This window comes from Pseudarthrobacter sp. 1C304 (genome assembly GCF_052245515.1).
GTDB lineage: Bacteria > Actinomycetota > Actinomycetes > Actinomycetales > Micrococcaceae > Arthrobacter.
Genome location: NZ_JBQQCH010000002.1, coordinates 341470 through 453270 on the forward strand (window position 1 = coordinate 341470; position 111801 = coordinate 453270).

A 111801-nucleotide genomic window follows, 5' to 3' on the forward strand; every position below is an offset into this window, starting at 1 on the left:
CGGCCAGGCGGTCCCCGTCGGAAAGGTGCGGGTGCGCGTTCTGGTCCGTGGGGCCGCCGTGGGTGGCCCAGCGGGTGTGGCCGATGCCGGTCATCGAGTCCGGCAGCGGGCTGGCCTCGAGTTCGGCCACCAGGTTGCTCAGTTTGCCCGACTTCTTGCGGGACGAAATTGCACCGTCAGCTACAACGGCGATGCCGGCAGAGTCGTAGCCCCGGTACTCCAGGCGCCGCAGTCCTTCAAGGACAACGTCCAGGGCGTTATGTCCAGTATTTACCCGGCCAGCGGAGTGGCCCACATATCCAACGATTCCACACATGGTCTCAAGCCTAGCGGGTTTCCCGGACGGCGGACGTAGGACCAGCGGCCCGTGACGCGTGCACGGGGTCCGGAAAAGTGTTCCTGTCGCTGTTCCTGTCGCGGGGACAGCGCCGTCCATTTCGCTCTCGGCCCGGCGGAGGGCAGAATCTCTAGGGTGACTTTGCAACGCAATGAAGCGAACGGCGACGGCGGCTCCCCGTTCGTGGAGCTGGACCGGCAGACCTGGTCCCGGCTCGCTGCCCAGATGGAGCAGCCCCTCAACGAGGAGGACGTACTCCGTCTCCGCGGCCTGGGCGACCCCCTCGACATGAAGGAGGTCCGCGAGGTCTACCTTCCACTGTCCCGCCTGCTCCATTTATACGTCGAAGCCGCAGGCCAGCTCCATTCGGCCACCACCACCTTCCTGGGCGAACAGACCCAGCGCACCCCTTTCGTCATCGGCGTCGCAGGCTCGGTGGCGGTGGGCAAGTCCACCATCGCCCGCGTGCTCCGCGAGATGCTCCGCCGCTGGCCGGGCACCCCGAATGTTGAGCTCATCACCACCGACGGCTTCCTGTACCCGCTGGCCGAACTCAAGCGCCGCCAGCTGCTGGAACGCAAGGGTTTCCCCGAGTCCTACGACCGCCGCGCGCTCCTGCGCTTTGTGAGCGAAATCAAAGGCGGCGCCGAGGAAGTCCGGGCGCCCTGGTACTCACACGTGACCTACGACATCGTCCCGGGCAAGGAAGTGGTGGTGCGCCGGCCCGACGTCCTGATCGTCGAGGGGCTGAACGTCCTGGCGCCGGCCCGGCCGCGGCATGACGGCCGGCAGGGCCTGGCGCTGAGTGACTTCTTCGATTTTTCGATCTATGTTGATGCCAAAACCTCCTACATTGAGGAGTGGTACGTGGACCGATTCCGCAAACTGCGGACCACCGCATTCGCCCAGCCGGAGTCCTACTTCCACCGCTACGCCACGCTCTCGGATGCCGAGGCGGAGGAGACCGCCCGGGAAATCTGGAAGCGCATCAACGAGCCCAACCTGGTGGAAAACGTGCTGCCCACCCGCGGCCGTGCGCAGCTGGTCCTCACCAAGGACGCCGACCATTCCATCCGCCGCATGCTGCTGCGCAAGGTCTAGCACAGGTGTGCCACGAAGGCTCCGCGGAGCGTCCGGAAGCGCCGGAACCTGCCGGACACATGCCCGGCCGGCGGGCCTTCAGCCGCCTGCTGCTCGCAGGCTCCGGCCTTGCCGCCCTGAGCGCCTGCGCCCCCGGAGGTGCCCGGCCCACGCCGTCAGCGGCTGCGGCGATGCCGTCCGCGACGGCGCCTGTCACCGCGGATCCGTCCCCCGCTTCTCCGGCCACGCCGTCTGCTGAGCCCGTGCCGGGAAGCCCAACCGCGACCGAGACCGCCACCACCGCTCCCCCGGCACCCGCCGCGGCCCCGCCACGGCACTCGCTCACGGACCCTGCCAGCCCGTGGGTGGTGGTGAACAAACACCGCCCGCTCACGCCCGCAGGCTATGTGCCGGCGGATCTGGTCGCGCCCCGCGTGCGCCTGGCCACCTCCGGTGAGGCGGCGCTCCTGAACAGCACCACGGCGGCTGCCGCGGAGAAGATGTTCGCAGCAGCCGCGGCAGCCGGCGTCGTCATCACCCTCGCCAGCGGATACCGCTCGTTCAACACCCAGATCACCACCTACAACAGGTGGGTCAGCGCCGAGGGGCAGGCGGCGGCGGACACTGCCTCGGCGCGGCCCGGCTACTCGGAACACCAGACCGGCTGGTCCTTCGACATCGGTGACGGCAGCGGCAGGGACAGCTTTACCCCGGCCTTCGCGAACCAGCCGGCGGCCATCTGGGTCAAGGCGAACGCCCATCAGTTCGGTTTTGTGGTGCGGTACCCGTGGATGCTCCATGACATCACCGGCTACTACTACGAGCCCTGGCACCTGCGCTACGTGGGCGTCGAAGGGGCGGGCGAGATGAAGACAAAAGGCATCGCGACCCTCGAGGAATACTTCGGGCTGGAAGCGGCACCGGGCTACCGGTAGCTTGGGGTCCATGCTGACCGGATTCAAGAACTTCATTCTCAAAGGCAACGTCGTGGACCTTGCCGTCGCAGTCGTCATCGGCGCCGCTTTTGGCGCCGTGGTCACGGCACTTGTCCAGAGCGTCCTGATGCCCTTCATTGCGGGCCTGGTGGGTGCGCCCAACTTCGACAGCTTTGCCGTGGTGACGTTCAACGGCAATGACATCAAGTTTGGGGTGCTGCTGACCGCGATCGTGAATTTCCTCCTGATCGCGGCCGCGATTTACTTCGTGGTGGTGGCACCCATGAACCACATGATCGAGCGCCGCAACCGCCGCCTGGGCATCACCCCGGACGTCAAGGACGAGGCGGCCGAGGATCCCCAGATCGCCCTGCTGACCGAAATCCGCGACGCCCTGCGCACGGACCGGACGCTCTAGAACGAAAACAACAATGGCGCGTCCCGCGGGACGCGCCATTGCTGGAAAGCTGCAGCTGTGCCAACTGCCGGGGACCGCTCAGTCGGCCACGAGTTCCAGCGCCAGTTCGGTCCGGACCACCTGCGCCAGGCGTTCCGCGACGGTCTGGGCGGTTTCCTGGGACGCGGCCTCCACCATGACGCGCACCACGGGCTCGGTGCCGGAGGGGCGCAGGAGCACACGGCCTGTGTCGCCGAGTTCGGCCTCGGCGCGGGCCACGGCTTCCGCCACGGCCGCATCGCCCTTGACCCGGGTGCGGTCCACACCCTTGACGTTGATCAGGACCTGCGGAAGTTTGGTCATCACCGCGGCCAGGTCCTTCAGCGGGCGGCCGGTGAGGGCCACCTGCGCGGCGATCTGCAGGCCGGTGAGGACGCCGTCGCCGGTGGTGGCGTGGTCGGCGAAAATGACGTGGCCGGACTGCTCGCCGCCGAGGTTGTAGCCGCCTTCGCGCATGCCTTCCAGGACGTAGCGGTCACCGACGCCGGTCTCGCGCAGGCTGATGCCGGCCTGGCGCAGTGCGATCTTGAGTCCGAGGTTGCTCATCACCGTGGCGACCAGGACGTCGTCCTTGAGCTTGCCGGAGGCTTTCAGCGCCACGGCGAGGATGGCCATGATCTCGTCGCCGTCCACTTCGGTGCCTTCGTGGTCCACTGCGAGGCAGCGGTCCGCGTCGCCGTCGTGCGCAATGCCAAGGTCCGCGCCGTAGGCCAGGACGGCCTGCTGCAGCGGACCCAGGTGGGTGGACCCCACGCCGTCGTTGATGTTAAGCCCGTCCGGCTCGGCCCCGATGACAATCACGTCGGCGCCGGCGTCCTTGAAGACCTGCGGGGAACAGCCGCTCGCTGCGCCGTGGGCGCAGTCCAGGACCACCTTGAGTCCGTCCAGGCGGTGCGGGAGGGTGCCCAGCAGGTGCACGATGTAGCGGTCCTCGGCGTCGGAGAAGCGCTGGATCCGGCCCACCTCGCCCCCCACCGGGCGGACGGGCTCCTGGCCCAGCTGCGCCTCGATGGCATCCTCGACGTCGTCCGGCAGCTTCTGGCCGCCGCGGGCAAAGAACTTGATGCCGTTGTCCGGCGCGGGGTTGTGGGAGGCGGAGATCATCACGCCGAAGTCCGCGTCCAGGTCGGCCACCAGATAGGCGGCGGCCGGCGTCGGGAGCACACCGGCGTCGTAGACGTCGATCCCGGAGCTGGAGAGCCCGGCCTCCACCGCGGCCGCGAGGAACTCGCCGCTGGCGCGGGGGTCCCGGGCAACGACGGCGCGCGGCCGCGTCCCGTTGGTATTGCGGTCATGGCCAAGTACGACGGCGGCGGCCTGGGCCAGCTGCAACGCCAGCTCGGCCGTCAGCAGGCCGTTCGCCAAACCCCGGACACCATCTGTTCCAAATAATCTAGACATCGGGTCAAGTTTAGACGATGAGGCGGATGCTTCCGCTCTTGGGGTCCGAGGGCGGGCCCGGCAACAGGGTTAAACGGCGAAAGCCCGTCCCGCCACAAAGGGCGGAACGGGCTTTCGTGCAAGCAAAGTTTCTGCTTGTAGGCGCTTTTTAGCGCTTGGAGTACTGCTGGGCCTTGCGGGCCTTCTTGAGACCGGCCTTCTTGCGCTCGATGACGCGGGCGTCACGACGCAGGTAACCGGCCTTCTTCAGGGTGGCGCGGTTGTTGTCGACGTCGATCTCGTTCAGCGAACGGGCGATGCCGAGGCGCAGGGCACCGGCCTGGCCGGAGATGCCACCACCGTGGATGCGGGCGATAACGTCGTAGGCGCCTTCGAGATCGAGGATCTTGAAGGGCTCGTTGACGTCCTGCTGGTGCAGCTTGTTCGGGAAGTAGTTGGCCAGTTCGCGGCCGTTGATGGTCCACTTGCCGGAGCCCGGTACAACGCGGACGCGTGCAACAGCTTCCTTGCGACGGCCAACTGCGGCGCCGGCGACGGTCAGGGCCGGGCGTTCCTTCTTCGGCGCAGCTGCTTCTGCAGCACCGCTTTCCGAGGTGTAGCTGGTCAGGTTTTCCTCAGCCTCAACGGCTTCGGTGGTCAGTTCTTCGTTCTGAGCCACGATTCTCCTTGATAAAAAGTTGGTTGGTGGCCAGGACTACTGGGCGACCTGGGTGATTTCGAAAGTCTTGGGCTGCTGGGCTGCGTGGGGGTGCTCGGCACCCTTGTAAACCTTCAGCTTGCCCAGCTGCTGTGCAGCGAGGGAGTTCTTCGGGAGCATGCCCTTGATGGCCTTCTCCACGGCGCGGACCGGGTTGGATTCCAGCAGCTCCGCGTAGTTGACGGAGGTCAGGCCGCCCGGGTAGCCGGAGTGGCGGTATGCGCGCTTCTGCTCCAGCTTGGCGCCGGTGAGGGCAACCTTTTCAGCGTTGATGATGATGACGAAGTCGCCCATGTCCATGTGGGACGCAAAGGTGGCCTTGTGCTTGCCGCGCAGCAGGATTGCGGTCTGGCTGGCAAGACGACCAAGGACAACGTCGGTGGCGTCAATGACGTGCCACTGGCGGTTGATATCGCCGGGCTTCGGGGTGTACGTACGCACGGTGTTTGCCTCGTTCTTGTTCTGGCGTTCTTGTTTTAGGCGTCACACGAAGGTGCACCTACTATCTATGCGCTACCGGAACAGAGGTGAGGGCTCTATGTAACCAGTTGTCCTGAGGTCTCGAATGTGCACGCTGGGTAGTCATCCTGCAACCGGATTCCCAAGCGGGCACGCACCATCGAGAAGGACACGCACAACGACTACCAAGAATAGCGGAAGACGCATCACTGGGTCAAAATGGGGTGTCCGGATGCATCCTGCCCGCCCCCGGCCCGCCGCATCCCTGGAGGAACCGTGCTCGACACCGCCGCCGCTGGCTCCGCAACGCCGCTGTTTATCGCCGGGATGGGGCTGGTTGGCATGTGCCTGGGGCTGCTGGCGGACATCCTTGTCCGACGGGCACTCCCCCAGCTCGCTGGAGACACTTCCCGGCGCCAGTGGATGACGACGGCGGCAGCTGGCTTTGCGCTCTCCGCCCTGCTCGCGTGGCGCTTCGGCGCCACGGCCGAACTTCCCGCCTACCTATTGCTCGGCATATTCGCTATACCGCTGGCCCGGATCGATATTGAGCACCATTTGCTGCCTAACCGGCTGGTGGGGCCCCTGTTGGTGGCCGGACTGGCCCTCCTGGCCGTCGCGGCCGTGGCCCAGGAAGCCGCCGGCAGCCTGCTTCGCGGAGCCGTGGGATCCGTCATCTTGTTCGTTTTCTACTTAATCTTGGCCTTGACCAGCGGAAACGGGCTCGGAATGGGCGATGTGAAGCTGGCAGCGCCAGTGGGACTGTACTTAGGCTACCTAGGCTGGCAGCAGCTGTTCTACGGCGGGGCACTTGCCTTCGTCGCGGGCGGCCTCGCGTCCGTTGTTCTGGTGCTGAAAAGCCGCGGAAACAAGCCGCGGGAAGTGGCCTATGGCCCCTCCATGCTGGCCGCCGGTCTGGCCGTCATCCTGCTCTTCCCATAACACCTGTCACAGCCGCAACTTCTGTGATCACTAGTAAGCCTGCGTATCAAAACAAGTAATTGGCCCCACGCGTCCCAGCCAAACTGAGTACACCCGCAAATGGGCCTAGGTGATGGCCTGATTTTCCTTCCAAAAAGTCGAGTATCCCGATGCATTGCCGCGCCTCGAAGCGCCGTGCAAATGTTGAGCCAACGAAGTTCCCGCAAATAAGCAAAAGGGGATTTGCCGGAATTTCGTTACATATTCGCCACTCTGGAAAAGGAATTCACAATGACTGGTCTCATGGTCTCAATGCTCGCTTTTGTAGCCGGCGTCAAGGACAAGCTGGAATCGGAAAAGGGCGCCACCGCCACCGAATATGGTCTGCTCGTTGGCCTTATCGCCCTCATCATCGTGGTCGGCGTCGGCTTCTTCGGCCGATCCCTGAACAACTTCTTCAACGATCTCGGTACCACCGTCAACGGCTGGTAGTCCGCTCGTTGAACCAGGTCTCCACATCACGAAGTGCCGCGTCCGCGAAGCGCGGACGCGGCACTTTCCATTAAAAACAGCGTCACATTCCTCGGGGGGAACCTGTGAAACGCAACAAAGTCAGGGCACGGCGGGAGCGGGGCGCCGTAGCCGTCGAGTTCGCACTCGTGGCACCCATCCTCATGGGCCTCGTCGTATCGATTGTGGAGTTTTCAAGCTTCTACAATCTCCAGATCTCAGTCACTCAGGCAGCGCGTGAAGCCGCCCGCGAGATGGCAGTCACCGACGACGCCGGCCTGGCTGCAGCCAAGGGCGTAGCAGGCGCTCCAGGCGTTGCCCTTGCACCTGGCAACTTCGCCTTCTCGGGCGCCTGCAGTCCCGGTGCCACCGTTACAGCGACGGTAAATTTCAGCCGTCCGGCCCTCACTGGCTTCTTCGGTCCAACGGTCACCGTCACCGGACAGGGGGCCATGCGATGCGAACGCTGATGAGATCCCGCAGAACCGGTCAGGCCCCTGACACGGAACGTGGCGCCGCCGGGGTGCTGGTGGCCGTGATGATGCTCGTCCTCATCGGTGCCGGTGCTATTGCCGTTGACGTCGGCCAGATGTACGCGGAGCGCGGTGAACTGCAGAACGCCGCCGACTCCGCGGCCCTGGCCGGCGCGCAGATCTGCTCTGAAACCGTGCCCTGCACTCAAGCCGATGCCGAAGCCCTCGCCGGAGTCCTGACCAACCAGAACTCCAAGGACGGCGTCTCCCGGGTCCGGTTCGTTGACCTCAGCGTTCCCTCCCAGGTGACAGTAAGTACGGCCACCGTGAATGCCGCCAATGGATCGGGCTTCCTGAGCAAACTGTTTGCCAACGCCCTCAACACCACTGACGTCGGCGTCGGCGCCACTGCCACCGCCAAGTGGGAATACCCCACCCGGGGCCGCAGCATCCTTCCGCTGACCTTTGCGCCGTGCGAGTTCATCGACGACGGACTCCCGCACAAGATCCTGACTCAGGGCGGCGGAGCGGGAGCCGTGGACTGCACCGGCTTGAACCCGTCCAACCAAATCATCCCGGGCGGCTTCGCCTGGCTGAAGCCGGATGCAGGGACAGGCTGCCAGGTGACCGCGGAAATTGGCCAGTGGAGCATCACCAGCGCGGGCGCATCCATGCCTGCCGGCTGCGACGCCATCTTCAACACTTCCCTCGTTGGGCAGACCGTCGCCATTCCGGTCTACAAGTACACCTGCAAGGACATGTTCTCGCCGTGCACCGGCAGCAACGTGAAGTACATGATCGAAAAGTGGGCCGGATTCGAAGTCCAGGGCTGGAGTTTCCCGGGCAATTCCTACGATCCAACCAATGTTTTTACCACCAGCGAAAAAGGGCTCTACGGAACCTTTGTCGGCTATTTCGCCGATCCCGGCGTATTCACGGGTGGATCTCCCACCCCTACCGGAAACGTCAAGATTCTCGGTCTCATCAAATAATACTGATTCATTTCTAAAGGGGTGGACAAAAGTGAAAGCACGCCTACTGGGGGGCATCGCCGCACTCGTTGTGGCCATTATCGGGACAGTTCTACTCGTGTCCTACGTCCAGGGCGCCGACAGGCGCGCCCTGGCAAACACTGAGACCGCTGAGGTCTACGTGGTCCAAAAGGAGATCGCAGCCGGAACCTCAGCCGCCAACTTCGGCGATGCGGTAGTCAAGAAAACGGTGCCAAAGTCAACCGTGGCCAGCGGCAGCGTCACCACGCTGGCTGAGCTTGGGCAGAAGGTCTCCGCCGTCGGGCTGGTTCCCGGCGAACAGCTCCTGGCCACCCGGATGGTGGAACCGGCGCAGTTGCTTGGCCCGGGCCGGGCGCCGGTCCCCAGCGGACTGCAGGAAGTCACCGTCAAGCTCAGCATCGACCGGATCGTCGGCGGCAGCCTGAAAGCCGGCGATACCGTCGGAGTGGTTTTGTCCTACGCGGAGAACGAGAAGCTGAATGTTCCCGACCAGACCCAGCTCCTGCTTCACAAGGTGCTGGTGACGGCGGTCCAGAACTCCACGGGCGCCGTGGCCAAGGAACCGGCGGCGACCACGACTGAAACGGCCGACGGCAGCCTCGGCTCCAAATCCAGCGCCGCGGAGGCGACTGGCGGCTACCTGGTCACCCTGGCCCGGCCCGCGATAGATGTGGAGAAAATCGTCCACGCGATCGAGTTCGGCAAGGTGTACCTGAGCAAGGAAACGGAAAGTTCGCCGGCGGACAACAACGGCGTCATGGAACGCGTCAGGGTCTTCCAATGAGCCGCTTCGTACTGATCACGCCGAACGTCGAGTTCGAACGACGCGTCCGCTCCGCCACGGCCGGCATGAGCGGCAGCCTGCAATGGTTCCAGGCAGACCACCTCCCGGACGGCCCCGACGAATTCCTCAGCAAGCTGCTGGGAGAGCCGCCGGAAGTCCTCATCCTGGGCCCCGGCCTGGATCTGGACGAGACGCTGAAGCACGCCGCCGTCCTGGACCTGCAGTACCCGGAGATCAGCGTCCTGCTCGCTGCCGAGCAGACGCCGGAACTGGTGCTCGCCGCCATGCGCTCGGGGGTGCGGGACATCCTCTCCCCCGCGGCGGACACCAACGGCATCCGGGCCATGGTGGAACGTTCGGCCCTGGCCGCGGCCGGCCGCCGTCGGGGTCTGAACCCGGCTGCCGAGTCCCCGGTTGGCGGCGCCGGCGGCAGGGTCATCGCCGTGATGTCGCCGAAGGGCGGCGTCGGGAAGACCACCATCGCGACGAACATCGCCGTCGGGCTGGGCAAGGTGGCTCCGATGGGCGTTGTCATCGTGGACCTGGACCTGCAGTTCGGGGACGTCGCAAGCGGCCTGCTGCTGGACCCGGAACACACCATCACGGAGGCTGTGACTGGTGCGGCCAGCCAGGACTCCATGGTGCTCAAGACGTACCTGACGCTGCACTCGGCCGGTGTGTACGCGCTCTGCGGGCCGAAGAACCCCGTGGACAGTGAGAGCATTACGTCCGCTCACGTCACCAACCTGCTCAAGCAGCTGCGGCACGAGTTCCAGTACGTGGTGATCGACACCGCGCCGGGTCTCGGCGAGCACGTGCTGGCCGCGCTGGAACAGGCGACGGATGCCGTGTGGGTGTGCGGCATGGACGTGCCGAGTATCCGGGGGCTCCGCACCGGATTCCACATCCTCAACGAGCTGGGCCTGATGCCGGAGAGCCGGCATGTGGTGTTGAACATGGCAGACGGCAGAAGCGGCCTGTCAGTCCCCGATGTGGAGGCAACCATCGGCGTGCCGGTTGACGTTGCCATTCCCCGTTCCCGCACGCTGCCGTTCTCGACCAACAAGGGCGTTCCGCTCCTCCAGGACGGGCGCCGGGACGTGGCAGCCAAGGGCCTTCGTCAACTCGTGGAACGTTTCCAGCCCAACTGGCAGGAACGAACGCATCGCAAGCTTCACCGAAGGGCGGTAGTCCAGTGAGTCTCACCAAAAGATTTGAGCAGCTGAGGAACGGCGGCCAGCCGGGCGAAACGGCGCTGCCACCGGCACCCCAGGCCCCGCCGAGCGCTCCATCCACCCTTGGCCGCATCCAAGAAGCCAAAGCCGCCGATGCGGCCAGCGCGGCCCTCGTGGTGGAGGAAGTCGGCCCCAACGCCGGCATGGCCAGCGAGGCCCTCCGCGGCCTCAAGGAACGGGCCAGCCAGGCACTCTACGAGCGCCTCGGGTCCAAGATCTCGGACACGTCGATGGATGAAGCCGAGCTGCACCAGCACGTCAAGGATGAACTCAGGGAGGTGGTGGACGCGGAACAGGTTCCGCTGACGTCCGCCGAACGGCTGCGCCTCACCCGCGAAATCATCGACGACGTCCTGGGCCACGGCCCCATCCAGCGGTTCCTCGATGATCCGGAGATCACGGAAGTCATGGTCAACCGCTATGACAGCATCTACGTGGAAAAGTACGGGCACCTGCAGAAGACGGATGCAAAGTTCAGTTCCGACGACGCGCTGCGCCGGGTCATCGAGCGGATCGTCTCCAGGGTGGGCCGGCGGATCGACGAATCGTCGCCGTTGGTGGATGCGCGGCTTGCTGACGGGTCGCGTGTCAACGCCATCATCCCGCCCCTGGCCGTCAACGGCCCGTCGCTGACCATCCGAAAGTTCGCCCGCGAAGCACTCACCGTGAACAAGCTCATCGAGTTCGGCAGCCTCTCCCCGGAGATGGCCGAACTCCTGCAGGCCTGCGTCCTGGCACGCATGAACATCATCGTCTCGGGCGGAACGGGCACCGGCAAAACCACCCTTCTCAACGTGCTGTCCTCCTTCATCCCGGAGACAGACCGCATTGTGACCATCGAGGATGCGGTGGAGCTTCAACTGCAACAGGAGCATGTGGTCCGGCTGGAGAGCCGGCCGGCCAACATCGAGGGCCGCGGCGAGGTCTCCATTCGCGACCTTGTCCGCAACTCCTTGCGCATGCGGCCGGACCGGATCGTGGTGGGCGAGGTCCGCGGCGGCGAGTCCCTTGACATGCTCCAGGCCATGAACACCGGCCACGACGGTTCCATCTCCACCGTGCACGCCAACTCCCCCCGGGATGCGGTGGCCCGGCTGGAGACGCTGGTGCTGATGGCCGGCATGGACCTGCCCCTGCGGGCTATCCGCGAACAAGTGGCCTCCGCCGTCAACCTCATCGTCCACATCACCAGGCTCCGTGACGGCAGCCGCCGGGTCACGCACATCACCGAGGTACAAGGCATGGAAGGGGACATCGTCACCCTCCAGGACGCCTTCGTCTTCGACTACGCAGCCGGTGTGGACGCCAACGGCAGGTTCCTGGGCAAGCCGGTGCCCACCGGCGTCCGCCCGCGGTTCACCGACAGGTTCGCGGAGTTGGGTATTTCCATCTCCCCCGCCGTCTTCGGTGCGCATCTGGGCGGTGTGCGGTGATTCCCGACGACGCCTCCCCCATGGTCATGGTGCTGGGCCTGGCCTTGGTCTACCTGGCGCTCATCATCGTGTTCTGGGTCTGGAGGCAGGGCAGCGTCATCTCGGCTGACCGGCGCCGGCCGGGCGGCGCCGCAAGCGCTTCCGCCCTGACGAAGATGACGGACGCCACGCTGGGTGTGATCGATGCCCGGTTCAAACCACAGTCATCGGGAATTCTGTCCCGGCGCCGGCTGGACAGCGCCGGGCTCAAGAAGCAGCCGGCGGACTACCTGCTGCTGGCGGGCATCATCACCGTGCTGGCCGGAGCCTCCGGATTTCTCCTGGGCGGTCTGTTTGCCGCGGTTCTGCTGACCCTGGCCGCGCCGGTGGGGCTGGCACTGGGCTTGAACCTGCTTATCTCCCGCCGGCAGTCGAAGTTTGACGATCAGGTCCCGGACACGCTGCGGATGCTCTCCGGCGGCATGCGGGCCGGGCACAGCCTGCTGCGGTCGCTGGACGCCGCTGGCCAGGAAAGCGAAGCCCCCATGGCGGACGAGCTGAGCCGCATCGTCAACGAGACCCGCATCGGCCGCGACCTAGGCGAATCCCTCCTCGATGTCGCGGACCGAACCAAGAACGAGGACTTCGCCTGGATCGCCCAGGCCATCGAAATCCACCGGGAAGTGGGTGGTGACCTGGCGGAGGTTCTTGACCATGTGGGTGAAACCATCCGGGACCGCAACCAGGTCCGGCGTCAGGTGAAGGCCCTCAGCGCCGAAGGACGGGTGTCGGCCATGGTTCTGGTGGCCCTGCCCATCCTGTTATTCATCGCTTTGCAGTTCGTCAATCCCATCTATGCCAAGACCTTCTCGTCGACGGTTCCCGGCTACATCATGATTGCCGTCGCCGCCGTCATGTTGGCCCTGGGGTCGTTCTGGCTCAGCCGACTCATCAAGCCGAAGTTCTAAGGAGGAACCATGCAACCCATCGCCATGGCCGCGGTGTTGGCCATCATTGCACCTCTCTCCGGCATGGTCTGGCTGGCTTTCACCGGAGACCGTGCCGGGCTGCGGAACATCCGCACCAACCTCGGTAGCAAAGCTGCGGGGAGCGCCGCCGTCGGGCGTTCCCTGACCGGCGAGCAGCTGGCTGCGCTCAGCAAGAAGATGGCCCCGGTGGGCTATGTGGCGTGGCTGGACAAGCAGCTGGCCGGAGCGGGGCGGCCCACGGACTGGCCTCTGGGGCGGGTCCTCATGATCAAGCCGCTGCTGGCACTGGGCGGCGTAGGGCTGGGCACGGCCGGTTTCCTGATTGATCCTTCTCCGCAGCGGATCCTGATCGGCCTGGGCTTCGTGGTGTTCCTCTACTTCGTCCCCGACCTCTTGATCCGGACCAAGGCGGAGAAGCGGCGCGAAGCGATCCGCCTCGAGCTGCCGAACGCCCTGGACCAGATGCTGATTTCCGTCCAGGCGGGGCTCGGCTTTGAAGCGGCCATGGCCCGGAGCGCGCAGAACGGCACCGGCCCGCTCGCCTACGAATTCACCCGCACCCTGCAGGACATGCAGGTGGGGCGCAGCCGCAAGGACGCCTACCTGGCATTCGCCGGCCGCGTGGATTCGCCGGACCTCCGCAGCTTCATCCGCGCGGTGGTCCAGGCGGACACCTACGGCATCGCGATCGCCAAAGTCCTCAAAGCCCAGGCCCAGGAACTGCGAACCAAGCGCCGCCAGGCCGCTGAGGAGCACGCCATGAAGATTCCGGTGAAGATCCTCTTCCCGCTGATTTTCTGCATCTTCCCCACGCTCTTCATCATCCTCATGGGCCCCGCGGTGATGGGCATCATCGCTGCGTTCTCGTAGGCGACCGCAGCCGCACGTACCGGCGCGGGCTCACGCCCCGCCGCCTTGAACCGGACCCCCTTAGACCCCAGAGCTAAGGGGGTCCTTCCATGCGCCCTTCCGTGAGGTCCCCGCGCAGGTCAGGTACAGATTACGCGCAAGGAATACTCAGGAAACGCACAGCTTGAGCAGTGTTGACGCAGGATGTGGCAAGTAGCGTAACCTCGGGCGGCTCGCGTTGCTAACTTTCTGGCAGAGCTGGTATCTGGCCAGCTTCCCTTCGCTCGCTCAGGAGTCCACATGCTTGCTCTTTACACCAACCTGTCCGTCCGCCTCCGCCGCGATGAGAAAGGCGCAACCGCCGTTGAATACGGCATCATGGTTGGCCTCATTGCCGTTGTCATTATCGTTGCCGTGAGTCTTCTCGGTGGTCAGCTGAACACGATGTTTGAGAACGTCAGGTGCAGCATCATTGATCCGACCAAGCCCAAGTTTGTGTCCGGCGCGTGCTCGGCTTAATAGCCTAATCGCTAGTCCTCAGTTCGGCGGCGGTTGCAGAACCGCCGCCGAACTTACGCATTAGGACCCATGAGAGGCAACCATGTCGAGGGCATCTGAGCGCGGTGCCGTGGCCGTTGAGTTCGCGCTTCTGGCGCCCGTCCTCATTATGCTCTTGCTCGGCATCATAGAATTCGGCCGCGCTTACAACACGCAGGTTACACTCTCTAACGCTGCCCGTGAGGGTGTGAGGGTAATGGCTATCAACAACAGCGAATCCACCGCCAAAGCTGCGGCCAAGGGTGCCGCTTCTGCGCTCGCTCCGGCAATCAAAGACGAAAAGATTTACTTCAAGTACCAAACGACACCAGTAAGCACGCCAGCTCCCACTGCATGCGCAGCAGGGCGCCAGGTCACTGTGACAATTGATTACTCGCTCTCCACCGTGACGGGAATCGCCGGTCCATTTGCCATGAAAGGCGTAGGGACGATGCAATGCGGCGGATAACACCACCGGCCGGCGCCGAACGCGGAGGCATCGCGGTCATCGTTGCCCTCCTGATGGTGGTACTGCTCGGCTTCGCCGCCATCGCCGTCGACGTCGGAATGCTCTACTCGGAGCGAGCCCAGCTGCAGAATGGCTCGGATGCAACCGCACTGATGGTGGCCCAGAAATGCGCCAAAAATCCCGCCGACGAAAACTGCTCCACGGCAGCTCCCCTTGCACCGGGCCTGGCCAGCGGCAACGCCCTGGACGGAAAAAGCGGCATCAAATCTATCGCTCTCGATAAGGCCGCCCGTACAGTCACCGTCACAACCGGCGCGCAGGAAACCGGAGGCGCTGCCAACACGGTGTCCCTCTTCTTCGCCAGAGCATTGGGATTCGCCAGCACCGAAGTGAACACCAGCTCATCCGTGCGCTGGGGAAGCCCGCTAGAGGGCACTACCCCGTTCCCCCTGGCCTTCTCCATCTGCCAGGTGTCGGGAATGGTGGACGGCGCAACGCAGCTCCTCCAGAACCATTCCGCGAACGCCAACACCGACTGTGCCTTGGGGCCTGCCGGCAAGACGGTGGAGGGCGGCTTTGGCTGGATTGTCCAGAACACTGGGCAATGCGGCGGGTTTGTGAACCTCGCCATCAACCAGAGCGGCAGTGCCACAGGCAACGACGGACCGTCAAACTGCGACGCGATCCTGAAAGAGTGGTCCGACGAATTGACCGCCGGCCGGGCTGTCACTGTGCTGCTTCCGGTGTATGAGGATGTGACCGGAACAGGGTCCGGTGCCTCCTACGACCTGATCGCTTTCGCATCGTTCAGTGTTCAGGGCTGGGCCTTCAGCGGAGCCGACAAACTGCCGATGGTCTTTCGCAACACCTCCACCGACAACAAGTTGGATTGCAAAGGCAACTGCCGGGGGATTATTGGCAAGTTCGTCAACTACGTTTCTTTGTCCGACGGCTACAAGCTGGGCCCGGTCAGCCCGTACGGCGCCACAGTTGTCGAATTGACCAGTTAGATCCATGAAGTTCAGCGATTCAATACCCTCAGGAGCAGTACGTGAAGTCTCGGTTAGTGGCAGGAGCGGCGGCAGTAGTCCTCGCCATTATTGGGGCCATGCTGGTGATGACCTATGCCCACGGGGCGGACCAACGGGCCGTCGAGAACCTTGAACCCGTGAGTGTCTTGGTGGTGACAAAGGCGATTCCCGCTGGCACACCGGTGGAAGCCATGAGTGCGTCCCTGGCCACGGAACAACTGCCCGGCTCGGCCGTCACCGAGTCCTCCCTTGACACGCTGAGTGACTCCACCGGCAAGGTGGCCGGCGTCGACCTTCTTCCCGGCGAGCAACTCCTGAAGGAGCGGCTGGTGGAACCCGGAAACCTCAAGCTTCAAGGGTCCGTGGACATCCCGGCCGGACTGCAGGAGGTCTCGTTCCAGATAGAGCCACATCGCGTTGTGGGCGGCCGCATCGCTCGGGGCGACCATGTCGGAATCTTCATCAGTCTGAAGGCAGGCGGACTCGAGGCCAAGCCGGAAAAAGAGACAACCCAACTCTCCCTTCACAAAGTCCTGGTGACTGCGGTACAGCGTGCGCCTGTGGCCACGCCCTCACCGCAGCCGACGGCTGACGGCTCAGCCCCCTCGGAGGATACTTCGCTCCCTACCGGAACACTCATCCTGACTGTTGCCGTCAACGACGTTGATGCGACAAAGATCGTCTACGCCTCAGAATTTGCGAGCATCTGGCTGAGCAAGGAACCGCTTGATGCCACCGAGAGTGGCAAGCCCGGGATCATGACGAAGCCCGAGGTCTACAAGTGAGCCGCTTCGTCCTGATCACGCCAAACGCGGACTTCGACAGCCGCCTGCGGCAGGCCGTGGCGGGCGGGCTGCAGGGCGGTGTGCAGACCTTCCTGACCAACGTCCTGCCCGCCGGCCCCTACGACCTCTTCGCGCAGCTGAACCAGGAACGGCCCGAGGTCCTGGTTCTGGGCCCCGACGTGCCCGTCGACGAGGCTCTGCGCCTCGCCACCGTGCTGGATGTCCAGGCTCCTGATCTCACCGTCCTGCTGGTCAGCGAGCCGGACCCCGCCTTCATCCTGCAGGCCATGCGGGCCGGCGTCCGGGACATCCTCAGCCCCTCGGCCGATCCGGCCCAGATGCGGGTGCTCCTGGAGCGGGCCTGCCAGTCCTTCGCCAACCGGCACCGGATGGACCAGCCCCAGCAGATGGAGTCCGGCCGGGGCACCGTGATCGGCGTCTTCTCCCCGAAGGGCGGCGTCGGAAAAACCACCATCGCCACCAACGTGGCCGTGGGCCTGGGGAAGATCGCGCCCATGAGCGTGGTGATCGTGGACCTGGACCTGCAGTTCGGCGACGTGGCCTCCGGCCTCTACCTCAACCCGGAGCACACGGTCACGGACGCCGTCTCCCCCGCCGCCAGCCAGGACACCCTGGTCCTTAAGGCGTTCCTCACCGTCCACCCCTCCAGCATCTACGCCCTCTGCGCCCCGGTAAACCCCGTTGAGGCCGACTTCATCACCCCCGAGCAGGTCACCCGGCTCCTGGACCAGCTGGCGGACGAGTTCCAGTACGTGGTGGTGGACACCGCCCCCGGGTTGCCAGAGATCGGTTTGGCCGCCATGGAGGCCTGCACCGACGTGGTCTGGGTCAGCGCCATGGACATCCCCAGCGTCCGCGGCCTCCGCTCCGGCCTGGACATCCTCCGCCAGCTGGACATCATGCCGGACGGCAGGCACGTGGTGCTCAACATGGCCGACCCCAAGTGCGGCCTCTCGGTCCAGGACGTCGAATCCACCCTCGGCGCACCCGTGGACGTCAGCGTCCCGCGCTCCCGCGCCGTCGCCTTCTCCACCAACCGCGGAGTGCCCGTCCTGCAGGAGTCCCGGAAAGACCCAGCCGTCAAGGGCCTCAACCGACTGGTGGAGCGCTTCAGCCCCGACGGGCGGACCAAGCCCCAGCGGAAAACCCACCGGCGGGTTGTGGTGTAAGTGAAACTCTCAGAACGCCTCCAGGCCGCCCAGGACAAGACCCAGCCTGCCGCCGCGCCGGCCATGGCCGCAGCTTCCGTTGCAACTACGACGGCGGCTTCCGCGGTTCCGCGGCCGCCGGCCCCGGCGTCGACACCCCGGATCCGCCGGGAACGGCCGGCCGCTGCCGTTAAGCCGGTAGCGTCCCCGGGCGCAACCGTCCCCACTGACGGCTTCAACCCCAACTCGCACCAGCCCGTGGATGCCTTCGCCGCGATCAAGCAGCGCGCCGCGACCGCCCTGTTCGAGAAGATGGGCGCCCGCTTCAACGATTCCGCCATCACCGAGGGTGAGCTGCGCGGCTCGGCCCGGGAGGAGCTCATCCGCATCATCGATGCGGAGCAGGTCCCGCTGACCGCGGAGGAGCGTTCCCGGCTGGTCCGGGACGTGGCCGACGACGTGCTGGGCTACGGCCCGCTGCAGCGGCTCCTCGACGACCCGGACGTCACCGAAATCATGGTGAACCGGATGGACCAGATCTACGTGGAGCGCAAGGGCCAGCTCACGCTCACCGAGTCGACGTTCAGCTCCGAGGACCACCTGCGCAAGGTCATCGAGCGCATCGTGTCCAAGGTGGGCCGCCGCATTGACGAGTCCTCGCCCTTGGTGGACGCCCGGCTGGAGGACGGCTCCCGTGTCAACGCCGTGATCCCGCCGCTCGCCGTCGGCGGTTCGTCGCTGACCATCCGTAAATTCAGCAAGGTGCCGCTGACCGTCCAGAACCTGATCAGCTTCGGCACGCTCACCCCGGAAATGGCCGAACTGCTCAACGCCTGTGTCAAGGCCAAGCTCAACATCATCGTCTCCGGCGGCACCGGCACGGGCAAGACCACACTGCTGAATGTGCTGTCCTCGTTCCTTCCCGCCGACGAGCGCATCGTGACCATCGAGGACGCCGTCGAGCTCCAGATCCAGCAGGCGCACGTAGTGCGGCTGGAAAGCCGCCCGCCCAACACCGAGGGCAAGGGCGAGGTGACCATCCGCGAGCTGCTGCGCAACTCCCTGCGTATGCGCCCGGACCGCATTGTGGTGGGTGAGGTCCGCGGCGGCGAATCGCTGGACATGCTCCAGGCCATGAACACCGGCCATGACGGCTCGCTCTCCACCGTGCACTCCAACTCCCCGCGCGACGCCGTCGCCCGTCTGGAAACGCTGGTGCTGATGGCCGGCATGGACCTGCCGCTGCGGGCCATCCGGGAGCAGATCGCCTCCGCCGTCAACCTCATCATCCAGATCTCGCGGCTCCGGGACGGCACCCGCCGCATCACGCACGTCACCGAGGTCCAGGGCATGGAAGGGGACATCGTCACCTTGCAGGACGCCTTCGTCTTTAATTATTCCGCAGGGGTCGACCAGCACGGACGATTCCTGGGGACTCCGGTCCCCACCGGGATCCGCCCGCGGTTCATTGACCGGTTCGAAGACCTGGGGATCCACGTGTCGGCGGGCGTCTTCGGGGCGCCCGTGGGCTCCGGGGGAAGGCACTGATGGTCCTCACGATTGGCGTCATTCTGGTGGTCGCTGCCGCCGTTTTGGGCGGGGTGGCGGCCCTCATTCCCGGCACTCCCGCTATCCCGCTGGACCGGCGCCGGCCGTACCGGACCGAATCGGAGTCGCAGCTGACCCGCTTCGCCGGGTCCGCCGTGCAGGGGATCGAAGGCATCCTGGCCACGCGGAACGTCCGGTTCTTCAACCGGGACACACTGGAGAATGCGGGCCTGCGCCTGAGCCAGGCCGATTTCCTGTTCCTCATCCTCATCGGCGCGTTCGTCGGAGGCCTCATCGGGCTGGTGGTGGCCGGGCCCCTGCTGGCACTGCTCCTGGTCCTCGCGGCGCCGTTTGCAGCACACCTGGTCCTCGGTTTCCTGTCCGGCAAGCGGCGCGCCAAGTTCGACGAGCAGCTGGGCGACACCCTTCAGCTGCTCTCCGGCAGCCTCCGTGCCGGGCACAGCATCCTCCGCGCCATCGACGCGGCCGCGACCGAATCGCAGGCTCCCACATCCGAGGAGATGCGCCGGGTGGTCTCGGAAACCAGCCTGGGGCGCGACCTGCTGGTCTCGCTCAACGACACCGCTGAGCGGATGAAAAACGAGGACTTCGTCTGGATCTCCCAGGCCATCCAGATCAACCGCGAGGTGGGCGGCAACCTGGCCGAGGTGATGGACCAGGTCAACGAAACCATCCGCGAACGCAGCGAGATCAAGGGCCACATCAAGGCCCTGGCCGCGGAGGGCAAGTTCTCGGCCTACATCCTCATGGCCTTGCCGGTAGGCATCGTCGCGATGCTGATGGTGATTAGCCCCGGCTACATGGACAAGCTGTTCACGACATTGCTCGGCGGAATTCTGATGGTGGCGTCGGCCGTCCTGATGACCATCGGCGGTCTGTGGATGCGCAAGATCATCGACCTGAAGTTCTGAGCCGGCCATGGATCCCTTGATAGTCCTCGCACTCCTTCTGATCTGCCTGCCCGTGGCCTACCTGGCGTGGACCCTGCTGTCCGCCGACAAAAAGGGCCAGGCCGTGGCGCAGGAATTGCTGGCCCGCGGAGCCCACCGCGCGGAGGAGGAGAAGAAGACCAGCACCGGCTTCATCGAGAAGATCGGGTACCGGCTCACGCCGGCCGCGTACGTGCTCAAGCTCGACCACCTGCTGTCCCTCGCCGGCCGCCCCGCGAACATGCCACTTGGGCGCGTGCTGGCCGCCAAGCCTGCGTTGGGGCTGGTGGGTGCATTGCTCGGGTTGTTCCTCAGCTCCGTCGGTTCGACGCCCATCATCAAGCTGGTGGGGATCTTTATAACACTGCTGGGCTACTTCATCCCGGACCTGATGCTCTACAGCAAGGGCCAGGAGCGGCAGAAGGCCATGCAGCTGGAACTCGCCAACACGCTGGACCAGATGCTGATCTCCGTCGAAGCCGGCCTGGGCTTCGAGGGGGCCATGGCCCGCGCCGGAGAGAACGGCAAAGGCCCGCTGGCAGAGGAGCTGATCCGCACCCTGCAGGACATGCAGGTGGGGCGCAGCCGCCGCGAGTCCTACCTCGCCCTCGCCGAGCGTACCAACCTCCCGGAGCTGCGGAGCTTCGTGCAGGCCGTGGTGCAGGCGGACACCTACGGCATTGCCATCAGCCGGGTCCTCCGGGTGCAGGCCAAGGTGATGCGCGTCAAGCGCCGGCAGCGGGCCGAGGAGAAAGCCATGAAGCTCCCGGTGATGATCCTTTTTCCGCTGCTCTTCTTCATTTTTCCGGTCCTTTTTATCGCCATTCTGGGGCCTGCCGTGATCAACACGATTGAGACGTTTAGCGGCCAGTAGCTGCCCGTCCAGCCTGCTGTCCGCGCCCGTTCAGGAAACCCGCAGGAAGCCGACGGGATAGCCGAAAGATATGCGCAGGATCACCCGGAGCCACGGCAAAAAGTCCGGGAATGGCCGGCGGCACACAGTAGCGTGGACACATGGCCTTTCACGGAATTCCGGGCGACGGCGACCCCAACAACAGCCCGAACGCAGGCGCCTGCCTGTGCGGCGGGAACGCCGTCCCGGCCGCAGCCGACGGCGTAGCACTCCCGCTGGTGGACCCCGCCGCCCTCGAGGAACTCGGGTCCCAGCTGGACAGTCCCGCAGTGGCCCAGGTTTTCGCCCGGGACTACGCCAACATGTGGGACCACCGCTACCACGCGCTTGCCGTGTCCCTCGACAACGGGGACCACGACGCGGCACTGGATGCCGTACTGAGCCTGAAGACGTCGTCGGCAATGGTGGGCGGTGTGCGCCTGGCCGAGCTGGCCGGGGAGCTGGAAAACGCCATCCGCATCCGCGACACCCACCGGGCCCAGACGCTCCTGAGTGCCGTCGCCGAGAGCGGCAACGACACCGTGGACGAGCTCCAGCACAGTTACGAGCTCGGGGAAAGCTAGTTCCGGGCCGGCGCCAGCCGGTACCCCACCCCGCGCACCGTCTGGATCCAGCGCGGCTGCAGCGGGTCCTCCCTTAGCTTGCGCCGCAGGTTGCCGATGTGGACCTCGACGGCGCGCTCGTCCGATTCACTGATGTACGCATCGGCGCCGTAGTAATCGCCTCGCACCACCCGCACCAGGTCCGCCTTGGTCCGGACAGCGCCGGCCCCCTTCAGCAACGCCTGCAGCAGATCGAATTCACTGCGGGTCAGGCTGGTTGCGGCGCCGTCCAGGGTGACCGTGCGGGTGTCCGGATCCAGCGTGAGGCCGTTGTGCCGGAATCCGGGCGCCCGGGACATGGCCAGGACGGCCGGCGCAGCAGTGCCCGCCTCCGTCGCCCTGCCGTCACCGCCGTCCAGCCGGGGCCTGCGCATCATTGCGGCTACCCGGGCGCGGAGCTCGCGCGGGCGGAAAGGTTTGGTCATAAAATCGTCGGCCCCGGTATGCAGTGCCGTCAGGGTGTCCAGCTCGTCCGCCCGGGCGGTCAGCATCACCACGTACGCGTCACTGAATTGCCGGATCCGGCGCAGGACTTCAAAGCCGTCAATATCGGCCAGCCCGATATCCAGGGTTACAACGCTGGCCTTTTGGCTCCGCGCGAGGTCCACGCCCTCGCGTCCGCTGGCCGCTCCGTGGACGTCAAACCCCGCCTGGCTCAACACCGCTTCAACCAGATGGCGAACATCCTCGTCATCTTCGACTACGACTGCGACTCCCAAGTCAGTCATGGCCCCCATCCCATCTGATCCTGCGGTCTCGATCCCCAAAGCGGCCGCGTCGGCATTGCAGCGCATTCCTTGTGCACCGGTATTGTCAGAATACCCACGCTACCGAGCTAATAACTGTTTAGGCACAGCGTCAACCACAAATATTCAGACTGTGTCAATCTAGCGTGACGAATGCTGTTAAATTGGAGCAGCGAGGAAGGGGAGCGGCTTCATTGGGTAAACAGCAACTGATCCGGAATGCGGCGGGTTCCCCGGCGGGACTTCCGGGGCGTTCGCGGCTGGCCTGGCTGGGGCTGGGCGACAGCAGGGAACGCAAGCTTCAGGCCCTGCTCCAGGGCAGCCTGGAACGGGAACGGGCAGCCAGCGAAGAGCTGGCGGGGCTGGCCACGGCCCTGGCTGCCAAGGACAGCCTGGTCTCCACCGTCTCACATGAGTTCCGCACACCCCTGACCTCCATCATCGGCAACCTGGACCTTGTCCTGGCCGAGGCGGAGGACCTCTCGCCTGCCGCCGAGCGCCGCATCGAGGTCGCCCAGCGGAACGCCGAACGGCTGCTGGCCCTCGTCTCAGACCTGCTGGTGTCCGCCGACTCCGCCCTGGACGTCCACCCGCGCCGGACCGATCTGGCCGGGCTGGTCGAAGCCAGCCTCGGCTCGGCCCAGGCCCACGCGGAGGCCTCCCGGGTCACGCTCGCCACGGACGTCCCAGGCCCCCTCTGGGCCCACGCCGATCCGCTCCGGATCAGCCAGGCCCTGGACAACCTGGTCTCCAATGCCATCAAGTACTCCCCCGGCGGCACCGTCCGCGTCTCAGCCGGCTGCGAGGACGGCCGGGTCCTGCTGCACATCGCGGATAACGGCATGGGCATGACAGCCGACGACGCCGGCCAGGTCTTCACCCGCTTTTTCCGCAGCCCTGCCGCGCGCGAAGGGGCCATTCCCGGCGTCGGGCTTGGCCTGTCCATCACCAAGGCGATTGTGGAACGGCACGGCGGCAGCATCTCCTGCCGGACGCAGCCCGGCCGCGGGAGCACGTTCACCGTGGAGCTACCCGCCGCGGAGCCACCGCACTCGAACTAGCCGACGGCGGCGAGTTGGCACGAAGGGCCAGGTGTACTGCTTCAGGCCCGGCGGGCGCGGGTCAGTTCGGCCCTGGCCAGCAGGCCGGTGCCCGAGGGGTAGGCCACTTCCTCCAGCACCAGCGGGTGCGGCGCGGCCAAAACAGACCGGGCATCGCGCTGGCGGGCGAGCAGCCGCTCGTGCAGCCATTCCGGCGCTTCGCGGCCGGCGCCCACGTACAGGGCCGAGCCCACCAGGGACCGCACCATGTTGTGGCAGAACGCGTCCGCCTGGACGGTGGTCACAATGACCCCGTCCGCACCGCGGGAAAACTCGAAGCGCTGCAGGTCCCGGATGGTGGTGGAGCCTTCCCGCGGCTTGCAGTACGAGCGGAAGTCCTGGAGCCCCAGCAGCAGCCCGGCGCCGGCGTTGAGCAGCCCGGTGTCCAGCGGCTCCTTGTGCCACAGCGTGGTGGACCGGCCAAGCGGGTCCCAGAGGGCGGGGCCGTCCGCGATCCGGTAGCTGTACCGGCGCCAGAGGGCGGAGAAGCGGGCGTCGAAACCTTCGGGGGCCACGGACACCCGGTGGACCTGGATCGCGCCGGCCAGGTCGCCCAGCCCCCGGCTGAGGGCGCCCCGGAGGCGGCGGAGCAGCGCCACCGCGGGATCCAGCCCGGCACCGCGGTTCAGGCCGAACCACTCGGCCTCAGCCAGGTCCAGGTGGACCACCTGGCCGCGGGCGTGGACGCCGGCGTCGGTCCGCCCGGCGACCGTCACCCGGACCGGACGCCGGATGAGCAGCTCCAGCGCCTCCTCCAGGACACCCTGCACCGTGCGAAGGCCCGGCTGGACGGCCCACCCGCTGAAGGGGCCGCCGTCGTACGCCAGATCAAGCCGGATACGCAGAAACCCGCCGCCCCCTTCAACGGGGGCCGCGGGTTTCTGGAGGTTCATAGACTTAAGTCTATGCGAAGGAATCAGCTGATTACTTCTCGTCCTTCTCGGACTTGGCAGCTTCCTCAGCGGCCGGAGCCTCTTCGGTTGCAGCTTCGGTCTCAGCAGCCTCAGCGGCCGGAGCCTCTTCGGTTTCGGCAGCTTCGGTCTCGGCGACCGGAGCGGCTTCAGCCTTCTCGGCATCCTTCTTCTCAGCATCGCGCTGGGCAGCGGAGGTAGCCTCGGCTACCACGGCCTGCTTGGCGGAAACCGGCTCGAGGACCAGTTCGATGACAGCCATGGGAGCGTTGTCGCCCTTGCGGTTGCCGATCTTGGTGATGCGGGTGTAGCCGCCGTCGCGGTTCTCCACTGCCTGTGCAATGTCGGTGAACAGCTCGTGGACGACGCCCTTGTTGCTGATCAGGCCGAGTACACGGCGGCGGGAAGCCAGGTCGCCACGCTTCGCGAAGGTCACCAGACGCTCGGCGTAGGGCTTCAGTCGCTTGGCCTTGGTCACCGTGGTGGTGATCCGCTTGTGCTCGAACAGTGCTGCGGACAGGTTCGCGAGCATAAGACGCTCGTGAGCCGCTCCGCCTCCGAGGCGCGGACCCTTAGCGGGGGTAGGCATAATAGTTTCTCCTCATATGGAAGCCGTTGGGCCGCGCACACCATGGTGCGTCAGCCCGCGGGCCAAGATCTGTTTGTTAGAGCTCGTCGTCGCTGAACGCGGCGTCGTCCTCTTCAATTGCTGCGGCGCGTGCTGCGAGGTCAAAACCGGGAGGCGAGTCCTTGAGGGACAGGCCCAGTTCAACCAGCTTTGCCTTGACCTCATCGATGGACTTCGCACCGAAGTTACGGATGTCCATGAGGTCGGCCTCGGAGCGGGCCACGAGTTCACCCACGGTGTGGATGCCCTCACGCTTGAGGCAGTTGTAGGAACGGACGGTGAGGTCCAGATCCTCGATCGGCAGGGCCATGTCTGCTGCCAGGGCAGCATCCGTCGGCGACGGGCCAATCTCGATACCTTCAGCTGCGGTGTTCAGCTCGCGGGCCAGACCGAACAGTTCCACCAGGGTGGTACCTGCCGAAGCAACGGCATCGCGCGGGGCGATGGCCTGCTTGGTCTCGACGTCGACAATGAGCTTGTCGAAGTCGGTGCGCTGCTCAACACGGGTAGCTTCCACGCGGAAAGTAACCTTCAGGACCGGCGAGTAGATCGAGTCGACCGGGATGCGGCCGATCTCGGAATCGCCGGACTTGTTCTGAGCTGCCGAAACGTAGCCGCGGCCGCGCTCGATGGTCAGTTCGAGTTCGAACTTGCCCTTCGAGTTCAGCGTGGCAATGTGCAGATCCGGGTTGTGGAATTCGACGCCGGCCGGCGGAGCGATGTCCGCGGCGGTGACGACTCCCGGGCCCTGCTTGCGCAGGTAAGCAACAACCGGCTCGTCGTGCTCGGAGGAAACCGACAGGTTCTTGATGTTCAGGATGATCTCAGTGACATCTTCCTTGACACCCGGAACCGTGGTGAACTCGTGCAGCACGCCATCGATCCGGATGCTCGTGACAGAGGCACCGGGGATGGAGGAGAGCAGGGTACGGCGGAGGGAGTTTCCGAGGGTGTAACCGAAACCGGGTTCCAGCGGTTCAATGATGAAACGCGAACGGTTGTCGGAGACTACCTCTTCGGAGAGGGTGGGGCGCTGTGCAATGAGCACTTAGGTTTCCTTTCGGCGAGCATCCGCTATATGACGCAACACAGGTGGTGGAAAGATCGGTCTGAGGACTTAACGCGGCTGGGCTTGCCCGGACCGGTGAGGGTCCGGGCAAGCACCGGTGCGTGGAAAGCCTTAGACGCGGCGGCGCTTCGGCGGACGGCAGCCGTTGTGGGCGCTGGGGGTGACGTCCTGGATGGAGCCAACCTCGAGGCCAGCGGCCTGCAGCGAACGGATGGCCGTTTCGCGTCCCGAACCCGGGCCCTTGACGAATACGTCAACCTTGCGCATGCCGTGCTCCTGCGCACGCTTTGCGGCGGCTTCGGCGGCCATCTGGGCTGCGAACGGGGTGGACTTACGTGAGCCCTTGAACCCAACCTCACCGGACGAAGCCCAGGAGATGACAGCACCGCTCGGGTCCGTGATGGACACGATGGTGTTGTTAAAGGTGCTCTTGATGTGCGCCTGGCCCAGCGCGATATTCTTCTTGTCCTTCTTACGCGGCTTGCGAACCGCGCCACGAGTCTTCGGGGGCATTATTTCTCCTACAGAAAGTTATCGGGGGAAGACCGCTTTTAGCGGGTCTTCTTCTTGCCTGCGACGGTGCGCTTCGGGCCCTTGCGGGTACGAGCGTTGGTCTTCGTGCGCTGTCCGCGTACGGGCAGGCCCTTACGGTGGCGAATACCTTCGTAGCTGCCGATTTCAACCTTGCGGCGGATATCTGCTGCTACTTCGCGGCGAAGGTCACCCTCAACCTTGTAGTTGCCTTCAATGTAGTCACGCAGCTGGACGAGCTCGGCGTCGGACAGGTCCTTGACCCGAACGTCCGCGCTGATGCCGGTGGCAGCCAGGGTTTCGTGTGCACGGGTCTTGCCCACGCCGTAGATGTAAGTAAGCGCAATTTCCAACCGCTTTTCGCGGGGAATGTCTACGCCAGCGAGACGAGCCATAGTGGCAGTGCTCCTTGAATAAACCGGAGGTCGTAGGCAGTACACCCGCACATTCCGTACGGCCCCAGCCTCCGACCGGGGGTTAGCTGTCCGGACTCGTTGATGCTCAGTGTCCCAGATCAGCTTGTGCTGCCTTTATTTACTTGCGTGGGTTAGCAACCCAGGATTTCCCAAACGGGAAATTAGCCCTGGCGCTGCTTGTGGCGCGGGTTCTCGCAGATCACCATGACCCGGCCATTACGGCGGATCACTTTGCACTTTTCGCAGATCTGCTTGACGCTCGGCTTGACCTTCATGGCATTCCTTTGCGTGTTGCAGTTGGTCAGCTGGACCGGCCTTCAGCTGTTGCCCTGGCCGGCCAGTGTTTATTTGTAGCGGTAGACGATACGACCACGTGTCAGGTCGTACGGGCTCAGCTCCACCACTACCCGGTCCTCAGGGAGAATCCTGATGTAGTGCTGGCGCATCTTTCCAGAGATGTGTGCCAGAACGATGTGCTTGTTGGTCAGCTCAACGCGAAACATCGCGTTGGGCAGCGCCTCAGTCACAACGCCCTCGATCTCAATGACCCCGTCCTTCTTGGCCATACCCTCCGCTAACTGTCGTTTGCCGCAGCCCTCCGGTTTGCACCGGAAATCACCGCGGACGTTTTTTGATTGATTGGCTGTAGCCTCCCGGCCCACAAAAGGGCACAACAGGGCAGACAACCAACAGACAACACTACGCCATTACGGCCCGAATGTTAAATCCAGCCATCGTAGCGTACTCAGCGCCCGTACGCACCAAAATCGCCCGCAGGCGTGCTCACCGGCTCCGCGCACGCGATCCCGTCCAGGATGGCCAAGCGCACGACGTCGGCTGCCGCACTCTGCAGGGCGATGAGGCTTCCCTGCCGCGCGGCCTCACTGCTCCGGTCCAGCGCAACTCCCCCGGTCGCGAGGCAGAAGACCGTGTCGCCGTCGGCCAGGGTGTGGCTGGGGTTCAGTGCACGGGCCAGGCCGGCGTGGGCTGCCGACGCCGTGCGGTTGCATTCGGCCTTGTCCAGCACGGCATTCGTTGCGACGACCACCAGCGTGGTGTTTAGCGCGGGCGGCGCATCCGCAACCCTCCGCGTGCTCGCTCCTTCGTCCCCACCGGCGCCCTCGCCTCGCAAGCTCGGCCAGGGAACCCCGCCGTCGTGGCCCCAGCTTAGACGCACGCTGCCGGGTTCCGGCTGTGCCGCCCGCTCCTCGTCGGTACCCATCGGGGCACCCGCCGCCGATGCGCCAAAGGGCAGGCCCAGCGCGTTGACTACCGCTAGTGCGCCGACGACGACCGGGCCGTGCGGGGAGATGTTGTTGAGGGTGATGGAGGCGGTACCTAGGCCCCCTTTGTACTGCCCTCTGCCGATGAGTGCTCCGGTGCCGGCTCCTGTGTTGCCGCGTTCGACGTCGTGGCCTTCCTGGCGGGCTGCTGCGTCCGCGGTGGCGGCGTAGCCCATGGCCTCGTCGGGGCGGGCGGCGAAGTCGCCGCCGCGGCCCAGGTCGAAGATCGCCGCCGCCGGCACAATCGGGACCACGCCGCCGGTGACGGGGAAGCCGCGGCCGTTCTCCTCGCACCAGCGCTGGGCGCCGTGGGCTGCGGCCAGGCCGTAGGCGCTACCGCCGGTGAGCACCACCGCGTCCACCAGACGGGTCAGGGTCGTCGGGTCCAGCGCGTCGGTCTCATGCGTTCCGGGGCCGCCGCCCCGGACATCAACGGAGCCCACGGTCCCGGCGGGCGGCAGCACCACTGTCACTCCGCTCAGCCACCCTCCCCCTGCCCGGCCGGCCTGGCCCACCCGCAGTCCCGGCACATCGGTAATCGCTGTCATGGCTCCATTGTGCGCCACGGCGGAAGCGCCCGGCTCCACCGACTTGACGAATCGCGCGCCGATGTCTTCGGCCCAAACAGGCGTTATGTAATACTTCATGCAACACAGAGTTAACGGGCAACGAAGCCTTGGACAACAACGCTCTACTGGGGTCTTGTGCGGGATTCTGCCCACCAGCCATGTGGTGAAGTGATAGCTAGGTATCCCCGCCCATCCGCCTGCCTACGGCAGGCTCGGACCCGTTAGAGACCTGAATGACGCGACAATTGACCGACCGGCCCCGCGCCGCCGTCGAGCCTCAACCGGCCCCGACGCCACGCGCCCGCTGGTCCGCCCGAACGCGCCGGGATTTCTTTGTCTTCCTGGCCCTTGCCCTCCCCAATCTGCTCCTCATCGGGGTGTTCACGTACCTTCCGCTCTTCAACAACATCTACTACTCCACCCTGAACTGGACCCTGGGCTCAGCCTCGGCCACGGTGGTGGGCTTCGACAACTACGTCACCTTCTTCACCAGTTCCGACGCCACCAAGGTCCTCGGCACCACCGCCGTCTTCACACTGATCACCGTGGGCGGCTCCATGGTGCTGGGCCTGCTGGTGGCCCTCGCGCTGAACTCGAAGATCCGCGGCACCACATTTGCGCGCTCAGCCGTGTTCGCCCCGTACGTCCTCAGCGGCGTCGGCGTCGGGCTGGTCTGGCTTTTCATCTTCGATCCCGGCTACGGGGTGCTCGCCTGGCTGCTGCGCGGCATCGGCCAGCAGAGCCCGCAGTGGATCAATGACCCGCAGCTGTCGCTGGTGATGGTCATCATCGTCTACGTCTGGAAGAACCTGGGCTACTGCGCCGTCGTCTACCTCGCCGGGCTGCAGTCGCTGCCGCAGGATGTGATGGAGGCGGCGTCGCTGGATGGCGCCAACGGCTTCCGGCGCTTTGTGAGCATGGCCCTGCCGCTGCTCTCCCCCACCACGTTCTTCCTGCTCATCACCACCATGCTGAGCTCGCTGCAGGCCTTCGACCTGATCCGGATCATGACGCCGCTCGGCAACGGGACGTCCACCCTGATCTACGAGGCCTACCTCCAGGCCTTCGGAGCGTTCAACCGGGCCGGCTACTCGGCCGCGATCTCCGTGATCCTGTTCGCCATCCTCCTCATCATCACCGTGCTGCAGTTGCGGTTCGTCGAACGGAAGGTGCACTACTCGTGAGCCTGCTCTCGCCCGTCAGCCCCGACCCCGCCGCCCACACCGGGCCCGCCTCGGACGCTTTCGACGCCGATCCCGGGATTCCGCCGCAGCGCCACCGGCCCTTCTCCCGGGCCAACCTGGTGCAGACGCTCGCCGGCGGTTACCTCCCGCTGATCGTTGCCACCCTTGTGGTGTTCCTGCCCCTGCTGTGGATGGTGCTGAGCTCCTTCAAACAGCCCGGCGAGATCATCACCATGGACCTGAAGATCCTGCCGGAGAGCCTGAACTTCGAGAACTACAACATCGCCATGACCACGGTGCCGTTCGCCCAGTTCTTCCTGAACAGCCTGATCGTCACCGGTGTGGGCGCCACCATCAAGGTCCTGCTGGCCATCCTGACGGCGTACGCCCTGGTGTTCGTCCGGTTCCCCTACAAGAACGTCATCTTCGTGCTGATCCTTGTGGCCCTGATGGTCCCGCCGCAGGTGTCCATCCTGCCCAACTACATCCTGATCGCGGGCATGGGCGGCAAGAACACCCTGTGGGGCATCATCCTCCCCGGCCTGGGCACGGCGTTCGGCACGTTCCTTCTGCGCCAGCACTTTATGACCCTTCCCGGCTCCATCCTGGAATCGGCGGAGATCGACGGCGCCGGCCACTGGCGCCGTCTGTGGCAGATCGTGGTGCCGGTCTCCGGCCCGTCGATCGCGACGGTGGCGCTGGTCGTCGTCGTGAGCGAATGGAACGACTACATCTGGCCGCTGATCATCACGGACCGGCCCGAGACCATGACGCTGCCGGTGGGCCTGACGCTGCTGCAGAACTCCGAGGGCAACGGATCCGGCTGGGGCATCCTGATGGCCGGCGCGGTGCTGGTGATCGTCCCCATCCTGCTGGTGTTCGCAGCCCTTCAGCGCTACATCGTGGCCGGCCTGACCCAGGGCAGCGTCACCGGGTGACCCGCCCGCCCATGCTTTCTTTCACCACCATTCAACGAGTCAGCACCATCGAGAGGATCCACCATGGCATTGAATCTTGACCGAAGGCATTTCCTGGGACTGGCGGGGGCCGGCGCCGGCGCGGCCGCCATCAGTGCCTGCGGAGGCCCGTCCACCGGAGCCCCCGCAGCCGCGACCGCGGCGGCGGACATCGACTTCAGCGGGGTCAAGCCCGCAGCCTCGATCGATTTCTGGTCCAACCACCCGGGCAAGTCCCAGGACGTGGAGAAGGCCATCATTGAGAAGTTCCACGCCAAGTTCCCGGACATCAAGGTCAACCTGGTCACCGCCGGGGCGAACTACGAGGAAATCGCCCAGAAGTTCCAGACCTCGCAGGCTGCGAAGTCGGGCCTGCCGGGCCTGGTGGTCCTCTCCGACGTCTGGTGGTTCCGGTACTACTCCAACGGCAACATCATCGCCCTGGACAGCCTGATCAAGCAGCTGGACATTAAGGTGGATGACTTCCAGAAGTCCCTCGTTGCCGACTACAAGTACGAGGACAAGCAATGGGCGCTCCCCTACGGACGGTCCACGCCGCTGTTCTACTACAACAAGGACCACTTCAAAGCCGCCGGGCTCCCGGACCGTGCCCCGAAGACGTGGCAGGAATTCGGCGAGTGGGCGCCCAAACTGCAGGCCAGCTCCGGCGCGCAGTACGCGTACATCTACCCGGCGCTGGCCGGCTACGCGGGCTGGACGCTGCAGAACAACCTGTGGGGCTGGGGCGGCAGCTGGTCCAACGAGTGGACGTTCAACTGCGACTCGGCGGAGTCGGTGGAGGCCCTGCAGTGGGCCCAGGATTCCATTTTCAAGGACAAGTGGGCGGGCGTTTCCTCCAAGGAAGCTGCCGATGACTTCGCCGCGGGCATCACGTCCGCGACGATTTCCTCCACGGGATCCCTGCTGGGCGTCCTGAAGTCCGCGAAGTTCAACGTGGGCGTCGGCTACCTGCCCGGCGGCCCGAAGAGCGAAAGCCCGGTGTGCCCCACCGGCGGCGCGGGCCTGGGCATCCCCAGCGGTGTCAGCAAGGAGGTGCAGCTCGCCGCCGCCACGTTCCTGAAGTTCATGACGGAACCGGAGAACACCGCGCAGTTCTCCGCCGCCACGGGCTACATGCCAACCCGTACCTCGGCCGACATGACCGCCGTCCTGGCTGCCACCCCGCAGATCAAGACGGCCATGGACCAGCTGGCCGTGACCCGCGTCCAGGACAACGCGCGTGTGTTCCTCCCGGGCGCGGACCAGGAGATGGCCAAGGCCGCCGCCGCGATCCTCACCCAGCAGGGTGACGTCAAGGCCACCATGACGGCGCTCAAGGCCACCCTGGAGGGGATCTACACCAAGGACGTGAAGCCGAAGCTCAAGAGCTGACGCACCCGCACACCCGGTGGCGTGACGACAAATCCCTGGCGACGCTGGTTTTTCCAGCATCGCCAGGGATTTCTCGTGTCACGGGGTATGTCGCTCGCCGTCGTCGGGCGCCTGCCGGCGCAGCTCCCGCGGCTGCAATTCTCCCTCGACGCGCCAAATACCTGACGCTGCAGTACTCCCGTGTCGTCAGCGTTTCTCAGCGTCGCCAGCAATACCGCGTGTCGCCTGGACCGAAGCGTGTCGCCCACGCAGGGCGCACAACGTCGCGTGTCGATGTCGGCGGGCGCGTCTAAGGGATCGGGACGGGGACGACGCCGAGCGGGGCCAGTTTGGCGGCTCCCCCGTCCGGGGCGGAGAGCACCCAGATGCCCTTCTCGTGGACTGCGACGGAGTGCTCCCACTGGCAGGACCGCTTGCCGTCCGTGGTCACCACGGTCCAGTCATCCTCCAGCACCGCGGTGTCGATGCTGCCGCGCACCAGCATCGGTTCGATGGCCAGGCACAGTCCCGGCCGGATCTTGGGACCGCGGTGGTTGGTGCGGTAGTTCGGCACGTCCGGTGCCATGTGCATCTCGGAACCGATTCCGTGGCCCACATAGTCCTCGAGGATGCCCAGGGGCTTGCCCGGCACGGAGGACACGTAGTCGTCAACGGCGTTGCCGATGTCACCGACGAATTTCCCCGTCGCCAGGGCCGCGATCCCGTGCCACATCGCAGCCTCGGTGACGTCGGAGAGGCGCTGGTCCTCGGGGTCGGCGGTCCCCACGATGACGGTGCGGGCGGAGTCCGAGTGCCAGCCGTCCAGGATGGCGCCGCCGTCGATCGAGAGGATGTCCCCGTCCTGCAGGACACGGCCGCCGGGGATCCCGTGCACCACTTCCTCGTTCACCGACGTGCAGATGGTGGCCGGGAAGCCGTGGTAGCCGAGGAAGTTGGACGTGGCGCCGGCGTCCTTGAGCACCGCAGCGAACACGGCGTCGAGCTCTGCCGTGGTCTTGCCCGGTGCCGCGGCCGCAACGGCAGCGTCGAGGGCACGGCTGAGAACCAGCCCGGCCTGGTGCATGGAGCGCATCTGCGCGTTGGTCTTGTATTCGATGCGTGGCTGGCCGAATGCCATCCGCAACTTCCTTTCGATGGAAATGCTTGTCAGTGGAACTGAGTCAGTGAAAAATGCCGCCCAGCTGCAGGGACGGCCAAACGGCTGAGGCCCCTCCCGGGATACCGGGAGGAGCCTCGAAGTGCAGGGGCCGATCAGGCCGACTGGGCCTCTTTGATGGCCTGCATGACGCGGTCGGTAACCTCGTCGATGCCGCCGATGCCATCAACGCGGGTCAGAATGCCGCGGTCAGCATACTTCGCCACCACAGCCTCCGTCTGGCCGTGGTACAGGTCGAGGCGGTGCCTGATGACGGCTTCGTTGTCGTCAGTGCGGCCCGTTTCCTTGGCCCGGCCCAGCAGGCGGGTGACCAGTTCCTCGTCGTCGGCCGTGAGCTGCAGGACGACGTCCAGCTTCTGGTCGCCGTCTGCGAGGATCCCGTCGAGGTAGTCCACCTGCGCAGTGGTGCGCGGGTAGCCGTCCAGGAGGAAGCCGTTCTCGACGTCGTCCTCGCCGAGGCGGTCGCGGACCATCTTGTTGGTCACGCTGTCCGGGACGAAGTCGCCGGCATCCATGTACTTCTTGGCTTCGATGCCCAGCGGCGTCTCACCCTTGACGTTGGCGCGGAAGATGTCCCCCGTGGAGATCGCAACGACGCCGAGGCGTTCGGAAATGCGCTCCGCCTGCGTCCCCTTGCCGGAACCGGGAGGTCCGATAATCAACATTCTCGTCATCGCAAAAGCCCTTCGTAGTGACGCTGCTGTAGCTGCGCATCAATCTGCTTGACGGTCTCCAAACCGACGCCGACCATGATCAGGATCGAGGTGCCACCGAACGGGAAGTTCTGGTTGGCGTTGATCAGGACCAGTGCGACGAGCGGGATCAGTGCCACAAAGCCCAGGTAGATGGCACCCGGGAGGGTGATCCTGGAAAGCACATACTGCAGGTAGTCCGCCGTCGGCTTGCCGGCACGGATACCCGGGATGAAGCCGCCGTACTTCTTCATGTTGTCAGAAACTTCTTCAGGGTTGAAAGTGACCGCAACATAGAAGTACGTGAAGAACACAATCATGGCGAAGTAGAGCGCCATGTAGATCGGCTGGTCACCGCGCACCAGGTGGTTGTTGATCCACTCCACCCAAGGGGCGATCGGCTCGCCGGGGGCGGGCTGGTTGAACTGCGAGATCAGGCCCGGCAGGTACAGCATCGAGGACGCGAAGATGACGGGCACGACGCCGGCCATGTTCACCTTGATGGGGATGTACGTGCTGGTGCCGCCCACGGTGCGGCGGCCGATCATGCGCTTGGCGTACTGCACCGGGATGCGGCGCTGGGACTGCTCCACGAAGACCACCGCGGCCACCGTCAGGAGACCGATGGCCAGGACCATAAAGAACGTGCCCGGGCCCTGCGAGGTCCAGATGGCGCCGAGCGAGCCGGGGAAGCTGGAAACGATCGAGGTGAAGATCAGCAGGGACATGCCGTTGCCGACGCCCTTTTCCGTCACGAGCTCGCCCATCCACATGATGAGGCCGGTACCGGCCGTCAGCGTGATGATGATGAGGATCGTGGTGACGATGCTGTCGTCCGGAATGATGGGCAGCTGGCAGTTCGGCAGCAGCTGGCCGGAGCGCGCCAGCGACACCAGCGTCGTGGCATTCAGCAGGCCGAGGGCGATGGTGAGGTACCGCGTGTACTGGGTCAGCTTGGACTGGCCCGCGGAGCCTTCCTCGTAGAGCTGCTGGAAGCGGGGAATGACCACGCGGAGCAGCTGGACGATGATGCTCGCCGTGATGTAGGGCATGATGCCCAGGGCAAAGACGGACACCTGCAGCAGCGCACCGCCACTGAACAGGTTGACGAGCTGGTAGATACCGCCCGAGGTCTGACCGCTCTGCAAGCATTGCTGGACATTCTGGTAGCTCACACCAGGCGAGGGGATGAAGGCACCCAAGCGGAAGATTGTGATGATTCCCAGCGTGAACAACAACTTGCGTCGCAGATCAGGCGTGCGAAAGGCCCGGCCGAATGCGCTAAGCAAGCGTCCTCCTGAGTAATAAGTAAAGTCGTGTGAGATAGGTCAAATAAACCCAACAACCGAGTCTAGCGGGTTCATGCGCCCTGCGAACAATCGCAGGGCCCTGAAAACAGAAAAACTCCCGGCACCGGGGGCCTGAGCCCCGGGTACCGGGAGTTTCCACAACGGGCATTTGCCCCGCCGCCTCGTTAGAGGGCGGTGGTGCTTCCGCCTGCTGCAGCAATCTTTTCTGCGGCGCTGGCCGAGAATGCGTGGGCGGTGACGTCAACCTTGACGGTGATGTCGCCGGTGCCCAGCACCTTGACGGGCTGGTTCTTGCGAACGGCACCCTTTTCGACCAGGTTCTCCACGGTGACTGCGCCACCTTCCGGGAACAGCTCGTTGAGCTTGTCCAGGTTTACAACCTGGAACTCAACCCGGAACGGGTTCTTGAAGCCGCGCAGCTTCGGCAGGCGCATGTGCAGCGGCAGCTGGCCGCCGGCAAAGCCAGCCTTGATCTGGTAGCGGGCCTTCGTACCCTTGGTACCGCGACCGGCGGTCTTACCCTTGGAACCTTCACCACGACCAACACGGGTCTTGGTGGTCTTGGCACCCGGGGCGGGACGCAGGTGGTGAACCTTCAGTGCGTTCTGCTTCTCAGCAGTGGCGCTCTGTGCCTTTTCGGCGGTTTTCTTCTCTGCCATTTACTTCGCCTCCTCTACCTTTACCAGGTGCGGAACCGTGTTGAGCATTCCAACGGTCACGGCGTCGGCGGTGCGGACAACGGTGTGTCCGATCCGCTTCAGGCCGAGGGACCGCAGGGTGTCGCGCTGGTTCTGCTTGCCGCCAATGGCGGACTTGATCTGAGTGATCTCCAACTTTGCGTCGGAGACAAGCACGTTCTTAGCCATGACTCAGACACCTGCCTTCTGGTTCAGGAGCTGCTTGACCATTGCCGGCGGGGCAACTTCGTCGAGCGCGAGGCCGCGGCGTGCTGCCACTGCTGCCGGCTCTTCGAGGCGCTTCAGCGCGTCAACGGTCGCGTGCACGATGTTGATGGCGTTGGAAGAACCGAGCGACTTGGAGAGGATGTCGTGGATGCCCACGCACTCCAGCACTGCACGGACCGGACCACCGGCGATAACACCGGTACCGGCGGACGCCGGGCGCAGCATGACGACGCCTGCGGCGGCTTCACCCTGAACACGGTGCGGGATGGTGCTGCCGATGCGGGGAACGCGGAAGAAGGACTTCTTGGCCTCTTCTACGCCCTTCGCGATGGCGGCAGGAACTTCCTTAGCCTTGCCGTAGCCAACGCCGACCATGCCGTTGCCGTCACCGACGACGACGAGGGCGGTGAAGCTGAAGCGACGACCACCCTTGACGACCTTGGAAACGCGGTTGATGGTTACGACGCGCTCTACGAACTGGCTCTTTTCGGCTTCGCGGCCACCGTCGCGGCCACCACGGCCACCACGGTCGCCACGGCCCTGGCCGCGGTCGCCACGCTCGCCACGACGAGCGCCACCACGGCGGTCATCAGTGGTAGCAGGCGCAGCGGTCTCAGTTGCCGGAGCAGCTACAGCTTCAGTCACCTGAATGTCCTTTTCGTTATTTTCGGTCACAGTGCCAGCCCACCTTCACGTGCGCCGTCAGCGACGGCGGCGATCCGGCCGTGGTACTTGTTACCACCGCGGTCGAAGACAACAGCTTCGATACCGGCAGCCTTGGCACGGCCGGCAACGATCTCGCCGACGCGCTTGGCCTTGGCGGTCTTGTCACCGTCGAATGCACGAAGGTCGGCTTCCAGGGTGGAGGCGCTTGCCAGCGTCAGGCCCTTGGTGTCATCGACAACCTGGACGAATACGTGGCGTGCGGAACGGTTGACGACCAGACGAGGACGTACAGCCGTACCGGAGATGCGCTTGCGGATACGAAGCTGGCGGCGGCTGCGCTGGGCAGACTTGCTCTTGTTCGTACGCTTCTTGTTAATTGCGATCGCCATGGTTACTTACCAGCCTTTCCGACCTTGCGGCGGATGACTTCGCCTGCGTAACGGATGCCCTTGCCCTTGTAGGGGTCCGGCTTCCGCAGCTTGCGAATGTTGGCAGCAACCTCGCCGACCTGCTGCTTGGAGATGCCTGAAACAGAGAGCTTGGTCGGGGTCTCTACTGCAAAGGTGATGCCGTTCGGTGCCGTGATGTTGACCGGGTGGCTGTAGCCCAGAGCGAACTCCAGGTCAGCGCCCTTGGCCTGAACGCGGTAACCGGTACCAACGATTTCAAGCTTCTTCTCGTAGCCTGCCGTGACACCCTGGATCATGTTGGCGATCAGGGTACGGGTCAGGCCGTGCAGCGAACGTGAGGCGCGCTCGTCGTTCGGGCGGGCGACAGTCAGGGTGCCATCTTCCAGGGTGACCTCGATCGGGCTGGCCACAGTGTGGGTCAGCTCGCCTTTGGAACCCTTGACGCTGACGACAGAGCCGTCAACCTTGACCTCAACGCCGGCAGGAACGGTGATGGGGAGACGTCCAATACGTGACATTATTCTCTTCCTTTCCCGTTACCAGACGTAAGCGAGGACTTCGCCGCCCACGCCCTTCTTGCCGGCCTGCTTGTCAGTCAGGAGGCCGGAAGAGGTGGACAGGATTGCGATACCCAGACCACCCAGCACGTGCGGCAGGTTGGTGGACTTTGCGTAAACGCGCAGTCCCGGCTTGGAAATACGACGAACGCCAGCGATGGAACGCTCGCGGTTCGGACCGAACTTGAGCTCGAGGGTCAGCTTCTTGCCGACTTCAGCGTCTTCTTCTTTCCAGGAGGCGATGTAACCTTCGGCCTTCAGGATGTCGGCAACGCGTGCCTTGAGCTTGCTGTACGGCATGGACACGGAATCGTGGTATGCCGAGTTTGCATTGCGCAGACGCGTGAGCATGTCTGCGACGGGATCTGTCATTGTCATGGTGGGCTCTTGCCCTTCCTCATAACGGTTTCCGCCGTACTGGACGCCGAACAGGGTTCGGGGCCGGCATGGACGGACCTTTTACGTAGCTAGATTAGTCTTCGGTCTTGAACGGGAAGCCCAGCGCCTTGAGCAGCGCACGGCCTTCGTCGTCGGTCTTGGCAGTGGTCACGACGGTGATGTCCATGCCGCGAACGCGGTCGATGGAATCCTGGTCGATCTCGTGGAACATAACCTGCTCGGTCAGACCGAAGGTGTAGTTGCCGTTGCCGTCGAACTGCTTGCCGCTGAGGCCCCGGAAGTCGCGGATACGCGGCAGTGCCAGCGTGACCAGACGGTCCAGGAATTCCCACATGCGGTCCCCACGCAGAGTTGCGTGTGCACCGATCGGCATGCCTTCGCGCAGCTTGAACTGTGCGATCGACTTGCGGGCCTTGGTTACCTGCGGCTTCTGGCCGGTGATCAGGGTCAGATCGCGGACAGCGCCGTCGATCAGCTTGGAGTCCTTGGCGGCATCTCCAACACCCATGTTCACAACGACCTTGACCAGACGGGGAACCTGGTTGACGTTCTCGTACTTGAATTCCTCAACGAGCGAGCTCTTGATGGAATCCGCGTACTTGGTCTTCAGACGAGGAACGATCTTGCTTGCCGGAGTCTCGAGAGTCTCAGTCATTAGATGTCCTTCCCTGAGCTCTTGGCCACGCGGACGCGCACTTCGCGCTTCACGCCATCGCGCTCAACGGTCTCGGTGCGAAAACCGACGCGGGTGGGCTTCTTGGTGGACGGGTCTACCAGGGCCACGTTGGAGATGTGGATCGAAGCCTCGACGACCTCGATGCCACCGGTCTTGGTGCCGCGCTGCGACTGACCGACCTTGGTGTGCTTGGTGACGCGGTTGATGCCTTCGACCAGCACGCGGTTGGTCTCGGGGAACACGCGCAGAACCTTGCCCTGCTTGCCACGGTCGCCGCCGCGCTCAGCCTTGGCGCCAGTGATGACCTGAACGAGGTCACCCTTTTTGATCTTAGCCATGGACTAAAGCACCTCCGGAGCCAGAGAAACAATCTTCATGAACTTCTTATCGCGAAGTTCACGACCAACCGGTCCGAAGATACGGGTACCACGGGGGTCACCGTCGTTCTTCAGGATCACAGCTGCGTTCTCGTCAAACTTGATGTAGGAACCATCCGCACGGCGGCGTTCCTTCTTGGTACGGACGATGACAGCCTTAACGACGTCGCCCTTCTTTACGTTGCCGCCCGGGATTGCGTCCTTGACGGTAGCGACGATGACGTCGCCGATGCCTGCGTAGCGACGGCCAGATCCACCGAGAACGCGAATGGTAAGGATTTCCTTAGCACCCGTGTTGTCGGCGACCTTGAGTCGCGACTCCTGCTGAATCACTATTTACTCCTTGCGTCGCGCTGGTTCTCAGACCGAAAATCTTCCTACGGAATGAGCCTTGCGGAACGGTTGATCGGGGTGTCTCTTGACCTGCCTGGATTTTGCCAGACCAGGCCTAAACTCCCGTGCCAAAAACATTTGCTTCCCAGGCGCACTGGGCGCGAGGGGGCACTATGCCGTGGCACGATTGTTTACGAGGTTGACGCACGGCGCACTGAAGGCGCCATACAAACTCAAAATCTTAGCACGTTTTGAGCCTCAACCAGAATCGGCCATTACCACAGTCGACGGCGTCACGCACGGCAGGCTCTCCCCGACGGCCGCAGCACTCCCCCGCAAACCCGGCCCGCCGGCGTCGTCCGTCCCGCAGGAGTCGTTAACGGAGCAGCCCCCGCTCCCAAACGGGAACGGGGGCTGCGATGCTGGTCTCCCCGAGGGGAAAACTGCAGGTGTTACTTGGCCTTCTCGATGATCTCCACCAGGCGCCACCGCTTGGTAGCGGAGAGCGGGCGGGTCTCGGCGAGGAGAACGAGGTCGCCGATGCCGGCGCTGTTCTCTTCGTCGTGAGCCTTGATCTTCGTGTTGCGGCGGATAACCTTGCCGTAGAGGGCGTGCTTCACACGGTCTTCGACCTGGACAACGATGGTCTTTTCCATCTTGTCCGAGACGACGTAGCCGCGCTTCGTCTTACGGTAACCGCGCTCGTCAGCCGTAGCTGCACCGGAAACAGTTTCCGTCACGTTCTCGTCCTTCTTAGTCACTTGGCGTCCTCCTCGGTTTCAACCGTCTCAGCCTTTTCGGCCTTCTTGGTTGCAGCCTTCTTGGACTTCTTCTCTTCCTTGGCTTCCACAACCGGTGCGGCAACCTCGGCACGAATGCCCAGCTCGCGCTCACGGAGAACGGTGTAGATGCGGGCGATGTCCTTCTTTACCGCGCGCAGACGACCGTGGTTCTCCAGCTGTCCGGTGGCGGACTGGAAACGCAGGTTGAACAGCTCTTCCTTGGCCTTGCGGAGTTCTTCAACGAGACGCTCGTTGTCGAAACCGTCCAGCTGTGCGGATGCAAGTTCCTTGGATCCTACTGCCATTTCTACTCACCACCTTCGCGACGCACAATGCGTGCCTTCAACGGCAGCTTGTGGATTGCCAGGCGCAGTGCCTCGCGAGCTACCTCTTCACTGACACCGGAGAGTTCGAAGAGAACCCGGCCCGGCTTGACGTTTGAGACCCACCATTCCGGAGAACCCTTACCGGAACCCATGCGGGTTTCGGCAGGCTTCTTCGTCAGCGGACGGTCCGGGTAGATGTTGATCCAGACCTTGCCGCCACGCTTGATGTGGCGGGTCATCGCGATACGGGCAGATTCGATCTGACGGTTGGTGACGTATGCCGGGCTCAGAGCCTGGATACCCCATTCACCGAACGAGACCTGGGTGCCGCCCGTAGCAGCGCCGGAACGACCCGGGTGGTGCTGCTTACGGTGCTTGACTCGACGTGGGATAAGCATTTAAGCCTGTCCTCCTTCTGCTGCCTGTGCCGGTGCGGCAGAAGCTGCATCAGCCGCCGGAGCTTCGGCAGCAACGGGTGCAGCCTCAGCCGGGCGGTCGTTACGACGGCGGCGGTCACCACGGTCAGCGCCACCCGGGCGGCCCGGGCGGTCGCCGGCACGGCCACGGGACGGAGCAGCAGCTGCCTGCTGAGCCAGTTCCTTGGCGGTGACGTCACCCTTGTAGATCCAGACCTTCACGCCGATGCGGCCGAAGGTGGTCTTGGCCTCGTAGAAGCCGTAGTCGATGTTCGCGCGGAGGGTGTGCAGGGGCACACGGCCTTCGCGGTAGAACTCCGAGCGGGACATTTCAGCGCCGCCCAGTCGACCCGAGCAGGCGATACGGATGCCCTTGGCACCGGCACGCTGCGCGGACTGCATGGCCTTCTTCATCGCACGGCGGAACGCCACGCGGGAAGTCAGCTGCTCAGCAACGCCCTGGGCAACAAGCTGTGCTTCCATCTCGGGGTTTTTGACCTCGAGGATGTTCAGCTGGACCTGCTTGCCGGTGAGCTTCTCGAGCTCGCCGCGGATGCGGTCTGCTTCAGCGCCGCGGCGACCGATAACGATGCCCGGACGTGCCGTGTGGATATCCACGCGGACACGGTCGCGGGTGCGCTCGATTTCGACCTTGGCGATACCGGCGCGCTCCATGCCCGTGGACATGAGCTGGCGGATACGGATGTCTTCGCGAACGAAGTCCTTGTACCGCTGGCCGGCCTTGGTGCTGTCAGCAAACCAGTGCGATACGTGATCGGTGGTGATGCCGAGTCGGAACCCGTGCGGGTTTACTTTCTGTCCCACTTAGCGAGCCTCCTCTTTCTCCGGGGTAGCGACTACCACGGTGATGTGGCTCGTGCGCTTCTTGATCTGAAATGCACGACCCTGGGCACGCGGCTGGAACCGCTTCATGGTCGGGCCTTCATCAACAAACGCTTCGCTGATGATGAGGTCACCTTCGTCAAACGCCACGCCGTCGCGGTCCGCGAGGACCCGGGCGTTGGAGATTGCCGACTGAACTACCTTGAATACCGGCTCCGAAGCTGCCTGCGGGGCAAACTTCAGAATTGCCAGAGCCTCATTCGCTTGCTTACCACGAACAAGGTTGACGACGCGCCGGGCCTTCATAGGCGTTACGCGGATGTGACGCGCAATTGCCTTGGCTTCCATTGCTTTCCTTCTCTCGTCTTTGACGTAAGTGCAGGCGCCTAGCGGCGCTTGCCCTTACGGTCGTCCTTGACATGGCCGCGGAATGTCCGCGTGGGAGCGAATTCGCCGAGCTTGTGCCCGACCATCGACTCAGTGACAAACACCGGGATGTGCTTGCGTCCGTCGTGCACGGCGATCGTGTGGCCGAGCATGTCGGGGACGATCATCGAACGGCGGGACCAGGTCTTGATGACGTTCTTGGTGCCCTTTTCGTTTTCCCTGGCTACCTTCACAAAGAGGTGCTGGTCAACGAAAGGACCTTTTTTCAGGCTGCGTGGCATGTGTCCAGGCTCCTATCGCTTGTTCTTGCCAGTACGACGGCGACGAACAATAAGCTTGTCGCTCTCTTTGTTGGGACGGCGGGTGCGGCCTTCGCGCTTACCGTTCGGGTTGACGGGGTGACGTCCACCGGACGTCTTACCCTCGCCACCACCGTGCGGGTGGTCGACCGGGTTCATGGCGACACCACGGACGGTCGGGCGGACGCCCTTCCAGCGCATGCGGCCGGCCTTGCCCCAGTTGATGTTCGACTGCTCGGCGTTGCCGACCTCGCCGATCGTTGCGCGGCAGCGCACGTCAACGTTGCGGATTTCGCCGGAAGGCAGACGCAGCTGGGCGAAGCGGCCTTCCTTTGCAACGAGCTGGATCGATGCGCCGGCGGAGCGGCCCATCTTGGCGCCGCCACCCGGACGCAGTTCAACTGCGTGGATTACGGTACCGACCGGGATGTTGCGCAGCGGCAGGTTGTTGCCGGGCTTGATGTCAGCGTCGGCACCTGCTTCCACGGTGTCACCCTGGGCCAGCTTGTTCGGGGCGATGATGTAACGCTTGGTGCCATCAACGTAGTGCAGGAGGGCGATGCGAGCCGTACGGTTCGGATCGTACTCGATTTCGGCAACGCGGGCGTTGACGCCGTCCTTGTCGTGGCGACGGAAGTCGATCAGACGGTACTGGCGCTTGTGGCCACCACCCTTGTGACGGGTCGTGATCTTACCGGTGTTGTTACGTCCACCCTTTTTCGGGAGGGGACGAACCAACGACTTTTCCGGCGTCGACCGCGTGATTTCGGTGAAGTCCGCTACGCTCGAGCCGCGACGGCCCGGGGTAGTCGGCTTATATTTACGGATTCCCATAATTTATTTCCTCGTTAAAGTGGTCTCCGCTACGAGAGCGGACCGCCGAAGATGTCGATAGTGCCTTCTTTGAGGCTCACAATGGCACGCTTGGTGTTCTTGCGGGTACCCCATCCGAATTTGGTGCGCTTGCGCTTACCGGCACGGTTGATGGTGTTGATCGAGTCGACCTTGACGGAGAAGATTTTCTCCACGGCCAGCTTGATCTCGGTCTTGTTCGAGCGGGGGTCCACCAGGAAGGTGTACTTGCCCTCGTCGATCAGGCCGTAGCTCTTTTCCGAGACGACGGGTGCAAGCACGACGTCGCGCGGGTCCTTGAGGGTTGCTGCGCTCACTTGGCATCCTCCTGGTTCTTTGCCACTGCCCGGTCAGCAACGAATGCTTCGTAGGCAGCCTTGGTGAAGACAACGTCATCGGAGACGAGAACGTCGTAGGTGTTCAGCTGGTCTGCGTACAGAACGTGAACATCCGTGAGGTTGCGCACGGAGAGTGCAGCAACATCGTTGGCGCGCTCGATGACGACGAGCAGGTTCTTGCGCTCGGAGACACCTCGCAGCGTTGCCAGAGCTTCGCGGGAGGACGGCTTGGTGCCGGCCACCAGTTCAGAGACAACGTGGATGCGGCCGTTGCGGGCGCGGTCAGAGAGAGCGCCGCGCAGTGCAGCAGCAATCATCTTCTTGGGGGTGCGCTGGCTGTAGTCACGCGGCGTGGGGCCGTGGACAACGCCACCACCGGTCATGTGAGGAGCACGGATGGAACCCTGACGGGCGCGGCCGGTGCCCTTCTGCTTGAACGGCTTGCGACCTGCACCGGAAACCTCGGCGCGGGTCTTGGTCTTGTGGGTACCCTGGCGAGCAGCGGCGAGCTGTGCGACGACGACCTGGTGCAGCAGCGGCACGTTGGTCTGTACGTCGAAGATCTCTGCAGGCAGGTCAACCTTGACAGTGCTAGTCATCTAACTAGGCTCCCTTCACGGCGGTGCGTACGAGGACGACCTGGCCGCGGGCGCCGGGGACGGCACCCTTGATAAGGAGCAGCGACTTCTCGACGTCAACCGCGTGGACCGTGAGGTTCAGCGTGGTGTGACGAACGGCGCCCATGCGGCCGGCCATTTTCATGCCCTTGAAGACGCGGCTCGGGGTGGATGCGCCACCGATTGAACCGGGCTTACGGTGGTTCTTGTGGGCACCGTGGGAAGCTCCAACGCCGTGGAAGCCGTGACGCTTCATAACACCGGCGAAGCCCTTACCCTTGGTGGTGCCAACGACGTCGATCTTCTGGCCGGCTTCGAAGAGCTCTACGGAGAGCTCCTGGCCCAGCTCGTAAGAGTCAGCATCTGCAGTGCGCAGTTCTACGACGTGGCGGCGAGGCGTGACGCCTGCCTTTTCAAAGTGACCAGCCAGCGGCTTGGTGACCTTGCGGGGATCGATCTGGCCGTAGCCGATCTGAACGGCGACATAGCCATCAGTTTCTGCGTTGCGCAGCTGCGTGATGACGTTCGAGTCAGCCTGGACCACAGTGACGGGGATGAGCTTGTTGTTCTCGTCCCAGACCTGGGTCATGCCGAGCTTCGTGCCCAGCAGGCCCTTTACGTTACGGGTTGCGGTCATAGTCTCTCAGCACCTCCCTACAGCTTGATTTCGATGTTCACGTCGGCCGGCAGGTCGAGACGCATGAGCGAATCAACAGCCTTGGGCGTGGGGTCGATGATGTCGATAAGACGCTTGTGCGTGCGCATTTCAAAGTGCTCGCGGCTGTCCTTGTACTTGTGCGGAGAGCGGATAACGCAGTAAACGTTCTTCTCCGTCGGAAGCGGCACGGGGCCAACTACCGTTGCGCCTGCGCGCGTGACCGTCTCAACGATCTTCCGTGCTGAAACGTCAATGACCTCGTGGTCGTATGACTTCAGCCGGATGCGGATTTTTTGTCCCGCCATGTCGCCTGACTCGCTTTCAGTCTGTGCTTCCCCTGATTAGGGCTGCCCTGTTCACTTACCTGTTGTATGTGGCTGCCGAAGCAATCAAAGTCGTAACTACCACCCGCCGCACAAGCTGAATCCGGATGATTCCGGGTTCCTCAACCTGCCGGCGTAACCGACCCCCGCGGTCGGGCGTGTCGCGCTTTTCAGGCGAAACTGTCCGCAGTTCCATGGGGAGTGGGTTATGTTTGGTCTCCTACCTGGACCCTGACACCCGGCATTATCCGGATCGGGACGCGAAGGAGCGCTTGAACAACTCATCTAGTATGCCGGAATTAACGGGCAGAAGCGAATCAGGGCCCGTTGGGGGTCCGGACGCCCGGGGCGGCCCGTCCCGGCGGATCGCCGGCAAGGGCGGACCGCCCTCCTACTCGTTGCCTTCGGCGGGCGGTGTGGGGATGATAGGGGCATGACTGTGCAGGACTCTGTGGCAGTCCAGGCCCTCGCCGCGCGCCTCGGCCCGGATTTCCAGCTGGGCGTCGCCTCGGCCGCTTTCCAGATTGAGGGTTCCCTCGCCGCCGGCGGCCGGGGTCCCTCCGGCTGGGATGCCTTCGTGGAGAAGCCCGGCAGCATCCAGGACGGCCACTCCCCCGCCGTCGCCTGCGACCACTACAACCGCACCGCCGAGGACGTCGCGCTGATGCGCACCCTCGGCATCGATTCGTACCGCTTCTCCCTCTCCTGGCCGCGGATCCAGCCGGACGGCACCGGGCCGTTCAACAGCGAAGGGCTGGACTTCTACGACCGGCTCATCGACCAGCTGCTGGAGGCCGGCATCTCCCCGATGGCCACCCTGTACCACTGGGACACCCCGCTGCCCTTGGAGCACCGCGGCGGCTGGCTGAACCGGTCCACGGCGGAACGGTTTGCCGACTACGCGGCAGAGGCGGGCCGGCGCTTCGGCGACCGTGTGGCGCAGTGGGTGACCCTCAACGAGCCGGTGTCCGTGACGCTGAACGGCTACGCCCTGGGGGTCCATGCCCCGGGCCACGACCTGCTGTTCGACGCCCTGCCGGCGGTTCACCACCAGCTCCTTGGCCACGGCCTCGCCGTGCAGGCCCTGCGCGCGGAATCTGTCCGGGGCGGTGTGGGCGTCACCAACCTGCATTCGCCGGTGCGGCCCGCGTCCCGGCTGGCCACGGACAAGTTCCTCGCCAACATCTTCGACCTGGTCCTGAACCGGGTGTATGCGGACCCCATCCTCTTGGGCCGGTACCCGAAGGTCCCCCTTGTCGCCAGGCCGTGGTTCCGTGCGCTGGGCAAGATTTCCGACGCCGACCTGCAGGCCATCCACCAGCCCCTCGACTTCTACGGGCTGAACTACTACTACCCGGTGAAGGTCGCCACCGGCCGGGGTCCGGCCGAAAGCCCCGTGGGCCACACCGACGCGATGGTGAAGATGCCGTTTCATATGGCGGCGTTCCCGGAGTACACCACCACGGGCTTCGGCTGGCCGGTGGCACCGGACCACCTGGGCCCGCTGCTCCGGGAGCTGAAGGACAGGTACGGCACGGCGCTCCCGCCGCTCTACATCACGGAAAGCGGAGCCAGCTTCCCCGAGCCGGACCACGTGAGCGGCCCCATCAACGACGCGGAGCGGATCAGCTACATCGCGTCCCACCTGGGGCATGCGCTCGACGCCACCGCACCGGGCGGGATCGCCGAAGACGTGGAACTGCGGGGCTACTACGTGTGGACCCTGATGGACAACTTCGAGTGGGCGGCCGGGTACTCGCAGCGCTTCGGCCTGGTCCACGTCGATTTCGACACCCAGGAGCGAACGCCCAAGGATTCCTATTACTGGTACCAGGCGGTCAGCCGCGCCCGCAAAGGCTGAGCCGGCGGCACCTACTGGTTCTTGTTGGCCCGGTTAATGCGCTTGGCCCGCTCAATCTCGGTGCGGAAATGCTTCTTGGCCCAGACCACGCCGATGACGACGGCGGCCACCACCAGCAGGAAAATCAACCAGCCCATTGTGAGCTCCCTTCGTTGGAAGCAACAATATCAGCGCCCCGCCCGCCACAACCACCGGTCCCAGCGGCGCCGCCGGCCCCGCCGCCAGCTGTTGCCGGCGGGGTTCAGCGGGCGCCCTTCCACAGGTCCCGTTCCCACGCCCGGGGGTCCTCCACCACCCGGGATTCGGTGCTGAACCGCATGGTGGCCCGCTGCGGCAGCGCGTAGCGTGGCCAGCCGGGATCCCCTGTGGAGGCGAAGTCCACCCACGCCGCGTGCATGGTGCGGGCCAGTTCCTGCGGCGGCTCCGGTCCCAGCAGCGATCCGAACAGCGGCGCATCTGTTGTCGCCGTGTCGAAGACGAACGGGATTTCCAGGGCGTGGACGGCGCCGAGGCCCGGGGATTCCCACGCGAACTCATACATGTAGGTGCCGGATCCCGGGTTGACGTGCGCATCGGCGAGCCGGATCGCGGGAATCCGCATCCACCAGTCCGTCTGGAAGGCCGCCAGCAGCTCACCTGGACTCAAGCCGGGATATCTCGTCCGGTACGCGGACAGCGCCGCTGCGGCCGGAAGTCCGTAGGCCGCCAGGGCCTGGTGGCCATAGGAGCGGACGGGGCCGGTCAGGATCTGGTCCGTGATCCCGCCGAGGGCACCGCTCATGACCAGCCACAACCGCCAATCGTCGGTGTTCGTCCCGACCATCACGTCCACCGCCTGCCCGGCCCCGGCCTTGATGCTTTTGATGGGCGTATCAGGCAGGATGTCGCCGTCGACCACGGGCTGCCAGGGCATGGTGCTGGCAACCACTTCCCGGCCCCAGCGTTCCGGGTCCGGATCGCCCAGCAGCTCGTTTTTCAGCTCCGCCTGGGCGCTCAGGAGCCGCTGGACCCCGACGCCGGCGATCGCCTCCCGCGTGGCCGGCACCCCCAGCTTGCCGGCCAGGTGTCGGGAGATGCGGAGTGCGTCCCCGGCCGGCGTGACGTGGTGGGCTGCCCCGCTCTGCAGGATGGCCCGCTGAAACAGCCCTTTGGCGCGGGGCATGGCGAGCAGCATGCCGATGCTCATCGCACCGGCGGATTCGCCGAAGACCGTGACGTTGCCGGGGTCCCCGCCGAAGGCGGCAATGTTCTCCTGCACCCAGTGCAGGGCCGCGACCTGGTCGAGCAGGCCCAGGTTGGCGGTGCCGTCGCCGAGGTAGAGGAATCCTTCCGCCCCGGGGCGCCAGTTGATGACCACGCAGACCACCCCGTCCCGGGCGAAGCGGCTGCCGTCGTACGCCGCCGTCGAGCTCAGCTCGAACATGCCGCCCTGGATCCAGACCATAACCGGCAGGCCCGACGCAGCCGGGTCCGGGGTCCAGAGGTTGAGGTTCAGGCAATCCTCGGAAGGTGCGGCTTTCGGCACTGCCGCAAACGCCGAGTTCACATCGGCCCAGTCCTCGGACGCCGCCCCGCCCGGACCGGCGGCGGCCGGCGGGGCCACCTGGGGCGGTTCGGGCCCGGGCCTCGTGGCGTCCCGGATCCCGGCCCACGGCGTGACCGGGGCCGGAGGCCGCAGCCGGTTCGCACCGAACGGCGGCGCGGCGTACGGGATTCCCAGGAAGGCCGCTCCGCCGTCGACGGCGCTGCCGCGCAGCCGCCCCGCGGCGGACTTGACCACCATGTCCATTCCACCATCGTGCAACCCGGGCCGCGGTGGCATAAGGGGCGTAGGTCCCGGCGGGCGCGGAAGGCACGCACGAGTGCGGAGGGCACAAAAAAGAACGGCCCCGCTGCGAGTGCAGCGGGGCCGTTCTTCAGTTCACATCAGTAAGAACTACTTGATGATCTTGGTAACGCGTCCCGAACCAACGGTGCGGCCGCCTTCGCGGATAGCGAAGCCGAGGCCCTCTTCCATTGCGATCGGCTGGATGAGCGCAACGGTCATCTCAGTGTTGTCGCCGGGCATAACCATTTCCGTGCCTTCCGGCAGGGTGATAACGCCGGTTACGTCCGTGGTGCGGAAGTAGAACTGCGGGCGGTAGTTGGAGTAGAACGGGTTGTGACGTCCGCCTTCGTCCTTGGAGAGGATGTAGACGTTAGCCTCGAAGTCGGTGTGCGGGGTGATGGAACCCGGCTTGACGACAACCTGGCCACGCTCGACATCGTCGCGCTTCAGACCGCGGAGCAGGAGGCCACAGTTCTCGCCGGCCCATGCTTCGTCGAGCTGCTTGTGGAACATCTCGATACCGGTAACCGTGGTCTTCTGGACCGGGCGGATGCCGACGATCTCGACCTCGGAGTTGATGGCGAGGGTTCCACGCTCGGCGCGGCCCGTAACAACGGTGCCACGGCCGGTGATCGTGAAGACGTCTTCGATCGGCATCAGGAACGGCTTGTCACGGTCACGTACGGGGTCCGGAACGGACTCGTCGACGGCAGCCATGAGGTCCTCAACGGACTTGACCCAAACCGGGTCGCCTTCGAGTGCCTTCAGGCCGGAAACGCGGACAACGGGTGCCTCGTCGCCGTCGAAGCCCTGCGAGCTGAGCAGTTCGCGAACTTCCATTTCAACGAGGTCAAGGAGCTCCTCGTCGTCAACCATGTCGGCCTTGTTCAGCGCGACCAGCAGGTAGGGAACACCAACCTGGCGGGCGAGCAGAACGTGCTCGCGGGTCTGAGCCATCGGGCCGTCAGTGGCGGCAACCACGAGGATTGCACCGTCCATCTGAGCAGCGCCGGTGATCATGTTCTTGATGTAGTCAGCGTGACCCGGAGCGTCTACGTGTGCGTAGTGGCGCTTCTCGGTCTGGTACTCAACGTGGGAGATGTTGATGGTAATGCCGCGCTGACGCTCTTCGGGAGCAGAGTCAATCGACGCGAAGTCACGCTTCTCGTTGAGAGTCGGGTACTTGTCGTACAGCACCTTGGAAATGGCGGCCGTCAGCGTCGTCTTACCGTGGTCAACGTGACCAATGGTACCGATGTTAACGTGCGGCTTAGTCCGCTCGAACTTTGCCTTTGCCACAGGTTCCTCCTAGAACGTTTTCAAATGACTTACCCTTCGGCCGCGCTTGTCGCGGCTGAAACTCCAGTAAGTCTACTTGGGGGGCTTTGGATTGATGAAATTGCAGATTCAGGTACTAATGCTAGTGCCTAGAGCCTGTTCGTGCAGGCAGCCGGTCGGCCGGGCCGGGTCCGGCCACCTGCACCAGGTAAATCCCCATGGTCGGGGAAGCACCTGAGATTCTCGTAGCGGCAGTCCGGAGACTACTCGCCGCGGGTCTTCTGGATGATCTCGTCGGCAACTGCCTTCGGGACCTCGGCGTAGCTGTTGAACGTCATGGAGTACACAGCGCGGCCCTGGGTCTTCGAGCGCAGGTCACCGATGTAGCCGAACATGCCGGACAGCGGAACGTGCGCGCGGATGACCTTGACGCCCTGGGCATCTTCCATGGACTGCATCTGGCCACGGCGGGAGTTGAGGTCACCGATAACTTCACCCATGTATTCCTCAGGGGTGCGGACCTCGACATCCATCAGCGGTTCGAGCAGGACAGGGTTCGCCTTGCGTGCGGCTTCCTTGAAAGCCATACGGCCGGCGATCTTGAACGCCATTTCCGAGGAGTCAACATCGTGGTACGCGCCGTCAATCAGCGTGGCCTTGATGCCGACAACCGGGTAACCGGCCAGGACGCCGTCGTTCAGCGCATCCTGGATACCGGCGTCGACCGACGGGATGTATTCGCGCGGAACGCGGCCACCGGTGACCTTGTTCTCGAACTCGTACATCTCGCCTTCGGACGTGTCCAGCGGCTCGATCGCGATCTGGATCTTTGCGAACTGGCCCGAACCACCGGTCTGCTTCTTGTGCGTGTAGTCGTGACGCTCTACAGCACGCTTGATGGTTTCGCGGTACGCAACCTGGGGCTTGCCCACGTTGGCCTCGACCTTGAACTCGCGGCGCATGCGGTCCACCAGGATGTCCAGGTGGAGCTCGCCCATGCCGGCGATGATGGTCTGGCCGGTGTCTTCGTTGAGGGAGACCTGGAAGGTCGGGTCCTCAGCGGAGAGCTTCTGGATGGCCGTGGAGAGCTTCTCCTGGTCACCCTTGGTGTTCGGCTCGATCGCAACAGAGATCACGGGCTCCGGGAAGCTCATGGACTCGAGGACGATCTGGTTGGACGAATCGCACAGGGTGTCACCCGTGGTGGTGTCCTTGAGGCCGATCGCTGCGTAGATGTGGCCGGCGGTAGCGCCCTCAACAGGCATTTCCTTGTTGGCGTGCATCTGGAACAGCTTGCCGATGCGCTCCTTCTTGCCCTTGGTGGAGTTGACCACCTGGGCACCTGCTTCGACGTGACCGGAGTACACGCGGATGAAGGTGAGCTGGCCGAAGAAGGGGTGCGCGGCGATCTTGAAGGCCAGTGCGGAGAACGGCTCGTCAGCGGAAGGCTTACGGGTCAGTTCCTTCTCTTCGTCCCGGGGATCGTGACCGATCATCGGGGGGACGTCGAGCGGGTTCGGCAGGTAGTCGACGACGGCGTCAAGCATCGGCTGGACGCCGCGGTTCTTGAAGGCAGAACCACAGAAGACCGGGTAGATCTCCGAGTTGATCGTCATCTTGCGGATGCCGGCCTTGAGCTCGTCGATGGAGATCTCTTCGCCCTCGAGGTACTTCTCCATGAGTTCCTCGGAAGACTCAGCAACGGCCTCCACGAGGTTGGCGCGGTACTCCTCGGCCTTGGCCTGGAGGTCTGCCGGGATCTCGCGGATCTCGTACTTGGCACCCATGGTGACGTCGCCCTTGGCATCGCCGGGCCACACCAGGGCACGCATGTAGAGCAGGTCGACGACGCCGATGAAGTCGTTCTCGGCACCGATCGGCAGCTGCATAACGAGCGGCTTGGCACCCAGGCGGCTGATGATGGTGTCGACGGTGAAGTAGAAGTCAGCGCCGAGCTTGTCCATCTTGTTGACGAAGCAGATGCGCGGGACGTTGTACTTGTCAGCCTGGCGCCAGACAGTCTCGGACTGCGGCTCCACGCCTTCCTTGCCGTCGAACACGGCAACTGCACCGTCGAGGACGCGCAGGGAGCGCTCAACCTCAACCGTGAAGTCCACGTGGCCGGGGGTGTCGATGATGTTGATCTGGTTGTTTTCCCAGAAGCAGGTCACGGCGGCAGACGTGATGGTGATGCCGCGTTCCTTTTCCTGTTCCATCCAGTCAGTCGTCGAAGCGCCGTCGTGCGTTTCGCCGATCTTGTGGTTCACACCCGTGTAGAACAGGATGCGCTCGGTAGTAGTGGTCTTGCCGGCATCAATGTGGGCCATGATGCCGATATTGCGGACCTTGCTAAGGTCGGTAAGCACGTCCTGTGCCACGGTGTCTCCCTTTCGGATGGACTGCACGTTCGCCGCCGGCTCGGTTGAGCCGGCGGCGTCCGGGAAGTATTACCAGCGGTAGTGTGCGAAGGCCTTGTTGGACTCGGCCATCTTGTGGGTGTCTTCGCGACGCTTCACAGCGGCACCGAGACCGTTTGAGGCATCCAGGATTTCGTTCTGGAGGCGCTCGGTCATGGTCTTTTCGCGGCGGGCCTTGGAGTAGCCAACCAGCCACCGCAGGGCGAGGGCGGTGGAGCGGCCCGGCTTGACCTCGACCGGAACCTGGTAGGTGGCGCCACCGACACGGCGGGAGCGGACCTCGAGGGAAGGCTTGACGTTCTCCATGGCCTTCTTGAGGGCTGCCACGGGGTCGCCGCCGGACTTGGCGCGAGCACCTTCGAGGGCACCGTAGACGATGCGCTCTGCAGTGGACTTCTTGCCGTCAACGAGCACCTTGTTGATCAGCTGGGTGACCAGCGGGGAGCCGTAAACGGGATCTGAGACTAGCGGCCGCTTGGGGGCCGGACCCTTGCGAGGCATATTACTTCTTCTCCATCTTTGCGCCGTAGCGGCTGCGTGCCTGCTTACGGTTCTTCACACCCTGGGTATCAAGGGCGCCACGGACGATCTTGTAACGGACACCCGGGAGGTCCTTAACACGGCCGCCACGGACGAGCACAATGGAGTGCTCCTGCAGGTTGTGGCCTACACCGGGGATGTAAGCGGTGACTTCAATGCCGCCGTTGAGGCGCACACGGGCGACCTTACGCAGAGCCGAGTTCGGCTTCTTCGGGGTAGTCGTGTAGACGCGGGTGCAAACACCGCGGCGCATCGGGCTGCCGTTAAGCGCGGGAGCCTTGGTCTTCTTGACCTTCGGCGTGCGGCCCTTGCGGACCAGCTGGTTAATCGTAGGCACTCTCGTGTTCTCCGTTTTATCCGGAGCGGCCGTTGGCGGCCGCTCTCTTGTCGCTGCGCCCCGCCGCTCGAGCTTTGAAGTTCTCTCCAGAGCAGCTGAGGCGAAGCCTTAATAGTCGGACCGCACGCCGGGATCCACAGACTTTCATCCGGAACTGCCCCTAGGCATGCGAAAATGTGGCATACGTTGCACAAGAACCCTGCAAACCGGAAACGTCGTCCTGGTCAAGCCTTCCAGCCCTAAAGCTGTCTGACTCACCGGCGCACTCATCCACTGCCACAATAACAATTAGTCTCAAGTCTAACACGGACGGGTCCCAGCCCTTAATCGGCGCGGAATCCCGTCCCTACTCCCCCGCAGCGCCACCCGCGCAACCTGCCGCCGTCGTCGCCCTTAAACAGCAACGCGGGGTCACTCCGCGCCCAATCCAGCGGGTGGATTGGGCCGAAAGTGACCCCGCGTTGCTTTAGGACCGGTTAGCGGAAGTCGCTGCCCAAGTCGTAGTCATCCAGCGGGATGGCGTGGAACTCAGGAGCTCCGTCGCCGCCCAGGGAATCGTAGGAGAAGTCGCTGAACGCGCTGGGGCCGGTGAACAGGTTGGCCTTCGCTTCTTCAGTCGGTTCCACCGTGACCTCGGTGTAGCGCGGGAGACCCGTGCCGGCCGGGATGAGCTTACCGATGATGACGTTTTCCTTGAGGCCGAGCAGCGGATCGCTCTTGCCTTCCATGGCCGCCTGCGTCAGGACGCGGGTGGTCTCCTGGAAGGAAGCTGCGGACAGCCAGGACTCGGTCGCCAGGGACGCCTTGGTGATGCCCATGAGCTCGGGACGGCCGGAAGCCGGCGTCTTGCCCTCGGAAACCACACGGCGGTTGGCATCCTCGAAGCGGCTGCGCTCGGCGAGCTCGCCGGGCAGCAGGTCCGATTCGCCGGACTCGATGACCGTGACGCGGCGCAGCATCTGGCGGACGATAACCTCGACGTGCTTGTCGTGGATACCGATGCCCTGGCTGCGGTACACGCCCTGGACTTCGTCCACCAGGAACTTCTGCGCGGCACGGGGGCCCATGATGCGCAGAACCTGCTTGGGGTCGACCGGACCGTTGATGAGCTTCTGCCCAACACTGACGTGCTGGCCGTCTTCGATGAGAAGACGTGAACGGCGCAGCACCGGGTAGGCGATCTCTTCGGATCCGTCATCCGGGGTGATGACCAGGCGCATCTGGCGCTCGGACTCTTCGATGGTGATGCGGCCGGCTGCTTCAGCAATCGGCGCCACACCCTTCGGAGTACGGGCTTCGAAGAGCTCCTGGATGCGGGGCAGACCCTGGGTGATGTCGTCGCCGCCGCCGGCGGAAACTGCACCACCGGTGTGGAACGTACGCATGGTCAGCTGGGTACCCGGCTCACCGATGGACTGTGCGGCGATGATGCCCACGGCCTCACCGATGTCCACGGTCTTGCCGGTGGCCAGCGAACGACCGTAGCACAGGGCGCAGGTGCCGACGCTGGACTCACAGGTGAGGACAGAGCGGACCTTGACTTCGGTGATGCCGGCTGCGAACAGTTCAGCAATGACCACGTCGCCGCAGTCGGTGCCGGCCGCCGCGAGGACCTTGCCCTTGGAGTCAGTGACATCCACGGCCAGGGTCCGGGCGTACGCGCTGTTCTCGACATTCTCGTCCAGGACCAGCTCGCCGTTGGCGTCAGCCACGGCGATCGGGGTGACGAGGCCGCGTTCGGTGCCGCAGTCCTCTTCACGGACGATGACGTCCTGCGAGACGTCCACCAGACGGCGGGTCAGGTAACCCGAGTTGGCGGTACGCAGCGCGGTATCAGCCAGGCCCTTACGGGCACCGTGCGTGGCGATGAAGTATTCCAGCACCGACAGGCCCTCGCGGTAGGAGGACTTGATCGGACGCGGGATGATCTCGCCCTTCGGGTTGGCCACCAGGCCACGGATACCGGCGATCTGGCGGACCTGCATCCAGTTACCACGGGCACCGGAGGACACCATGCGGTTGATGGTGTTCATCGGCGACAGGCTGTCACGCATCGCCTGGGCGATTTCGTTGGTTGCCTTGTTCCAGATCTCGATCAGTTCCTGGCGACGCTCGTCGTCGTCGATCAGGCCCTTGTCGTACTGGCCCTGGATCTTCGCGGCCATGGTCTCGTAACCGGCGAGGAGCTCCGGCTTGGAGGCCGGGACCTCGATGTCGGAGATGGCGACGGTGACGCCCGAGCGGGTTGCCCAGTAGAAACCGGCATCCTTCAGGTTGTCCAGCGTCGCCGCCGTGACCACCTTCGGGTAACGCTCGGCGAGGTCGTTGACGATCCGGGACAGCTCGCCCTTGTCGGCAACAGCCTCAACCCACGGGTAGTCCGCGGGCAGCGTCTGGTTGAAGATGACCTGTCCGAGGGAGGTCTCGACCAGTGCGGTCTGGCCCGGCTCCCAGCCTTCCGGAGCTTCCCAGCCGGCGTAAGGAACGAAGTCCTCAAGCCGGATCTTGATCTGGGAGTTCAGGTGCAGCTCGTGCAGGTCGAACGCCATGATGGCTTCCGAGACGGAGGAGAAGATCCGGCCCTCGCCAGCTGAACCGACACGCTTAGTGGTCAGGTGGTAGAGGCCGATGATCATATCCTGCGAGGGCAGCGTCACCGGGCGGCCGTCGGACGGCTTCAGGATGTTGTTCGAGGACAGCATCAGGATGCGGGCCTCAGCCTGGGCTTCGGGGCTCAGCGGCAGGTGCACTGCCATCTGGTCGCCGTCGAAGTCGGCGTTGAACGCGCCACAAACCAACGGGTGGAGCTGGATTGCCTTGCCTTCAACCAGCTGCGGCTCGAACGCCTGGATGCCGAGACGGTGCAGGGTAGGTGCACGGTTCAGCAGCACGGGGTGCTCGGTGATGATCTCTTCGAGGACGTCCCAGACCTGCGGACGGTACCGCTCGACCATGCGCTTGGCCGACTTGATGTTCTGCGCGTGGTTGAGGTCAACCAGGCGCTTCATCACGAACGGCTTGAAGAGCTCCAGAGCCATCTGCTTCGGCAGGCCACACTGGTGCAGCTTCAGCTGCGGGCCGACGACGATGACCGAACGGCCGGAGTAGTCGACGCGCTTGCCGAGGAGGTTCTGGCGGAACCGGCCCTGCTTGCCCTTGAGCATGTCGCTCAGGGACTTCAGCGGACGGTTGCCCGGTCCGGTGACCGGACGGCCGCGGCGGCCGTTGTCGAAGAGGCTGTCAACAGCTTCCTGAAGCATGCGCTTCTCGTTGTTGACGATGATCTCCGGGGCACCGAGATCAAGCAGGCGCTTGAGGCGGTTGTTGCGGTTGATCACACGGCGGTACAGGTCGTTGAGGTCGGAGGTCGCGAAGCGGCCACCGTCCAGCTGGACCATGGGGCGCAGTTCCGGCGGGATCACCGGGACGGCGTCGAGGACCATGCCGAGCGGGCTGTTGTTGGTGGTCAGGAACGCGTTGACCACCTTGAGCCGCTTCAGGGCGCGGGTCTTGCGCTGGCCCTTGCCGTTGGCAATGATGTCGCGGAGCATGTCCGACTCGGCCTGCATGTCGAAGCTCTCAAGGCGCTTCTTGATGGCTTCGGCACCCATGGAGCCTTCGAAGTACATGCCGTAGCGGTCGCGCAGTTCGCGGTACAGGCCTTCGTCGCCTTCAAGGTCGGCGACCTTGAGGTTCTTGAAGCGGTCCCAGACCTGCTCGAGGCGCTCGATGTCGGCGTCCGCGCGCTTGCGGACGTTGGCCATCTGGCGGTCGGCGGAGTCGCGGGCCTTCTTCTTGTCCGCAGCCTTCGCGCCTTCGCCCTCGAGGCGGGCAAGCTCGCCCTCGAGGTCGCGGGCGATCGTGGCGATGTCCGAGTCGCGGTTGTCGATCAGCTGCTTCTTCTCGATGTCGTGCTCAACCTGGAGGTTGGGCAGTTCTTCGTGGCGGCTGTCGGCGTCGACGCTGGTGATCATGTAAGCGGCGAAGTAGATGACCTTTTCGAGGTCCTTCGGCGCCAGGTCAAGGAGGTAGCCCAGGCGGGACGGAACACCCTTGAAGTACCAGATGTGCGTGACCGGGGCGGCCAGCTCGATGTGGCCCATGCGCTCACGGCGGACCTTCGCGCGGGTGACCTCAACGCCACACCGCTCGCAGATGATGCCCTTGAAGCGCACGCGCTTGTACTTACCGCAGTAGCATTCCCAGTCGCGGGACGGGCCGAAGATCTTCTCGCAGAAGAGGCCGTCCTTCTCGGGCTTGAGCGTGCGGTAGTTGATGGTTTCCGGCTTCTTAACCTCGCCGTAAGACCAGCCACGGATGTCTTCCGCGGTGGCGAGGCCGATCTGCATGAGGCCGAAGGAGGATTCGCTGGACATATGGTCCCTGTTCTCTCTTGTTCTCTAAATTCTGAAGTCTTGGGTTACGGGAAGAGGGAGGAATCCGGGAAAGGCAGCGCGGCTGGCGCCTCTGCCTTTCCCGGACGCCTTACTAAACCTCTTCTACGGAACTGGGCTCTGCACGAGACAGATCGATGCCCAGTTCTTCCGCAGCCGTGAAGACTGCGTCATCAGAGTCACGCATTTCAATTGTGGTTCCGTCCGTGGAAAGAACTTCCACGTTCAGGCACAGCGACTGCATTTCCTTGATCAAGACCTTGAAGGACTCAGGAACGCCCGGCTCCGGGATGTTCTCGCCCTTGACGATGGCTTCGTAGACCTTCACACGACCGTGGATATCATCCGACTTGATCGTGAGGAGCTCCTGGAGCGTGTAGGCGGCGCCGTAAGCTTCGAGCGCCCACACTTCCATTTCACCGAAGCGCTGGCCACCGAACTGTGCCTTACCACCCAGCGGCTGCTGCGTGATCATGGAGTACGGGCCGGTGGAGCGCGCGTGGATCTTGTCGTCCACCAGGTGGTGGAGCTTCAGGATGTACATGTAGCCGACCGAGATCGGATCCGGGAACGGCTCGCCGGAGCGGCCGTCGAACAGGCGGGTCTTGCCTGAGGAGTTGATCAGGCGGTCGCCGTCGCGGGTGACGTTGGTGGAGTCGAGGAGACCGGTGATCTCCTCTTCACGCGCACCGTCGAAGACCGGCGTCGCGACAGTGGTCTGGCCACTCTCGCGCGGCAGGTTCGGCAGCTGCTTGACCCACTCGGGCTCGCCCTCGATCTTCCAGCCGGTCTTGGCAACCCAGCCGAGGTGCGTTTCCAGCACCTGGCCGACGTTCATACGGCCCGGAACACCCAGCGGGTTCAGGACGATATCGACGGGGGTGCCGTCGGCAAGGAAGGGCATGTCCTCGACCGGAAGGATCTTGGAGATAACGCCCTTGTTGCCGTGGCGGCCGGCGAGCTTGTCGCCGTCGGTGATCTTGCGCTTGGCAGCGACGTAGACGCGGACCAGCTGGTTGACGCCCGGGGGCAGCTCGTCGTCGTTGTCGCGGTCGAAGACGCGGACACCGATGACGGTGCCGGACTCGCCGTGCGGAACCTTCAGGGAGGTGTCGCGCACTTCGCGGGACTTCTCACCGAAGATGGCACGCAGCAGGCGCTCTTCCGGGGTCAGCTCGGTCTCGCCCTTGGGCGTGACCTTTCCGACCAGGATGTCGCCGGCTTCAACCTCGGCACCGATGTGGATGATGCCGCGCTCGTCCAGGCCTGCCAGGACTTCCTCGGACACGTTGGGGATGTCACGGGTGATTTCCTCGGCACCAAGCTTGGTGTCGCGGGCATCGATCTCGTGCTCCTCGATGTGGATGGAGGAAAGAACGTCCTCAGCGACGATGCGCTGCGACAGGATGATGGCGTCCTCGAAGTTGTGGCCTTCCCAGGACATGAATGCCACGAGGAGGTTCTTGCCGAGGGCCAGTTCGCCCTGGTCCGTTGCCGGGCCGTCGGCGATGATGCCGCCGACTTCCAGGCGCTGGCCTTCGCTCACCAGAACGCGGTGGTTGTAGCAGTTGCCCTGGTTGGAACGGGCGAACTTGTTGATGCGGTAGTTGGTTTCCGTACCGTCGTCGTTGAGCATGATGACCAGCTCAGCGGAGACCTCGGTGACCACACCGGCCTTCTTCGCGATGACAACGTCACCGGCGTCGACGGCGGCGGCGCGTTCCATGCCGGTGCCGACGAACGGCGCCTCGGAACGGACCAGCGGCACGGCCTGGCGCTGCATGTTGGCACCCATGAGTGCGCGGTTTGCATCGTCATGCTCGAGGAACGGGATCAGGGCGGTAGCCACGGACACCATCTGGCGCGGGGAAACGTCCATGAACTCGACGTCGGCGGCGGGAACCAGCACGGGCTCGCCTCCACCACCGCGGGCACGGACCAGGACGGTCTCTTCGGCGAACTTCTTGTTCTCATCGAGCGGGGCGTTGGCCTGTGCGATCAGGACCTCGGCCTCGTCGTCGGCCGTGAGGTACTGGACGTCGTCGGAAACGACGCCGTCCTTCACCAGGCGGTATGGGGTCTCGATGAAGCCGAACGGGTTGATGCGTCCGTAGGAAGCCAGCGAACCGATCAGGCCAATGTTCGGGCCTTCAGGGGTTTCGATGGGGCACATACGTCCGTAGTGCGACGGGTGGACGTCACGGACTTCCATGCCGGCACGGTCACGGGACAGACCACCCGGGCCAAGGGCCGACAGGCGGCGCTTGTGGGTGAGGCCCGAGAGCGGGTTGTTCTGGTCCATGAACTGGGACAGCTGGGAGGTTCCGAAGAACTCCTTGATGGCTGCCACGACGGGGCGGATGTTGATCAGGGTCTGCGGCGTGATGGCCTCGACGTCCTGGGTCGTCATACGCTCGCGGACAACGCGCTCCATGCGGGACAGGCCGGTGCGGACCTGGTTCTCGATGAGCTCGCCGACGGCGCGGATGCGGCGGTTGCCGAAGTGGTCGATGTCATCGATCTCAACGCGCAGCTCGTGGTCCTGGCCGTCGCGCTTGCCCATGAGGGTCTTCTCACCGGCGTGCAGGGCAACCAGGAACTTGATCATGGCGACGATGTCTTCAACGTGCAGGACAGAGGCTTCCTTGTCACCAAGGGAGCGGTCGATGCCAAGCTTGCGGTTGATCTTGTAACGGCCAACCTTGGCCAGATCGTAGCGCTTGGAGTTGAAGTACAGGTTGTCCAGCAGGGACTGGGCAGCCTCGACCGTGGGCGGCTCGCCCGGTCGCAGCTTCCGGTAGATGTCCAGCAAGGCATCCTCGCGGGTTTCGGTGGCGTCCTTCTCCAGCGTTGCGCGCATGGAGTCGTACTGGCCGAATTCTTCGAGGATCTGGCCTTCGGTCCAGCCGAGGGCCTTCAGCAGCACCGTGACGGACTGCTTGCGCTTGCGGTCGAGGCGGACGCCGACCTGGTCGCGCTTGTCGATTTCGAGTTCGAACCAGGCGCCGCGGGACGGGATGATCTTCGCGGTGAAGATGTCCTTGTCGCTGGTCTTGTCGGCGGTGCGCTCAAAGTAGGCGCCCGGGGAGCGGACCAGCTGCGAGACAACAACACGCTCGGTGCCGTTGACGACGAAGGTTCCCTTCTCGGTCATCAGCGGGAAGTCACCCATGAACACGGTCTGCTGCTTGATTTCGCCCGTGTTGTTGTTCATGAATTCGGCCTTGACGTACAGCGGTGCCGAGTACGTTGCGTCCCGGTCCTTGCACTCGGCCATGGTGTACTTCGGGTCAGCGAACTCCGGCTCGGAGAAGCTCAGGGACATGGTGCCCTGGAAGTCCTCGATCGGGGAGATCTCTTCGAAGATGTCGGACAGACCCGAGGAGGTGGCGACGCTGAGGTCGCCTTCTTCGACGGCCTTGGCTACGCGTGCCTGCCAGCGTTCGTTGCCGACCAGCCAGTCAAAGCTGTCGGTCTGCAGGGCAAGCAGATTCGGAACGTCCAGCGGTTCGTGAATCTTTGCGAATGAGAGCCGGCGGGTTGCACCGTCGGTGCTGTCGGCATTGATAGCGGTAGCGTTGTTTACATTAGAGGTGCTCGAGGCGACCAAGAGGGATCCTTCCACAGACCTTCAGGCGTTTTCAGATCTCCCCCGTTATGTACCCTGCGAAAGTGACTCCGCAGTGCTACCAGTCCGGTTCCGCTATATGACCCGGGACCCGCGCTGGCCATGCTGTGCACGTTGTAGACGGCACATTGATGGCGCAGCAGCCAGGCTAAGCCCACCGCTATATGAAGGCTGAAGGTAAACAGGGAAGACGCAAATATCTACGATACGGCAAAGCAACCTACTTGTCTACCCCACTTCGGGCGGGATTGCAAGCACCCGACCCGCCGCCCGTTTGGGGTCCCGGGGTACACACTTGAGGTATAGCGCGCGGGGGCCTCCCCTCCCCCTCCCCCTGCCCCCTCCCCCTATGAACGTCAAATGGCTCCGTGACGGGGGTCACGATAACCTTGCTGTACATCGTCCAAGATCGGAAGAGACAAACCATGACCAACTCTGCGGACAACAATGATGTTGTCATCCTCGCCGGCGCCCGCACCCCGCAGGGCCGGCTCAACGGCCAGCTCGCCACCTTCACCGCCGTTGAGCTCGGCGCCCACGCCATCCGGGCGGCCCTGGCCGCCAGCGGCGTGAAGGCCGATCAGGTGGACTCGGTCATTATGGGCCAGGTCCTGCAGGCCGGCGCGGGCCAGAACCCCGCCCGCCAGAGCGCCGTAGGCGCCGGCATCGGCTGGAATGTTCCCACGGTGACCATCAACAAGGTCTGCCTGTCCGGACTGACCGCGGTGATCGACGCGGCCCGCATGATCCGCAGCGGTGACGCCACGGTGGTGGTCGCCGGCGGCCAGGAGTCCATGACCCGTGCCCCGCACCTCCTGCCCGGTTCCCGGCAGGGCTGGACGTACGGTTCCGTGCAGGCCCTCGACGCCGCGGCCCACGACGGGCTCACGGACGCCTTCGACGGGCAGTCCATGGGCCTGTCCACCGAGACCAAGAACCTCACCCTGGGCATCGACCGCACCTCCCAGGACGAAGTGGCTGCCGCGTCCCACCAGCGCGCCGCGCGGGCCGCCAAGGACGGCGTGTTCGACGGCGAAATCGCCCCCCTCAGCGTCAAGCAGCGCAAGGGCGATCCCATCGTCCTGACCGCGGATGAAGGCATCCGGCCGGACACCACCACGGGCTCGCTGGCGGGCCTGCGGGCGGCGTTCGTCACGGACGGCACCATCACGGCCGGGAACTCCTCTCCCCTGTCCGACGGCGCCTCCGCCCTGGTGCTCTCCTCGCGGAAGTTCGCCGAGGACAACGGCCTCGACTACCTCGCCGTCGTCGGCAAGCCGGGGCAGGTGGCGGGTCCGGACAACTCGCTGCACTCCCAGCCGTCCAACGCGATCAAGAGCGCGCTGGACAAGGCCGGCTGGTCCGCCGCCGACCTTGACTTCATCGAGATCAACGAGGCCTTCGGGTCCGTGGCGGTGCAGTCCCTCAAGGATCTCGACTACCCGCTGGAGCAGTGCAACATCCACGGCGGAGCGATCGCCCTGGGCCACCCGATCGGCGCGTCCGGTGCCCGGCTCGCCCTGCACGCGGCGCATGAGCTGAAGCGGCGCGGCACCGGCAAGGCGGCGGTCTCGCTGTGCGGCGGCGGCGGGCAGGGCGAAGCGCTCCTGCTGTTCCGCGACTGATCGCCGGGACGGATCCCGCAATGACTGAGAGCGCCGGCCCCGCAGCCGGAGCCGCAGGCGGCGCCGGCCAGGACCGTTTCCTGGCCGACGCCGCCGCGCGGGGCCTCAGCGTCCACGTCGTTGAGCGGCTCGCCGCGAACAGCCTTGAGGAGGCGGCACAGATCCTCGGCATCCAGCCCGGGGACATCGTGAAGTCGCTCGTGGTCAAGCACAAGGACGGCAGTTTCCTCTTCGCCCTCATCCCGGGTGACCGGCAGATCTCCTGGCCCAAGCTCCGCGCCCTTGTAGGCGTCAACAAGCTCTCCCTTCCGACGGCCGAGGTGGCCCTGGATGCCACGGGCTACGAGCGCGGCACCATCACCCCGTTGGGAAGCACCGTGGCCTGGCCCGTGTACGCGGACCGGACCATCAGCGGCCGCCGGATCTCCATGGGGGCCGGCGCCCACGGCTACAGCGCCTTCGTCGACGCCGATGACCTGACCGCCGCCCTCGGCGCCGTCGTCGCGGATATCTCCGAACCCAACTAAGGCCGCAGGCCCGATCTGGCCCGACACTGATCTGGCCCGCCCGGGTTAACTCCGCCGGGTTAACAAAGCAACGCGGGGTCACTTCCGGCCCATTCGGGGGCTCCGGATGGGCCGGAAGTGACCCCGCGTTGCGGTTAAATGCAGGAAACCCCGCCCACCGAAGTGGACGGGGTTTCCTGGGTGAAAGGCGGAGTGCCTTCCGGAACTGCGAGCGTTACTTGAGGGTAACGGTGGCGCCGGCAGCCTCGAGCTGCTCCTTGGCCTTCTCGGCAGCTTCCTTGGTGGCGCCTTCGAGGACGGCCTTCGGTGCGCTGTCAACCAGGTCCTTGGCTTCCTTGAGGCCCAGGGAGGTGATGGCGCGAACTTCCTTGATCACTGCGATCTTCTTGTCGCCAGCGGCTTCGAGGACGACGTCGAAGTCGGTCTTCTCTTCAGCCTCTTCAGCAGCTCCGCCACCGGCGGGGCCGGCAACGGCAACAGCAGCTGCGGTAACTTCGAAGGTCTCTTCGAAGAGCTTGACGAACTCGGAGAGCTCGATGATGGTCAGTTCCTTGAAAGCTTCAATGAGCTCTTCGTTGCTGAGCTTCGCCATGGTGTGGCGTCCTTCCTATAGGTGGTGCTTGGCGGCCGGGGCCGTTGCCTTCGCACCGGAGTCTGGTGTGAAAGAGAAGTTAGTTCTCTTCGGTGGCTGCGGCTTCGGCCGGAGCTTCGGTCTCTGCTGCTTCTGCGGCCGGGGCTTCTTCAGCGGCGGGCGCTTCGGCAGCTGCCGGTGCACCGTTCTCTTCTTCAAGCTTGAGGCGCAGGGCGTCGATGATGCGTGCAGCAGCGGCAGCAGGAGCCTTGAGGATACCTGCAACCTTGGCGAGCTGCAGCTCGCGGGACTCGAGTGCTGCGAGGGCAGCAACTTCGCTGGCGTTCAGTGCCTTGCCTTCGAAGTAACCGGTCTTGATGACCAGTTGCTTGTTGGCCTTGGCAAAATCCGTCAGGCTCTTGGCAGCTGCAACAGCGTCACCCTTGATGAACGCGATTGCAGTGGGGCCGGCAAGCTGGCCGTCGAATGCTTCGACGCCGGCTTCCTTGGCTGCAATGGCGGTCAGGGTGTTCTTGACGACCGCGAACTTGGTGTCCTGGCCGAGAGAAACACGCAGCTGCTTGAGCTGTGCAACGGTGAGCCCACGGTATTCGGTCAGGACAGCGGCGTTCGATTCCTTGAAATCGTTAGTGATCTCAGCTACTGCTGAAACCTTGGTAGGCGTTGCCATAACCCTCCTTCCGGGGATAGTGCCGGTATTCCGGGTCCCCGCTCAAAAGAGCTAAAAACTAAAAACGCCCCGCGCAGATGCACGGGGCTTGTCTCGACGCTGTCCATGACTGCGGAGCTTTGCTTCGTTCACCTGCGCCGGCCGCCCTCTGTTCAGGGTCCTTCGTCTGGAGACCCACTGGCCCTCCCGGCGCGACTGCAGAAGTGAGTCTTGCTTGGGAGAGTGGATTTCCAACAACCGACGGTCTTTGGTTCCACCAGCTTACGCGAGACCGGGGGCGTGCTCCAAATCGGCGGCCGGAGTGCAGGTCAGCTGACGCTGGGGCTGAAGTCCGGCAGCTCTTTTTGCCAGATCCCCGTCACACCCGCGGTGCTGAATCCCAGCTGCTGGTTGACCTTGAGCAGGTACCGGTTTTCCGGGGCGTTCCAGGTGTAGAGGACCCGGGCATCGGGAAACTGCTCGGACAACCGCTCCATGTTCGCGACCTTGATCAGCAGTCCCAGCTTGTTGCCCCGGTGCTCCCGGAGGACCACCGTATCGTCCTGGAAGACGACGTCGGGCCGCAGCGCCAGGACGCTGATGGTGGTCAGCCCCACCAGTTCCCCGCTGGCTACGTGCTCGACGGCGGTGACCACCGTCCGCCGTCCCTGCGCGATGGCGACGTCTTCCGCTTCACGAAGGATGCCGCCGTCGAACACCATGACCGTGTCGTCGGCACCCGGCACGCCGTCCTCGCCCGCACTGTTTTCCAGCGCGGCAACGAGCTCCAGCCACTGGTCCGGGCAGCGGTCCGTCCAGTGGTGGAGGCGGTACCTGCCGGCGTTGGCTTCCTCCGCTTCGGTCTGCAGCTCTTCGACCAGTTCGCTGTCGAGCGGCAGCTGGCAGGCACTGAACTGCTCGATGTGCTGCAGGGCGTAGCCGCTGTGGCGGGCGAACTCCACCTCCCGGCTGTTCAGCGGCACGAAGCCAAGGCCCGTGCCGGGCACCAGCTGGCCGGCCTCGCTGTCACCGAGCGACGCGCTCGGATGGTTGGTGTCGATCAGGATGGTGTGGCGGCCCTCGTCACGGGCGAAGTGCTCCGCGGCCTTGAGAAGCTGCCGGCCGACGCCCCGGCCCTGGTACTCCGGCAGGACGTCGAGGGCGAACTCGGCCAGGTCCTGGTTGTCCGCGAGGGGCAGCGCAATGTCCACCGTCCCGACGATCACCCCGTCGATCTTGGCGACGAGGATGACCTGCCGCTCATAGGGATCGGCCATTTCCAGCAGTTTTTCCTGCGGGGCGTAGGCGAGGTCGTCACTCCCCCAGGTCTGCATGCGCACCCTGCGCCCCACCTCGACGGCGGCGACGAAGTCGGCAGCGTCCTTCCCGTCGAGGGAATCGGGGATCCACAGCTGTTCTATCCGTACGTCGTTTGCCATAGAGGGCATCACCCCAGCCGTTCTGCCGTCCACCACGGTGCCGGAAACCCGGCAATGGCCAGGCTTTCATCCGCCAGCATATGCCGGTTTGGGCCGCCGTTCCATGGGTTACGGCGTGACCACACGCTGCCACTCGCCGTCCCACCCGGCGGGCCGGAAACCGAGGGCGACGTTGATGGCGAGCATGTGATCGTTTTCCGCGGCGTTGAAGGTGATGACGCGTTCAACGGCCGGGTACTCGGCGAGCCGCCGGAGGTTGGCGATCTTGACCAGCATGCCCAGCCGGTGCCCGCGGTGGGCGGCAGCGACGAGGGTGTCGTCCTGGTCGGCCAGCCACGGTTTGCCGGGCGCCAGTTCGAGCACGGTGTAAGCCGCCAGCTCGCCGCTCGCCCGGTGCCGAGCCGCTGTCACGAGCGAGACATTCCTGGCTTGCTGCCAGGTGTCCTCAACGTGCCGGACACGAGCCACATCCCAGGTCTCTTCCTCGTAGCTGAGCGCCCCTGTCGGCGCATCCGTGCTCATGCGGGACATAAGGACGGCCAGCTGCTCCACATACTCGTCCGGGCAGCGGTCGGTCCAGGACACCAGCTCATAGTCCTGGGACTTGGCCAGCGCCTCCCGCTCCAGGGCATCCAGCCGGGCCGGATCGGCCGGCAGGGTGAGGGAGCTGAACCGCTCCACCTGTTCCAGCCGGTAGCCGGCCGCGGCGGCAAAACGGACCGCCCGCGCGGCCGCAGGCAAAGCGCCCGTTCCGGTGGCGGGTTTCAGGACGTCCGTGCCGTCGGCGTCGAAGTCGGCGGGGTGCTCGGTGAATGTCATCAGGGTTGTGCGGCCGGCGGCTGCGGCTAACGCTTCAGCATGGGACAGCAGTGCCCGGCCGATCCCGCGGCCGGTGTGGGCGTTCAGGACGTCCACGTGGAGGACGGCGCTGCCGAGGTTTTCCTGCTGCTCGAAGCGGATCCACGACCGGGCCACCATGCGCCCGTCGATCCGGACGAAAAAGAACTGCTTCCGGGCGTAGGCGTCGTCCTTCCAGTACTGGATCCGGGCCTCGGGCGGCGTGGCACGGTCCAGGTTGCCCCAGGTTTCCAGGACCAGGGCATCGCACAGCGCGCTGAACTCCAGGAACTCGCCGGCGTCGTTTGATTCCAGGCTGGAGGGCAGGTCCAGTGGTTCTATGCGGTACGTCACAGCTGTCACCGGCACAGCCTAACCGGCCCCCGGGACGCAGAAAAGGCCGCCCCGCGGAAGCGGAACGGCCTTTTCTGTGCTAGATCGAGGCTTAGGCCTCGGTCAGGACCTTGGTGACGTTGGGGTCAACCGAGATGCCCGGGCCAAACGTGGTGGCCACGGTGGCCTTCTGGATGTAGCGGCCCTTGGAAGCGGACGGCTTGAGGCGAAGGACCTCTTCCAGTGCGGCTGCGTAGTTCTCGGCCAGCTTGACGGCGTCGAAGGACACCTTGCCGATGATGAAGTGCAGGTTCGAGTGCTTGTCGACGCGGAAGTCGATCTTGCCGCCCTTGATGTCGTTGACGGCCTTGGCGACGTCAGCGGTCACGGTGCCGGTCTTCGGGTTCGGCATCAGGTTACGCGGACCCAGGACCTTACCGAGGCGGCCAACCTTGCCCATGAGGTCAGGGGTGGCAACGGCGGCGTCGAAGTCGGTCCAGCCGCCAGCGATCTTTTCGATCATGTCATCGGAGCCAACGAAGTCGGCGCCGGCAGCGATTGCTGCCTCAGCCTTGTCGCCCGTTGCGAAGACGAGGACGCGGGCAACCTTACCGGTGCCGTGCGGCAGGTTGACGGTGCCGCGGACCATCTGATCAGCCTTGCGCGGGTCAACGCCCAGGCGGAATGCGACCTCAACGGTGGCGTCGAACTTGGACGGGTTGGTGTCCTTGGCCAGCGTCACTGCCTCGAACGGCGCGTAGAACTTCTCCGCGTCGATCTTGGCGGCGGCTGCCTCATATGCTTTGCTGCGCTTTGCCATGCTGCTTATTCTCCTTGTGCAGTTGTGGTCTGCGGACCGCGCTGGGCCCTGCCACAAGTCGGGGTTCCGGAAGGTGCTTCCGGATTGCCGACATTTCTATGTTTAGGTGGTGCCGGTCGCCCGGCGGTGCTGTCCGGCGTCGCGGTCGGTTTCCCGAGCCCTGGCGCCGTATCAGCGGTGGGGTACTAGCCCTCGACGGTGATACCCATCGAGCGGGCGGTGCCGGCGATGATCTTCGCGGCGCCTTCGAGGCTGGTGGCGTTGAGGTCTTCCATCTTGGTGGAGGCGATCTCGTTGACCTGGGCCTGGGTCAGCTTGGCAACCTTGACGGTGTGCGGGGTAGCCGAACCCTTGGCGACGCCTGCAGCCTTTTTGATGAGCTCTGCAGCCGGCGGGGTCTTGGTGATGAACGTGAACGAGCGGTCCTCGTAGACGGTGATTTCAACCGGAATGACGTTGCCGCGCTGGGCTTCCGTTGCAGCGTTGTACGCCTTGCAGAATTCCATGATGTTGACGCCGTGCTGGCCAAGCGCAGGACCGATCGGCGGGGCCGGGTTAGCGGCACCTGCCTGGATCTGCAGCTTGATGAGGCCGGTGACCTTCTTCTTGGGAGCCAATGTAGGGTCCTTCTCTCAATAATGTCCTGGGACACAGGAGCGTGCCTCAGGTTGGTGGCCGCCATGGCGAGGCGGCCGGCCGTCCCTGGCCGCTAAAGCGGGCAGCCCGGGACGAATTCTGTGGGATCTGCTAGATCTTGCTGACCTGGTTGAACGCCAGCGTGACCGGGGTCTCACGTTCGAAGATGGAGACCAGAACCACGAGGGTCTGGGAGTCCACCTTGATTTCGGAGATCGTGGCCGGGAGGGTCTCGAAGGGGCCCTCCTTGACGATGACGGACTCGCCGACCTCGAAGTCGACGTCGATCTGCGCGGCAGCGTGCTTGACCGGCTTGCCCTTCTCGGCCTGCTCTTCCTCGAAGACCGGGGCGAGCATGGAGAAGACCTCGTCGAGGCGCAGCGGAACGGGGTTGTGGGCGTTGCCCACGAAGCCGGTGACGCCGGGGGTGTGGCGGACGGCGCCCCAGGACGCGTCGGTCAGGTCCATGCGGACCAGGACGTAGCCGGGGATGCGGACGCGGTTGATGACCTTGCGCTGAGCGTTCTTGATCTCAACGACTTCCTCCATGGGAACCTGGATTTCGAAGATGTAATCTTCCATGTCCAGGGTCTGGATGCGGGTCTCAAGGTTCGCCTTGACGCGGTTCTCGTAGCCGGCGTAGGAGTGGATGACGTACCAGTCACCCTCCTGGCGGCGCAGCTTGGCCTTGAACTCCTCGGCCGGATCGACGGCTGCGGCGGCGGCTGCAGCGGCCAGCGCGTCGCCTGACTCCTCAGAGCCCTCGGCGTCGTCAGCGTCTTCGCCCTCAACGGCGTCGTCAGCGTCGGCCTCGGCAGGCTCTGCAACCGCGTCAACAGAAGCGTCAGCTACGTCGGATTCGGGCGCAGCAGAAACAGCCTCGGACTCTTCCCCGGCTTCCACCGCGGCGTCCTGGCTCTTATCCAGCTCAGTCTCAGTTACCTCGAGCTCCTGCTCAGACACTTGGTCTCCTGCTTCCTCATTGCCTAACATGCCTATTTAAATGACTCAATTCCGCACACCCCGCGGAACCTCCGGATGTCCGGTGGTTGTTCCACGCAGTCTGCGGAGCGGTCGCCTTAGTTGTCCGCGGGGCCTGTGCCGCCGAAGACCCATGCGGCTCCGGTCCCGAAGGCCAGATCCAGCAGGGTGACGATGAGCATCATGATGACCACGAACACCAGCACCACGAGCGTGTAGTTGATCAGTTCCTTGCGGGTCGGTGCGACGACCTTCTTCAGTTCGCCGATGACCTGGCGGATGAAGAGCGCAATTCGAGCGAAGAAGCCTGCCTTGGGGGCATTCTTGGCGGGGCGGCCACTGGAGCTGCTTGCAGCCGTTTCGGTCACCTGATCCTCACTCATCCTCGCAATGTCGGATACCCGGCTCTGAACTGAACCATGGTTGCTGCGCTTGTTCCGGAGAAACCGGAACAGCTTGCGCAGGGCAGACAGGACTCGAACCTGCAACCTGCGGTTTTGGAGACCGCTGCGCTACCAATTGCGCCACTACCCTATGGAATCGAAACCCGGTTCCGGCCACTTTCCCCAGACGTTCCTGAGGCGCAGACCATCAATCGTGTTTTCAACACCGGAGAACCAGTCTACGCAACAACTGCGCCTACGTCGAACCGGCTCCTCCGGACCCTTCGCGTTCCCGGAAAATCCGGGAACAACACCCCCGGGACATCAGGCGGGAATGCAGCTGACAAGCGCACAGTCACATTTCCCCGCCGGCAGCCCGGACGGTCCGGTGAACAGCATAGAGTAGGTTCCGTCGAATCCCACAACCAGCCACCGCGCTGCAAGCGAAGAATGGACCGCCGATGCCTGCCGCCCGCATTTCACAGCGTATTTCCGCCATAGCCGAATCCGCCACGTTGGCAGTTGATGCCAAGGCGAAGGCGTTGAAGGCGGCCGGCCGCCCCGTCATCGGCTTCGGCGCAGGAGAACCGGACTTCCCGACCCCCGATTACATCGTGCAGGCCGCCATCGAGGCAGCCGGCCAGCCCAAGTACCACCGCTATTCCCCCGCAGGCGGACTGCCGGAACTCAAGCAGGCCATCGCGGACAAGACGTTCCGGGACTCCGGCTACAAGGCCGACGCCGCCCAGGTACTGGTCACCAACGGCGGCAAGCAGGCCGTGTACAACACCTTCGCCACACTGCTGGATCCGGGCGATGAGGTAATCGTCCCGACGCCGTTCTGGACCACCTACCCGGAGGCCATCCGGCTCGCGGGTGGCGTCCCTGTGGAGGTCTTCGCCGGCCCGGAACAGGAGTACCTGGTCACGGTGGAGCAGCTTGAGGCCGCCCTGACGGACCGCACCAAGATCCTGCTCTTCGTCTCCCCGTCCAACCCCACCGGCGCCGTGTACTCGCCGGAGCAGGTCCGGGACATCGGCCAGTGGGCCGCGTCCAAGGGGCTGTGGGTGGTCACGGACGAAATCTACGAGCACCTCACGTACGACGGCGTTCCCTTCACCTCGATCGCCACGGCCGTCCCGGAACTGGGCGACAAGGTGGTCATCCTCAACGGTGTCGCGAAGACCTACGCCATGACCGGCTGGCGCGTGGGCTGGATGATCGGCCCGGCCGATGTCATCAAGGCCGCCACCAACCTGCAGTCGCACGCGACGTCCAACGTCTCGAACATTCCGCAGGTGGCCGCCCTCGCCGCCGTGTCCGGCCCGCTGACCGCCGTCGACGAGATGAAACTCGCCTTCGACCGCCGCCGCAAGGCCATCGTGGCCGGGCTGAACGCCATTGACGGCGTTGACTGCCCGACGCCGAAGGGCGCCTTCTACGTCTACGCCGACGTCCGCGCCCTGCTGGGCAAGGAGTTCCCCTCCGCGAACGGGCCGGTCCGGCCCTCGACGTCGGCCGAGCTGGCCGCGCTGATCCTGGACGAGGTCGAAGTGGCCGTGGTTCCGGGCGAGGCGTTCGGCCCCTCGGGCTACCTCCGCCTCTCCTACGCCCTGGGCGATGAAGACCTGGCTACCGGCGTCGCACGCCTCCAGGACTTCCTCGGCAAAGCGAAGTAGCCTCTGCCCCACCCGGATGCGCTATCACTTTTGGTCCCTAAACCACGGTTGTAGGAACCAAAAGTGATGGCGCATCTTTGGGTTAAAGAAGCCGGCGTTCGGCGGCCCAGCGGGTGAGTTCGTGCCGGCTGGAGAGCTGCAGCTTCCGCAGCACCGCCGAGACGTGGGTTTCCACGGTTTTGATCGAGATGAACAGTTCCTTGGCGACTTCCTTGTAGCTGTAGCCCCGGGCGATCAGCCGCATCACCTCGAGCTCGCGGGCGGACAGCCGGTCCAGCTCGTCGTCGGCGATGTCCGCCGGTGCTGTCCCGAACGCATCCAGCACAAAACCCGCCAGCCGCGGCGAGAAGACGGCGTCCCCGCCCGCCACACGCCGCACCGCGTCGGAGATTTCGGCCCCGGAAATGGTTTTGGTGACGTAGCCGCGGGCACCCGCCCGGATCACCGAGACCACGTCCTCGGCCGCGTCCGAGACGCTCAGGGCCAGGAACCGGATGCTGCCCAGCAGGGGCACGGAGCCGGCCAGCACCTCCCGGCCGCCGCCCCCGAGCCCGCCCGGCAGGTGGACGTCGAGGAGCACGACGTCGGGGCGCACGGCGGCGATCACGGCGACGGCTTCCTCCACGGTGCCCGCCTCCCCGGCCACCACGATGTCCGGGTCCAGGTCCGCCTTCAGGCCGGACCGGAAGATCGCGTGGTCATCCACGATCACCACCCTGATCCCGGGGGCAGGGTTTCCCTCTTCGATGGTGCTCACAGTCGCGCCTCTCCGTTGCTGTTGTTGGCTGCCGCGCCAGAAGCTGTCCCCGCGGCCTGCGGAAGCCGCAGCCGCACCTCGGTGCCGTCCGGGCTGCTGGTGATGACGGCGGTGCCGCCGTGGCGGTTCATCCGGCCCACAATCGATTCGCGGACGCCCAGCCGGTCGGCCGGAACGGCGTCCGGGTCGAAGCCCGGGCCGCGGTCCTTGACGAACACCTCCGCCGCACCGTCTGTGACTTCCAGATAGACGGACACGGCGCCGCCGCCGTGCCGGGCCGCGTTCAGCATGGCTTCGCGGGCGGCCTGGACGAGGGCCTCGTGGCGTTCGGTCATGGCGCAGTCGCCCACGGTGACCACCTCGACGGCGTGGCCCAGGGAGTCTTCCACTTCGGCAGCTGCGGCGTTGATGCCCTCGGAGAGCTGCCCGGCGTCCTTGCCGGGATCCCGGTACAGCCATCCCCGCAGTTCGCGCTCCTGGGCGCGGGCCAGGCGGACGACGTCGGTCTCGTTCCCGGCGCGCCGCTGGATCAGGGCGAGTGTCTGCAGCACGGAGTCGTGGAGGTGGGCGGCGATCTCGGCGCGTTCGGTGGCGCGGACCCGCCCGGCGCGCTCCGCCTCCAGGTCACGCCAGAATTTCAGCCCCCAGGGCAGCAGCACCAGGGCCACGCCGCCCAGCACCGCCACCGAGGACAGCAGGGCGAGCCAGGTCTGTTCCCAGGATCCGGAGCCGGACACCATCACCAGGACCCCTGCCACCACCAGGGCCAGCCCCGCGGCGAGGCGCGTCCAGCCGCCGGCCTGGTCTGCTTTGGTCTTGTCCACGAGGCCGGCCCGGCGCGTCTCATCAAGCTGCATCCAGGCGATGGCCGCACCACCCAGGATGGCCGCCACCGGTATGAGTGTCCCCAAGGGAACGTCAACGCCCAGTACACGGGCGATCATAATCGCGGCGGCCAGCAGCAGGCCCGCCCCGAGCAGGATCTCCTTGCCGTAGCGCATGCCCGTGACCCTGCCCCGCCAGGAATCGGCAGATACTTGCCCCTCCGACACCGCCGCCGGCGCTGCGGTTGTTCCTGCGGCTGCGCTCCCTGCGGCCGCACCCGGGTCCGGCGGCGAGGACGTGGTGAAGGCGGCGGCGTACGGCTGGGCAGGGTACCGCTGAGTGGCGTAGGGCTGAGTGGCGTAGGGCTGCGATGCGGGAGCGGCGAACGGTGCGCTCACCGCCGGGGCAATGGGCGACGCCGGCTGGCGGGCGTTGCGCTTGGCGCTTTCGTCCGCGGTGGGAACCATGATCCAGAGCCAGGCGTAGAACGCGACGCCGGCGCCGCCGGCGAGCGCGGCCACCACCATGCCGATCCGGACCATCTTCACCGGCCAGCCCAGGTGCCGGGCCAGGCCGGCGCAGACGCCGGCAATCACCCGGTCGCCCCCGCGGACCAGCGGCGGGCGGTAAGCGGCGGTTGTCATGAGTCAATCCAAGCACGGATCAGGGGTTCCCGGACCCGTTTCCGGCGCTGACCGGGGGCGACTCAGGGACAGTTCAGGGTGTTCCCCAGTAGAGCGGATCCGCGGCTGACGGGAGGATCGAAGTATGAATCCGCACACTGACCTCCCCGATGAAGGACGCGGCGCCTCCGGCCGCGCTGCCGGGCACCCGGGCGACCAGCCTCCTGCAGAGGAACCTTCAACACAGAAGCCCTCCGCACAGGCACCGTCCGAGCAAAAACAGTCCGAGCAAGAACAGTCCGCACAGGAACCCTCCGCACAGGCACCGTCCGAGCAAGAACCGTCCGCGCAGGAACCCTCCGGACACGACGCCGGCAAGACGGCACCGCTGGATACGTCCGCCACCCTGCCCCTGGACTTCCCCGCCGGTACCGGCGCCCCGTTGCCGCCTCCCCCGCCGCCGCCCTACTACGGCCCGGCCGGCGGACCGGGCCATGGCCCCGCCGACGGACCGAGCTTCGGCCCGACTCCCCCGCCCGCCGGCGCCCCGCCGCAGAATTTCTTCGACTGGATCCGCAGCCAAGGGATCCACCGGGGCCGCGAGCGCTGGGTGGGAGGTGTGGCCAGCGGCATCGCGGGGCGTTTCGGCGTTGACCCGCTTATTGTCCGGGGCATCCTGATCGTCCTGACAGTCTTCGCCGGCGTTGGTGTGCTCCTCTACGGCATCGCCTGGGCCCTCCTGCCCGAACCTGACGGCCGCATCCACGTCCAGGAAGCCGCCGCCGGCCGCTGGTCGTCCGGGATGACCGGCGCACTGATCACCACCGTCGTCGGCTTCCCCGGCCTGGGCGCCGGCGTCTGGGGCTGGGACCGCTACGGCTTTGTCCCCTTCCTCTGGACCGTTTTCTGGGTGGGCGGCGCCATCTACCTCATCTACTACCTGACACAGCGCAACAAGTCCCGGAACGGAGTTCCTGCCATGACGTCGAGCCCCCAAGCCGGCAGTACGGCCGGCCCCGGCTACCCGCCGAACCCCGCAGCGGTGGACCCTGCCGGGTCCTCAACCCCCACGGCGTCCTTCGCCAGCGCCGGGTACGGCGCGTCTGACACCCTGCCCCGCTACGGCGGGGACTCCGCGGCGCCGGGGTGGGGCGCACCCCCGCCCGCCGGCACCACCCCTCCGCCCGGCGGCGGCTACCGTCCGGTGCCCGGCGGACCCGTCCCGCCGCCCAAGGCCCGGAACTTCGGCCCCGGCGCCCCCGCCGTCGCGGTCACCACCGGCCTCGCCCTGCTGGTGGGCGGCGGCCTCAAGGCCCTGGACGTCGCGAACGTGATCGACCTCGGCACGGCCAGCAACGCCATCGTCTGGGCCAGCGCCGCAGTGGTGCTCGGCCTCGGCATCCTGGTCGCCGGCCTGAGGGGCCGCACCTCGGGCATCCTCGGCTTCTTCGCCGCGGTGGCGCTCATTGTCGGCGGCATCTTCAACGTGGTGCCCGACGGCGACCGCTTCCGTCCGCAGAACGCGGACTGGTCACCGGTGAGCATCCAGCAGGCCCTGGACGGGTTCGACATCACGGCCGGCACCGGCACCGTGGACCTGACCCGGCTGGCGCTGAACCCGCCGCTCAGAACCGACCTGGTGGTTCCCATCGATGCCACGGCCAGCAACCTCACGGTGATCATCCCGGACACGGTTCCGGTGGAGGTCCGCGCCGACATGACCATGGGCAACCTCAATGAAGGCAGCCAAAGCCACGGGGGCATGACCTCCCAGCAGAGCAACTACAACACCGGCGAGCCGGGAGCGACGCTGATCGTGAAGATCGACGGCACCTTCAGCAACGTCACCATCAAGGAAGGGAACTGACATGAGCACCCACGACGCACCGACAAGCGGCCTGGACGGCCTGGAGCCGGGGGACGATTCCCCGGCACGCGTGGGCACCATCGTGTGGGGGCTGATCGTTGTAGCCTTGGCGGCCCTGATCATCATCTCCCAGCTGGGCCTTGTGGTCCTCAACGGCACATACGTGGCGATCGGCCTGATGATCGGCGCCGGGGCCGCGCTGGTGATCGGCGGGCTGCTCTCGGCCCGGGGACGTGACAAAGCAACATCAACAGGGAAGTCTTGAACCATGGAAAAGTTCTTCAGCACCGTCAGGGGCCTCGGCCTGAAACGTGGACCGCAGCGCTGGTTGGGCGGTGTCTGCGGCGGGATCGCCGTCAAGCTGAACGTGGATGTGGCATTCGTCCGGATCGCTTTCCTGCTGTTCGCGCTGCTCCCCGGACCGGCGTTCGTGATCTATCTGGCCGCCTGGGCGCTGCTCCCGGACCAGCGGAACGCCATCGCCCTGGAGTCGTTCCTGGCGAAGCGCCAGAAGCGGCTCTGACCAACCCTCCGCAAGGAGACTGCGTGCCCCTGCCACCGGCGGGGGCACGCCCCTTTGCCGCTGGCCGCCCTGTAACCATTTGTGTCCTGCCCCACACCCGCCACTAGACTCTAGGGTGAGCTCAGCGTGGCGCTCTGCCTGTAAAACCTTCGAACCAGGATTTGAGCCGAGACATGAAAATTGGAATCCTCACCAGCGGCGGAGACTGCCCCGGACTGAACGCCGTCATCCGTGGCGCCGTCCTCAAAGGCATCGCCGTCCACGGCCACGAATTCGTGGGATTCCTCGACGGCTGGCGCGGCGTCGTCGAGGCCGACACGATCGACATCCCCCGCACCATGGTCCGCGGCATCGCCAAGCAGGGCGGGACCATCCTTGGCACCTCACGCACCAACCCGTTCGAGAACAACGGCGGCCCCGAGGTCATCAAGGCCAACATGGAACGGCTGGGCATTGACGCCCTCATCGCCATCGGCGGCGAAGGCACCCTGGCCGCGGCCAAGCGGCTCACCGACGCCGGCCTGAAGATCGTCGGCGTCCCCAAGACCGTGGACAACGACCTCGACGCCACGGACTACACGTTCGGGTTCGACACCGCCGTCGAGATCGCCACGGAGGCGATCGACCGCCTCCGCACCACCGGCGAATCCCACCACCGCTGCATGATCGCCGAGGTGATGGGCCGCCACGTGGGCTGGATCGCCCTGCACGCCGGCATGGCCTCGGGCGCCCACGCCATCCTGATCCCGGAGCAGAAAGCCTCCATGGAGCAGATCGCCGAGTGGGTTGTCTCGGCCCGCGACCGCGGCCGCGCGCCGCTGGTGGTCGTGGCCGAGGGCTTCGTCCCGGACGGCCAGGAAACCCCGCACTCCGAACGCGGACTGGACACCTTCGGCCGTCCCCGGCTGGGCGGGATCTCCGAGCGGCTGGCCCCGGAACTCGAAGCCATGACCGGCATCGAAACCCGGGCCACGGTGCTGGGCCACATCCAGCGCGGCGGCGTCCCCACCGCCTTCGACCGGGTCCTCGCCACCCGCCTGGGCATGGCCGCCATCGACTCCGTCGTCGAAGGACGCTGGGGCACCATGGTGTCCCTCAACGGCACCGACATCGTGCACGTGGGCTTCGACGCGGCGCTGGGCAACCTCAAGACCGTGCCGAAGTCCCGCTACGACGAGGCCGCCGTCCTCTTCGGCTGAGCGGCCAGGGCCCCTGCACCGCGGTCCTCTGCACGGCGTCCTCTGCACGGCATCCTCTGCACAGCGCAGGGCAGGCCGGTGGGTAGGGTGGAGGCATGACTCTTGAGCCCGGTTCGGTGGACATCATCCAGCTTGCGTGGGAGCGCCATTTGGGGCTCGGCGACGGCGCGTTCACGGCCGCTGCGGGCCAGCGCATCACCCATGCGGATGAGGACGCCCGTGCTGTCCAGTTCATCCGGCTGTTCGGAAATTCGGTCCTGGTGGGACCACAGTGGGCGCTGGACGCCGCCGTCGGGCTGCCCGACGAGGAACTCGCCCAGCACGTGACCCTGCTGACCATCACCCGGGACCACGGCGGCCACGGGCTCGGCGCCGCGGCGCTTTTCTTCGCGGACGATCTGCCCCTGCGGCAGCCCTCGGAGGAACTGACCGTCTCGCACGGCAACCCGGAAGCGATCGAGCTGGAAGCCGCCTGCCCGCCCGACGACGTCAACGAGGTGGGCCTCTCGGACCTCGACCACCGGTTCACCATCATGCACATGGAGGACGGCCGCCGCACCCCCGTGGCTTGCGGCGCCTACACCGAGTGGGAAGGGATCCTGGCCCAGATGGGTGTGCTGGTGGCCCCGCAGTGGCGCCGGCGGGGGCTGGGCTCCCTGGCGGCCTCCATTGCGGCGCACGAGGCGCTCGCCGCAGGCCTGACCCTGCAATGGCGCTCCGATGTCAGCAACAAGGGTTCCCTGGCCGTCGCCCGGAGCCTGGGCTTTACCTCCGGCGGCATCCAGACCAGCGTGCTGCTGGGCTGATCCGGCGGCCACCGCCCGACCTTTCTAGGTGGCCTGCGCTCTGTCCGCCCCGGCTGTCGCTACCGGCTGGCCCGCGGGAGGGCCCCAGCCCTGCAGGGGCTGGGGCTTGGCGAAGAACAGCGCTACTGCCGCGCCGAGCAGGATCACCGCTGCCGGCAGCAGAATGGACTGCGCCATCGCCGTCGAGAATCCCGCCTGCAGGGCCTCCGGCAGCATCCCGGCGGACTGCGCGGCCTCCGCCTCGCCGGGCGCCCCCGGACCCGCGGGGAGTTCGGCGGCCAGCCGGGCCTGGATCAGCACCGCGATGGCGGCGCTGCCCAGGACGGCCCCGATCTGGCGTGTGGTGTTGTAGACGCCGGAACCGGCGCCGGCCAGCCGCGGCGGCAGGTTCCGGGTAGCGGTGGTGCTCAGCGGCGCCCAGATGCCGGCGTTGGCGAAGCCCAGCACCGCGCTCGGCAGCAGGAACAGCAGGATGGGCGTGTCCGGCTGCATAAGGACGGCGTTCCAGCACAGCGCCGCGGACATCAGCAGCAGGCCCGTGGCGGTGATGAATTTCGGATTGACCCGGTCGATGATCTTCCCCACCACCGGTGCCAGGCCGCCGGAGATGAGCGCCATAGGCACCATCATCAGCGCGGATTCAGTGGGCGTGAGGCCCCTGACCAGCTGGAAGTAGAAGATCAGCGGCAGGTTGAAGGCAGTGACGGTAAAACCAACCGTGGTGATGCCGACGTTCGCCAGCGAAAAGTTGCGGTCCTTGAACAGTGACAGCGGCAGCAGCGGCTCACCCTTGTTCACCTTCTGCCATACGACGAACGCCGCCAGCACGGCGACCCCGGTGAGGATGAGGCCCCACACCGTGATGGGTCCGGCAATGGTGCCCCAGTCGTAGGTCTCGCCTTCCTGGATTCCGAACACCACCAGGAACAGCCCGACGGCGCTGAGCAGCACACCGGGGATGTCGAACCTGTGCGGGTGGGTCTTCAGCGCGGGCACGTAGCGCAGGGCCAGGAAGAAGCCGGCGACGCCGACGGGCAGGTTGATGAAGAAGATCCATTCCCAGCCGAGGCCGTCGACAAGGAGGCCACCGAGGATCGGCCCTACGAGGGTGGCGACGCCGGCCGTGGCGCCCCAGATCCCCATCGCCGCACCGCGCCTGTCCGGCGGGAAGGTCCGCGTGATGACCGCCATGGTCTGCGGCGTCATGAGCGCCGCGCCGAAGCCCTGGAAGACCCGGGCCACGATCAACATCTCCACGCTGGGCGACAGCCCGCACCAGAGCGAGGCCAGTGTGAACACCACCAGGCCCGACAGGTAAAGCCGTTTGGGTCCGAAGCGGTCACCCAGCCGGCCGGTGATCAGCAGCGGCACGGCGTAAGCCAGCAGGTAGGCGCTGGTCACCCAGATCACCGAGTTGATGTCGGCGTTGAGGCCTTCCATGATGCGCGGGTTGGCCACTGAGACGATGGTGGTGTCGATCAGGATCATAAAGAACCCGATCACGAGGGACCAGAGGGCCGGCCACGGCCGGGCGACGATTTCCATGCAATTCCTTACCGCGCAGGTCCGCCCGCGGGCGGAGGTGCCGCATCAGCCGAACAGGGCCAAGATGTCCTGCCGCTGGAACATGTGCGCGGCCGCACGGGCCGAGGGGGTCCCGGCGTCGGGGTCCGCCCCTGCGTCGACCAGGACCTGCACAACGTCCGGGTAGCCCTTGAAGACGGCCCCGGCCAGCGGCGTCTGGCCGCGGTCGTTGGCGGAATCCGCCTCCCCGCCGTGGCTCAGGATGAGCCGCACGGTATCCGCGTGGCCGTGGTAGGCCGCCAGCATCAGCAGCGAATCCCCGGCCGCGTTGGTCATGGTTGCCGGGACACCGGCGGACAGGTAGCCGGCCAGCAGAGCTGTGTTGCCCTCGCGGGCGGCGTCGAAGAGCGCGTGCGCCAAAGCCAGGGTTTCCTGGTCCGGGGCGCCGGGTTCCCCGGCGGTCACCGGGTGCCCCGCAGGAAGCCGGTCTGGCGGCCCACAACCTGGCCGGCGTCGGGCGCCACAATGATTTCCTGCGCCGCCGTGTAGGGTTCCTCGCCGTCCAGGACAGTCAGGACCTCCTCCGGGGCCACCGAGCGCTTGACCACGGCCAGGGCGATGGGCCCCATTTCGTAGTGCTGCGCCACCGACGTCACCGTACCCACCCGGCGTTCACCGGAACGGACGTCGCTGCCCACGGCGGGCATGGTGTGCTGCGAGCCGTCAAGCTGCAGGAACACCAGCCGGCGCGGCGGGTGGCCCAGGTTGTGGACCCGCGCCACGGTTTCCTGGCCCTTGTAGCAGCCCTTGTTCAGGTGCACGGCCGTGCGGAGCAAGTCGAGTTCGTGCGGAATGGTCTTGTCATCGGTTTCGGCACCCCAGCGCGGCCGCCAGGCAGCAATGCGCAGCGCCTCGGCGGCCCAAACGCCAGCGAGCGGGCGCCCGCCGACCGTGTCTTCCAGTTCGGCGGCCGGGACAAGGTATTCGAACCAGGGGCGGTCCAGTCCGGGGTGGGCGTCCTCCCCCACAACGGCGTAGGAGTAGCCGCCGGCGCCCACGTGCGGCCACGGGTCTTCCCAGGCCAGCAGCCCGGCCCATTCCGGCACGGGCCGCGTGCTTCCCAGCACGGCCCAGTCCGCCGACACGTCGGCGATCTCGACGCGCAGCATGAACTTCATTTTGTTGAGCCACTCTGCCAACGGCCCGGCCTCGGCCGCCTCGACGATCAGCCAGGTGGTGGCGCCGTCGTCCACCACCCGCGCGTCGAATTCGATCCGGCCCTGCACACTCAACAGGAGCAGTTCGCTGGACTGCCCGGGCGCGAGGTTCGTGACCTGCTGCGAGGACAGCGTATTGAGCCAGCTCAGCCGGTCCGGTCCGGTGACGGTGACGACGCCGCGGTGGGACAGGTCCACGACGGCGGTGCCGCCGGCCAGCGCCCGCTGCTCGCGCAGCGGCTCGCCGTAGTGGGAGGCGACGCCGGCGTCAGCGCCGCCGGCCTCGACGGCGCCGGGGCGCGCCAACAGGGGGCTCTTGGTAGTCATATGTAGTAGAAGTCCTCAGCGTTCAGCGGTATTCCGGATTTTCGAAGTCAAACCTGGTTCCGGCTTTCCACGCCTCGGGCAGATTGCCGTAAGCGGGAATGCCGCCAGCATCCTTGAGCATCCGGGCCAGGTGGAGCAGGTTCCACGTCATGAACGTGGTGTTGCGGTTGGTGAAATCGCTCTCCGGCCCGCCCGAACCCTCATCGAGGTAGCTCGGGCCGGGGCCCACGGCGCCGATCCAGCCGGCGTCGGCCTGCGGGGGGATGGTGAATCCGATGTGCTGGAGGCTGTACAGGACGTTCATGGCGCAGTGCTTGATCCCGTCCTCGTTGCCGGTGATCAGGCAGCCGCCCACCTTCGGATAGAACGCCCACTGGCCTTTGTCATTGAGCTCGCCGGAGTGGGCGTAAAGGCGTTCGATCAGTTTCTTGGTCTGCGAGGAATTGTCGCCCAGCCAGATGGGCCCGGCCACCACCACGATGTCTGCGTCCTTGACGGCGGGATACAGTTCGGGCCATTCATCGGTGGCCCAGCCGTGCTCGCGCATGTCCGGGTAGACACCGCTGGCGATGTCGTGGTCCACCGTGCGGATGACACGTGTGGTGACGCCCTGTTTGTCCATGATGTCGCGGCTGACATCGATCAGGCCCTGCGTGTTGGAGGTCTCGGGGGACTTCTTAGGGGTGCCGTTGAAAAACACGGCCTTAAGGTCGCTGTAGTCAGCGGTCCCTGCGGAATGTGCGGCGGTGGCGTTCACTTTAGTGCTCCCTGCGGTCGCTTCGGACAACGGAAAAACAGTGAGGCCCCGGCCCCGGCGCGGCGTCCCGCTCAGAAGAGCGAGTCCGCGCTTAGCGGACCTTGGCGAGAATGGCGGAGGCGTGCGCTTCCAGGCCGCTGCCGCCGGCAGCGCCCTTGCCGGTGGCCACGTCCCACCGCCAGAGCAGGTTGCCGTCCACGAGCCCGAAGATCCTGGTCGCGGCGGTGTACTCCTTGGAGTGGCTGCCGCGCATCACCATGTCGGTGCTCAGTTGGATCTGCGGGCCTTTGATCTGGCCGTAGTACAGCTCGGAGATCCCGCCCGGATGGGAGATCGACACGGAGATGTCGAAGCCGCCGTCCTTGTTGCGCAGGGCCTCGACCTCGTCAGCGCTCTTGAGCACGGGAACGATGTCTGCCGGGATCAGGCCCGGGCCGCCGTCTTCCTCGCGCTGTTTACGCTCCAGGGCCCAGAACCCGGTTTCCACGGTGAGGGGACGCAACTTGGTGCCCTCGTCGTCGGTCAGCCAGCTTTCGGCCCGGTACTGCAGGTACGGCAGGCCATTGTGGGTGAAGGAGACGTGCTGCAGGAAGTGCTCGGAGTCCTCTTCCCCGGCCCCCAGCCGGCCCCGGCCCTCCCACTCACCAATGAGCCAGGACAGCGGGACGATTTCCGGAGTCAGATCTGTTGGAATTTCAATCGGCACAGCGGTTACCTCTGCAAACGACGGGACTCGGCGGGCGGTGACTTCCGGTGGTTACTTCTGGCCCTTGAAGAGCCGGTACACCACAAACCCTGCAAACCAGGCCATGGCCAGGCTGGCAACGCCGAGAAGGACAAGGAAGAAAATTTCAAATGCAAGTACGGACATGATGCCATCCTAACGCGTTAGTAGATGAGTAGTTTGTCTATGAAGTAGGCAAGCGAGCCGACGGCGGAGACCGGGCCCAGCCCCATCCCGAGCGCGGCCGCGAACCCCAGCGGCGCACCGCGGAGGATCACCAGCCGGCGGAAGCTCATGAGCACGGCACCGACCACGACGCCGACGATCGCGGCGGGGACCACGGCGATGTCGGAAAACACCAGGCCGGCGAGCGGGCCGGCGAGCCCGGCGCCGACGACGCCCAGCGGCGCCACAATCCGGTCGGGCCAGCGGATCAGGCCGGCCAGCAGCGCGATCGCGGCGCTGATCGCGGCCACCAGGACCATTTCACGGACCCCCACGAACCGGGAGCACGCGATCCAGCCGGCACCCAGGCAGGACAGCAGCACGCCGGCACAGGAACCCAGGGTGGACTCCAAGCGCTGGGCTTGTCCCGTGCCGCGGATCAGCTGCATCACGAAGACCGCCATCACGCCCGCGGCCATGAACGCCGGTGTCCAGTCCAGGAAGCCTGGTGCGGGAAGGTAGGTGGCGGCGATGGCGGCGCCGACGCCGGGCAGGCCGATCAGCACGGCCAGGGTCTTTTTCGCGGGGATGCCGAGGAAATGCGGCCAGCCGATTCCGACGCCGGCGGCGGCGAGCACCATCACCGCCAGCAGGGCCTCCGGCGAGGTGTATGACGCGCCGACGATCGCGGCGAGCGCGGCCAGGCCGATGGCGCCGATGGTCCAAAACTTCACTGTGTACCCGGCATCTGTTTGTCGGCCATCTTTCTTCCGGTCATCGTCGTACCTTCGCTCACTGCGGACCCCGCTTCGACCTGGTCTTACGTCTTGGGTGCGGGTCCCGACGGATCAATCCTGCCCTATGTGACCGTTTTGTGTCGCAAATGGAGCGGCGGCAGGGGAACGAACCGTGTCCGGAAAGGGGCCCTTGGGTATACTCAACTCAGCTACAGACGCCCAACGATGCGCGGACACCCCTTGGAGGAAACATGTCGCACATCCTGCTACTGACGAACAGCACCGGCTCATCGGTGGACGTCCTGCCTGCACTGGAACTACTGAACCACCGGGTCCATATACTCCCCGCGGAACCCACCGCGCTGCTTGAGACCGACCCCTGCGACATCGTCCTGCTCGATGCCCGCAAAGACCTTGTCGGCGCACGCTCCCTGACGCAGCTTTTGAAGGCCACCGGCCTCAGCGCTCCCCTGATGCTCATCCTGACCGAGGGCGGCATGGCCGCCGTGTCCTCGGCGTGGGCCGTGGACGACATCCTGCTGGAGTCCGCCGGGCCCGCCGAGGTGGAGGCCCGCATCCGGCTGGGCGTCGCCCGCGCCGTCCCCGACGTGGACGATGCCCCCAGCGAGATCCGGGCCGCCGGCGTGGTCATTGACGAGGCCAGCTACACCGCCCGCGTCAACGGTGCACCGCTGAACCTGACCTTCAAGGAATTTGAACTGCTCAAGTACCTGGCGCAGCACCCCGGCCGGGTCTTCACCCGCCAGCAGCTCCTCACCGAGGTCTGGGGCTACGACTACTACGGCGGAACCCGCACCGTGGACGTGCACGTCCGGCGCCTCCGGGCGAAGCTCGGTGCTGACCACGAGAACCTCATCAGCACGGTCCGCAACGTCGGCTACCGCCTGACCCTGGCGCGGCAGCCGGAGGAAGAGTTCACCGAGGCGTAGGCGCCCGCTGGCGCTGAGAGCCCGATTGTGGGCCCGGCTTCCGATAGAAGCGCCGGCACCACGAAAAAAGCCCCGGACCAAGGTCCGGGGCTTTTGTTCGATATTGAGTGGAGGACATACGGGTCGAACGTATCGAGGCCACCCCAGTGGTGGATCCCCCTCACATCCGGTCTCCCGGATGAGATAACGACTATACGTAACTTGCGCCGTAACTCCAAAATCGGCCCCGGCGCGGAAGCTCCGGACAGCCCCGCGCCCCAACAGCTCCGCACCGTATAGCCTTGCACCATGAGTCCCGCACATCCTGAAAACTGGCCCGTGCTCGCCGCGAAGGGAGCAGCGGATGCGCAGCTGCTGAAGGACATCCGGGCCCTCGCGGCCGCTTCAGAGGAATCGGACGGCAACCCGCCGCTGTCCGAACAGACCCTGGTGATGCTGCGCGCCGCGGACCCCGCAGGCGCCCACTCCGTCCTCACCCTCGCGCTGTACTCCCCCGACGAGAAGTCCGACCCGGCGACGGCGCAGGACCTGGCCGGCGTCGCCGTCGTCGTTGAGGAAGCGGACGGCACGGGAGTGCTGGAAGTCGCCGTCCACCCCAGTTACCGCAACCAGGGCGTGGCGGACCGGCTGGTCGGCGAACTCCGGGACACCCGCGGCTTCGCGGGACTCAAGGCCTGGTCGCACGGCAACCACGAGGCCGCGGCCGAAATCGCCGCGCGCTACGGCTACGGGCCCGTCCGCGAGCTGTGGAAGATGCGGCTTGCCGGCGGGGCGGCGGAGCTCCCCGATGTCCCGCTGCCGGACGACGTGGCGGTGCGCGCCTTCGTCCCCGGCCGGGATGAGGAGGCCTGGCTCGCCGCTAACCGCGCCGCCTTCGCCCACCACCCGGAACAGGGCAACATGACCCGCGCCGACCTGGACGCCAGGATGACCGAGCCGTGGTTCGACCCCGCAGGGTTCCTGCTGGCCGTCGACGCCGCGGACCGGATCCTCGGCTTCCACTGGACCAAGGTGCACCCCCGGCACGGCGACCACCCCGCCATCGGCGAGGTGTACGTGGTGGGCGTGACCCCTGCAGCCCAGGGCACGGGGCTGGGGAAGGCACTGACCGTAGCCGGGATCCGGCACCTGCAGCACCAGGGCCTGCACGCGGTCATGCTGTACGTGGATGCGGACAATATTCCGGCCGTTTCCCTCTACCGGCGGCTGGGTTTCACCCGCTGGGATGTGGACGTCATGTATGCCCCATTGGAGGGGCGTTAATCCAGTCGGCGGACATCTGGGCTGCGCGCGGGGAAATCTGCGCTCTCCGGGCGCTGATAGCGAGTTGAATGCTTGTAAGGTTGAAGCTAAATCGCGCCAGCATTAGGAGAGACCATGCAACCGGAATCTGCCCGGACAGGTACGTCTGAGGCCGCCACGTCAAACAAACGGACCCGGCCCGCGCGAGCCCAGTTCGGTTCCTCCGAAGTGCCCGCCTCACGCGCCACCCAGGACCGGATCGACATTCCCGAATTCGCGCCGAACCTTGAGCCCGAGGGCGACTTTAGCCAGGACCGCTTCCTTGACCGGGAACTGAGCTGGCTGGCCTTCAACGCCCGCGTGCTGGAGCTCGCCGAAGACCCCAACCTGCACCTGCTGGAACGCGTCAGCTTCCTGTCCATCTTCGCGTCCAACCTGGATGAGTTCTTTATGGTCCGCGTCGCCGGACTGAAGCGCAGGATCGCCACCGGCCTGGCCGTCCCGTCCCCGGCCGGGCTCAGCCCGGTGCAGGTCCTGGAGCAGATCAGCGAGGAAGCACACCGCCTGCAGCAGCGCCACGCCCGTGTCTACGCCGAGCAGATCCGCCCGGCGCTGGCCTACGAGCACATCCACCTCATGCGCTGGGAGGAACTCGACTCCCAGGCCAAGGACCAGCTCAGTGCCATGTTCGCCGAGAAGGTCTTCCCGATCCTCACGCCGTTGGCTGTGGACCCGGCCCACCCCTTCCCCTACATTTCGGGGCTCTCCCTGAACCTCGCCGTCGTGGTCCGCAACCCGGTCAGCGACAAGGAGCTCTTCGCCCGGCTCAAGGTCCCGGACCAGCTCCCCCGGCTGATCTCGATTGACGGCCCGCGCGCCGGCTCGGTGCCCGGCCGGGTGGCACGCTTCATCGCCCTCGAGGAAGTCATCGCCGTCCACTTGGACCAGCTCTTCGCCGGGATGGAAGTGCTGGAACACCACACCTTCCGCGTCACCCGCAACGAGGATGTCGAGGTCGAAGAGGACGACGCCGAGAACCTGCTGCAGGCGCTCGAAAAGGAACTGCTGCGGCGCCGGTTCGGGCCGCCCGTCCGGCTTGAGGTCACCAACGACATCAACCCGAACATCCTGGCGCTGCTGATCCGCGAGCTCGGCGTCGAGGAATCCGAGGTCTACTCGGTCCCCGCCCCGCTGGACCTCCGCGGCCTCTCGGTGATTGCCGGGATCGACCGGTCGGACCTGCACTACCCTAAGCATGTCCCGCACACGTCCCGCTACCTCAACGAATCGGAAACGTCCAAGGCGGCCAACGTCTTCGCGGCGATGCGGCGGCGGGACATCCTGCTGCACCACCCCTACGATTCCTTCTCCACCTCGGTGCAGGCGTTCCTGGAACAGGCGGCCGCGGACCCGAAGGTGCAGGCCATCAAGCAGACGCTGTACCGCACCTCGGGCGACTCGCCGATCGTCGACGCCCTGATCGACGCCGCCGAGGCCGGCAAGCAGGTCCTGGCCCTCGTCGAGATCAAGGCCCGGTTCGATGAGCAGGCCAACATCTCCTGGGCCCGGAAGCTGGAGCAGGCCGGCGTCCACGTGGTGTACGGCATCGTGGGCCTCAAGACCCACTGCAAACTCTCGCTTGTGGTGCGCCAGGAGGTGGACGGCCTGCGCCGCTACTGCCACATCGGCACCGGCAACTACCACCCGCGCACGGCCCGCTATTACGAGGACCTGGGCCTCCTCACGGCCAACGAGCAGGTGGGCGAGGACCTTTCGCGGCTCTTCAACCAGCTCTCCGGCTACGCCCCGAAGTCGACGTTCAAGCGGCTGCTCGTGGCGCCCCGTTCCGTGCGTTCCGGGCTTATCGACCGGATCGAGACCGAGATCCGCAACGCCCGGGCCGGCCTCGCCGCCCGGGTCCAGATCAAGGTGAACTCGATGGTGGACGAGGCCATCATCGATTCCCTCTACCGGGCCTCCCAGGCCGGCGTCCCGGTGGACATCGTGGTTCGCGGCATCTGCTCCCTGCGCCCGGGTGTGCCCGGCCTCAGCGAGAACATCACGGTGCGCTCCGTGCTGGGCCGCTTCCTGGAGCACTCCCGCGTCTTCGCCTTCGCCAACGCCGGGGACCCGGTGGTCTACATCGGTTCGGCGGACATGATGCACCGCAACCTTGACCGCCGGGTGGAAGCCCTGGTCCAGCTCACCAGCGGGGCCGACACGACCTACGTCATGGACCTGCTGCGCCGGTACATGGACCCCGCGACTGCCAGCTGGCACCTGGACAACCAGGGCGAATGGACCCGGCACCACCTCGCCGAGGACGGCCAGAACCTTGAGGACATCCAGTCGTGGCTGCTTAACTCCCGCTCGCGGCAGCGCTCGGCAGGGCTGCGGTAGGGGCTTTGGCATTGAGTAGCGATGCACTGGTCGCCGACCAGACGGACCACCCCGGCGAGGACATCGCGGTGGTGGCCGCAGGGGCCCTGCCGTGGCGCCTGAACGGGGGCAACCAGGACAAACTCGAAGTCCTGCTGATCCACCGGCCGCGGTACGACGACTGGTCCTGGCCCAAGGGCAAGATCGATCCCGGCGAGACGGTGCCCGAGTGCGCCGCCCGGGAGGTCAGGGAAGAGATCGGGCTGACCGCGCCGCTGGGCATCCCGTTGCCGTCCATCCACTACCACGTTGCTGCGGGGCTGAAGGTGGTCCACTACTGGGCGGTCGACGTCGACGGCGCCGCCCTGCTGCCGGACGGCAAGGAAGTGGACAGCGTCATGTGGTGCTCGCCGGAGCGGGCGGCCCGGCTGCTGAGCAACCCGAGCGACATCACCCCGCTGGAACACCTGGCCGACGCCCATGCCCGCGGCGAGCTGAAGACGTGGCCGCTGGTGATCGTGCGCCACGCCAAGGCCAAGCCGCGTTCGTCCTGGTCCAAGGCCGAAGGTGACCGGCCCCTGGCCGCCACCGGAATGCGTCAGGCCCAGGCGGTGGGAAGGCTCCTGCAGGCGTGGAAGCCCAAGCGCGTCGTTTCCAGCCCGTGGCTCCGCTGCGTGGCCACCATCGCGCCCTACGCCAAGGCCACCGATGCGAAGGTAAAGCTCAACGAAGCCCTCACCGAGCACCGGCATAACCGCCACCCCCACAAGACGGCCGCCGCCGTCGAAGGCCTCTTCGACAAGCACCGGGCTGTGGCACTGTGCACGCACCGCCCGGCCCTTCCCACGGTGTTCGCCCAGCTCGGGAAGCACATGGGTCCCCGGCTGCGCGCACTGCTGCCCGACGCCGACCCGTACCTGGCCCCCGGCGAGATCGTGGTCTGCCATGTGGCGCACCACAGCAAGGACAAAGTGGTCGCGGTGGAACGGTTCAGGCCCTTCGACGACTGAGGTCCTTGACCCGGGTTCCTGCCGGCCTTAGTTTGTATCAAACACTTGATACATTGCCGCTGACACAAGTCATTGACACATTGCCGCTGAATCTTTGGGGGATTTCATGCCGGTCCAGTCCGATCTGCCGCTGCTGCTGTTGCTCGGCCCGCTCCTTGCCGCCCTGGTGGTCTACCTGGTGTTGCGGTGGGTGATCTGGGCGCCGAACTCGGGGACATCCCCGACGTCGGTGTCCGAACACGCGCTGTGGGTGGGCGTCATCGGCTGGCTGACGAGCTCCCTCCAGGGGGCGATGAACCTGGGCATCATTCCGGCGGATCCTATGGCCGGCGGCGCCCTGACCCGGGCGGAGACTATCGCCCCGGCATTGCTGTGGCCGGTGCTGGGCTGCCTGACCGTGCACGCCCTTGGCCAGGTAACCTACCCGGGACCGCGGCGGATGCGGCGGCAGGCCGTCCTGTCGGTCCGCCGCATCCGGGACTTCCTGCCCCGGCGGCTGGCCCTCACCACGGCAGCCATCTTCCTGACCGCCGCCGCGGCCATCGCCCGGACGGCCACCCTCCCGGGATTCGCCGCCGTAGCCCCCACCACGGTCCGCGACGGCCCCAACAGCTACAGCTACTACAGCGGCGGCGGTGACGGCCGCATCCCCGGGCCGGAACTGGCCGGATGGCTGGGCGCGGCCCTGCTGGTGCTGGCCGGCGGGACGTGGCTGGTGCTGTGGCTGATAGCCCGCCGCCGCCAGCTGGAGAGCCTCGACGCGGGCGACAATGCCGTCCTGCGGACCATCGCCATGAACCGGCTGCTGCGGACGGTCGCCACCGTGGCGGCGGGGCTCGGCATCATCGCGGGTAACTTCGCGGCACGGCCCGACCCGGCGCAGGGACCACCGTCCTGGTCCAATCCGGCCGCACTGGCGGGCATGGCGGTGCTGCTGGTCATGTGGGCGTGGCGGCCGCCGCGGCTCGCCGCCGCCGAGCTGGGCGTGCGGAACCGCCCCGAGGCAGGGACCGCCGCCGGCCGCCAGCACCCGGCCGCCCGCCTTGTCTCCTCCCTCGGGGTGCTGCTGGGCGTGGCAGCCGCCGTGCCGCTGGCTGCCAGCGCCTTCCTGGCCCAGGCCCTCGCGGCGGCCGGCGGCAGCGGCAGCTTTACCGGCGTCGTGGCGCTGATGGCCGCCCTGGTGCTGCTGGTCATTGCCGCCGGCGAAGTCCTGCTGCACCGCAACCATGGACGCCCGGACGCACCGCGCCCGTGGCCGCGGCAGCCGGTGAGCCCGGCCCTGCTGACCACCGCCGTCCTGGCGCTGCTGGCCTTCCTCGTCGTTCTGACGGTCACGGCCGCAGGGCACGCCCGACTCGGAGCAGGCCCGGACTGGGTATCGGCCCTGCTGTTGACGGCCGGCGTGGGCGCCCTGGCCCTTCCGGCGCTGCTCCTGGCCAAGCGCCGCCGGGGAATCCCCGACGCCCCCGCCGGCCTCGACGCGGCACTGCGCGCCATCACGGTCCACCGGGTGGTGCGGACCCTCGCGGCCACCCTCACCGCCCAGGCAGCTGCCCTGCTTCTGACCCAGAGCAACGCCTGGGCCGAGGTACTTGGCCGGGCAGCTTTCGGGGAGACGGACCCCGCCGCCACATCCTGGTGGCCGGCCATCGCGGCCGGCGCCGTCCTCGGCGTCGCGGCCACGATCATCGCCGTCATCCCGGTGCGTTCCCTGGCCCGGCCGGCTCCCGCCCCTCCCCCGCCGAGGAAGGAAGTCTCCGCGTGAGCGCCGGGATATCCGTGGACCTGGACTCGGCCACGCCGCCGTATGAGCAGATCCGGGCGCAGGTGTCCTCACTGATCGCCATCGGTGCCCTGGCCCCGGGCGCCCGGCTGCCGACGGTCCGGCGTCTGGCGGCCGATCTCGGCATCGCCGCCGGTACCGTTGCCCGGGCCTACCGGGAGCTGGAGCAGTCGGGGCTGATTGAAACGCGGCGGCGCAACGGCACCGTGGTCGCCGGAACGCCGGCAGCCCTCCCCCGGCACGAAACCCCGGCGCCGGCGGCCGTCGCCGGGACCTTGACCGCCGCCGTCGACCGCTACATTGCGGAAGGCCGCAAGGCGGGACTGGACGACGCCGCGCTCCTGGCAGTCCTGCGGACAAGGCTCGGCCAGCGCGACGGATAAGGACGCAAAGCCAGTTCTCAGTAGACTGGGAGGGTGAGCATTCCAACGCCCTATGAAGACCTGCTGCGCGATGTCCTTGAACACGGCACGCACAAATCGGACCGGACCGGGACCGGCACGCTGAGTGTGTTCGGCCGCCAGATGCGGTTCGACCTCAGCAAAAGCTTCCCCCTGATCACCACCAAACGCGTGCATTTCAAGTCCGTCGCCGTGGAACTGCTCTGGTTCCTCCGCGGGGACACCAACGTCAAATGGATGCAGGACCAAGGCGTCACCATCTGGAACGAATGGGCGGACGCCGACGGCGAACTTGGTCCGGTGTACGGCGTGCAGTGGCGCTCCTGGCCCACGCCCGACGGCGGCCACATCGACCAGATCGCCGAGCTCATCGAGAACCTCAAGGCCAACCCGGATTCCCGCCGGCACATCGTTTCGGCCTGGAACGTCGCCGAGCTCAAAGACATGGCCCTGCCGCCCTGCCACGCGTTCTTCCAGTTCTACGTGGCCGACGGCAAGCTGTCCTGCCAGCTCTACCAGCGCTCCGCCGACACCTTCCTGGGTGTCCCGTTCAACATCGCCTCCTACGCCCTGCTGACCTGCATGATCGCCCAGCAGACCGGCCTGGAACCCGGCGAATTCGTCTGGACCGGAGGCGACGTGCACATCTACGACAACCACATGGACCAGGTCCTCAAACAGCTCGCCCGCGAGCCCTATGAGCACCCCCAGCTGAAGATCACCCGCAAGCCGGCGTCGATCTTCGACTACACCCTCGATGACTTCGAGGTGCTCGGATACCAGCACCACCCGACGATTAAGGCCCCCATCGCCGTATGAGCAACGAGACCAGCCACACTCCACAGCCCGCCGACTTCACCGGGAACGTCCGAGGCACCGTCACCGGCCTCGGCGTTGTCTGGGCCCAGACCAGCACCGGCGTCATCGGCAAGGACGGCAGCATGCCGTGGCGCCTGCCCGAGGACATGCAGCACTTCACCCGGCTCACCACGGGCCACCCGGTGGTCATGGGCCGCAAGACCTGGGAATCGTTTCCCGACAAGTACCGGCCCCTGCCCGGGCGGACGAACATCGTTATCACCCGGCAGGAAGGGTGGGGCGAGACGGCGGCGGCGGAAGGCGCCATCGTGGTCAAGTCCCTGGACGACGCGCTCCTGGAATCCCAGTTCGCGCCCGGCCACGAAATGGTCTGGATCATTGGCGGCGGCAACATCTATGCGCAGTCCATGGACCTGGCCAACGTCGCCGTCATCACCACCATCGACACCACCACGGAGGGCGACACGTTCGCCCCGGAGCTCGGCTACGACTGGGCCATGGGTGCGAGCCTGCCGGAAAACGGCTGGGAAACAGCCGAAAACGGCACCCGCTACCGGATCACCGTGTGGCGCCGGAATGAAGGCTAAGGACATGCTGCAGAAACCCGAAACCCTGTTTGTCCTTGGCTACATGCTGCTTCCGCTGCTGGCGCTCCTGTCCGCGATCGTGGGGCTGACCATGATCCTGGGCGGCAACAAGATTGTCGGCGCGATCGTGCTGGTGGTGGTGACGCAGGCGTTCGCGTTCGGTGCTTTCTTCGCGCTCCGGAAGCGCAAGCACGCGCTGCTGGCAGAGCACACCGGCGAATAACACCACCGCCGGGCTGCGCCCTGCGCCGGGCCACTCGGCGATGGGGAGATCACCCCATCGCCGGCCGCTGGCGTTCCGGCTACATTGGTGCCGGTTAGATACGCACACCGCAATGCACCGGGTCCGCGACGACGCCGGTTAGGCTGATGCAGGTAAAAGGGGGATGCCGCTATGGCAGGAAACTTATGGGGCGCGGACGTCGCCCAGCTGCGGACACTTGCACAACAGTTCGGCAAGACGTCCGAGACACTGCTGCAGCAGTCCACCACCCTGACGTCGGCCATCAACGGCAACACTGCGTGGAAGGGGGCCGACGGCGCCCGCTTCAAGACCGAGTGGAACGGCAACCACCGGGCCCTGATCCAGAAGACCGCGATGGCGCTCAAGGAAGAGTCCAAGCGGCTGATGACCCACGCCGAGCAGCAGGAGAAGGCCAGCAACGCGGCGTTCGGGGCGGGCGGCGGGCCGCTGCTCAGCCCCGGCGGCAACGGGACCAATGCGGGAGCGCTGCTCGGCGGCGCGCTGCTCGGCGGCATCGGCGGCCTCCGTGCCGCCATGCAGATCCAGAAGTACCTCAAGGCACCGCTGACCCTGGCCAAGCACGCAGGCCAACTGGGCTGGGTGCTGAAAAACCAGCGCGCCGACTTCATCAAATCCTTCATCCAGGGCAAGCACCGGATCGGCGGCCCCGGCTTCGCGCCGCACCGCCTGCTCAGCAACCCCGCCCTCGACGACCTGCTCAGGGGTTCCGCGGCTGCCAACCGCGGCCTCGCCGCGATCGACAAGGCGTCCGACGTCGTCTCGCTGCGGAACCTGAACAAGTACATCGGGCCGCTGGGGAAGTTCGAGGGATTCTTCGCCGAGAAGCCCTGGCTCGGTGCCGGGACCAAACTGGAATGGCTCGGCAAATCCGGGCTTGCGCGGGGTCTCGGCTGGGCCGGCATCGGCTTCAGCGCAGTCGACTCGGTGCGCAGTTTCGCTGACGGTGACCTCAAAGGCGGCGCGGCCAGTCTCGGAAAGACGGCGCTCGGCGTCGGCTGCTTCCTGCCGCCGCCCGCCGGCACCGTCTGCCAGGTGGCCAGCGTCGGCATTGCCGTGTATGAGAACTGGGACACCATCTCCAGCGTCGGCAAGAACATCGGCGACGGCATCGTTGACGCGGTGAAGGACCCCGGCGAGTTCGTCAGTGACGCGGCGGACACCGTGAAAGATGCAGGTAAATCCGTGGCCGGATTCTTCGGCTTCGGGGACTAGGAGACCCACATGACTGTCCAGGATGAGACCCAGCAGGAGCCGCGGCTCGGCGTCGACGTGATCGGCTTCGGCGTGGGCGAGTTCGCCTACCTGCTCAATGTGTTCGAGGGGCCCGCACGGGACCGTTCGGTCAGCGTCTTCCGCGCCCAGGACATGGTGGACGACGTCACGCTGTCCACCGCGGGCGCATCGTCCCTGATGGCCCGGGACATGGCCACCATCGACGACGACGGCGACCTGGGCGTCACCGGCGTCGCCGCTGCGGTGGCCACGGCCCTCGGCCAGGCGACCCGGTGGACGGAAGTGTCCCTGCTCACCGGGGACACCATGGACAACGTGGTGCTGATTGAGGCCCCCGGCGTGGCGCTGATGCTGCAGCCGCGGCTGCTGGGGACCTGGTTCGTCTTCGCCCAGGACCCGTCGATCAGTTCCGCCGAGGCGACCCTCCGGGTGGTGCGCCAGCACGTCGAGCAGAACGCCGGCGGCTCCGCCTACCTGGTCTTCAAGACGCTCGACGCCGAACACCACCTGCTGGTCCGGCGCGAAGGAGAATCCTGGACCACCGGCATCCCCGATTTCGCCACCGACCAGGTCGCGGAGACCGAAGGCCTGGACGATGCGGCCCTGCTGCGCGCCATGGAGGAGTCCCGTGGCCAGGCGTAGCCAGGGCATGCCCCAGGAACCGGGGTATACGCCCGGACGCACCGGGGAGGAAAGCCTGCTCCACCGCCGGGCCGAGAACGGCGACATGGTGGCCTACACGCCGGATGAGTATGGCGTTAGGAAAGACGACGGCGTGGGCGTCATCAAGCCTGTCAACAGCTCCAACGGCTTGCTGTTCCTCGCCATTCTGCTGACCGTGGCTATGGGCGGACTGGTCTACTTTGTGGTCCAAGTGATCCTGCAGGATGCCTGGGCCATCGCCGGCGAGGTGTGGTGGGTGTTCCCCGCTTGCATCTTCCCCTTTGCCGCGGCCTGGTACAGCTATGCCAAGGAGCGCAAGGCCGAGAAACTGCGCCAGGCCCGGAACCTGCCCCGGCCGGTGGAGTAGCGTGCGTAGGACGAAGGATCCCCGTGGCGAGGCGTAGCAGGGACGTCCCGCAGGAGGCCGGTTACGTACCTCCCCCTCCCCCGGAGGCGCCCGTGAAGCACCGTTTGGCCGAAAACGGCGACATCGTCAGCTATACGGATGAAGAGTACGGGGTCCGGAAGGACGACGGCCTCGGCATCATCAAACCCGTGAACTCCTCGGGCGGCCTGCTGTTCCTCTCCCTCCTGATGACTGCCATGTTCGGGCTGATGCTCTACGGAATCGTTCAGATGGCCGTGACCGACCAGTGGGGAATCCTGGGAGAGATCTGGTGGATGTACCTGCTGGTTCTCTATCCGCTGTTCGCTGGCTGGTCCGGATACTTCAGGGAGCGCAAGGCCGAGAAGCTGCGCCAGGCCCGGAACCTGCCCCGCCCGGTGGAGTAGCCTGCCCGGTTAGGTAGCCAGGGCGGTCAACACGGCCGCCTGCCAGCCGGGCCGTGACGTAACCGACTGCGCGCCCCGGCCGGCAAAGTCTAAACTGGGCCCATGACTACAGCAGCTATCCCGTCCGTTGGCCTGGTCGGTTGGCGCGGCATGGTCGGTTCCGTCCTGATGCAGCGCATGCAGGACGAAGGCGACTTCGCCGGCATCAACCCGGTCTTTTTCTCCACCTCGAACGCCGGAGGTGCCGCCCCTTCGTTTACTGGTTCTGCCGGGGGCGACGCCGGCAAGCTCGAGGACGCGTTCGACGTCGAGACCCTCGCCAAGCTGCCGATCATTGTCACCGCCCAGGGCGGCGACTACACGAAGCGGGTGCACGGGGAGCTGCGCAGCCGGGGCTGGGACGGGCTGTGGATCGACGCCGCGTCCACCCTGCGCATGAACGACGACTCGATCATTGTGCTGGACCCGATCAACCGCGACGTCATCGACAAGGGCCTGGTCAACGGCACCAAGGACTTTATCGGCGGCAACTGCACCGTCTCCTGCATGCTGATGGGCCTGGGCGGGCTGTTCAAGAACGGCCTCGTCGAGTGGGGCACCTCCATGACGTACCAGGCGGCCTCCGGCGGCGGCGCCCGGCACATGCGCGAGCTGCTGAACCAGTTCGGCACGCTGAACTCCCAGGTCAGCACGGAACTGGACGACCCGGCGTCGGCCATCCTGGACATTGACCGCAAGGTCCTGGCCCACCAGCGCAGCGACATCGACGCCACCCAGTTCGGCGTCCCGCTGGCCGGAAGCCTGATCCCCTGGATCGACGCGGACCTCGGCAACGGCCAGTCCAAGGAAGAGTGGAAAGCCGGGGTGGAGACCAACAAGATCCTCGGCACCACCGGCGATGAGCGCATCATCATGGACGGGCTGTGCGTCCGGATCGGCGCCATGCGCTCGCACTCGCAGGCGCTCACCCTCAAGCTCCGCGAAGACCTCTCCGTGGCTGAGATCGAGAAGCTCCTGGATGCGGACAACGAGTGGGCCAAGGTGGTGCCCAACACCAAGGAAGCGTCCATGACGGACCTCACCCCCGTGGCCGCTTCCGGCACCCTCGACATCCCGGTGGGCCGCATCCGCAAGCTGGAGATGGGCCCGGAGTACATCAGCGCCTTCACCGTGGGCGACCAGCTGCTGTGGGGCGCGGCAGAACCGCTCCGGCGCATGCTGAAAATCGCCACCGGCACCCTCTAAGCCCTCAGGGCGGACCGAGGAATCTCCGGTACTTCGCGGCCTGCAGCTCAAAGGATCTTTGGGCGGCAGGCCGCAGCCCGTTAACGTCGTCGAACGGCTGGGGAACCACCACCACGGAGCCGCGGCTGCGGGATGCCTCCCAGGTGCCCACCACCTGGCCGCCGGAGACAATCGTCTTCCGGAAGACCCCGTTGCCGCCGGGCACGATCTTGTCCGCATGCACGGGCGGCAGCACAATCGACCGGTCCGTGTAGCCGAGCAGGAACTCATCAAACCCGGGCAGCGCCAGCACCAGGCGTCCCGCCGGGACCCCGTCCTCGAGGAGTGCGGCCGTCTCCGGGGAGAGCCAGTAGGCCGTTCCCTCGAACACCAGCCCCACCAGCTGGTCCTTCACCCTTGCCAGCGCCGCGCGGACCTCCGTCAGGGGGATGCCGGACCACCAGGAAAAGTCCCGTTCCGTGGCGGGCCCGTGGCTGCGCAGGTAGCGGAGCAGCCATTCGGCGACGCCGTCCGCCCGGTCCAGGGTCCGCGAGCCGGTGATCCAGTCGTCGAAGGCCACCACCAGCTGCTGGTTGCCGGCCAGCGGCCCCAGCACCAGCAGGCCCTGCTGGCACAACGTCCCCAGCAGGTGGATACCGCGCTGCCCGGCCGTGGGCTGGCCGGCCCGCTCGAAGGCCTGGAACAGTTCCGCCCGGCTGGCCGCTGCCCCGCCGGAGACCAGCTGCAGTGCCGTGTCCGCCGCAGCGTGGATGTCCGCGGCCGTGATGCCGAGTTCCCGGTGGCGTCCGGCCGCGCTCCGGATGAGCCGGCCGGACGTGATGGCCAGCATCCATTGCAGGTCCTCGGGAGCCACCAGGTGCAGTGTCCCGCGCATCGGCCATGACCGGACGATTTCGCCCCGGTCGATGGCGCCGCGGACATCTGCCGCACGGGAGCCGGGCAGCCGCTGGCCCACGGCCCAGAGAGCCGACTGCAGGTCCTGCGCCTGCATGGCCGTCATCCAGCGCACGGCCGCGCCGGGGCTGCGGAACCCGGACCCCGCCAGGCCCTGCGAGGCCAGCCGCAGCCGGCCCAGGATCCCCCGGCTGAGCCGGGCACGTCCCGTGGGTCTCATGCCTTTATGCTAGGACGCCTTCCGGACGGTTCCCAGCCACCTTCCAGCCGGACTGCCTACCCTTGATGGATGACCATGAGTGAGATGTGGCCGCTGCTGCGGCCCCTGAGCAGGAAGCTGGCCCTGCTGGGCTGGGCTTCCAGCGCCGCCGGCATGGCCGCCGGGCTCGCCATTGCCATCGCCAGCGGAACGCGGCTCTCGCCCATGATGAACACCCTGCAGGCGGTGGCCGTGGCGTCCATGGCCGTGGCGGTGGCCAGCTTCGTCACAGCGGCGTCCCTGCAGCCGCGCCAGCCTGCTCACATCACTGCCGACCCGCGGGACGGCTACGATTCCGGTGGCCTCCCGGACACCGTGCAAAGCTTCCTGCTCGGCTCCCTGGCACTGCTGGCCGGGGCGGTGGTCTTCGCCCTCGCCGGGCTGGTGCTCCGCAGCGGGCCCAGCGCCCAGTCGGTGGCGTTCTGCCAGGTGTTCTTCCTGGGCGCGGCCGCGTCCGGTTTCACGTTTATGCTCTTCAGCAGGGTAGCCCCGCAACGCGGCCGGAACTGACCTGCATCTTTCGTACCCGGGCGGAGCCCGCCGGAGGGATGCCCCTAGAGCTCGACGCCGATGAGCAGCGGTTCCGGGTGCAGCTCGATCCCAAAACGTTCGACGACTCCCCGCCGCACCTCGCGTGCGATGGCCAGCAGGTCCGCGGTGCTCGCGTTTCCCCGGTTGGTGATGGCCAGGGTGTGCTTGGTGGACAGCGAGGCCCGTCCGCCGGAGACGCTGCCCGGGTCCAGCCCGAAGCCCTTGCCGTAGCCGGCCTGGTCGATCAGCCAGGCCGCGGAGAGCTTGGTCTGCCCGTCGGCGCCGCCCGGGTACCGGGGAGCATCCTCCGGCAGCCCGGCGGCCACCTCCGACGGGACAATCGGGTTCGTGAAGAAGGAGCCGGTGGAGTAGGTGTCGCGGTCCGCCGCGTCCCACACCATGCCCTTGGACGCCCGGAGCCGCAGCACCTCGCGCCGGACATCGTTGGAGTAGGCGCGCTGGCCGGCCTCGACGCCGAGGGCGCGGGCCAGTTCGGCGTAGCGGATGGGGGCGCTCATCCTGCCGAGGGGAAGCTGGAACTCAACCGTCAGCACCACGTAGCGCGGGGAACCGTCGACGGTGGTCTGCTTCAGGAGCGAGTCGCGGTAGCCGAACTTCAGCTCCGAATTGGTGAAGGTCTGCACGGCATTGCGGTGCCGGTCCCAGGTCCGCACGGCGGCGATGGTCTGGGAGACGTCCGAGCCGTACGCACCGACGTTCTGGACCGGGGTGGCGCCGGTGGCGCCCGGAATGCCGGAGAGCGCCTCGATGCCGGACCACGCGTGCCGCACGGCGTGCTCCACCAGGGCGTCCCAGTTGTGGCCGGCCTGGACCACCACGGCGACGCCGCCGCAGGAGTCTTCGGCGTTGACGGTGAACCCCTCCGAGGCGATCTTCAGCACGGTGCCGGGGTACCCGCCGTCGGACACCAGCAGGTTGGAGCCGCCGCCGAGGATCAGCAGGGGCGTACCGGCGGCGTCAGCCGAACGGACGGCGTCGATGATTTCCGCCTCGGTGCGGGCTTCGATGAAGCTGCCGGCGGGGCCGCCGACGGCGGCCGTGGTCAGGGCGGAAAGCAGTGTCTGGGTCACCCGTCCAGCCTATCCGGGTAACGGTGAAGTCCCCTAAGCGGAGCCCAACGCCGGGCGCGGGGAGTCAGCTGGCTTCCGGGCCACCGGGGACAGCAGGAAGCTGACCACCAGCATCACCATCACGGCCAGCAGCGAGTGCAGGATGCCGACGTGTTCCGCCAGCAGGCCCAGGAGGGGCGGGCCGCAGAGGAATGCGCCGTACCCGATCGTGGAGACCACGGAAACCCGTGCGGCGGCCTTGACGGGATCGTCGGCGGCGGCGGACATGCCCACCGGGAAGCCCAGCGACGCGCCCAGGCCCCACACCGCGAGCGCCACGTACGCCACCCACGGCGCCGGAGCGAAGACGAACAGGCCCAGGCCCAGCACGGCCAGGGCGGCGCACCAGCGCATCACCGGGACGCGGCCGAAGCGGTCCAAGACCACCGTGCCCGCGAACCGGCCGATGGTCATGAACGTGACGAAGAGGCCGTACCCGGCGGCCCCGGCGGCGTCGGACTGGCCGTGGCCGTCGGCGAGCGCCAGCGCCACCCAGTCCCCCGCCGCGCCCTCGGCCAGCGCGAGGCCCAGCACCAGGACGCCCAGCAGGAGCGTCCTGCGGTCCCGCCAGGCCTGGGCGATCTGGCGTTTGTTGTCCAGCGGCTCGTCGGGCCGGTCCGTGGCCGCGCCGATGACCGGAATCGGTCCGGTGGAGGGATCCTCGAAGGTGTCGGGCTTGGACGGCTTGAAGCTCTGCCCGCCCCCGGCCGGTGTGATGTCGGCGCGGAACCAGGACGCGGCCGTGGCAACGGAGCCGCCCACCAGCAGCCCCGCGGCGGTGAAGTGCACGAACACGGGCAGCCCCGTTCCGGCAGCCCAGGCGCCCGCCGCGGCGCCGGCGACGGTGCCGAGGCTGAACGCGCCGTGCAGCCTGGGCATGATGTGCCGGCGGACGGCGCGTTCCACGGCGGCGCCCTCAACGTTGGAGGCCGTGTTCCAGCTGGCGGTGCCGAGCCCGATCACCGCCAGCCCGGCGGCGACCACCAGCGGGTTGACCAGGACGGACGTCCCCAGGCCCGCCAGGACCAGCCCCGCTCCCACCATGATGCTGCCGATCCGGATGGTCTGCTTCGACCCGAAGTGCAGGACGATCAGCCCGGATGCGGAGACCGAGATGAAGGACCCCAGGGTCATGCACAGCAGCAGCAGCCCGATGTTCGCCGGGGTCAGGTCCAGCCCGTCCCGGATGGCGGGCAGCCGGGACACCCAGGTGGCGAAGGCGATGCCGCTGACCGCGTAGGCCGTCACCACGGCATTCCGCCAGTGCGTGACCTCCGCGGACTGGCCGGTGCGCACGCTCATCGCATCGCCATAGGGTCAGGCCAGCCTGACGACGGCCTGGGCCTTCATGAGCACTTTCTGCCCGGCCGAGACGACCGTCAGGTCGACGCGGGCTGTGCCCGCGTCGGCGTCGAGAGCCCCGATGGCGCCGCTGACCTCGATGACGGCGCCGGCGTCCGGGGTGCCGGTGGTGTCGGCTACCGGGACGGGCTTGGTGAAGCGGGTCTGGAAGTCGACGACGGCGGCGGGGTCGCCAGCCCAGTCGGTGACGAGCTGGACGGCGGAGCCCATGGTGAACATGCCGTGCGCGATCACGCCGGGGAGTCCCACGCCGGTGGCGAAGGCCTCGTTCCAGTGGATGGGGTTGAAGTCGCCGGAGGCGCCGGCGTACTTGACCAGGTCCGTGCGGGTCACATCAATGCTGCGGCTCCCGATGTCCTGGCCGACGGTGAGTTCTGCGAACTTGGGAGCAAAAGATGCTGTGCTCATGGCTACTGTCCCTCTCCGCGGACCAGGATGGACGACGTGGTGGTGGCGACGGCCTCGCGCGCGCCGGTTGCGGCGGCGTCGGCGTCGGTGAGGGCGAAGATCTCCGCACGGGTGGTGATCATGGCCCCGCCGCCCATCGCGCGGACGCCGTCGACGTGCAGTTCCGCGACCAGCCGGTCCCCCGCCACAATCGGACGGTGGTGGATGAAGCGCTGGTCCGCGTGGACCACGCGGGAGAAGTCGATGCCGGACGCGGGGTCCTCGATCAGCTGGGCGTCCGCCCGCTGCGCCACGATGATGGCGAATGTCGGGGGTGCCACCAGGTCGCGGTGCCCCAGGGCCTGGGCCGCCTGCACCTCGAAGTGGGCGGGGTGGGTGGCCTTGACCGCGCGGGCGAACTCGCGGATCTTCTCGCGGCCGACGTCGTACACCTCGTGGGCAGGGTAGCTGCGCCCCTGCAGATCCGGATTGATAGTCATGGCTCCAGCCTATCGCCCGGCCCCCGGCGGCCGCGCCGATGACAGCGGCACCGCCAGCATGACAAAACTACGGTATGATGAAAACATCATTCCATCATTTCGCTGTGGTTCCGGGCCGGAGGGCCCATTTCCCGCGGCGGCGAGAAGGCACAGGCAGCACATGATCACACCGGCGCAGACCCCCCTCTACGAGATCAAGGCGAACTTGTTCAAGGCCCTGGCGCATCCGGCGCGGATCCGCGTGCTTGAACTCCTGTCCGCCGCGCCGGACCATTCGGCCCCGGTCAGCTACCTGCTGGCCGAGACGGGCCTTGAGGCCTCCCACCTGTCCCAGCACCTCGCCACGTTGCGGCGGCACGGGGTGGTGACCTCGGTCCGCTCCGCGAACGCGGTGACCTACCGGCTGGCCCATCCGAAGATCGCCGAACTGCTGGCCATTGCCCGGACCTTCCTGCTCGACAGCCTGGCCGATTCCAACGAGCAGCTCAGGCTCGCCCAGGGGCTCCCCAGCGAGCATCTGCAAAGCACCGATTCATGAGTGCCGCGCCGGGTCAACTGGGCCGGTTCCTGCCATCCCGCCGCGACTACGGCGGGTTGCGCTCCGCCTGGAAAACGGACCTGCTGGCGGGCATCACCGTGGGGATTGTGGCCCTGCCGCTGGCGCTGGCCTTTGGCGTGAGCTCCGGCGTCGGCGCCGAGGCGGGGCTGATCACCGCCGTCGTGGCCGGCCTGGTGGCCGCCGTTATGGGCGGCTCACACGTCCAGATTTCGGGTCCCACCGGAGCCATGGTGGTGGTGCTGGCCCCGGTGGTGGCCGCCCACGGCGCCGGCAGCATCGCCCTGGTCTCCCTGATGGCCGGGCTGCTGGTGGTCATCCTGGGCATCAGCGGGCTGGGCCGGGCGGTGGCCTTCATCCCCTGGCCCGTGGTGGAAGGCTTCACACTCGGCATCGCCGCGATCATCTTCCTCCAGCAGGTCCCCCTGGCCACCGGCACCGAGGGGATACCGGGCCACAACACCCTCCTGGCTGCCATCGAGAGCGCCTCCCAGGCCACCCTGCCCACTGTGCTCCAGACGCTCGGCGTCGTGCTGGGGGTTGCCGCCGTGATGCTGCTGCTCCCGAGGCTGAACAAGGCCCTGCCCGCAAGCCTGATCGCCGTCGTACTGGCCACGGCGGCGGTGGAACTGCTGCAGCTGGACATTCCGCGGATCGGCGCCCTGCCGCATTCCCTGTCCGCGCCGTCCCTGCCGGCCCTGGATCCGGCGGCGCTGGGCGGCCTGCTGATGCCTGCGGTCTCGATCGCGATGCTGGCCGCGATTGAATCCCTGCTCTCCGCACGGGTGGCCGCCGGCATGGCGGGACCCGACGGGAGGCCGTCCGGGGCCTACAGCCCGGACCGGGAGCTCACGGGGCAGGGTCTCGCCTCCATCGCGGCGGGATTCTTCGGCGGCATGCCGGCCACCGGCGCCATCGCCCGGACCGCAGTCAACGTCCGGTCCGGGGCCAGGACCCGGTTCTCCGCGATCGTGCACGCCCTGGTGCTGCTGGCCATCATCTACCTGGGGGCGGACCTGGTGGGGAAGATCCCGTTGGCGGTCCTGGCCGGGATCCTGATGGTCACGGCGACCCGGATGGTGTCGCGGCACACGGTGACGGCCATCCTGCGCTCCACCCGTGCCGATGCCTTCGTGTTTGTCCTGACCGCGCTCATCACCGTGGCCTTCGACCTGATCGTGGCCATCGAGATCGGGCTGGTGGCCGCGGCCCTCTTCACGCTGCGGACGTTTGCCTCGCTCAGCGGGGTCAAACGCGAGGAGATCCCGGGCCCGCCTGAACCGGGGGACGAACATATTGCGATCTTCCGGCTGGACGGTGCCATGTTCTTCGGCGCCGCGGAGCGCGTGCTGCAGGAGATCAGCCAGGTCAAGGACATCCAGGTGGCCATCATCCGCCTCTCACAGGTCCGGATGCTCGACGCCACCGGGGCGCACACCCTGGTGGAGGTCATCTCGGCGCTGGAGCTGCGCGGTGTGACGGTGCTGCTGAAAGGCGTCCAGCCGCAGCACCTCGAGCTCGTGACCAACGTGGGGGTGATCCGGTCGCTGCGGCACCACAAGCACCTGTTCGCGTCCCTGGCCGACGCCGTGGAGCATGCCCGCAGCCACGTCCGCCGGAACGCCGCCGCTAGCGTTTGAGGTTTTTGCGGATCGCCTGGCCGCGGACCACAATGCCTGCGATGTGCAGCACCAGCCCCGCGCCGATCACAGCCAGGGAGGCCACGGCCAGGTCCTGGTTGCCGGTGCTGTTGCCCATCAGGTTCAGGACAATCCCGATCCCCAGGAGCCCCATCGCGCTGAACACCAGCACTTTGTAGGTGGTGGACGCGGTCTCCCAGAATTCTCTCAGCACGGTGCCATTCTACTTGCCGCGTCAGAACAGGGACTCCTGGACGGCCGGAACATCCGTGCCATGGTCGCCGAGCTCGATGCTCCGGGCTTTCAGCTGGCCAAGGTTGACGATGAAGCCAAGGTCGGCACCGTCGAGCCGGGCGAGGGCGATACTGCCGCTCAGCGAGTCGATCCGGAACCCGTGGGCCCCCGTGCTGAGCTCCTGCGGGTAGGCGTGCCGGGCCGCCGGTGCACAGGCCGCGTCCGAGAATCCCGGCCGCGGCCATACCTCGTCCACCACCTCGAAGCCGCCTCCCCCGGCGCCGGCCAGCAGCCCGCGGACCTGCCCGGCCAGCCTGCTGTTCAGGGCATCCAGGCCGGCAGCGGGGGCAGGACCGGCCAGTGCCGCGGCCTTGGCGGCTGACCGGACCTGCTGCGGGAGGCCTGCGTCGCGGGTCACCATGTCCTCCAGGAGCCGGACGATCCGGCCGTCGTCGGCGCGGGCGACGTAGCGGGCGACGACGGCGCCCTGTTCGGCGAGCCGCTTCCACTTGCGCAGGTCCGCGGCTGTGCCCACCTTGCTGCCGCCGGCGGCAAAGGTGGCGACATAGAGCCAGTGCGGCTGCATGAGGTAAGCCCGCAGCCCCGGCGGCACCCGCCCGCCTCGGTGGAAATCGTGGATGAGCCGGGAATCGTCCAGCACGAAACACCGCTCGCACTGGCTTCCTTTGACGGCCCGTGCCCGGGCCGGGCAGAGGACGTGGTCGCGGTCGGCGGGCCCGTGCACCTTGTGGTGGCCCAGGCAGTGCTTGCCGGCGGCGGCGAGGCGGAAGCCCAGGCGGGTTCCGGCGTCGAGCGGCAGGTCGGTGAAGCCGCCGTCGGGGTCCTGCAGGCGCATCACCGGGTGCCCGGCACTGGAGCTCCCGGTGTCCCCGGGTTCTGCATCCCAAAAGACCCCGTGGACCAGATAACGGGTATCGGCCACGGGGTCTCCTTGGGTTCAGGGCGGGCTACAGGGCCGGCTGCACCCCAAAGGCTACCGCGAGCTTCATGATCTTCTCGGCGCGGCCCAGGCGGGGCAGGTCCGAACCGTCGCGGATCACGCGGCCGTTGGCTTCAAAGTCGGCCATGAAGTCGGTGGCCCAGGCGACGTCGGACGGCGTGGGGCTGATGACCTCGTTGATGACGTGGGTCTGGTCGATGGCGAGGCACAGCTTGCCGGTCATGCCCATCATGACCGTGATGCCGGTCTGCTCGCGCAGGATGGGGTGGTTGGTGCCGACGGTGGGGCCGTCGATGGGGCCGGGCAGGTTGCCGACGCGGCTGGCGACCACCAGTTTGGCGCGCGGGTAGGCCATGGCCTCGGGGGTGGCTGCCATGCCCGTGTCGCGGCGGAAGTCGCCCGAGCCGAAGGCGAGCCGGAACGCGCCCTGGGCCCTGGCGATGTTGTTTGCTTCCTCGATGCCGACGGCGGACTCCACCAGCGGGATGACCGGGGTCTTGCCGTCCATGCGGTGGAAGCTCTCGGTGACCTGGTCCGCGGACTCGGTCTTGGCGAGCATCACGCCGAGCAGCCCGGGGGTGCCGCGGAGCCCGGCGAGGTCGTCGGCCCAGAAGGGGCTGGTGGCATCGTTGATCCGGACCCAGGCGTTGCCGCCGGCGGTCAGCCAGTCCACGACGTTGGCGCGGGCGGCGTCCTTCTGCGACGGATCCACCGCATCCTCGATGTCCAGGATGATGGCGTCCGCGCGGGAGACAGCCGACTGGTCGAAGAGTTCGGTCTTCATGGCGTTCACCAGCAGCCAGGAGCGGGCGATGTCGGCCGGGATGTTGCGTTGAGGCCGGACAGTCCCGGCGGTGGTGGTGGAGGTCATGTATCTACGCTAGCCGTTCCGAGGTGTCCGCCGCGAAGTATTCCGGCCCCCGCAAGCGACCATTACGACCAAAATCACATCCCGGCCCGGCCAACCGGCAGCCAGGGCCGTTGCCAGACTGCACAACGGCCCTGCCTGCCGGCTGCCCCGGGTGGGAGGAACCTCAGGGGATGTTGCTGCCCCGCGCCGTCACCCAGAGCCGGTACCACTCGGTCCGGGTCATGGCCTGCGCCACCGCGGCCGCGCCGGCGCAGGCCCGGATCCGCTCCGGGTTGGCGGTGCCGATTACGGGCGCGATGCCGGCAGGGTGCCGCATCAGCCAGCCCAGCAGGACCGCTTCCCCGGTGGTGTTCTTGCCGGCGGCCAGCTGCGCCACGAGGGCAGTGGTGGCTTCCTCCGCTGCCGACGGGGCCGCGGCTGGCGCCCCCGTGTAGAGTCCGCGGGCCAGGGCGCCGTAGGCCTGCAGCGTGATCCCATGCCGGACGCAGTGCTCCACGGTTCCGTGCGGGAAGCTGTAGTCCGTGCCCTCGGCATGGTTGACCAGGACGGTGCTTTCCAGCCAGGCGCGCTTGAGCAGGCTCATCTCGAGCTGGTTGGCGACCACCGGGGTCTCCAGCCGGTCCTGCAGGACCTCGATCTGCGCCCCGGACATGTTGGACACGCCCAGCGCACGGACCTTGCCTTCCGTCATCAGCTGCCCGACGGCGGAGGCCACCTCCGCGGGGTCCATCAGGGGGTCCGGGCGGTGCAGCATCAGCACGTCCACGTAGTCCGTGCGGAGCCGGGCCAGACTGCCGTTGACCCGCTCCAGGATAGCGTCCCGGCTCAGGTCGTAGTACGTCTTCAGCCCCTGTTCGTTCAGCCGGATGCCGCACTTGGTCTGCAGGCGGATGCGTCCGCGCAGCTCCGGGGTGGCCGCCAGGACCTCGCCGAACACGGCCTCGGACTTGCCGGCACGATAGATGTCGGCGTGGTCGAAGAGGGTGATGCCGGCGTCAAGGGCAGCGCTGACGGCCGCAGCCGCCTCGTCCACGTCAGCGGACGAGTACGGCTCCGGCGACCAGCTGCCGCCCAGGCCCATGCAGCCATAAATCAGCTCCTGGGCAGGGATCAGCTCCTGGGCCTGGGCCTGGGCCTGGTCCTGGTCCTGGGCCTGCGTGGCACGTTCCGGGGAACTCACCGCAGCCAGACGGTGGTGTTACCCGGGAGGAGGTTCTTCTCGAGCGGTCCGCTGCTGAGCAGCACCGTTCCGGCGGGCAGCTCCACGGGCTCGTCGCCGAAGTTGGTGAGGGTCTGCCAGCCGCCGGGGCGGCTGAAGTGCAGCACGTCGGGGCTGGCCGTGGTGTGCCATTCGAGTTCCTCGGAGGTCTGCAGCTCGCGGCGCAGCTTCAGTGCCTTGCGGTAGAACTCCAGGGTGGAGCCCTCCACGCCGTCTTCGGCGGCGACGGCGTAGCGGCCGAACCAGGCCGGCTGCGGCAGGTGCGATCCGCCGTCGCCGAATCCGAAGGAGGGGCCCTCCGCGGTCCAGGGCAGCGGCACGCGGCAGCCGTCCCGGCCGATCTCCACGCCCTTGTTGCGGAAGAAGGTGGGGTCCTGGCGTTCGGCGTCGGGGATGTCCGCGACTTCCTGCAGGCCCAGCTCCTCACCCTGGTACAGGTAGGCGGAGCCCGGCAGGGCCAGCATCAGCTGGGTGGCCGCGCGGGCGCGGCGCAGGCCGAGTTCGGCGTCGAGCTCCTCGGCCGGGGCGCCGGCGAGCAGCCAGCCCTTCCCGTCCTGGCCCTTGGCGTGCTTGCCGCCGCCCTTGGGCAGGCCGTAGCGGGTGGCGTGGCGGACCACGTCGTGGTTGGAGAACACCCAGGTGGACGACGCGCCGGATTCGGTGGCCTCGGCCAGGTTCCGGGTGATGATCTCGCGGAATTCCTCGGCGTCGAAGTCGGCCTGCAGGAGGTCGAAGTTGAACGCCTGGCCCAGGCCCTCGGGGCTCGCGTAGCGGCCGCGGCGGCTGGCGTGGACCCAGGCCTCGGCGACGGCGGTGCGCGGCGGGTTGTACTCGTTGAAGACCTCGCGCCACTCGACGTAGATCTCGTGGACCTCGTCGCGGTCCCAGAACGGGTGCGAGCCGTCGTCGAAGCCGTCGGTGCCGGAGTTGGCCTCGCTGAGTTCGACCTTGGAGAGCAGCGGTTCGGTGAGGTCCTTGGTGAGGGCGTGGGCGACGTCGACGCGGAAGCCGTCCACGCCGCGGTCGGACCAGAAGCGCAGGGTCTTGAGGAAGTCGTCCCGGATTTCACGGTTGGACCAGTTCAGGTCGGGCTGTTCCTTGGCGAAGATGTGCATGTACCACTGGCCGGGGGTGCCGTCCGGTTCGGTGATGCGTTCCCAGGCCGGGCCGCCGAAGACCGATTCCCAGTCCGACGGCGGGATCTCGCCGTTGTCGCCTTTGCCGTCGCGGAAGATGTAGCGCTCACGCGCGTCGGAGCCGCGCGGGGACGCGAGGGCTTCCTGGAACCATGCGTGCCGGTTCGAGGAGTGGTTCGGCACGATGTCCGCGATCAGCTTGATGCCGGCGGCGTGCAGGGCGGCGGACATCTCGTCGAAGTCCTCGAGGGTGCCGAGTTTGGGGTCCACGTCGCGGTAGTCGTCGACGTCGTACCCGCCATCCGCGAGGGCCGAAGGGTAGAACGGGCTGAGCCAGACGGCGTCGATGCCGAGTTCCTTCAGGTACGGCACCTTCGCGGTGATGCCTTTGATGTCGCCCAGGCCGTCACCGTTCGAATCGGAGAAGCTGCGCGGGTAGATCTGGTACACGGATGCCTGGCGCCACCAGTTGGGATCGGCGGCGAGGTCGGAACCGGACAGGGTTGCCAGCGTGGCGGTGTTGGACAAAGGAAATCCTTCGGGGCTCGGAACTGGGTCTGATATTTTAGATACAAGCTAAATATATTGCCTGAACAATTATGGGTCCGGATCAGGAAGAGGTCAACATTTGAAGCCGACGGCTGCCGCCGCCACGCCCCAGCTCCTGCGCCGGGTGAACGCCCAGTCGGTGCTCGGCTTCATCCGGAACACTGAGTCGGCCACGGGCACGGAGCTGATGACCCACACCGGGCTGACGCGGGCATCGGTGATAGCCGTCTGCGAGGACCTGATCCGGCGGGGCTGGATCCGCGAGCTGGCCGCCCGCGGCGACGACCAGCCCGCCGGGCCGCGCAAAGGCCGCCCGGCCCGGCGCTTCGAACTCAACGCGAGGGCAGGATTCGTGCTGGGGATCGACATCGGCGCGGCAACCACCACCGCCGCGGTCGCGGACCTCCGCGGCACCGTCGTCGGGCGCTCCAGCGAGGGCTTCCGGGCCGCGGACATCCCCGCGGCGGAGCGGATCGACGTCGTCGACCGTGCCTGCCGTGAGGCGCTGGCGGCCGCCGGAACCGGGCCCGGTGCGGTCCTGGCCGTCGGGGCCGGCATTGCCGCGCCGGTGGACCGCGACGGCAAGGTGCTGGTCACGCAGCACTTCTGGAGCCTGTTCGACGTCGGGCTCCGCGCCGCGCTGCAGGACCTGCACGGCTGGACCGTGCTGCTGGAAAACGATGCGAACCTCGCCGCCCTGGGTGAGCGCTGGCGCGGATCCGGCGCCGGCGTCGACGATCTGGTGGTGCTCCTGGCCGGCGAGCGGCTGGGCGCCGGCGTGATGGAGTCCGGACGGCTGCTGCACGGCCGCGGCGGCGCGGCAGGCGAAATGGGGTACCTGGACCTTGTGGAGGGCGTCGGCTCCAGTGACGGCATCGCCAGCCTGGCCCGGCAGTGGTCCGCGGCCGGCGGCGGCCCGGTGGCGGGAGGTCCCGCGAGCGCCCGTCGCGTCTTTGAAGACGCCGCGGCCGGGGACCCTGCGGCACTGGCCATCCTGGACAGGATCGCGGACCGGATGGCCCGGGTCATTGCCACGGTGGCGAGTTTTATCAATCCGGAGCAGGTGGTGATTGGCGGCGCCGTGGCCGAGTCGGCGCAGGCGCTGGCGCCCGGCATCACCGCGCGGCTCCCCCGGCTGACGGCGACACCCCCGCGCGTCACAGTCTCGCCGCTGGGGGACTCCATTGTGACGGTCGGCGCCGTCCGGCATGCCCTGGACTTTGTCGAGGCGAACGCCCTTGAGCTGGAGCTGAACCCGTAACTTCCGGTCGGTGCAATCCGGGGAGGGGCTGTGGCTTAGCTCAAGATTCGGCAACGATTCGCTACCTTAGACGAAAGTTTGCAGCAAGTTACCTGATCTGTTGGCGTGGCATCCGTAGACTGACCTCACTTCCCGGTCTCCCGGCCGCCCCGCTGAGCCTTCAGCGCGGCGGCGGTCTCATGAAAGACATCAAGTGAACTCAATACGGAAGACGACAGCGCTTCTGACGGCGTTTGCCGTCACTCTTGCCTCGCTCACAGCGGTGACGCTGTCGCCGGCCCTCGCTGATCCGATGCCGGCGACGTCGTCGCAGACGACGGCGACGGCGGCCCCCACGGCAGCGGCGGCCACGGCGGCTCCCACAGCTACGGCGGCACCGGCCCCGACGGCGGCACCGACGGCAGCGGCGGCCCCCACGGCTACCGCGGCACCGGCGCCGACGGC

Annotated in this window: 123 protein-coding genes and 1 tRNA gene (2 of these 124 cut by a window edge); 53 read left to right on the top strand and 71 right to left on the bottom strand. The window is 66.2% G+C overall.

Annotation, left to right across the window (positions count from 1 at the left end; translation table 11 throughout):
- Nucleotides 1-316, bottom strand: partial view of a glutamine--fructose-6-phosphate transaminase (isomerizing) gene (glmS, locus tag ACTWQD_RS05565; RefSeq protein WP_443195179.1) — the 5' portion only. It extends 1577 nt beyond the left edge of the window; the window shows 316 of its 1893 coding nt (coding positions 1-316); it begins with the start codon at nucleotides 314-316; its stop codon lies off the left edge, out of view.
- Between the two features lie 156 nt (nucleotides 317-472).
- On the opposite strand from glmS, the gene coaA reads away from it, so the two are divergent.
- Genes coaA through mscL form a run of 3 tightly spaced genes read left to right on the top strand, consistent with a single transcriptional unit; the run spans nucleotide 473 to nucleotide 2770 of the window.
- Nucleotides 473-1438 carry a type I pantothenate kinase gene (gene coaA / locus ACTWQD_RS05570; RefSeq protein WP_443195180.1) on the top strand — a complete coding sequence of 322 codons (966 nt, stop codon included), beginning with the start codon at nucleotides 473-475 and terminating at the stop codon, nucleotides 1436-1438.
- Between the two features lie 5 nt (nucleotides 1439-1443).
- Nucleotides 1444-2352, top strand: coding sequence for a M15 family metallopeptidase (locus ACTWQD_RS05575; RefSeq protein WP_443195181.1), 909 nt, complete (start codon nucleotides 1444-1446; stop codon nucleotides 2350-2352).
- A gap of 10 nt (nucleotides 2353-2362) precedes the next feature.
- Nucleotides 2363-2770 carry a large conductance mechanosensitive channel protein MscL gene (gene mscL / locus ACTWQD_RS05580; protein WP_443195182.1) on the top strand — a complete coding sequence of 136 codons (408 nt, stop codon included), beginning with the start codon at nucleotides 2363-2365 and terminating at the stop codon, nucleotides 2768-2770.
- A 78-nt stretch (nucleotides 2771-2848) separates the two neighbouring features.
- Here the strand turns inward: mscL and glmM are convergent, their stop codons facing one another.
- From glmM to rplM, 3 genes are all read right to left on the bottom strand, one after another.
- Nucleotides 2849-4210: a phosphoglucosamine mutase gene (glmM, locus tag ACTWQD_RS05585; protein WP_443195183.1), complete on the bottom strand. Its 1362-nt coding sequence runs from the start codon at nucleotides 4208-4210 to the stop codon at nucleotides 2849-2851.
- A 148-nt stretch (nucleotides 4211-4358) separates the two neighbouring features.
- A complete protein-coding gene (gene rpsI / locus ACTWQD_RS05590) occupies nucleotides 4359-4868 on the bottom strand; it encodes a 30S ribosomal protein S9 (protein ID WP_056425334.1) in 510 nt (169 codons plus the stop codon).
- A 36-nt stretch (nucleotides 4869-4904) separates the two neighbouring features.
- On the bottom strand, nucleotides 4905-5348 hold the full coding sequence (rplM, locus tag ACTWQD_RS05595; protein ID WP_056425332.1) for a 50S ribosomal protein L13: 444 nt from the start codon (nucleotides 5346-5348) through the stop codon (nucleotides 4905-4907).
- A 294-nt stretch (nucleotides 5349-5642) separates the two neighbouring features.
- Here rplM and ACTWQD_RS05600 point away from each other — a divergent pair, with 294 nt between their 5' ends.
- The 18 genes from ACTWQD_RS05600 (at nucleotide 5643) to ACTWQD_RS05685 (ending at nucleotide 21517) form a co-directional block, all read left to right on the top strand.
- A complete protein-coding gene (locus tag ACTWQD_RS05600) occupies nucleotides 5643-6308 on the top strand; it encodes a prepilin peptidase (protein WP_443195184.1) in 666 nt (221 codons plus the stop codon).
- Between the two features lie 270 nt (nucleotides 6309-6578).
- Nucleotides 6579-6779 (top strand): Flp family type IVb pilin, encoded by a 201-nt coding sequence (locus ACTWQD_RS05605; protein WP_443195185.1) that lies wholly within the window; start codon nucleotides 6579-6581, stop codon nucleotides 6777-6779.
- Nucleotides 6780-6883: 104 nt separating this feature from the next.
- The gene (locus ACTWQD_RS05610; protein ID WP_443195186.1) at nucleotides 6884-7267 is read left to right on the top strand and encodes a TadE/TadG family type IV pilus assembly protein; all 384 of its coding nucleotides are present in this window, start codon (nucleotides 6884-6886) and stop codon (nucleotides 7265-7267) included.
- Nucleotides 7267-8262, top strand: coding sequence for a pilus assembly protein TadG-related protein (locus ACTWQD_RS05615; protein WP_443195187.1), 996 nt, complete (start codon nucleotides 7267-7269; stop codon nucleotides 8260-8262). Before ACTWQD_RS05610 ends, ACTWQD_RS05615 begins: the two co-directional genes overlap by 1 nt.
- A gap of 31 nt (nucleotides 8263-8293) precedes the next feature.
- The gene (gene cpaB, locus ACTWQD_RS05620) at nucleotides 8294-9067 is read left to right on the top strand and encodes a Flp pilus assembly protein CpaB (RefSeq protein ID WP_443195188.1); all 774 of its coding nucleotides are present in this window, start codon (nucleotides 8294-8296) and stop codon (nucleotides 9065-9067) included.
- A complete protein-coding gene (locus tag ACTWQD_RS05625; protein ID WP_443195189.1) occupies nucleotides 9064-10266 on the top strand; it encodes an AAA family ATPase in 1203 nt (400 codons plus the stop codon). Before cpaB (ACTWQD_RS05620) ends, ACTWQD_RS05625 begins: the two co-directional genes overlap by 4 nt.
- Nucleotides 10263-11735, top strand: a complete 1473-nt coding sequence (locus ACTWQD_RS05630; RefSeq protein ID WP_443195190.1) for a CpaF family protein — start codon at nucleotides 10263-10265, stop codon at nucleotides 11733-11735. The genes ACTWQD_RS05625 and ACTWQD_RS05630 overlap by 4 nt, the downstream gene beginning before the upstream one ends.
- Nucleotides 11732-12682 carry a type II secretion system F family protein gene (locus ACTWQD_RS05635; protein WP_443195191.1) on the top strand — a complete coding sequence of 317 codons (951 nt, stop codon included), beginning with the start codon at nucleotides 11732-11734 and terminating at the stop codon, nucleotides 12680-12682. The genes ACTWQD_RS05630 and ACTWQD_RS05635 overlap by 4 nt, the downstream gene beginning before the upstream one ends.
- A gap of 9 nt (nucleotides 12683-12691) precedes the next feature.
- On the top strand, nucleotides 12692-13573 hold the full coding sequence (locus ACTWQD_RS05640; protein WP_443195192.1) for a type II secretion system F family protein: 882 nt from the start codon (nucleotides 12692-12694) through the stop codon (nucleotides 13571-13573).
- A 279-nt stretch (nucleotides 13574-13852) separates the two neighbouring features.
- Nucleotides 13853-14071 carry a Flp family type IVb pilin gene (locus ACTWQD_RS05645; protein WP_443195193.1) on the top strand — a complete coding sequence of 73 codons (219 nt, stop codon included), beginning with the start codon at nucleotides 13853-13855 and terminating at the stop codon, nucleotides 14069-14071.
- Nucleotides 14072-14153: 82 nt separating this feature from the next.
- A complete protein-coding gene (locus tag ACTWQD_RS05650) occupies nucleotides 14154-14558 on the top strand; it encodes a TadE/TadG family type IV pilus assembly protein (protein WP_443195194.1) in 405 nt (134 codons plus the stop codon).
- Nucleotides 14546-15568 carry a pilus assembly protein TadG-related protein gene (locus ACTWQD_RS05655; RefSeq protein ID WP_443195195.1) on the top strand — a complete coding sequence of 341 codons (1023 nt, stop codon included), beginning with the start codon at nucleotides 14546-14548 and terminating at the stop codon, nucleotides 15566-15568. The genes ACTWQD_RS05650 and ACTWQD_RS05655 overlap by 13 nt, the downstream gene beginning before the upstream one ends.
- A 41-nt stretch (nucleotides 15569-15609) precedes the next feature.
- A complete protein-coding gene (cpaB, locus tag ACTWQD_RS05660) occupies nucleotides 15610-16374 on the top strand; it encodes a Flp pilus assembly protein CpaB (RefSeq protein ID WP_443195196.1) in 765 nt (254 codons plus the stop codon).
- A complete protein-coding gene (locus ACTWQD_RS05665; RefSeq protein WP_443195197.1) occupies nucleotides 16371-17564 on the top strand; it encodes an AAA family ATPase in 1194 nt (397 codons plus the stop codon). The genes cpaB (ACTWQD_RS05660) and ACTWQD_RS05665 overlap by 4 nt, the downstream gene beginning before the upstream one ends.
- Nucleotides 17565-19091 (top strand): CpaF family protein, encoded by a 1527-nt coding sequence (locus ACTWQD_RS05670; RefSeq protein ID WP_443195198.1) that lies wholly within the window; start codon nucleotides 17565-17567, stop codon nucleotides 19089-19091.
- Entirely contained in the window at nucleotides 19091-20023 is a 933-nt protein-coding gene (locus ACTWQD_RS05675; RefSeq protein WP_443195199.1) for a type II secretion system F family protein, read from the top strand. The genes ACTWQD_RS05670 and ACTWQD_RS05675 overlap by 1 nt, the downstream gene beginning before the upstream one ends.
- Nucleotides 20024-20030: 7 nt before the next feature.
- Entirely contained in the window at nucleotides 20031-20915 is an 885-nt protein-coding gene (locus ACTWQD_RS05680; RefSeq protein ID WP_443195200.1) for a type II secretion system F family protein, read from the top strand.
- 140 nt (nucleotides 20916-21055) lie between these two features.
- Entirely contained in the window at nucleotides 21056-21517 is a 462-nt protein-coding gene (locus ACTWQD_RS05685; protein ID WP_443195201.1) for an Hpt domain-containing protein, read from the top strand.
- Here ACTWQD_RS05685 and ACTWQD_RS05690 read toward each other — a convergent pair.
- Nucleotides 21514-22284, bottom strand: coding sequence for a response regulator transcription factor (locus ACTWQD_RS05690; RefSeq protein WP_443195202.1), 771 nt, complete (start codon nucleotides 22282-22284; stop codon nucleotides 21514-21516). The genes ACTWQD_RS05685 and ACTWQD_RS05690 overlap by 4 nt on opposite strands.
- A 212-nt stretch (nucleotides 22285-22496) precedes the next feature.
- On the opposite strand from ACTWQD_RS05690, the gene ACTWQD_RS05695 reads away from it, so the two are divergent.
- Entirely contained in the window at nucleotides 22497-23363 is an 867-nt protein-coding gene (locus ACTWQD_RS05695) for a sensor histidine kinase (protein ID WP_443195203.1), read from the top strand.
- A gap of 41 nt (nucleotides 23364-23404) precedes the next feature.
- Here the strand turns inward: ACTWQD_RS05695 and ACTWQD_RS05700 are convergent, their stop codons facing one another.
- The 8 genes from ACTWQD_RS05700 to ACTWQD_RS05735 form a co-directional block, all read right to left on the bottom strand.
- A complete protein-coding gene (locus tag ACTWQD_RS05700; protein WP_443195204.1) occupies nucleotides 23405-24295 on the bottom strand; it encodes a tRNA pseudouridine synthase A in 891 nt (296 codons plus the stop codon).
- 31 nt (nucleotides 24296-24326) lie between these two features.
- Complete coding sequence (rplQ, locus tag ACTWQD_RS05705; protein WP_443195205.1) at nucleotides 24327-24902, bottom strand: 50S ribosomal protein L17; 576 nt, start codon at nucleotides 24900-24902, stop codon at nucleotides 24327-24329.
- A gap of 76 nt (nucleotides 24903-24978) precedes the next feature.
- Complete coding sequence (locus ACTWQD_RS05710) at nucleotides 24979-25989, bottom strand: DNA-directed RNA polymerase subunit alpha (protein WP_024366109.1); 1011 nt, start codon at nucleotides 25987-25989, stop codon at nucleotides 24979-24981.
- Between the two features lie 132 nt (nucleotides 25990-26121).
- Nucleotides 26122-26523 (bottom strand): 30S ribosomal protein S11, encoded by a 402-nt coding sequence (gene rpsK / locus ACTWQD_RS05715; RefSeq protein WP_066436904.1) that lies wholly within the window; start codon nucleotides 26521-26523, stop codon nucleotides 26122-26124.
- A 38-nt stretch (nucleotides 26524-26561) separates the two neighbouring features.
- Nucleotides 26562-26936, bottom strand: coding sequence for a 30S ribosomal protein S13 (rpsM, locus tag ACTWQD_RS05720; RefSeq protein ID WP_024366110.1), 375 nt, complete (start codon nucleotides 26934-26936; stop codon nucleotides 26562-26564).
- Nucleotides 26937-27118: 182 nt separating this feature from the next.
- The gene (gene rpmJ, locus ACTWQD_RS05725) at nucleotides 27119-27232 is read right to left on the bottom strand and encodes a 50S ribosomal protein L36 (protein WP_009358722.1); all 114 of its coding nucleotides are present in this window, start codon (nucleotides 27230-27232) and stop codon (nucleotides 27119-27121) included.
- A gap of 69 nt (nucleotides 27233-27301) precedes the next feature.
- The gene (infA, locus tag ACTWQD_RS05730; RefSeq protein WP_009358723.1) at nucleotides 27302-27523 is read right to left on the bottom strand and encodes a translation initiation factor IF-1; all 222 of its coding nucleotides are present in this window, start codon (nucleotides 27521-27523) and stop codon (nucleotides 27302-27304) included.
- 179 nt (nucleotides 27524-27702) lie between these two features.
- The gene (locus ACTWQD_RS05735; protein ID WP_443195206.1) at nucleotides 27703-28788 is read right to left on the bottom strand and encodes a P1 family peptidase; all 1086 of its coding nucleotides are present in this window, start codon (nucleotides 28786-28788) and stop codon (nucleotides 27703-27705) included.
- Nucleotides 28789-29042: 254 nt separating this feature from the next.
- Here ACTWQD_RS05735 and ACTWQD_RS05740 point away from each other — a divergent pair, with 254 nt between their 5' ends.
- From ACTWQD_RS05740 to ACTWQD_RS05750, 3 genes are all read left to right on the top strand, one after another.
- Nucleotides 29043-29993, top strand: a complete 951-nt coding sequence (locus ACTWQD_RS05740; RefSeq protein ID WP_443195207.1) for a carbohydrate ABC transporter permease — start codon at nucleotides 29043-29045, stop codon at nucleotides 29991-29993.
- Entirely contained in the window at nucleotides 29990-30931 is a 942-nt protein-coding gene (locus ACTWQD_RS05745; protein ID WP_443195208.1) for a carbohydrate ABC transporter permease, read from the top strand. Before ACTWQD_RS05740 ends, ACTWQD_RS05745 begins: the two co-directional genes overlap by 4 nt.
- A gap of 63 nt (nucleotides 30932-30994) precedes the next feature.
- Nucleotides 30995-32341, top strand: a complete 1347-nt coding sequence (locus ACTWQD_RS05750; RefSeq protein ID WP_443195209.1) for an ABC transporter substrate-binding protein — start codon at nucleotides 30995-30997, stop codon at nucleotides 32339-32341.
- Nucleotides 32342-32630: 289 nt separating this feature from the next.
- Here the strand turns inward: ACTWQD_RS05750 and map are convergent, their stop codons facing one another.
- From map to rpsJ, 23 genes are all read right to left on the bottom strand, one after another.
- On the bottom strand, nucleotides 32631-33458 hold the full coding sequence (gene map / locus ACTWQD_RS05755) for a type I methionyl aminopeptidase (protein ID WP_443195210.1): 828 nt from the start codon (nucleotides 33456-33458) through the stop codon (nucleotides 32631-32633).
- Between the two features lie 134 nt (nucleotides 33459-33592).
- Entirely contained in the window at nucleotides 33593-34162 is a 570-nt protein-coding gene (locus ACTWQD_RS05760) for an adenylate kinase (protein ID WP_443195530.1), read from the bottom strand.
- 5 nt (nucleotides 34163-34167) lie between these two features.
- A complete protein-coding gene (gene secY, locus ACTWQD_RS05765; RefSeq protein ID WP_443195211.1) occupies nucleotides 34168-35478 on the bottom strand; it encodes a preprotein translocase subunit SecY in 1311 nt (436 codons plus the stop codon).
- Between the two features lie 185 nt (nucleotides 35479-35663).
- Nucleotides 35664-36158, bottom strand: coding sequence for a 50S ribosomal protein L15 (gene rplO, locus ACTWQD_RS05770; RefSeq protein WP_443195212.1), 495 nt, complete (start codon nucleotides 36156-36158; stop codon nucleotides 35664-35666).
- Nucleotides 36159-36365 carry a 50S ribosomal protein L30 gene (gene rpmD, locus ACTWQD_RS05775; protein WP_018773676.1) on the bottom strand — a complete coding sequence of 69 codons (207 nt, stop codon included), beginning with the start codon at nucleotides 36363-36365 and terminating at the stop codon, nucleotides 36159-36161.
- 3 nt (nucleotides 36366-36368) lie between these two features.
- Nucleotides 36369-37049 (bottom strand): 30S ribosomal protein S5, encoded by a 681-nt coding sequence (rpsE, locus tag ACTWQD_RS05780; RefSeq protein ID WP_443195213.1) that lies wholly within the window; start codon nucleotides 37047-37049, stop codon nucleotides 36369-36371.
- A 26-nt stretch (nucleotides 37050-37075) separates the two neighbouring features.
- Nucleotides 37076-37459: a 50S ribosomal protein L18 gene (gene rplR, locus ACTWQD_RS05785; protein WP_443195214.1), complete on the bottom strand. Its 384-nt coding sequence runs from the start codon at nucleotides 37457-37459 to the stop codon at nucleotides 37076-37078.
- A gap of 2 nt (nucleotides 37460-37461) precedes the next feature.
- Nucleotides 37462-37998, bottom strand: a complete 537-nt coding sequence (gene rplF / locus ACTWQD_RS05790) for a 50S ribosomal protein L6 (protein WP_443195215.1) — start codon at nucleotides 37996-37998, stop codon at nucleotides 37462-37464.
- Between the two features lie 18 nt (nucleotides 37999-38016).
- A complete protein-coding gene (gene rpsH / locus ACTWQD_RS05795; RefSeq protein ID WP_066436870.1) occupies nucleotides 38017-38415 on the bottom strand; it encodes a 30S ribosomal protein S8 in 399 nt (132 codons plus the stop codon).
- A 94-nt stretch (nucleotides 38416-38509) separates the two neighbouring features.
- On the bottom strand, nucleotides 38510-39091 hold the full coding sequence (gene rplE, locus ACTWQD_RS05800) for a 50S ribosomal protein L5 (RefSeq protein ID WP_056425240.1): 582 nt from the start codon (nucleotides 39089-39091) through the stop codon (nucleotides 38510-38512).
- Nucleotides 39091-39450, bottom strand: coding sequence for a 50S ribosomal protein L24 (gene rplX, locus ACTWQD_RS05805; protein WP_066436866.1), 360 nt, complete (start codon nucleotides 39448-39450; stop codon nucleotides 39091-39093). The genes rplE and rplX overlap by 1 nt, the downstream gene beginning before the upstream one ends.
- Before the next feature lie 3 nt (nucleotides 39451-39453).
- A complete protein-coding gene (rplN, locus tag ACTWQD_RS05810) occupies nucleotides 39454-39822 on the bottom strand; it encodes a 50S ribosomal protein L14 (RefSeq protein WP_003803789.1) in 369 nt (122 codons plus the stop codon).
- Between the two features lie 452 nt (nucleotides 39823-40274).
- Complete coding sequence (gene rpsQ / locus ACTWQD_RS05815; RefSeq protein WP_082699340.1) at nucleotides 40275-40583, bottom strand: 30S ribosomal protein S17; 309 nt, start codon at nucleotides 40581-40583, stop codon at nucleotides 40275-40277.
- Complete coding sequence (rpmC, locus tag ACTWQD_RS05820) at nucleotides 40580-40909, bottom strand: 50S ribosomal protein L29 (RefSeq protein WP_066436863.1); 330 nt, start codon at nucleotides 40907-40909, stop codon at nucleotides 40580-40582. The genes rpsQ and rpmC overlap by 4 nt, the downstream gene beginning before the upstream one ends.
- Before the next feature lie 2 nt (nucleotides 40910-40911).
- On the bottom strand, nucleotides 40912-41328 hold the full coding sequence (gene rplP, locus ACTWQD_RS05825) for a 50S ribosomal protein L16 (RefSeq protein WP_018773668.1): 417 nt from the start codon (nucleotides 41326-41328) through the stop codon (nucleotides 40912-40914).
- Nucleotides 41329-42171 (bottom strand): 30S ribosomal protein S3, encoded by an 843-nt coding sequence (rpsC, locus tag ACTWQD_RS05830; RefSeq protein ID WP_066436859.1) that lies wholly within the window; start codon nucleotides 42169-42171, stop codon nucleotides 41329-41331.
- A complete protein-coding gene (gene rplV, locus ACTWQD_RS05835) occupies nucleotides 42172-42537 on the bottom strand; it encodes a 50S ribosomal protein L22 (protein ID WP_003803798.1) in 366 nt (121 codons plus the stop codon).
- A gap of 38 nt (nucleotides 42538-42575) precedes the next feature.
- Nucleotides 42576-42857, bottom strand: coding sequence for a 30S ribosomal protein S19 (rpsS, locus tag ACTWQD_RS05840; RefSeq protein WP_018773666.1), 282 nt, complete (start codon nucleotides 42855-42857; stop codon nucleotides 42576-42578).
- Between the two features lie 12 nt (nucleotides 42858-42869).
- Entirely contained in the window at nucleotides 42870-43709 is an 840-nt protein-coding gene (gene rplB, locus ACTWQD_RS05845) for a 50S ribosomal protein L2 (RefSeq protein ID WP_066436856.1), read from the bottom strand.
- Nucleotides 43710-43738: 29 nt separating this feature from the next.
- Nucleotides 43739-44044: a 50S ribosomal protein L23 gene (gene rplW / locus ACTWQD_RS05850; RefSeq protein ID WP_056425233.1), complete on the bottom strand. Its 306-nt coding sequence runs from the start codon at nucleotides 44042-44044 to the stop codon at nucleotides 43739-43741.
- Complete coding sequence (gene rplD, locus ACTWQD_RS05855) at nucleotides 44041-44664, bottom strand: 50S ribosomal protein L4 (protein ID WP_443195216.1); 624 nt, start codon at nucleotides 44662-44664, stop codon at nucleotides 44041-44043. Before rplD ends, rplW begins: the two co-directional genes overlap by 4 nt.
- A gap of 4 nt (nucleotides 44665-44668) precedes the next feature.
- Nucleotides 44669-45319 carry a 50S ribosomal protein L3 gene (gene rplC / locus ACTWQD_RS05860; RefSeq protein ID WP_003803812.1) on the bottom strand — a complete coding sequence of 217 codons (651 nt, stop codon included), beginning with the start codon at nucleotides 45317-45319 and terminating at the stop codon, nucleotides 44669-44671.
- Between the two features lie 17 nt (nucleotides 45320-45336).
- Entirely contained in the window at nucleotides 45337-45645 is a 309-nt protein-coding gene (gene rpsJ / locus ACTWQD_RS05865; RefSeq protein ID WP_003803825.1) for a 30S ribosomal protein S10, read from the bottom strand.
- A gap of 451 nt (nucleotides 45646-46096) precedes the next feature.
- Between rpsJ and ACTWQD_RS05870 the strand changes: the two genes are divergently transcribed.
- A complete protein-coding gene (locus tag ACTWQD_RS05870; protein WP_443195217.1) occupies nucleotides 46097-47524 on the top strand; it encodes a GH1 family beta-glucosidase in 1428 nt (475 codons plus the stop codon).
- 11 nt (nucleotides 47525-47535) lie between these two features.
- Here the strand turns inward: ACTWQD_RS05870 and ACTWQD_RS05875 are convergent, their stop codons facing one another.
- The 8 genes from ACTWQD_RS05875 to rpoB form a co-directional block, all read right to left on the bottom strand.
- Complete coding sequence (locus tag ACTWQD_RS05875; RefSeq protein ID WP_443195218.1) at nucleotides 47536-47661, bottom strand: hypothetical protein; 126 nt, start codon at nucleotides 47659-47661, stop codon at nucleotides 47536-47538.
- A gap of 104 nt (nucleotides 47662-47765) precedes the next feature.
- Nucleotides 47766-49307, bottom strand: coding sequence for a carboxylesterase/lipase family protein (locus tag ACTWQD_RS05880; protein ID WP_443195219.1), 1542 nt, complete (start codon nucleotides 49305-49307; stop codon nucleotides 47766-47768).
- 153 nt (nucleotides 49308-49460) lie between these two features.
- Nucleotides 49461-50651 carry an elongation factor Tu gene (tuf, locus tag ACTWQD_RS05885; RefSeq protein WP_018773660.1) on the bottom strand — a complete coding sequence of 397 codons (1191 nt, stop codon included), beginning with the start codon at nucleotides 50649-50651 and terminating at the stop codon, nucleotides 49461-49463.
- Nucleotides 50652-50893: 242 nt separating this feature from the next.
- Nucleotides 50894-53008, bottom strand: coding sequence for an elongation factor G (gene fusA, locus ACTWQD_RS05890; protein WP_443195220.1), 2115 nt, complete (start codon nucleotides 53006-53008; stop codon nucleotides 50894-50896).
- A gap of 69 nt (nucleotides 53009-53077) precedes the next feature.
- The gene (gene rpsG, locus ACTWQD_RS05895) at nucleotides 53078-53548 is read right to left on the bottom strand and encodes a 30S ribosomal protein S7 (RefSeq protein WP_066436842.1); all 471 of its coding nucleotides are present in this window, start codon (nucleotides 53546-53548) and stop codon (nucleotides 53078-53080) included.
- Between the two features lies 1 nt (nucleotide 53549).
- The gene (gene rpsL / locus ACTWQD_RS05900) at nucleotides 53550-53924 is read right to left on the bottom strand and encodes a 30S ribosomal protein S12 (RefSeq protein WP_018773658.1); all 375 of its coding nucleotides are present in this window, start codon (nucleotides 53922-53924) and stop codon (nucleotides 53550-53552) included.
- A 476-nt stretch (nucleotides 53925-54400) separates the two neighbouring features.
- The gene (locus ACTWQD_RS05905) at nucleotides 54401-58300 is read right to left on the bottom strand and encodes a DNA-directed RNA polymerase subunit beta' (protein WP_443195221.1); all 3900 of its coding nucleotides are present in this window, start codon (nucleotides 58298-58300) and stop codon (nucleotides 54401-54403) included.
- Between the two features lie 112 nt (nucleotides 58301-58412).
- The gene (gene rpoB, locus ACTWQD_RS05910; protein WP_066436834.1) at nucleotides 58413-61928 is read right to left on the bottom strand and encodes a DNA-directed RNA polymerase subunit beta; all 3516 of its coding nucleotides are present in this window, start codon (nucleotides 61926-61928) and stop codon (nucleotides 58413-58415) included.
- Between the two features lie 443 nt (nucleotides 61929-62371).
- Here rpoB and ACTWQD_RS05915 point away from each other — a divergent pair, with 443 nt between their 5' ends.
- Nucleotides 62372-63571: an acetyl-CoA C-acetyltransferase gene (locus tag ACTWQD_RS05915; RefSeq protein ID WP_443195222.1), complete on the top strand. Its 1200-nt coding sequence runs from the start codon at nucleotides 62372-62374 to the stop codon at nucleotides 63569-63571.
- Between the two features lie 20 nt (nucleotides 63572-63591).
- Nucleotides 63592-64098 carry an aminoacyl-tRNA deacylase gene (locus tag ACTWQD_RS05920; RefSeq protein ID WP_443195223.1) on the top strand — a complete coding sequence of 169 codons (507 nt, stop codon included), beginning with the start codon at nucleotides 63592-63594 and terminating at the stop codon, nucleotides 64096-64098.
- Nucleotides 64099-64312: 214 nt separating this feature from the next.
- Here ACTWQD_RS05920 and rplL read toward each other — a convergent pair whose 3' ends face one another.
- The 9 genes from rplL to ACTWQD_RS05965 form a co-directional block, all read right to left on the bottom strand.
- Nucleotides 64313-64690 (bottom strand): 50S ribosomal protein L7/L12, encoded by a 378-nt coding sequence (rplL, locus tag ACTWQD_RS05925; protein WP_066436823.1) that lies wholly within the window; start codon nucleotides 64688-64690, stop codon nucleotides 64313-64315.
- Between the two features lie 79 nt (nucleotides 64691-64769).
- Entirely contained in the window at nucleotides 64770-65360 is a 591-nt protein-coding gene (gene rplJ / locus ACTWQD_RS05930) for a 50S ribosomal protein L10 (protein ID WP_138768559.1), read from the bottom strand.
- Nucleotides 65361-65668: 308 nt separating this feature from the next.
- A complete protein-coding gene (locus ACTWQD_RS05935) occupies nucleotides 65669-66778 on the bottom strand; it encodes a GNAT family N-acetyltransferase (RefSeq protein ID WP_443195224.1) in 1110 nt (369 codons plus the stop codon).
- Nucleotides 66779-66886: 108 nt separating this feature from the next.
- Complete coding sequence (locus tag ACTWQD_RS05940) at nucleotides 66887-67978, bottom strand: GNAT family N-acetyltransferase (RefSeq protein ID WP_443195225.1); 1092 nt, start codon at nucleotides 67976-67978, stop codon at nucleotides 66887-66889.
- Nucleotides 67979-68060: 82 nt separating this feature from the next.
- On the bottom strand, nucleotides 68061-68768 hold the full coding sequence (gene rplA / locus ACTWQD_RS05945; RefSeq protein WP_066436814.1) for a 50S ribosomal protein L1: 708 nt from the start codon (nucleotides 68766-68768) through the stop codon (nucleotides 68061-68063).
- A gap of 185 nt (nucleotides 68769-68953) precedes the next feature.
- Complete coding sequence (rplK, locus tag ACTWQD_RS05950; RefSeq protein WP_003803853.1) at nucleotides 68954-69385, bottom strand: 50S ribosomal protein L11; 432 nt, start codon at nucleotides 69383-69385, stop codon at nucleotides 68954-68956.
- Nucleotides 69386-69515: 130 nt separating this feature from the next.
- A complete protein-coding gene (gene nusG, locus ACTWQD_RS05955; protein ID WP_443195226.1) occupies nucleotides 69516-70367 on the bottom strand; it encodes a transcription termination/antitermination protein NusG in 852 nt (283 codons plus the stop codon).
- Between the two features lie 116 nt (nucleotides 70368-70483).
- Entirely contained in the window at nucleotides 70484-70768 is a 285-nt protein-coding gene (gene secE / locus ACTWQD_RS05960) for a preprotein translocase subunit SecE (RefSeq protein WP_066436807.1), read from the bottom strand.
- A 78-nt stretch (nucleotides 70769-70846) separates the two neighbouring features.
- A tRNA-Trp gene (locus tag ACTWQD_RS05965) sits at nucleotides 70847-70919 on the bottom strand.
- A gap of 310 nt (nucleotides 70920-71229) precedes the next feature.
- On the opposite strand from ACTWQD_RS05965, the gene ACTWQD_RS05970 reads away from it, so the two are divergent.
- Nucleotides 71230-72447 carry a pyridoxal phosphate-dependent aminotransferase gene (locus ACTWQD_RS05970; RefSeq protein ID WP_443195227.1) on the top strand — a complete coding sequence of 406 codons (1218 nt, stop codon included), beginning with the start codon at nucleotides 71230-71232 and terminating at the stop codon, nucleotides 72445-72447.
- Nucleotides 72448-72529: 82 nt separating this feature from the next.
- Here ACTWQD_RS05970 and ACTWQD_RS05975 read toward each other — a convergent pair whose 3' ends face one another.
- Nucleotides 72530-73204 carry a LuxR C-terminal-related transcriptional regulator gene (locus tag ACTWQD_RS05975; protein ID WP_443195228.1) on the bottom strand — a complete coding sequence of 225 codons (675 nt, stop codon included), beginning with the start codon at nucleotides 73202-73204 and terminating at the stop codon, nucleotides 72530-72532.
- Nucleotides 73201-74673 (bottom strand): ATP-binding protein, encoded by a 1473-nt coding sequence (locus ACTWQD_RS05980; protein ID WP_443195229.1) that lies wholly within the window; start codon nucleotides 74671-74673, stop codon nucleotides 73201-73203. The genes ACTWQD_RS05975 and ACTWQD_RS05980 overlap by 4 nt, the downstream gene beginning before the upstream one ends.
- Nucleotides 74674-74797: 124 nt before the next feature.
- Here ACTWQD_RS05980 and ACTWQD_RS05985 point away from each other — a divergent pair, with 124 nt between their 5' ends.
- From ACTWQD_RS05985 to ACTWQD_RS06005, 5 genes are all read left to right on the top strand, one after another.
- The gene (locus ACTWQD_RS05985) at nucleotides 74798-76519 is read left to right on the top strand and encodes a PspC domain-containing protein (RefSeq protein WP_443195230.1); all 1722 of its coding nucleotides are present in this window, start codon (nucleotides 74798-74800) and stop codon (nucleotides 76517-76519) included.
- Nucleotide 76520: 1 nt separating this feature from the next.
- On the top strand, nucleotides 76521-76784 hold the full coding sequence (locus ACTWQD_RS05990; RefSeq protein WP_443195231.1) for a hypothetical protein: 264 nt from the start codon (nucleotides 76521-76523) through the stop codon (nucleotides 76782-76784).
- A gap of 3 nt (nucleotides 76785-76787) precedes the next feature.
- The gene (locus tag ACTWQD_RS05995) at nucleotides 76788-77042 is read left to right on the top strand and encodes a PspC domain-containing protein (RefSeq protein WP_443195232.1); all 255 of its coding nucleotides are present in this window, start codon (nucleotides 76788-76790) and stop codon (nucleotides 77040-77042) included.
- A gap of 173 nt (nucleotides 77043-77215) precedes the next feature.
- On the top strand, nucleotides 77216-78241 hold the full coding sequence (locus tag ACTWQD_RS06000) for a 6-phosphofructokinase (RefSeq protein ID WP_066436793.1): 1026 nt from the start codon (nucleotides 77216-77218) through the stop codon (nucleotides 78239-78241).
- Nucleotides 78242-78336: 95 nt separating this feature from the next.
- Entirely contained in the window at nucleotides 78337-79047 is a 711-nt protein-coding gene (locus ACTWQD_RS06005; protein ID WP_443195233.1) for a GNAT family N-acetyltransferase, read from the top strand.
- Between the two features lie 24 nt (nucleotides 79048-79071).
- Here the strand turns inward: ACTWQD_RS06005 and ACTWQD_RS06010 are convergent, their stop codons facing one another.
- The 6 genes from ACTWQD_RS06010 to ACTWQD_RS06035 form a co-directional block, all read right to left on the bottom strand.
- A complete protein-coding gene (locus ACTWQD_RS06010) occupies nucleotides 79072-80592 on the bottom strand; it encodes a DHA2 family efflux MFS transporter permease subunit (protein ID WP_443195234.1) in 1521 nt (506 codons plus the stop codon).
- A gap of 45 nt (nucleotides 80593-80637) precedes the next feature.
- Nucleotides 80638-81036 carry an ankyrin repeat domain-containing protein gene (locus tag ACTWQD_RS06015; protein ID WP_443195235.1) on the bottom strand — a complete coding sequence of 133 codons (399 nt, stop codon included), beginning with the start codon at nucleotides 81034-81036 and terminating at the stop codon, nucleotides 80638-80640.
- Entirely contained in the window at nucleotides 81033-82115 is a 1083-nt protein-coding gene (ygfZ, locus tag ACTWQD_RS06020; protein WP_443195236.1) for a CAF17-like 4Fe-4S cluster assembly/insertion protein YgfZ, read from the bottom strand. The genes ACTWQD_RS06015 and ygfZ overlap by 4 nt, the downstream gene beginning before the upstream one ends.
- A gap of 22 nt (nucleotides 82116-82137) precedes the next feature.
- A complete protein-coding gene (locus ACTWQD_RS06025) occupies nucleotides 82138-82872 on the bottom strand; it encodes a flavodoxin family protein (RefSeq protein WP_443195237.1) in 735 nt (244 codons plus the stop codon).
- Nucleotides 82873-82963: 91 nt separating this feature from the next.
- Nucleotides 82964-83578 (bottom strand): FABP family protein, encoded by a 615-nt coding sequence (locus ACTWQD_RS06030; protein WP_066436767.1) that lies wholly within the window; start codon nucleotides 83576-83578, stop codon nucleotides 82964-82966.
- 182 nt (nucleotides 83579-83760) lie between these two features.
- The gene (locus ACTWQD_RS06035) at nucleotides 83761-84495 is read right to left on the bottom strand and encodes a permease (RefSeq protein ID WP_443195238.1); all 735 of its coding nucleotides are present in this window, start codon (nucleotides 84493-84495) and stop codon (nucleotides 83761-83763) included.
- Between the two features lie 254 nt (nucleotides 84496-84749).
- On the opposite strand from ACTWQD_RS06035, the gene ACTWQD_RS06040 reads away from it, so the two are divergent.
- The 14 genes from ACTWQD_RS06040 to asd all read left to right on the top strand — a co-directional run bounded on the left by ACTWQD_RS06040 (nucleotide 84750) and on the right by asd (nucleotide 97867).
- Entirely contained in the window at nucleotides 84750-85448 is a 699-nt protein-coding gene (locus tag ACTWQD_RS06040; RefSeq protein WP_443195239.1) for a winged helix-turn-helix transcriptional regulator, read from the top strand.
- A 288-nt stretch (nucleotides 85449-85736) separates the two neighbouring features.
- A complete protein-coding gene (gene mshD, locus ACTWQD_RS06045; protein ID WP_443195240.1) occupies nucleotides 85737-86711 on the top strand; it encodes a mycothiol synthase in 975 nt (324 codons plus the stop codon).
- 114 nt (nucleotides 86712-86825) lie between these two features.
- Nucleotides 86826-89090, top strand: a complete 2265-nt coding sequence (locus ACTWQD_RS06050) for an RNA degradosome polyphosphate kinase (RefSeq protein ID WP_443195241.1) — start codon at nucleotides 86826-86828, stop codon at nucleotides 89088-89090.
- Nucleotides 89091-89101: 11 nt separating this feature from the next.
- Nucleotides 89102-90079, top strand: a complete 978-nt coding sequence (locus ACTWQD_RS06055) for an NUDIX hydrolase (RefSeq protein ID WP_443195242.1) — start codon at nucleotides 89102-89104, stop codon at nucleotides 90077-90079.
- 106 nt (nucleotides 90080-90185) lie between these two features.
- Nucleotides 90186-91844 carry a hypothetical protein gene (locus tag ACTWQD_RS06060; RefSeq protein WP_443195243.1) on the top strand — a complete coding sequence of 553 codons (1659 nt, stop codon included), beginning with the start codon at nucleotides 90186-90188 and terminating at the stop codon, nucleotides 91842-91844.
- A complete protein-coding gene (locus ACTWQD_RS06065; RefSeq protein WP_443195244.1) occupies nucleotides 91841-92245 on the top strand; it encodes a GntR family transcriptional regulator in 405 nt (134 codons plus the stop codon). The genes ACTWQD_RS06060 and ACTWQD_RS06065 overlap by 4 nt, the downstream gene beginning before the upstream one ends.
- A 33-nt stretch (nucleotides 92246-92278) precedes the next feature.
- Nucleotides 92279-93082 (top strand): thymidylate synthase, encoded by an 804-nt coding sequence (locus tag ACTWQD_RS06070; RefSeq protein ID WP_443195245.1) that lies wholly within the window; start codon nucleotides 92279-92281, stop codon nucleotides 93080-93082.
- Nucleotides 93079-93669, top strand: coding sequence for a dihydrofolate reductase (locus ACTWQD_RS06075; RefSeq protein ID WP_443195246.1), 591 nt, complete (start codon nucleotides 93079-93081; stop codon nucleotides 93667-93669). The genes ACTWQD_RS06070 and ACTWQD_RS06075 overlap by 4 nt, the downstream gene beginning before the upstream one ends.
- Before the next feature lie 4 nt (nucleotides 93670-93673).
- A complete protein-coding gene (locus ACTWQD_RS06080; protein ID WP_443195247.1) occupies nucleotides 93674-93892 on the top strand; it encodes an NF038396 family protein in 219 nt (72 codons plus the stop codon).
- A gap of 171 nt (nucleotides 93893-94063) precedes the next feature.
- A complete protein-coding gene (locus ACTWQD_RS06085) occupies nucleotides 94064-95146 on the top strand; it encodes a hypothetical protein (RefSeq protein WP_443195248.1) in 1083 nt (360 codons plus the stop codon).
- Nucleotides 95147-95155: 9 nt separating this feature from the next.
- Nucleotides 95156-95809, top strand: a complete 654-nt coding sequence (locus ACTWQD_RS06090) for a hypothetical protein (RefSeq protein ID WP_443195249.1) — start codon at nucleotides 95156-95158, stop codon at nucleotides 95807-95809.
- Entirely contained in the window at nucleotides 95796-96197 is a 402-nt protein-coding gene (locus ACTWQD_RS06095; protein WP_443195250.1) for a hypothetical protein, read from the top strand. The genes ACTWQD_RS06090 and ACTWQD_RS06095 overlap by 14 nt, the downstream gene beginning before the upstream one ends.
- Before the next feature lie 92 nt (nucleotides 96198-96289).
- Complete coding sequence (locus ACTWQD_RS06100; protein WP_443195251.1) at nucleotides 96290-96622, top strand: hypothetical protein; 333 nt, start codon at nucleotides 96290-96292, stop codon at nucleotides 96620-96622.
- Between the two features lie 102 nt (nucleotides 96623-96724).
- The gene (asd, locus tag ACTWQD_RS06105; RefSeq protein ID WP_443195252.1) at nucleotides 96725-97867 is read left to right on the top strand and encodes an aspartate-semialdehyde dehydrogenase; all 1143 of its coding nucleotides are present in this window, start codon (nucleotides 96725-96727) and stop codon (nucleotides 97865-97867) included.
- A 4-nt stretch (nucleotides 97868-97871) separates the two neighbouring features.
- Here asd and ACTWQD_RS06110 read toward each other — a convergent pair whose 3' ends face one another.
- Entirely contained in the window at nucleotides 97872-98981 is a 1110-nt protein-coding gene (locus tag ACTWQD_RS06110; protein ID WP_443195253.1) for a winged helix DNA-binding domain-containing protein, read from the bottom strand.
- Nucleotides 98982-99050: 69 nt separating this feature from the next.
- Between ACTWQD_RS06110 and ACTWQD_RS06115 the strand changes: the two genes are divergently transcribed.
- The gene (locus ACTWQD_RS06115) at nucleotides 99051-99530 is read left to right on the top strand and encodes a hypothetical protein (RefSeq protein WP_443195254.1); all 480 of its coding nucleotides are present in this window, start codon (nucleotides 99051-99053) and stop codon (nucleotides 99528-99530) included.
- A gap of 44 nt (nucleotides 99531-99574) precedes the next feature.
- On the opposite strand, the gene ACTWQD_RS06120 is transcribed toward ACTWQD_RS06115, so the two are convergent.
- Genes ACTWQD_RS06120 through ACTWQD_RS06135 form a run of 4 tightly spaced genes read right to left on the bottom strand, consistent with a single transcriptional unit; the run spans nucleotide 99575 to nucleotide 102930 of the window.
- Nucleotides 99575-100642 (bottom strand): UDP-N-acetylmuramate dehydrogenase, encoded by a 1068-nt coding sequence (locus ACTWQD_RS06120; protein ID WP_443195255.1) that lies wholly within the window; start codon nucleotides 100640-100642, stop codon nucleotides 99575-99577.
- Nucleotides 100643-100675: 33 nt separating this feature from the next.
- Nucleotides 100676-101983, bottom strand: a complete 1308-nt coding sequence (locus tag ACTWQD_RS06125; protein WP_443195256.1) for an MFS transporter — start codon at nucleotides 101981-101983, stop codon at nucleotides 100676-100678.
- Nucleotides 101984-101998: 15 nt separating this feature from the next.
- On the bottom strand, nucleotides 101999-102451 hold the full coding sequence (locus ACTWQD_RS06130) for a MaoC family dehydratase (protein ID WP_443195257.1): 453 nt from the start codon (nucleotides 102449-102451) through the stop codon (nucleotides 101999-102001).
- A gap of 2 nt (nucleotides 102452-102453) precedes the next feature.
- Nucleotides 102454-102930 carry an FAS1-like dehydratase domain-containing protein gene (locus tag ACTWQD_RS06135; RefSeq protein WP_443195258.1) on the bottom strand — a complete coding sequence of 159 codons (477 nt, stop codon included), beginning with the start codon at nucleotides 102928-102930 and terminating at the stop codon, nucleotides 102454-102456.
- A 160-nt stretch (nucleotides 102931-103090) separates the two neighbouring features.
- On the opposite strand from ACTWQD_RS06135, the gene ACTWQD_RS06140 reads away from it, so the two are divergent.
- Complete coding sequence (locus ACTWQD_RS06140) at nucleotides 103091-103468, top strand: ArsR/SmtB family transcription factor (protein WP_443195259.1); 378 nt, start codon at nucleotides 103091-103093, stop codon at nucleotides 103466-103468.
- Nucleotides 103465-105126 carry a SulP family inorganic anion transporter gene (locus tag ACTWQD_RS06145; RefSeq protein ID WP_443195260.1) on the top strand — a complete coding sequence of 554 codons (1662 nt, stop codon included), beginning with the start codon at nucleotides 103465-103467 and terminating at the stop codon, nucleotides 105124-105126. The genes ACTWQD_RS06140 and ACTWQD_RS06145 overlap by 4 nt, the downstream gene beginning before the upstream one ends.
- Here the strand turns inward: ACTWQD_RS06145 and ACTWQD_RS06150 are convergent.
- The 5 genes from ACTWQD_RS06150 to ACTWQD_RS06170 all read right to left on the bottom strand — a co-directional run bounded on the left by ACTWQD_RS06150 (nucleotide 105116) and on the right by ACTWQD_RS06170 (nucleotide 110075).
- Nucleotides 105116-105340, bottom strand: a complete 225-nt coding sequence (locus tag ACTWQD_RS06150; RefSeq protein WP_443195261.1) for a DUF3188 domain-containing protein — start codon at nucleotides 105338-105340, stop codon at nucleotides 105116-105118. The genes ACTWQD_RS06145 and ACTWQD_RS06150 overlap by 11 nt on opposite strands.
- Before the next feature lie 21 nt (nucleotides 105341-105361).
- Nucleotides 105362-106303 carry a DUF2797 domain-containing protein gene (locus tag ACTWQD_RS06155; protein WP_443195262.1) on the bottom strand — a complete coding sequence of 314 codons (942 nt, stop codon included), beginning with the start codon at nucleotides 106301-106303 and terminating at the stop codon, nucleotides 105362-105364.
- 25 nt (nucleotides 106304-106328) lie between these two features.
- Nucleotides 106329-107192: an HpcH/HpaI aldolase/citrate lyase family protein gene (locus tag ACTWQD_RS06160; protein WP_066436697.1), complete on the bottom strand. Its 864-nt coding sequence runs from the start codon at nucleotides 107190-107192 to the stop codon at nucleotides 106329-106331.
- 163 nt (nucleotides 107193-107355) lie between these two features.
- Complete coding sequence (locus ACTWQD_RS06165; protein WP_443195531.1) at nucleotides 107356-108303, bottom strand: aldo/keto reductase; 948 nt, start codon at nucleotides 108301-108303, stop codon at nucleotides 107356-107358.
- A 65-nt stretch (nucleotides 108304-108368) separates the two neighbouring features.
- Complete coding sequence (locus tag ACTWQD_RS06170) at nucleotides 108369-110075, bottom strand: glycoside hydrolase family 13 protein (RefSeq protein ID WP_443195263.1); 1707 nt, start codon at nucleotides 110073-110075, stop codon at nucleotides 108369-108371.
- Between the two features lie 100 nt (nucleotides 110076-110175).
- On the opposite strand from ACTWQD_RS06170, the gene ACTWQD_RS06175 reads away from it, so the two are divergent.
- On the top strand, nucleotides 110176-111357 hold the full coding sequence (locus ACTWQD_RS06175; RefSeq protein ID WP_443195264.1) for an ROK family transcriptional regulator: 1182 nt from the start codon (nucleotides 110176-110178) through the stop codon (nucleotides 111355-111357).
- Between the two features lie 193 nt (nucleotides 111358-111550).
- Nucleotides 111551-111801 carry the start of an FG-GAP-like repeat-containing protein gene (locus ACTWQD_RS06180; protein WP_443195265.1) on the top strand. Its footprint extends 2737 nt past the window's final position, so 251 of the gene's 2988 nt are visible here — the first part of the coding sequence; its start codon is at nucleotides 111551-111553; its stop codon lies off the right edge, out of view.

Coding starts and splice junctions, on each gene's coding strand:
- rplV (WP_003803798.1), bottom strand. CDS start 42,537: ATGGAAGCCAAGGCAATTGCGCGTCACATCCGCGTAACGCCTATGAAG.
- mshD (WP_443195240.1), top strand. CDS start 85,737: ATGAGTCCCGCACATCCTGAAAACTGGCCCGTGCTCGCCGCGAAGGGA.
- ACTWQD_RS06080 (WP_443195247.1), top strand. CDS start 93,674: ATGCTGCAGAAACCCGAAACCCTGTTTGTCCTTGGCTACATGCTGCTT.
- secE (WP_066436807.1), bottom strand. CDS start 70,768: ATGAGTGAGGATCAGGTGACCGAAACGGCTGCAAGCAGCTCCAGTGGC.
- rplL (WP_066436823.1), bottom strand. CDS start 64,690: ATGGCGAAGCTCAGCAACGAAGAGCTCATTGAAGCTTTCAAGGAACTG.
- ACTWQD_RS05650 (WP_443195194.1), top strand. CDS start 14,154: ATGTCGAGGGCATCTGAGCGCGGTGCCGTGGCCGTTGAGTTCGCGCTT.
- ACTWQD_RS05870 (WP_443195217.1), top strand. CDS start 46,097: ATGACTGTGCAGGACTCTGTGGCAGTCCAGGCCCTCGCCGCGCGCCTC.
- ACTWQD_RS06115 (WP_443195254.1), top strand. CDS start 99,051: ATGACCATGAGTGAGATGTGGCCGCTGCTGCGGCCCCTGAGCAGGAAG.
- rplC (WP_003803812.1), bottom strand. CDS start 45,319: ATGACCGCAACCCGTAACGTAAAGGGCCTGCTGGGCACGAAGCTCGGC.
- ACTWQD_RS05760 (WP_443195530.1), bottom strand. CDS start 34,162: ATGTTGATTATCGGACCTCCCGGTTCCGGCAAGGGGACGCAGGCGGAG.
- rpsJ (WP_003803825.1), bottom strand. CDS start 45,645: ATGGCGGGACAAAAAATCCGCATCCGGCTGAAGTCATACGACCACGAG.
- ACTWQD_RS06125 (WP_443195256.1), bottom strand. CDS start 101,983: ATGAGCGTGCGCACCGGCCAGTCCGCGGAGGTCACGCACTGGCGGAAT.
- rplX (WP_066436866.1), bottom strand. CDS start 39,450: ATGGCTAAGATCAAAAAGGGTGACCTCGTTCAGGTCATCACTGGCGCC.
- ACTWQD_RS05990 (WP_443195231.1), top strand. CDS start 76,521: ATGAGCACCCACGACGCACCGACAAGCGGCCTGGACGGCCTGGAGCCG.
- ACTWQD_RS05645 (WP_443195193.1), top strand. CDS start 13,853: ATGCTTGCTCTTTACACCAACCTGTCCGTCCGCCTCCGCCGCGATGAG.
- ACTWQD_RS06090 (WP_443195249.1), top strand. CDS start 95,156: ATGACTGTCCAGGATGAGACCCAGCAGGAGCCGCGGCTCGGCGTCGAC.
- ACTWQD_RS06145 (WP_443195260.1), top strand. CDS start 103,465: ATGAGTGCCGCGCCGGGTCAACTGGGCCGGTTCCTGCCATCCCGCCGC.
- asd (WP_443195252.1), top strand. CDS start 96,725: ATGACTACAGCAGCTATCCCGTCCGTTGGCCTGGTCGGTTGGCGCGGC.
- ACTWQD_RS06050 (WP_443195241.1), top strand. CDS start 86,826: ATGCAACCGGAATCTGCCCGGACAGGTACGTCTGAGGCCGCCACGTCA.
- rplO (WP_443195212.1), bottom strand. CDS start 36,158: ATGGCAGAGAAGAAAACCGCCGAAAAGGCACAGAGCGCCACTGCTGAG.
- ACTWQD_RS06085 (WP_443195248.1), top strand. CDS start 94,064: ATGGCAGGAAACTTATGGGGCGCGGACGTCGCCCAGCTGCGGACACTT.
- rpmC (WP_066436863.1), bottom strand. CDS start 40,909: ATGGCAGTAGGATCCAAGGAACTTGCATCCGCACAGCTGGACGGTTTC.
- ACTWQD_RS05740 (WP_443195207.1), top strand. CDS start 29,043: ATGACGCGACAATTGACCGACCGGCCCCGCGCCGCCGTCGAGCCTCAA.
- ACTWQD_RS05880 (WP_443195219.1), bottom strand. CDS start 49,307: ATGGTGGTCAAGTCCGCCGCGGGGCGGCTGCGCGGCAGCGCCGTCGAC.
- rpsS (WP_018773666.1), bottom strand. CDS start 42,857: ATGCCACGCAGCCTGAAAAAAGGTCCTTTCGTTGACCAGCACCTCTTT.
- ACTWQD_RS06140 (WP_443195259.1), top strand. CDS start 103,091: ATGATCACACCGGCGCAGACCCCCCTCTACGAGATCAAGGCGAACTTG.
- ACTWQD_RS05615 (WP_443195187.1), top strand. CDS start 7,267: ATGAGATCCCGCAGAACCGGTCAGGCCCCTGACACGGAACGTGGCGCC.
- ACTWQD_RS05640 (WP_443195192.1), top strand. CDS start 12,692: ATGCAACCCATCGCCATGGCCGCGGTGTTGGCCATCATTGCACCTCTC.
- ACTWQD_RS06010 (WP_443195234.1), bottom strand. CDS start 80,592: ATGGAAATCGTCGCCCGGCCGTGGCCGGCCCTCTGGTCCCTCGTGATC.
- rplB (WP_066436856.1), bottom strand. CDS start 43,709: ATGGGAATCCGTAAATATAAGCCGACTACCCCGGGCCGTCGCGGCTCG.
- ACTWQD_RS05995 (WP_443195232.1), top strand. CDS start 76,788: ATGGAAAAGTTCTTCAGCACCGTCAGGGGCCTCGGCCTGAAACGTGGA.
- rpsM (WP_024366110.1), bottom strand. CDS start 26,936: ATGGCTCGTCTCGCTGGCGTAGACATTCCCCGCGAAAAGCGGTTGGAA.
- rplQ (WP_443195205.1), bottom strand. CDS start 24,902: ATGCCTACCCCCGCTAAGGGTCCGCGCCTCGGAGGCGGAGCGGCTCAC.
- ACTWQD_RS05605 (WP_443195185.1), top strand. CDS start 6,579: ATGACTGGTCTCATGGTCTCAATGCTCGCTTTTGTAGCCGGCGTCAAG.
- ACTWQD_RS06130 (WP_443195257.1), bottom strand. CDS start 102,451: ATGAGCACAGCATCTTTTGCTCCCAAGTTCGCAGAACTCACCGTCGGC.
- rplE (WP_056425240.1), bottom strand. CDS start 39,091: ATGACTGAGACTCTCGAGACTCCGGCAAGCAAGATCGTTCCTCGTCTG.
- ACTWQD_RS05920 (WP_443195223.1), top strand. CDS start 63,592: ATGACTGAGAGCGCCGGCCCCGCAGCCGGAGCCGCAGGCGGCGCCGGC.
- ACTWQD_RS05985 (WP_443195230.1), top strand. CDS start 74,798: ATGAATCCGCACACTGACCTCCCCGATGAAGGACGCGGCGCCTCCGGC.
- rplF (WP_443195215.1), bottom strand. CDS start 37,998: ATGTCACGTATTGGACGTCTCCCCATCACCGTTCCTGCCGGCGTTGAG.
- mscL (WP_443195182.1), top strand. CDS start 2,363: ATGCTGACCGGATTCAAGAACTTCATTCTCAAAGGCAACGTCGTGGAC.
- ACTWQD_RS06135 (WP_443195258.1), bottom strand. CDS start 102,930: ATGACTATCAATCCGGATCTGCAGGGGCGCAGCTACCCTGCCCACGAG.
- map (WP_443195210.1), bottom strand. CDS start 33,458: ATGGCATTCGGCCAGCCACGCATCGAATACAAGACCAACGCGCAGATG.
- ACTWQD_RS05680 (WP_443195200.1), top strand. CDS start 20,031: ATGGATCCCTTGATAGTCCTCGCACTCCTTCTGATCTGCCTGCCCGTG.
- rplA (WP_066436814.1), bottom strand. CDS start 68,768: ATGGCAAAGCGCAGCAAAGCATATGAGGCAGCCGCCGCCAAGATCGAC.
- ACTWQD_RS05750 (WP_443195209.1), top strand. CDS start 30,995: ATGGCATTGAATCTTGACCGAAGGCATTTCCTGGGACTGGCGGGGGCC.
- ACTWQD_RS06060 (WP_443195243.1), top strand. CDS start 90,186: ATGCCGGTCCAGTCCGATCTGCCGCTGCTGCTGTTGCTCGGCCCGCTC.
- rplD (WP_443195216.1), bottom strand. CDS start 44,664: ATGACTAGCACTGTCAAGGTTGACCTGCCTGCAGAGATCTTCGACGTA.
- rplR (WP_443195214.1), bottom strand. CDS start 37,459: ATGGCGATCGCAATTAACAAGAAGCGTACGAACAAGAGCAAGTCTGCC.
- ACTWQD_RS05980 (WP_443195229.1), bottom strand. CDS start 74,673: ATGACAACCGCCGCTTACCGCCCGCCGCTGGTCCGCGGGGGCGACCGG.
- ACTWQD_RS05935 (WP_443195224.1), bottom strand. CDS start 66,778: ATGGCAAACGACGTACGGATAGAACAGCTGTGGATCCCCGATTCCCTC.
- ACTWQD_RS06075 (WP_443195246.1), top strand. CDS start 93,079: ATGAGCAACGAGACCAGCCACACTCCACAGCCCGCCGACTTCACCGGG.
- rpsG (WP_066436842.1), bottom strand. CDS start 53,548: ATGCCTCGCAAGGGTCCGGCCCCCAAGCGGCCGCTAGTCTCAGATCCC.
- ACTWQD_RS05700 (WP_443195204.1), bottom strand. CDS start 24,295: ATGAACCTCCAGAAACCCGCGGCCCCCGTTGAAGGGGGCGGCGGGTTT.
- rpmD (WP_018773676.1), bottom strand. CDS start 36,365: ATGGCTAAGAACGTGCTTGTCTCCGACGCAAAGTTGGAGATCACTCAG.
- ACTWQD_RS05905 (WP_443195221.1), bottom strand. CDS start 58,300: ATGTCCAGCGAATCCTCCTTCGGCCTCATGCAGATCGGCCTCGCCACC.
- ACTWQD_RS05685 (WP_443195201.1), top strand. CDS start 21,056: ATGGCCTTTCACGGAATTCCGGGCGACGGCGACCCCAACAACAGCCCG.
- ACTWQD_RS05690 (WP_443195202.1), bottom strand. CDS start 22,284: ATGACTGACTTGGGAGTCGCAGTCGTAGTCGAAGATGACGAGGATGTT.
- infA (WP_009358723.1), bottom strand. CDS start 27,523: ATGGCCAAGAAGGACGGGGTCATTGAGATCGAGGGCGTTGTGACTGAG.
- ACTWQD_RS06000 (WP_066436793.1), top strand. CDS start 77,216: ATGAAAATTGGAATCCTCACCAGCGGCGGAGACTGCCCCGGACTGAAC.
- ACTWQD_RS06110 (WP_443195253.1), bottom strand. CDS start 98,981: ATGAGACCCACGGGACGTGCCCGGCTCAGCCGGGGGATCCTGGGCCGG.
- rpsK (WP_066436904.1), bottom strand. CDS start 26,523: ATGCCCCCGAAGACTCGTGGCGCGGTTCGCAAGCCGCGTAAGAAGGAC.
- ACTWQD_RS06005 (WP_443195233.1), top strand. CDS start 78,337: ATGACTCTTGAGCCCGGTTCGGTGGACATCATCCAGCTTGCGTGGGAG.
- ACTWQD_RS06040 (WP_443195239.1), top strand. CDS start 84,750: ATGTCGCACATCCTGCTACTGACGAACAGCACCGGCTCATCGGTGGAC.
- glmM (WP_443195183.1), bottom strand. CDS start 4,210: ATGTCTAGATTATTTGGAACAGATGGTGTCCGGGGTTTGGCGAACGGC.
- ygfZ (WP_443195236.1), bottom strand. CDS start 82,115: ATGACTACCAAGAGCCCCCTGTTGGCGCGCCCCGGCGCCGTCGAGGCC.
- rplP (WP_018773668.1), bottom strand. CDS start 41,328: ATGCTTATCCCACGTCGAGTCAAGCACCGTAAGCAGCACCACCCGGGT.
- ACTWQD_RS05970 (WP_443195227.1), top strand. CDS start 71,230: ATGCCTGCCGCCCGCATTTCACAGCGTATTTCCGCCATAGCCGAATCC.
- ACTWQD_RS05875 (WP_443195218.1), bottom strand. CDS start 47,661: ATGGGCTGGTTGATTTTCCTGCTGGTGGTGGCCGCCGTCGTCATCGGC.
- ACTWQD_RS06160 (WP_066436697.1), bottom strand. CDS start 107,192: ATGACCTCCACCACCACCGCCGGGACTGTCCGGCCTCAACGCAACATC.
- ACTWQD_RS05625 (WP_443195189.1), top strand. CDS start 9,064: ATGAGCCGCTTCGTACTGATCACGCCGAACGTCGAGTTCGAACGACGC.
- rplJ (WP_138768559.1), bottom strand. CDS start 65,360: ATGGCAACGCCTACCAAGGTTTCAGCAGTAGCTGAGATCACTAACGAT.
- ACTWQD_RS05735 (WP_443195206.1), bottom strand. CDS start 28,788: ATGACAGCGATTACCGATGTGCCGGGACTGCGGGTGGGCCAGGCCGGC.
- rpmJ (WP_009358722.1), bottom strand. CDS start 27,232: ATGAAGGTCAAGCCGAGCGTCAAGCAGATCTGCGAAAAGTGCAAAGTG.
- ACTWQD_RS05915 (WP_443195222.1), top strand. CDS start 62,372: ATGACCAACTCTGCGGACAACAATGATGTTGTCATCCTCGCCGGCGCC.
- rpsH (WP_066436870.1), bottom strand. CDS start 38,415: ATGACAATGACAGATCCCGTCGCAGACATGCTCACGCGTCTGCGCAAT.
- ACTWQD_RS05655 (WP_443195195.1), top strand. CDS start 14,546: ATGCGGCGGATAACACCACCGGCCGGCGCCGAACGCGGAGGCATCGCG.
- ACTWQD_RS05675 (WP_443195199.1), top strand. CDS start 19,091: ATGGTCCTCACGATTGGCGTCATTCTGGTGGTCGCTGCCGCCGTTTTG.